The organism is Sinomonas atrocyanea, from assembly GCF_030811715.1.
GTDB lineage: Bacteria > Actinomycetota > Actinomycetes > Actinomycetales > Micrococcaceae > Sinomonas > Sinomonas atrocyanea_A.
The window spans coordinates 283400-398742 of record NZ_JAUSRH010000002.1; the positions used below are offsets into that span (position 1 = coordinate 283400).

Consider the following 115343-nt stretch of genomic DNA (forward strand, 5'->3'; position numbering starts at 1 on the left):
CAGCTGCGGAGCCTCGATTTGGTGATGGACTTTGTGCGGGCACTACTTGCAGGAGCTTGCTTTTGTTCATTCGTTGCGGTTCTTCAGTTTTTGCTTTTGGTGAACCCAATGCAATGGGTCCAGACCTTGATGCTCGGGTTCACCTATAACGGCGGAGACACTCCATTTCAGGCGCGCGGAGCATTCGTCCGGGTCTCCGGAAGCACCTTTCACTCAATTGAGCTCGCAGCCGTTTCTTCTATGCTGCTACCTCTGTCCGTCTGGCGGGCGATATATGACTCGAAGGGAAAGCCATGGCTCCACTGGTCAATGACCGGACTGCTCATATTTTCGATTGCCGCCACAGTTTCCCGCAGCGGGGTCCTAGGGCTCCTGATCGGGTTAGTAGTATTTACGCCGTTCATGCCAAAGCGTGTGAAAAGATGGGCTTTGTTCGCGGTGCCAACTGTGGTGCTCGTTGTCTTTGCAACAATGCCCGGTATGATTTCCACGTTGGTCAGCGCTCTTACCATAGGACAGTCGGATCCGTCGATCAGCACCAGAACTGACAACTATCCTAGAGTAGAATCAATCATCGAGGGCTATCCGTGGACAGGATTAGGACCGGGAAACTATAGTGCCGACACGGCGGTTCACGTCCTGGACAATCAGTATCTCAGTTCAGCAGTGAACCTCGGCATCTTCGGTATCGTGGCCGTCGCAACGTACTTCTTCACTCCGTGGATAGCCGCGGCGCACACTGGCGCGGTGGCGAGATCGGAAGAATTGCGCTGCCTTGCTGGTGCCGTCATGAGCGGAACGTTGGTGGCCTCGGTATGCTCGGCAACTTTCGATTCTCTGTCGTTTCCCATTTTCGCATTAACCTTCCCAGTGCTCACTGGGATAGGCGGCGCGGCATGGAGACTGGCTTCTCAGGAGAGGGCTCTTGGGGGACGGTTGCAGACGCGAATGGTCAGGCCCCCAGCGGTCGTCGCGCATAGTAATCAACGCAGAGAAAGATAGGTCTCGTCATGGAATCGTCCAATGTATTCAAGATCATCTGGAGAAACAAGTGGTTCGCCCTGCCGATCCTGCTTGCCACGCTGGCTGCCGTGTTCTACGTCGTCCAAGTAGCGCCGCGGAGATATGAATCGATCATGACCTATGCGGTGATCAACCCCCAGGTTCCGAGCCAGGAGCAGCTGAACAATGATCCCGCTCTACGCAAGCTCAATTCAAACAATCCCTATTTGCGTTCGTCTGACAATTCTCTGATTGTGCAGTCTCTAATCACCAAGTTGAACGACAAGTCCAGTCAGGATCTTCTGGCGCAGGAAGGGCACAGTGTCGAGTATCAGGTCATCAGGGGCGGTGGCGGAAATTACAACTTTCTTGTGGACATCAAAGGCGTTTCATCTAGCCCGGCAGATACAATTGCGACCACGGCTGCGGTAGGAAAGCTCCTTGAAAATGATCTTTATGCTATTCAGAAGGTAGAAGGCGCTGACAATACGTATCTCTTCACCTCGCTTGTGGTGTCTCCTCCGACTAGCGCTACGGAGCAGTTTTCCAGCAGACTGCGGTCTGCGATTGCGGTGGCCGTCGCCGGCCTAGTGCTCATGTTTGGACTTGTGGCGATTGTCCACAGCACGCGTCGACGCCGCCAGCAATTGTTGAACTTTCCGACTGTTGCGCCTGCATCGAGACGAAGCGCTCGCGCACATCGGAATTCGAGCCCTGTGCATTCCGTCGCAGCAGTTCATTTGAGTGTAAAGTCGCGGACCCGGCCGGCGTCAAACGACAAGCATACTGTCGTCAGACCAAACCAGGCATAGGTTAGACTACAGTGGCGAGGCGAATTGGGTATCTTGTTCCGGAGTTTCCTGGCCAAACCCACTCTTTCTTCTGGGGCGAACTACGTCACGTTGAAGAAATGGGCTGGGATGTTGACATAGTTTCGACGCGACCTCCACGTTCCGTCCAAGGGAGGCATCGTTGGGCATTGAGTGCGCGCGAGCGGACTCTTTATCTAGGAGGATCGGCTCGCCGCGATCTTCGCCTGTTGGCAAGCGGATGCGCGCAAATCGCAAAAGCCCCGATACGAGCGGGGGCAATGATAGCTGGGACTTCTACCCGCCGGTTTTCGGTCGCGGAAATATTGCGAGGGATGGCTGCCTTTTGCGCTGGCGCCGAACTGGTGCGATTGGGGCGCCGTCGAGAGTGGAGGCACGTCCATGTGCATTCATGCGGCGATGCTGCCTTGGTTGCCCTCATGGCGCATTCGATCGCAGGGCTTCCCTATAGTTTGACTCTTCATGGTCAATTATCTGACTACGGCGGCCACCAAAAGGACAAGTGGTCCAACGCTTCATTCGCTACGATCATTACGAATGAGCTCGCAATGCGCGTGGCTGAGGAGATCCCGGGTAACGCGGCCCAGACCGCCCAGGTCTCTCCGATGGGAGTGGATCTGTCTGAGTTTCGTCGTTGTTCTTCGTACATTCCATGGACCGGTGACGGGCCGCTGCGTGTCGTTTCTTGTGCGAGGTTAAACGTGAGCAAGGGGCATGATGTCCTCCTCAAGTCCCTGAGTCTTCTTAGACGCGAAGGTTTGGATGTGCGGCTGGTTATCATCGGTGAGGACGAGGACGGCGGGACGGGCTACAGGAGGCGGCTTGAAGCGCTCATTGGTGACCTTGGTCTTGGCGACTATGCGGTCTTGGCCGGCAGCGTCGGTCATGAAGATGTGAGGGCCGAGCTCGAAGCTGCCCATATCTTTGCGCTAGCGAGTCATGCGGAGCCACTGGGTGTTGCGATCATGGAAGCTATGGCACTCGAGATGCCGGTCGTGGTTACCCGCTCGATGGGGGTATCCGAACTGGTAGTCGAGGGCGCTGGAATCATGGTCCCGCCAGGTGTTCCGAATGAGTTGGCGCGCGCGTTGTCAACGGTGGCGAACGATCCTCATCTCGCGCTTAACCTCGGAAGATCTGCACGTGCCCGGGTCGAAGCTGGTTTCGGAAGCATCAGAAGTGCGAAGATGCTGGTCGAGAGATTGAATAGCGATTATCCCGATTCCTGAGGAAGAGCGTCGGCTGTCATCGTCCGCATCCACCGATCAGTAGCTGGTTTTCATTCCGATATGCAGTAAAAATAGGAGCCCTGCAGATCACCTTCCAGTGCTCCCATGCGCACGATGAACCCCCCGGTAGAGCTACGGGAATCTCTTTCGGGTGCAATGGCAAGATTCTTGGTCGTCACGCTTATTCGTCGGAATTCGTTCTCAGAAGGGATCGCCAGCTTGGAAGTACCGCCCGTGTCGGACGCAAAGATGAGGACTGACCTCTTTCCTGTGCTGGGTTCAATAAAAGCGGCCGCCGAGTCAATGCCTGTTCCGTCTGCCTCAAGGCTGACACTCCGAGCACCTGGGCGGATGCATGCAACAAGTATTGAAAGCACGGTGAACGCTCGTCGCGGGTCGTAGGTTCCCGTCAAATCATCGTACGCAAGCGCTCCCCAATAACCCACATGCCCGTGGTGCTCGTAAAAGCCGTCCCACGCATCGTAAAACTCTAACCCGTTTGCTCCCTGCTTCAGGAGGCTCACGGCTTCCTGGGCAGTTTCCACGGCCGCCGACGGGTCGTCGGGATGTGGTGCTCCATCGTCACAGCTGGGGCAGGGTCCTGAGTATTCGGTCACGATGACCGGGGTTGCGACCCCTCCGGCGGCGAGCTTTGCCGGTGCCCCACCCAGATCGCCGCTGTAGGTATGCACTCCCCAGGCAGCCACGTGGGCGACAACCAGGGTGTCGGAGGCAATGGCTGGGAGGTATGCGCCGAGTCCTCTTTCAGGATCAGCAGTGTCCGGGACTACGAGTCGGATATCGTGAAGTCCCATCTCATCAAGACGGCTGAGCAGCTTATGCATGAGTCGGACGTATTGATCCGGCGGTACCTGAGGTCCTTCAACTCCATTCCAGTCGACCTCGTTCATCGGGCCCACAATCGAGAAGTCAAGCTTCTCGACGTTGCGCCCGAACGCGATCATCGTTGCCATACTTCGAACCTAGTAGTCCTCTTTGTCGTCACGGATTTTGCTCCCACCCATCCATCCGGGTACACCACCCATGACGTTGATCATCACCTTCTGACCGGGGGAGGCCTCAATGTACCGCACGGTACTCCAAAGGTCGCTCATCTTGCCCGTGCTGTAAATCGTGCTATAGGCGTTCCAATCGACTGTGTCAGCAGTCCCAGGAAGCTGAGTAGATTCCCAGTCGCCTCGGTCGATGATCACTCGCCAGAGGAGAGGACCGAGTGCGGTGTAACGGTCGATCGCAGGCTTGAGTTGTCCTCCATTCCAGCTATGAACGTTCGCATTCACATCGAGCCCCACAACCTCGTTTGTGCTCTTGATTCCGGACCCGGGCGTGACGGAGCCGATGATCTCGCTGCCCTCCTTAGACGTCCCTGGTGCAGCCGCGGGTCCACTCACAGATTCTGTGAGGAGCAAGCAGCAGGTGAGTACGCTCCCGAGCTGCCGCCCCAGTGTCCGACGAATTGACGGAGACATGGCCTACGGCACCTTCATGACTAGATCGACCCAGTAGTTGGTGGCGTTGTAGCTGTTCGTCGGGAAGCCTGACGCACCGTACACGTAGACACCGTTCAGATGACCAGCTGTGCTGGCGAGCCCATGCAGCGGCGGAGAGTCCGCCGAGTTGGTGAAGTAGCTGCCGTTGGCCGAGTAATAGCCATTCGGAGCGTAATAAGAGACCACATACGTTGTGTTCGCCGAGACCGCTATGGGGCTCGACAAAGTGGCGGTCTGCCACCCACTAGCGGTCTCGCCTGAGAACGTCACTGAAGCCAGCAGCGTCCCGCTGCCCGTCCAAAGGTGGCCTACGTGAGTTCCCGTGTTCTGGGAACCCTTGTAGAAGCGGATGGCTGTCAAGGAGCCGGATACATCCGAAGTGAACTGCATCCCGAGTTCCACAGCGTGAGCGTCATTGACGTTCGGAACCGCCGGCGTTGATGAGGTGCTGAAAACGCTGCACGGGCAGTTGTAGCCCGAGGCCCCGGTCGTGAAACTCCAGGTGTAAGCCGATGCCATCGACTGACCCGTTGCGCTCTTCGCGCCGGCGACACTCGCCGTGTATGTGGTGCTTCCGGCTAGAGCAGAGGCCGGCGTGAAGGTGATGGTGCCTGAGGCGGAAAGATTGCCGGTCGTTCCCGAGACGGCTGCGCCTCCGCTCGGGGTCAACGTGAAGGTCGCCGCTGACGTATCGACCGCTTGGTCGAAAGTCGCGGAAACCGTGGATGTCACGGGCACGCCGGTAGCGCCCTGGGACGGCGAGGTGCTCAGAACCATCGGCGCGGCGGGAGCTCCTGGATTGAAGACCGCATCGACCCAGTAGTTCGTCGAGTTGTAGGTCCCGGCAGGGAAGCTCGACGTAGGGCCGTACGCGAAGACCCCGTTTCCGCCTGAAGCCCCACTCGCAAGGCCGACAAGGGGCGCTGTACCCTGTTGGCCCGAGAACCCGTTGCTGGTGTAGGAGTAGTTACCGGCTGGCGCATAGTAGGAGATGACGTAACTGGTGTTTGCCGTCACCGAGACAGGCGTCGAGAAGTACGCCTGCTGCCAGCCGGAAGCGGATTCGTTGACGAAGGTCACGCTTGCGAGGTTCGTGCCGCTTGCCGACCACAGGTTGCCGACGTGGGTGCCCGTGTTTTGAGAGCCCTTGTAGAAGCGGACCCCCGTGATCTGGCCGTTCGTGGTCGTCTGGAACTTCATCCCGAGTTCGACACTGTTCGCGTCGCCGGAGTTCGCATTCGCCGGCGTTGAAGTCGACGGGAACACCGTGCAGGGGCACGAATAGGCGGGCACGGTCGTGAAGCTCCAGCTGTAGGGGGACATCATCTGGCCCGTCGCGTTGGTCGCGCCGCTCACGGTCGCCGTGTACTGCACACCGTTGGCGAGCGAAGAGGACGGAGTGAAGGTTGCCGTTGTAGTCGCGCTGGAGTATGAGACGGAACCGGCAACGGCGACCCCCGACACGTCCTGCACCGTGAACTGGACGGACGAGGGCGTGACGTCCTGACTGAAGGTTGCGCTGACGGGAGAGGTCACTGCGACTCCAGTTGCGCCCGGGGGCGGATTCGCAGAGGAGACATTGGGGGCGGGCGGTGCGCTGGCTGTGGCGAAGTTCCACGAGTAGGGGCTGGCCATAGTCTGGCCCGTAGAGTTCGTGGCTCCGCTCACCGTCGCTGTGTATGTCATGCCGTAGCTCAGAGCGGCCGACGGCGTGAACGTCGCTACCGTGCGGTTGCCGCCCAGTGCCGTCGTCCCGGGCACCAAAGCCCCGGTCGAGTCCTTGAGGGTGAAGGTCACTGATGACGCACTCACGGCCTGATTGAACGTCGCGCTCGGTGCCGCATTGGTGGCGACTCCGGTTGCGCCTGGGGCGGGCGCTGTCGAAGCCACGGCAGGGGCGGGCGGAGCCGCTGCGGTGGTGAAGGTCCAGGAGTAGGGGTTGGCCATGGTCTGGCCGGTAGAGTTCGTGGCTCCGCTCACCGTGGCGGTGTACGCGGTGCTGTAGGCAAGGGCAGCCGATGGCGTGAACGTCGCCACGGTTCCGGTGTTATTGAGGCTCGTTGTTCCTGTGACCGCTGCGCCCGTGGAATCCTTGAGCGTGAAGGTCACCGACGTGGAGCTGACTGCCTGGTTGAACGTTGCGGTCGGCGCAGTCGTTGTAGCGACCCCAGTAGCTCCCGAGGACGGGCTCGTGGTGGTCACCGCAGGAGGTTGGTTCGCGGCCGGTGAGAACACTGGATCTACCCAGTAGTACTCAGCATCGTAGATCTGGTTGGGGAACGTCGACGTGCTGCTGTACACGTAGAAGCCGTTGGGTGAGCCGGGGAGGCTCCGGGTGAAGTGCAGCGGAGGCGAGTCAACCGAGCCGGATCCGGCCGGGGGTGGCGAGGGGTTGTTGTAGAAGTAGCCCGTCGTCTGGGTGTAGTGGCCCTTCGGGGCGAAGTAGGAGATGACGTACTTGGTGCCGGCGGCGATCGACACCGGCTGTGAGAACGCTGCGGTCTGCCACCCCGAGCCGCTCTCGCCGCTGAAAGTGACACTGGCGAGCTTGGTCCCGGAGGCCGTCCAGAGGTTCCCGACATGGGTGCCGGTGTTGGTGGAGGCCTTGTAGAAGCGCACTCCGGTCACAGTGCCCGCGACATCCGAGTAAAACTGGGCCCCCACTTCCACAGAGTTGGCGTCGCCCGCGTCCGCCACGGCGGGCTTGGTGCTCGTTCCGAAGAGCGAACAGGGGCAGGCCACGGACACGGACGCGCCAGAACCGGGAGACTCGATGTTGCCGCTGTCATCGACAGCACGGGTCTTGAGTATCGTCGACGGGTTGCCGTGGACGTTCCACGAATAGCTCCAGCTCGTGGTGCCGGTGGCGGGATGCCAGGTAGTGCCGCCGTCGGTCGATACCTCGACGCCCGCGACCACACCTCCGACGTCGGACGCTGTCCCCTTGATGGTGACAGCGGTCCCGTCCGCGAACGAGGTTCCGCTCGCTGGAGCGGTAACGGCCGACGTCGGCGCGGTGCTGTCCGTCGACGCTGAGGCTGGTGTTATGCCGGACATCAGGGTGGCCGGCTGGACCCCCATATCCGCGAAGAGGTTGACGGTAGCTTGCTGCATCGTCGGGTCTGGGCTCTTGCCGGTCGTGAACCCGTCGAGGCCCCACGACCATTGGACGGTTCCCGCGCCGAAGACGAGTGCACCGCTCTTCGCACGGTACTCGGTCAGGTTGTGTGTTGCGGTCTGGCCGCCCAAAGTATTGGAGCCGTAGTCAGTGAAGATCTCAGAACTCCCGTAGGTCGTCGAGGAGAGGTCGAAGAGGCCGGCGGGCCTGAACCCGTTGTCGGCATCGAGGTCCCACTCGTAGCCGAGCGTTCCGAGTCCGGCCCCGAGAGTGGCCGATTGGGTGCCCGTGAGGTTGGCAATGGGCGTATTGCGCCACATTCGCAGCTTGGCGTACTGGGCCGGGACCGTGATGTCGGTCGTTCCCGAATTCACGTTGAAGAACTGCCCGCTGAGCGAGTTCTGGGGATTTCCTCCGCCTCCCGCTGTCCCATAGCGCGGGTCGGCGTAGGTTCCAGTCCACGTCACCGGATCGGTCGGGGCATTGAAGTGCGTGTCCTTGTACGCCACCAGCGTGCGGCCCGACGCCGTGGCACCGGCCTGACTGGGTTCCCAGCGCGTCCGCCAGAAGATCTCGTTGCCAGTGAACATCGCGACGTTGACGCCCTTGTCGCGCGCGGCCTCCACGTTGGCGCGCTGGTCATAGGACCAGTACTCGTCGTGCCCTGCGGTGACGAAGGCCTTGTGATTGGTCAGAAGTGATCCACGGGTCGCGACGTCGATACCCGCCATGTAGCTCATGTCGTAGCCGTTGGCTTCCATGAACCGGATCATCGGCATCTCGGCGTAGGTGAGCCAGCTGCGGCCCTGATCGTCCAGCGCGGAATGGAAGGGCCGGTTGTACGAGACCTTGAAAGCCGCCTTGTAGGCCTGCGGGTTTCCGGGGGGGCATGCCACGGTGCACTGGTAGAGGCTGTTGCCCCCGTACGTGTTGTAGGCCTGCCAGGTCTCGTCAGAGGTCTGCATGACGATCGCCGTGGTGGCAGAGTCGTTCCGAACCACGAAGGGTATCCAGCTGCTCCCTCCCGTGTCGTTGCGCACGAGATGGGCGATGTAGACGCCGGAGACTGCGCTCGTCGGCACCGTCCATGACCCTGAGGCTGCCCAGTTCCCGCAGTCGACGAGGCCAGTGTCGGAGAATGTCTGGCACGCTGGCTGCGACTGGGGCAGCGCGGCGCTGGGCAGCAGGTTGGCGGCCACCTTCCGCGCGCCGTTCCCCTGGTAGTAGCCGAGCCGCAGGATGTCGAAGTGATATGCCTTTGCAGCCGTATTGATCTTGAACGTGACAGTCTCGCCGACGTTCACGCTCATCTGCGTGGCGTAGCCCTGGATCGTCGAGTCACCCGCTCCCGAGATCATCCAGTCGCTCTGCGGGGTACCCGCCTGGGTGTTTTCGCACGCGACGGCGCTCGCCACAGGGGCCGTGCAGGGGTTGGTGGCCGCCTCGGCCGGCGGGGCCCCCGATACGAGCGGGATGGCTGCCAGCGTGCCCGCAACGAGGAGTCCGGGGACCAACGTTGCTGTGCTCCGGCGGAGGGTGACGCGGTGGAGACGGTGGAGCAATCTGAAGCCTGCTGACGGTGTCACGGGGACTCCTCGCTGGGACATGGTGCGCTGCTGCTAGAGGGACGAGCGTTCTGAGACCGACCCGCCGCGGGCGGCAGGCTGGGGCCGGTGGACTCGGATCCACCGCGAGGCAGTGAAGAGCAGGTAGCCCACCAACGCCCCCGTCGTGTTGGTGAAGACATCCCGCGGCGTTCCGAGACGCGTTGAGATGAACAGAGCCTGCACAACCTCGATGGATGTTGAGGTCAGGCAGCAGAAGGGGACGGCGAGCCACCGGCGCCCGCGGGGCAGAAGCTGCGCCACCAAGAAGCCGAGCGGGACGAACACCAGCACGTTCGCCGCCGCCTCGACCTCGCCCGCCCTCACCCCGGCGGGCAGCGGCACTCCACGCAGGCTCGGCCCCACGGGGCTGAATACCAGCACGGCAAGCAGGGCGCAGTAGACCCCGAGCACCCAGAGGACCGCTCGTCGCCTCATCGCCGGCTGCTCTCGTCGCGCTCCCAAGGCGGGGCGCCCGCGACTGGGCCGACCCGGCGCCCCACGAGCGCGAACGTCGCGTAGACGGCGGCGTCGGCGGCGGAGAGCGGCCCGCGCACGGAGGCGAGGAGTCCGCGGACGGTGCGTTCCGGAGTGCCCCCGCCGGCGAGGGCGGGGGCGCGGTAGACGCGGTGCAGGGTGGAGATGAGCGAGCCCGCCGTCTGTGGGGGGCGTACAGTGACGGGCTCGCAGTCGAGGATGACCTTCTGGTCAGCGGAGAACAGGGCATCGACGTAGTAGTCGTCCGCCATGCCCTCGGGGAAGCGGCCGAGCCGGCGGTGGCCGGCCTCGGTCAGGGCGTAGCAGCCGGCGCCCCACAGCGCCGCGCGGTTCGACGGGACGCGTACGCGGGCCCGGTAGTAGGCCGCGACGAACGGGTCGCAGTCCGTGCGGTCGTAGCGGAAGGCCGGGCGCGCGGCCAGGTACCGGCCGCGGTCCAGCTCAGCGAGCACGGTGGCCAGCGCACTGGGCGGGAGCTCGATGTCGGCGTCCAGGTACACGCGGGGCCATCGGGTGGCCACCGCATCCGCGGCATTGAGCGCCCGCCCCTTGCCGGGCTCCGGCAGCTCGATCACGCGTACGCCCTCGAAGGCCCGCGCGACCTCGGCGGTCGCGTCGGTGCAGGCATTGCACGCCACAATCACCTCGACGCGGCCGCTCGCGAGCGCCGGCCGGAGCCCCTCGAGGGTCCGGCCGATCACCGACTCCTCGTTGTGGGCGGGAATGACGACGCTCCCGACCGGATGCTCGCCGGCCTTCCCGGCTGCACAGGACACGAAGGACTGGCCGGGCACGACGTCGGGCCCGGCCAGCGGCACCAGCGCGTCCCAGCCCCCGGGGCGGAGGAGCGCTGCCAGCGTGCGGCGGTGGCCGCCGTCGTACGAGCGCAGCGCCTCGCGGGCGACCACGGCGGCGGAGGCGAGCGCCGCGGGCACGCCGGGATGGTGCTTGCGCATGTAGCGGATGCGGTTCACCGCCATGAGGGCCGCGAGCGGCCCGGAGGTCCCAGAGCCCGCTCCCGAGTGCCGCACCCTGGCCGCCGGCTCGAACCAGACCTCGAACCCGCGCTCGCGTAGGGCATGGCAGTAGTCCGTCTCCTCCGAGTACATGAAGTAGCGCTCGTCCCACGGCCCGGTCTCCGCCGCAGCCGCGGCCGAGACGAGCATCGCGGCGCCGGTCGCCCAGTCCACCGTGTGCGCGTGGGCGTAGCTCTCGGGGTCGTAGTCCGTCTCGGCGCACCAGTGCGGCCGGCCGGCGAAGTGCGCGCCGAAGAGGGCATCGCCCCAGATCCGCGCCGCGCTGGGCTCCCGCCGCAGCGAGGTGTGCGGCACGCCGTCGTCGTCCACGAGGAGGGGCACGACGGCGCCCGCCCCGCTCGCGCGCAGCCTCGCCAGGAGCGCGGCGATCGCTCCGGGGGAGACCTCGGTGTCCGGGTTGAGGACGAAGTACGCCTCGGCGTCGCCCGCGGCGGCCACGGCGGCGTTGACGCCGCCCGCGTAGCCGAGGTTCCCGCCGGTGGGGAAGGCGAGGACGTCGGGGTGCCGGGCGAGCGCGTCGAGGGTGGCCCGGCCGGGGGAGTTGTCCGCCACCACGACGCGGAGCCGCACGTCGCGGGCCTCGCGCCGCAGCGACGCGACGAGCGCATCGACCGTGTCGGCATTGTTGTACGTCACGACGACGACGGCGACCTCTGCGGCCTCTCCATTGCGCACGAACGCGCCCTCGGCGCCCGGACCGGGGCTGCCGTCCCGGGGAAGGCCCCGGCCGGCCGGGTGGGCGGCCCTGGCCGAGGCACGCGCCGCCTCCCGCCGCGCCGCGGCGGACAGCGCGATGCCGCCCGCGGCGCTGTGGCGGCGCAGGCGCAGGTAGGCCTCGGGCCCCTGCACCAGGTACCGCTCGGAGAGGCGGGCCGGCTCCAGGACGAGCCTCCACGCCCATTCGAAGCCGTGCTCGGCCACCCAGGAGGGGGCCCGCTGGACGCGCTCTGCCAGGAAGTCCACCGCGGCACCGAACGCGAGCAGCACCCTCGCGCCGGTGTGCACGCCGTGCTCGGCGATCCACAGCTCCTGCCGGGGCTTGCCCAGGCCCACCACGAGGACGTCGGTGCGCGCGGCCGCGACGGCGAGGGCCGCGGCCCGCGCGGAGTCCGGGTCGCCGAGCTCGGCCCGGGTGGGGCTCCAGAATCCGGCCACCTCGAGGCCCGGACGCCGCTCGGCCAGCCGGGCCGCGAGCAGCCCCTGCACCTCCGGGCTACCGCCGAGGAACCCGACGCGCAGGCGGTCGGCCTCGGCACGGTCCAGGAGCGGGCCGATGAGGTCACTGCCGGCGAGCCGCGGCCACGCCCGGCCGGTGATCCTCTCGGCCTCGGCCGCGAGCGGGGCGCCGTCGAGCAGCGTGAGCCACTCGACGCCGTCGGCGGCCTCGAGCGCGTGCTGCCAGCGGCCGCCGGCGCCGAAGTGGAAGATGTGGTCCAGATTCGCGGAGACGACGCCGAGCGGCGCGGTCCGCCCGCGGCACCCGCCGAGGACCGCGTCGACGGCCTCGGCGGAGTCCAGAAGGGTCACGGCGGTGCCGCCGAGCAGCACGCGGCCTCCCGCGCTCACGCCTCGGCCCTCCGAAGCCGCCCGGCGTCCTCGGTGTACCTGGCCCCGGTCACGGGGCACACCCACGTGGTCCCGTCCTCGGCCGGGTCTTCCTTGAGGCGGTGCCCCGCCTCGCCGACCCAGCCGATCTGGCGGGCGGGCACGCCGGCCACGAGCGCGTAGTCCGGCACGTCCCGGACCACCACGGCGCCGGCCGCCACGGTGGCCCAGGCCCCGATCCGCACCGGGGCGACGCACACTGCCCGCGCGCCGATCGCCGCGCCCCGGCCGACGGATACGCCCACGGCGTCCCAGTCGGCGGCCGACTTGGCGGTGCCGTCCGGGTTGACCGCCCGCGGGTTCAGGTCGTTGGTGAGCACCGCGGCGGGCCCCACGAAGGCGCCGTCCTCGAGCACCGCAGGCTCGTAGACGAGCGCGTAGTTCTGCAGCTTGCAGCGGTCGCCGACCACCGCGCCCGGGCCCACGTAGACGCCGCGGCCCACGGTGCACTCGCTGCCGATACTCGCCCCGGCACGGACGTGCGCGTACTGCCAGAGGGTGGTCGCGGCGCCGATGTGCGCGCCGTCCTCGACCACCGCCGTGGCGTCGATCCGATCCATGCAGGCCTCCGTCCCCACGCGTGACGCGTTCCGTGTGTGCAGCTGGCACCACGGTCGTCAGGCGGGGATCAGGCGGACAAGCAAGGGAAACCGAATCGGGGATCGGGCGGCCCGGAATCAGGTGGTGCAGGACGGCGGCCGTCCGGCCCGCGCGTATGCCGCGGCCCACGGGGCAAGTAGTACCGAGTACAGGGCGCGGGCTGTCTGCGTACAGGGGCGGCCCTCGGGCTCAGTGCCGATGCAGCGCCTGAAAAGAGTCTGCTGGTGCATCACAGAGTGTTCGACGCCCTAGCTCGATCCATCGACACGCATATCGGCTCATAACCGCGCACGTAGTGCCGGCGTCCTCTCCGTGCTGAGAGGACGCGCCGTGTGGCGCGGGGCGGATCTGAACCGGTGGTCAATGGAAGGAAGCCTTCGCGTTTCAGTGTGCCGCGCAGTGGCCCGCATGCCTGCTGATGGTGTTCGTCGGGCTCGACGTCGGAGTGTCTGACAACTGCGCTTTCGCTCTGGACTCGGATGGGAACGCCTGCTGCACTCGGGCCCTGCCAATGACAAGGCCCCTCGCCATCGAGCTGGTTCGAAGATGCGATTGACAGGTGTGCGAGATCCTGGCCGAACCGGCGAGCAGGACGAGGACGGTGATCTGTTCCTTTCGCCCTCGTCGGTGTGAATCGAGCCCGGGCGTGCGGGACTGTCTGAGCGGCCTCGGCGACGATCAGCGCGTCGCTGGCGTCAGTCTTAGCGGAGCCTGAGTGTCAGGTCCGCAGTCCGCCGCATGGCCAGCTGAGGCCACGGAGAGCTTCGGGCTGGTCCAAAGCCATCAGCACCGGAGCGCCCATCGGTGAACCCTTCGAGCCCTGGCCACGCAGGATCTACCCACGAGCGGGTCCTCGAACGCCGCATCTCCCACGCTCTGCAGTGGCGGGCCTGCTCATCTGCTTATCAGACACCTATCTGCACGAAGACAGCAGGCCCGGGCCACGGGCGGGCGAGCCTGAACGAGCACGCCCCAGTCACAGTTGGTAGCGGCCGGAGACCCTCGCGGTCGAGGCACTCAAGGAGGCGCGCCCTCCCCATACGCTCTTGACCTCACTCGCTCGAGTTGGGGCCCAGGACGGGCTCGGGATCCTCGCAGATTTGGTCGGTGAGGACTTCAAACTCGCCGTACACCTAGGCCTCCCACTCGGGTACCGCCTCGGTAACACGGAGCTCCGCGACCTCTATCATCGTCGAGTACGGGCCGAGAGGGGGAACAAGTGCCTCGAACGCATTCACTCCTTCCGGCAGGCGATCTCTCGCCGAGCCGGAGTTCAATCCAATTTGGGGTGAGCGCCGTTCAGATCCCTAAGCTAGAAGACCGCTTCCGGACGAACTCGAGGGACAGTCGAAGGTGTGAACAGCCGGAATGACCCACTTCAGCACCGAGCTTCAAGGGAAAGCGTCGCGATATCAAATTTGGCATGCCATGAATTGCTCACGCAGAAACCCTCGAGCCTGACATTCTCTTCCCCAGCACGACTAAGCACCCAAACTCTCGCGTAGGGCCTGAGTTTGTTAGCAAAATCAACGCGATCCACTAGTTGGGGTTCGAAATGCCCTGTGGATTGGCCGCTACTGCGCACTAAAGGCTCAGTCAAATGTGAGCTAGACAAGTGATAGAGAACAGGTAGTCGCACGGCCCAGCCGGGAGCAAACAATGCGTCGGTGTTGACATTCGCTTCGCTCGTGATGATGGCGGCTAGCTGCTGGGGTGCCCAGTTGTGGCCGTCCTCACTACGGACCTGAACCTGGGTCGGGATGGTGAGGAGTCCCAGAATGATGAGACACGCCGGCACTGCGATTCGTAGGCTCGGAAGAGCGAACAGTCTGGAGATTGCGAAGGATGCAGAAATCACCATTGGTGGAAGAGTCCAAATAACATACCGACCGGTAAAGATTGGTGTCGCCAACATCGACGCAGTCCAAAAAATAAGGGGGGGAGCCAGCCACCAAAGCCCCAACCAGAGAGCCTTCGGGGGCATGGTCCGCGTCCTTTTTGCGCCGAGGAAGTCAAGAGTCAAGCCAGTGACAGCAAGCGCGCCCACCAGGCAATACCAAGCGCCACCAAAGGTGGAAAGCATGTCTCGCGCGGCGTCGACCGGCCCGAGCTTCGTCAACCAACTGACTTGACCAACTTGCATAAAGGTCGCCGCGGCGACTGCAGCAGTCGGAGCCAGAGCGGATAGCGCCAGGATTAGGTGTCCCCTCCTGCGACGTAAGAACGCCATCAAAACATGGACGCCCAGTACCAATCCTGCGAAAAGGTGCGTTAGCGGAAGGGCTGTGGCCAGCCCAAGGTAAAGGAATATTTGAGGCCTGCTGAGCCTGCGGTCTAACCTCGAATGGAAGTACCACGTAGCGAGGGTTGCCGCTGCTAGAGAAGCAGCATATGGTCTGGCATCCTGCGCATATTTCACCCACCCACTTGACAGCACTAGCAGGAAAGCGCTAATCCATCCCGCAGACGGGTGGTATAGGGATCGAGCGAATCCAGATAGGGCGGTGACCGCGGCGGCGGCGCACACTGCAGAGGGAAGCCGCAGCCACCAGACGTCCGACGAGACCGTGGACCAGAAGTGCATGAAGATGTAGAAGGGGGCGAAGTTCAGGTCCTGATTCGACACCAGCTGCCAGAAATCGTGCCAACTCAGCCCCGCCGCCCACCAGCTCGCGGCCTCGTCCGCATCGAGGCCGGGGTTGCCAATGCCCAAGAGGGCAAAAGCGAGTGCTGCCGCGAAAACGATAATTAACTGGAGGCTCTTTTTATTCACGTACAACTCGCTCTCTCTGAGGTCAGAGTCGTATCCGATAGACGTGGTGTGCCGATTCAGATGCGAAGGTGTCGGAGAACTGACCCGCCTCGACCTTTGTTGTACGGGCTTCGCCGATGACTTCCACGGTCCTCCCTGAAATGCCTGGCGGCAACGTCAATGAGTACTGGCCCGCGGGCGTGCCAAGTGCGGGGGCTGCGAATACATACGCAAAGCCGTCCTTGACCTTCAGCATCGTGTCGAGTTTAGGATGGAAACTCCACGCGTATGACTGCGTGTTAATGGCTGGCGCTAATTGCTCAATCGCTTTGATTGCAAGCGACACTTTCTTCAAACGGTCCGATGGCGCATCGACAAGAGAATACGTTCCCGCCCCGCTGCCGTTGTTGTGCTGGAAGAAAGAAATGCCCCTCGCCTCGTGGATGATCGCCGACCACATTGCTCCTTCTATTTGGTCTGTGGTGATCATACTGCTTCCATTTTCAACAAGATAAGGCCGTCCGGTTTCCACAAAGATCCAATTCGGATGCGCACCTGGAGAGGATTGATATGAACGCATTCGATCGACAAGCCAGCCATAGGATGCTGATTTCCCTGGGTCGAGTCCCTTAGGCCATGCGGGTGATTGGCTGATCTGATCCCTTATATGGGGGCTAGTGTAAGCATACTGATCAACCGATGCCGCGTCGACGATGCTCATGAAGGACGGCATGTTGCCGATAGCCCAGTAAGTCCCCAGTATCCCGCCCCCATAATTTGCGAAAACAAAGCGTCCGTCTATTCGGTTCCGCAATTCTTGCACCATTTGCTTCTGCTGTCTAAGATTCTCATCGGTGTTGCTTCCTGGGCACCCGATTCCCATGTCACATTCATCGGACGCGAGCCACCCCACGACGGAACTGTCGTTGCCGACGTCCTCTTTTGTCCACTCAGATTGAGCAACGACGTACAACCCTTTCTGGGTTATCGATGTGATCGGAGATCCATCTTTTTCTGCGCCAAGATATGTATTGACGCCGAGGCTCTTCAGTGCTTCGGCCTGTGATGGCTTTCCCATGAAGACGGCGATGGGAAAGAATGTAGAGCTGGTCCAACCGGCGGCCGCGGGCTTGGTGAATCGTTTCCAATAGTCGGGGCCGTCTTCCCAAGGTATGCGCGGGAGTGTGAGATTGTGCTCGGATGATCGGCGCGGGACGCTCTCGGTGGTGTGAGCCGAGGCGCTGGTCATCGACAACACTACGATCGAGGCGACGAGGGCGATCAGTGTAAGCCTGGGCCGCTCTTGGCGCGGCGATGGGCTCGCAGCAAGACGCTCGCACTGCCGATTGGATGACCGAATCATCTCTCAGACCTCCGGTAGCCGACTCTGAGTGGTGTGTGAACTTGCGTCAGCGAGCGAACTGCAATCCATATGATGGTGAAGGCACGCGCGTGGTCCGAGGCCGAGGTCACTCGTCCGGCCGGGAAGTGCAAGGCGACCGCGGGGCCTCCGGCCAACGGCGCGGCCCTTGTTCTACCGTGCTGCACGTGAGGCGATGGGACAAGTAAGAGGCAAGACAATAGGTCCTCGGAGGCGCAGAAACGGGTGGTATCCAGCCCCCAGCCCGCCACCAACAAGTGTGACCTCGACGTGCCCCAAGTAATGCCGCGGTGCAAACAGTCCAGCACCTGCGTACCGGGCGGGTCAGCCGGCGGTGCCCCGCTCGAAGGCGTCCGGCACCCCGTCGCCGTCGGCGTCGATCGCCTCCTCGCGCGCGATGCGCCGGTAGTGCCGGTTGCGGGCGCGGAGCACGACGGCGGCGAGCAGCGCCGCGGTGACGGAACCGGCGAGGATGGCGGCCTTGGCGCGCTCGCCGTGGGCGGAGGCGGGCCCGAAGGAGAGCTCGGCGATGAGCAGGGAGACGGTGAAGCCCACCCCGGTGAGCAGCGCCAGGCCAGCGAGGTCGATCCATGCGAGGTCCGAGTCGAGGTCGGCGTGGCGGCTCTTGGCCACGAGCCAGGTGGCGGCGAACACGCCGATGGCCTTCCCGGCCACGAGCGCAGCGGAGATGCCGAGGGCCACCGGGTCCCGCAGCGCGGAGACGAGGCCGTCCCACCCGCCGATCGCGACGCCCGCGGAGAAGAACGCGAAGACGGGCACCGCGATCCCGGCCGAGAGCGGCCGGAGCCGGTTCTCGAAGATCTCCGCGAGGCCCGGGCCGGCCTCGGGTCCGCCGTTCTTCTGGCTGCGCAGCACGGGCACGGTGAAGGCGAGCAGCACCCCGGCGACGGTCGCGTGGATGCCCGAGGCATGCACGAGCGCCCACGTCGCGAGCGCGAGCGGCACGAGCAGGTACCAGGCCCGGACACGGAGCTGGACGAGGACCCCGAACGCGGCGAGCGGCACGAGGGCGAGCAGCAGGTACGCGGGCGCCAGATCGGAGGAGTAGAAGAAGGCGATGATGGCGATCGCGAGGAGGTCGTCCACGACCGCCAGGGTCAGCAGGAACGTGCGCAGGGCCGCCGGCAGGTGCGTGCTGATCACGGCAAGGACGGCGAGGGCGAACGCGATGTCGGTCGCCGTGGGGATGGCCCACCCCTTCAGCCCGTCGGAGCCGGCCGCGAGGTTGACGCCCACGTAGACGAGCGCCGGGACCGCGACCCCGCCGAACGCGGCGACCACGGGCACGAGCGCCGCGGCGGGCCGGCGCAGGTCCCCGGCCACGAACTCGCGCTTGAGCTCGAGCCCCGCGACGAAGAAGAACAGGGCGAGCAGGCCGTCGGCCGCCCACGAGCCGAGGCTGAGCTCGAGGTGCCACGGCGCGTACCCGAGCCGGGCGTCACGCAGTGCCGCGTAGGTTGGGCCGGCGGGGGAGTTGGCCCAGACGAGCGCCGCCACGGTCGCGACCAGCAGCAGCGCGCCGCCCACGGTCTCCTTGCGGAGGATCTCGGCGATGCGGCGGTACTCGGGGTAGCTCCCGCGGCCCAGGGTGGGGGCGAGCGGACGACGGCGCGGGGCGGGCTGCGGCATGGATTCATCCCATCGGTCGGGGGTCTCCTCGCGGGGAGGACGAACGTCACGCCGACCAGACTTCCCGGCACACCTTGATTCATTCTAGGGGGAGGGGCGCGCCGGAAGCAGAACAGCGCCCCGGCCACCCGCGAGCAGCGGGTGACCGGGGCGCCGTCGTGCGCTCCATGCCGTCACGTCCCGGGCGTCCCCCGCCCCGGAACGGTCGGGAGGGCCTCAGGAGAACAGCGTCCGGATCCCGATCACCGCAACGGCCACGCCGAGCGTGACCGAGATGGACACGAGCAGCAGGTGGACGGTCATGAACCGGGTGGCCCGGCCCTGCTCGTCCTTGGCCCGCGGATCCTTCATGATCCGGCGGAGGAACTGCGGCCACACCACGAGGTTCCACACGCCGGCCACGATGAGCACCCAGGAGAGGGCGACGGGCAGCTGCATCAGTTGATCTCGCCGGCCAGCCAGGCCTCGGCCTGCGTGGCCTGGAGGTTGAGGGCCTTGCCGACCATCGGCTCGGCCGCGGAGGCGATCTTGCCGCCGAGGAGCGGCACTGAGGAGCTCACGGTGCCGTTGAGCTCGATGCGCGTCGCGCCGCCGTCGGCTGCGAGGCGCTGCACCGCGGCGACGTCCACGGGGGCACCGGCGACCTTGACCTTGATGTCGGCCTGGCGGGAGCCGTCGGCCTCGGGCGCGCCCCAGGTCTCGGTCTGGGTGACGTTGACGTACTCGCCGACCACCTTGCGGGCGATCTCGGGCAGGCGCTGCGTGGGCAGCTGGCGCACAACGGTGGCGGTGAAGGCGCCGGCCACGTCGCCGTCGACCGTGAACGACTCGAGGCGGCCGCCGACGAGCTCGCTCACATGGCGCTGGAACGCCTCGTCCGCGAACACCGCCGCGACGCGGTCGACGGGGAAGTTGAGGGTCTGGCTGGCTGACAGTGCCACAGGGGTCCTTCCGTAGGAGGCTGGGGTCTGGCGGAACGAATGCGGTCCCGGCACAGGCGCGCGGGGGCGCGCGCCGAAGACCATCCTAGGGCGCCATGGGGCCGCGGCCCGACGCGGGCTGCGGCACGGGGGCGGGCTGCCGGCGCTGCACGAGCACCGCGACCACGGCCCCCACGAGCGTGCCCAGGCCGTTGGCGAGGATGTCCATCAGGGACGCCGTCCGCTCCGGCAGGAACAGCGCCTGTGCGGTCTCGGCAGCGCCCGACGCCGCGACCCCCGCGAGCAGCGCGGCCCACGGCCGGGCGCCGAGGAGCACGGCGAAGAGGCCGAATGGAACGAAGAACACCACGTTGGAGGTCCACTCGAGCTGGGCGTACCCGAGCCACCGGGGGAGCCCGTGCGCGTGCAGCCACACGAACACGGCCCGGATGGTGCCCGCCTCGGGCCGGTCCACGGGCGAGGGCCACAGGACCACGAGGGCCACCCCGACCAGGTACAGGACCGCCACCGCCGCCAGGGCGCGCCGCACCCGGGGGCGGAGCGAGGGGGTTCGGGGCATGCGCGGGACCATCCCTCCCATGCTAGGGGCGAACGCGGGCCGCCCGCGCGCGCCGCATTGGCTAAGCTGGGACAGCCCCCGGCCTCGCAGAGTGTCGGGGCTGTTGTGCTGTCGTGGCGCGCGGCCCTCCGGAGCGCGCGAGTGAGGAGCCAGAAGTGTCTGTTGACGTGCTGCGCCCGGCGAGCCGCGAGGGCGCCCCGATCCTCGAGGGGCTGCGCCGCGCCGTCGGCGAGGACGCGAGCGTCGCCCGGCTCCGCGAGTACGCGACCAAGCCCGCGGCCCGCCGCAGCCAGGACCTCCAGGTCGTCGCGCCCACCGGGCTCCGGCCCGTGGTCGTCGCCGAGGTGGTCGAGGCACTGCCGGAACCCGGCGCCGTCGTGCTCGCCGTGACCGCCACCGAGCGCGAGGCGGAGGACCTCGTCTCGGCGCTGGGCGCCTACGTCCCGGCCGAGTCCGTCGCGCTGTTCCCGAGCTGGGAGACCCTCCCGCACGAGCGGCTCTCGCCGCGCTCCGACACCGTGGGGCGCCGGCTCGCGGTGCTGCGCCGGCTCGCGCACCCCGCGGCGTCCCCGGCGGCCGGCGGCCCGGCCGGCGCGGAGCTCAAGGTCGTCGTCGCGCCGGTGCGCGCGGTGCTGCAGCCGCTCGTCGCCGGCCTCGGGGACCTCGAGCCGGTCTCGCTCGCGGTCGGGCAGGACGCGCCGTTCGACGAGGTCGTCCGGGCGCTCGCCGACGCCGCCTACGCGCGCGTCGACATGGTCAGCCACCGCGGCGAGTTCGCGGTCCGCGGCGGCATCATCGACGTCTTCCCGCCCACCGAGGACCACCCCGTGCGCGTCGAGTTCTTCGGCGACGAGGTCGAGCAGATGCGCTGGTTCGCCGTCGCCGACCAGCGCTCCCTGAGCGGCCCGAACGTCCACCACCCCACGGCCCTGTTCGCCCCGCCGTGCCGCGAGCTGCTCATCACCCCGGCGGTCATGAGCCGTGCAGCGAAGCTGAAGGGGCGCCTGCCCGCGGCCGCGGACATGCTCGAGAAGATCGCCGGCGGGATCGCGGTCGAGGGCATGGAGTCCCTCGCGCCGCTGCTCGTGGACCGGATGGTCCCGTTCATCGGCGAGCTGCCGGCCGGGTCGGCCGCGCTCGTCATGGAGCCGGAGAAGGTCCGCGCCCGCGCCCACGACCTCGCCGCGACCAACGAGGAGTTCCTCGCCGCCGCGTGGGCCACGGCGTCCGACGGCGGCGCCGCACCGCTCGACGTCGCCCTCGCCGAGGCGGGGGAGGACTCGGGCGAGCACGCCGGCCGGCTCGAGGACGCGAGCTTCGCCACGCTCGGCGAGGTCCGCTCGGAGGCGCAGGAGCGCGGGGTCACGTGGTGGTCGCTCACCTCGCTCGGCGTGGACCAGGAGACCGTCCTGGACATCGACGTGGTGACGGTGGCCGCCCGGGAGCCCCGCGGGTACCAGGGCGATGTGGCCGAGATGATGGAGTTCATCGGGGGACGGGTGCGGGACCAGTGGCGGATCGTCGTCGCCACGGACGGCCCCGGGCCCGCCCAGCGCCTGGCGGAGCTGTTCCACGACGCGAACATCCCGTGCAGCCGCATCGACGGGCTCGACCGGGCCCCGGAGCCCGGCATCATCGAGATCACCAAGGCCCCGGCCGGCAAGGGCTTCGTGCTCGACGGGCTCAAGCTCGGGCTCCTCACCGAGGCGGACCTCCTCGGGCGCGCGAGCGCGGCGGGGACCCGCGACATGCGCAAGATGCCCTCCCGGCGGCGCAACGCCGTCGACCCCCTCTCGCTCACGGCGGGCGACTTCGTGGTCCACGAGCAGCACGGGATCGGGAAGTTCGTCGAGCTCGTGCAGCGCAAGATCGCCGGTGGCGGCCCGGGGGCGGGCGGCGCGGGCGGCGCGGCGCCGACGCGCGAGTACCTGGTCCTCGAGTACGCGCCGGCCAAGCGCGGGGCGCCGGGGGACCGGCTCTTCGTGCCCACCGACCAGCTCGACCAGGTGACCCGGTACGTCGGCGGGGACACGCCGTCCCTGTCGAAGATGGGCGGCGCGGACTGGGCCTCGACCAAGTCCAAGGCCAAGAAGGCCGTCAAGGAGATCGCGGGGGAGCTCATCCGGCTCTACTCGGCGCGCATGGCGTCCAAGGGCCACGCCTTCGGGCCGGACACCCCGTGGCAGCGCGAGCTCGAGGAGGCGTTCCCCTACGTCGAGACGCCGGACCAGCTCACCACGATCAACGAGGTCAAGGCGGACATGGAGCGCGAGGTCCCGATGGACCGGCTCGTCTCCGGGGACGTGGGCTACGGCAAGACGGAGATCGCCGTGCGGGCCGCGTTCAAGGCGGTCCAGGACGGCAAGCAGGTGGCGGTGCTCGTGCCGACCACGCTGCTCGCGCAGCAGCACTACGAGACGTTCTCGGAGCGGTTCTCCGGCTTCCCCGTCCGGGTGCGCGCGCTCTCGCGCTTCCAGACCGGCGCGGAGTCGAAGGAGACGCTCGAGGGGCTCAAGAGCGGCGCGGTCGACGTGGTGATCGGCACGCACCGGCTCCTGTCCAAGGAGGTCGCGTTCAAGGACCTCGGGCTCGTGATCATCGACGAGGAGCAGCGGTTCGGCGTCGAGCACAAGGAGGAGCTCAAGAAGATGCGCACCAACGTGGACGTCCTCGCGATGTCCGCGACGCCGATCCCGCGCACGCTCGAGATGTCCCTCACCGGCATCCGCGAGACCTCCACGCTCGCCACCCCGCCCGAGGAGCGCCACCCCGTCCTGACCTACGTCGGGCCGTACACGGACAAGCAGGTCTCGGCCGCGATCCGCCGCGAGCTCATGCGCGAGGGCCAGGTGTTCTTCGTGCACAACCGCGTCTCCTCGATCGACAAGACCGCCGCCGCGATCCGCGAGCTCGTCCCCGAGGCGCGCGTGGAGGTGGCCCACGGGCAGATGTCCGAGTCCCGGCTCGAGAAGATCATCGTGGACTTCTGGGAGAAGCGCTTCGACGTGCTCGTGTGCACCACGATCATCGAGACCGGCCTGGACATCTCCAACGCGAACACGCTCATCATCGACCGCGCGGACTCCTACGGGCTCTCCCAGCTGCACCAGCTGCGCGGCCGCGTGGGCCGCGGGCGCGAGCGGGCCTACGCGTACTTCCTGTACCCGGCCGAGAAGCCGCTCGGCGAGGTCGCGCTCGAGCGGCTCAAGGCGGTCGCGGCGCACAACGAGCTGGGCGCCGGCATGCAGCTGGCCATGAAGGACCTCGAGATCCGCGGCGCGGGCAACCTCCTCGGCGGGGAGCAGTCCGGGCACATCCAGGGCGTCGGGTTCGACCTCTACATCCGGCTCGTGGGCGAGGCCGTCGCGGACTTCCGCGGCGAGGGCGAGGAGAAGGTCACGGAGATGAAGATCGAGCTCCCGGTCAACGCGCACCTGCCGCACGACTACGTGCCGGGGGAGCGCCTGCGCCTCGAGGCCTACCGCAAGCTCGCCGCCGCGACCGACGACGCGGGGATCAACGAGGTCATGGAGGAGCTCGCCGACCGCTACGGCGAGCCTCCCGCCCCGGTGCAGAACCTCGCGGCCGTGGCGCGCTTCCGGGTCCGGGCGCGCGCGGCGGGCCTGACCGACGTCGCGCTCCAGGGCAACATGGTGCGCTTCGCGCCCGCCGACCTGCCCGAGTCCAAGCAGATGCGCCTGGCCCGCATGTACAAGGGGGCGCAGTACAAGCCGGCGCTCAACGCGGTGCTCGTCCCCAAGCCCAAGACCGCCCCCATCGGCGGCGCGGACCTGGCCGACGGGGAGATCCTCGCCTGGGCGGACCAGGTGGTGGAGGCCATCTTCGCCCCAGCCCCGGCCGCCGCCACCTGACGCGAGCCTGGCCCCGACTCCGGCTCCTCCATGCCCCCACAGACCCCAGACCCCCCGTTTCGGGTACGCATCTCGTCGCCGTTTCGCCCTTCCGGGTACGCATCTCGTCGGGGAATCAGGCCTCCGGGTACGAGGGGTCTGGCCGCGTCAGCGCCAACCCTGAGCCGTCAGGGCGGCGACGACGCGGCTGACGATGTGCGCCTCTCCTCTGACGAGGTCCTCCCGGGTGAGGATCACCTGGGCCCAGCCGGCCGACACCGTCCTGCGGTTGCGGCTCCGGTCCCACAGCTGCTGCTCGGGATCGAGGTGGTGCTCGCCGTCGTACTCGATGGCCACCCGGTAGCGCGCGTTGCCCAGATCGACCCAGAGGACCTTGCCCCACGGGTCGACCACCACGCAGTTGGCCTTGAAGCGCGGCAGCCCAGCCCGCTCGAGCATGAGCCGGATCCGCGTCTCCTGGGGTGAATCGGCGCCGACGGCCATGAGCTCGAGGGCGATCCGGGCCCTCCCGAGGCCCGGGACGCGGCGCTTGCCGCCGACATAGGCGCGCAGCTGGGCGAGCGTCACGATCGCAGTGCGGGGGTGGATGCTGCGCTGGTGTTCGGAGACGAGGTGCTCTCCGGCGACGATGACGTCGTCCATGGTGAGCTGGCGGATCCCGCAGAGGTCCAGCCACGTGCGCTCGGGGGTGGTGATCCTCGTGCCGCCGAGCATCATGACGTCCTCGGCGCCGAGGCGGAGGCGGTGCCCGCGCACTTCGAAGCGGCGGGGCTGGCCGAGGCGTTCCTCCGACCCGCCCGAACGGGCGAGGTCGATCTGGGACGTGTCCTGCGCCCACGCTGGCAGAGGCATGCCGTGGAGCAGGGAAGCCGTCAGATGGCTGACCGAGGTGGACTCGTGCAGCCGCGTGTAGGGGGCCGCCCGGCTCAGCAGGTCCTCGCGGGCGTCGAGCGGCCTGCGGATGCCGCGGCTCGGGATGATGATGCGCTCGCTGCGCACCTCGCGCGGCCCGAGCCCTGCCTCGAGCCCGTCGAGCAGGGTGAAGGAGGCCGTGGGGAGCCGGTCAGCGGAGCCTGTGCTGTTCGTCACCGTCCCATTGAGCCACGGACGACGGCGATGCCTCCTGAGTTTTCCACAGGGCCTTCGTTTCGGGTACAGACAGCGGCCCGCCTGAGCACTCCTCGGAGCGGCAGGCGGGCCGTGTGCGTACCCGGATCGGCGTCAGGGCGACGAGATGCGTACCCGGAACGCCGAAAGGGCGACGAGATGCGTACCCGAAACGGGGCAGGCGGGGGACGGGGGGTCAGCGGCGGTGCTGGTCGCCCGTGTTGTTCTTGGCCATGAACGTCATCGGGATCCCGAACGCCGCGGCGAAGAGGAAGATGAGGGCCGCCATCGGCCACACGTTCGTGAAGTCGAGGAACTGCACGAGGTACAGGCCCAGGAGGAAGAGGACCATGAAGATCACGAAGAGGATGATGCTGCCGCCGAGCGGGTTCGGCTCGAGCGGGCGGTTGTACTGGTCGTCGTCAGACATGTCTCTCCTGTGCGGTGCGTCTAGTAGCCGCCGGCGCCGCTGGTGCCGCCGGTGACGATGGCCACCCCGGAGCTGGCTCCGATCCGGGTGGCGCCTGCTGCAATCATAGCCCGGGCGTCGTCCGCGGTTCGCACCCCGCCGGAGGCCTTGACACCGAGGTCGGGGCCCACAGTGGCGCGCATGAGCGCGATGTCCTCGACCGTCGCGCCGCCGCCGTTGAAGCCCGTGGAGGTCTTCACGAAGTCGGCGCCCGCCTCAACGGCCGCCTCGCACGCGAGGACCTTCTGCGCGTCGGTCAGGAGCGAGGTCTCGATGATGACCTTGAGGATGGAAGAGCTGCCGTGCACGGCCTCGGCGACGGCCTGGATGTCGTCGACGAGCGCGCCGCGGTCGTTGGCCCGCGCGGCGGCAATGTTGATGACCATGTCGACCTCGTCTGCGCCATCGAGCGTGGCGCCGCGGGCCTCGAAGACCTTCACATCGGTGGGCGTCGCCCCAAGCGGGAAGCCTGCCACGGCACACGTGAGCACGCCTGAGCCCCGCAGCGCCCGGGTTGCCGTCTTGACCCAGAGCGGGTTCACGCACACCGATTTGAACCCGTACTTCACGGCCTCGCTGCACAGGGCGAGGATGTCGGCCTCGCTGGCCTCGGGCTTGAGCAGCGTGTGGTCGATGTAGCCGGCAAGGTCCGCGGGAGTCAGTGCGGGCTCGGAAGACACGTCGGCGTCCTTTCGCTTGGGTCATCCCATACTGGCACATCGGCTACTGGCACACCGGCTACTGGCACATCGGCTACTGGCACACCGGCGCGGGCTCTCCGGCCGCGCGCGAAGAAGGAGGAGGCGCCTGGCGCTGGGAGCGGCCGCGCGGACACCGAGAAGAACGAGTACCGCCATGTGCATCGGCGCCGGTCCGGCGTTGCTCTGCTAGCGTCTAGTTGGAGGGTTGACAGGCTTTCCCTTGGTGGTACGTCTTCGGCGAGGAGGGGCTGTTGGCACAGGAATCAGGACGTGCAGCGGCCGTCCCACGACGGCGGAAGCCCAGCATCAATGATGTGGCGAAGATCGCCGGCGTCTCGTACCAGACCGTCTCCCGGGTCATCAACAACGCCCCGGACGTGAGCCCTGCGACCCGGGACCGGGTGCTCGGGGTGATCAAGGAGATCGGCTACCGCCGCAATCGGACGGCCACTGCGCTCGTCACCAGTAGGTCGACGGTGATTGGGATCCTTACGGACGGCTCTCCGCGTTTCGGACCGGTCGGGACGCTCATGGCGCTCGAGAGCCTGGCGCGGCAGAACGGCTATGCATCGACGGTTGTGACCGTTGACGAGCCTTACGCGGAGACCGTGCCGAAGGCACTCGACACCTTGGACGACGTGGGCGTCGACGGCATCATCGTCATCGCGCCACGCCTTGCGATGGCTGCCGCTGTATGGAATGCCGACGTCCGGGTTCCTGTTGAGATGATCGCCGCGGGGGCCTCTTCCACGCCGAACGTCTTCACCTACTCCGAGAACCAGGAACTGGGTGCCCGCATGGCGACCCAGCACCTCATCGACCTAGGCCACACTGACATCGCCCATATTGCAGGGTCGATGGAGTGGTTCGACGGCCGTGTCCGCAAGCGCGGCTGGGAAGCGGCGATGCGGGACGCGGGCCTGGAACCGGGGCTGTGCGTCGAGGGGGACTGGAGCCCGAAGTTTGCCTATGAGACTGGCTTGCGCCTCGTCGCCGAGGGAAGGGTTCCGCAGGCGATCTTCGCGGTGAGCGACCACACGGCCCTCGGCCTGATCCGTGCCTTCGCCGAGAACGGCGTCCGCGTGCCTGAGGACGTGAGCATCGTCGGCTTCGACGACGTCGAAGGCTCCGACTATTTCCTCCCGCCGCTGACAACTGTCCGCCAGGATTTTCCGGCGCTCGCCCAAGCCAGCATCGACGTGCTCCTGGGGGCAGTCGAGGGGCGTGAGGTCGACAGGACTCCCAGTGTCCCGACACTCGTGGTGAGGGCGAGCGCCATCCGAGCGCGTCTCCGCCAAACGAGCCCGTAAGCCCGGATGCGCTGAAACCAGCGCGAGCGCTCGCTCCCCTCCAGGGCGAGCGCTCGTGCCTCTCCTGGGCCAGCCGGCACCTGCGCCCACGCCGGATGCTCCCAGGGCCCCGCCGGCGACCACCCTCAAAAAGTGACCCTTGACACAACGGTCCGTGAACGTTCACGATAGTTAGACCGTGAACGTTCACGGAACATCTCAAGGAAGAGGAGGAGCCATGGTGGAAGCCGACAACTCGGCCAAGTCCCTCGGGCTCCCAGCCGAGGTCGGCGTCGGTGAAGTCGATGCCGGGCAATGGGCCCACGCGGCCCAGCTGCTGCGCGCGGCGCCCGGTTCGGGCAGCGATCTCGTCAGGGGTGTGGACGCCTTCGTACCCCGGAACTCCTCGGCGGTCGTGGGCGTCGTCCACGACGGGGCGCTGTGGGCGAGCCTGGTCGTCACGGCGGATGATTCAGGCGCTCTCGCGGCGGTGAGCACCGTCGACCCGGACGGCCTGCATCCTTCCGCTGACCTGGCCGGTGTCTCCTCCGAGGCGGTCTCCTGGGTACAGGCGCACCGCGGCCCCTGCAGCGTCGGACTCTTCTTCGACAGGCATCAAGCGGCGGCGTTCCTGAACGCCGCGGACAAGGCCGCCGCCATCCGCGCAGCCTCGACTGCCGGCGGCCTCATCCTCTCGCCGGTCCCGCCCGCTCTCGCTCTCGCCCTCGCCTGAGCCCCCCGCCCCGGACACTCGTACAACCCGATCCAGACCGCTCAGGGCACGGCCCCGGAGAGCGTCGATCCAGCAGCACCCTTCCCCTCCCCAACAGGACTGGAGCACCTCATGATTCGCAGAACAGCCTTCCTCGCAGCGGCCGCCGCCATCACCTTGGGCGCCGCTGGATGCAGCTCATCGACGAGCGCCGCCGGAGGAACGGATTCGGCCGTCTCCCAGAAGGCCGAGACCGCACTCAGGCAGGTGACCGGCCAGGTGCTCAGCAAGGGTCCCAACGGCGAGACCCCATCGCCGGCCTCAGCCACGACCCTGACCCCGGAGGAGATCGCCAAGGTCAAGGCCATGGGCGCCACGGCCGCAATCGTCATGCACTACGGCGGCAATGACTGGGCCACAGCGCAGATTGCCGGCCTCAAGAGCGAGTTCGAGAAGCTCGGCATCAAGGTCATCGCCACAACGGATGCCGACTTCAAGCCGGACAAGCAGGTCTCCGACCTGGAGACCGTCATGACCCAGAAGCCGAACATCATCGTCTCGATCCCCACCGACCCCGTCGCGACCGCCACCGCCTACCGGAAGGCCGCCCAGGCCGGGGCCAAGCTGGTCTTCATGGACAACGTCCCGCAGGGCTTCGTCGCGGGCAAGGACTACGTCTCCGACGTCTCAGCGGACAACTACGGCAACGGCGTGGTCTCCGCGCACGAGATGGCCAAGGCACTCGGCGGCAAGGGCAAGATCGGAGTCATCTTCCACCAGGCCGACTTCTTCGTGACCCAGCAGCGCTACCAGGGCTTCAAGAGCACCATCGCGAAGGACTACCCGGACATCCAGATCGTCGAGGAGAAGGGCATCGCCGGCCCTGACTTCGCCGGAGACGCGCAGGCCGCGGCGAACGCGATGCTGAGCAAGCACGCCGATCTCTCGGGCATCTGGGCCGTGTGGGACGTCCCGGCCGAGGGTGTCATGGCGGCGGCACGTGCTGCAGGCCGCCAGGACCTCAAGATCGCGACCGAGGACCTCGGCAAGAACGTCGCCATCGCGCTCGCGAAGAACGACCTCGTGGTAGGCCTCGGGGCTCAGGTCCCGTTTGACCAGGGTGTGACCGAGGCCCAGATCGCGGCCGGATCGCTGCTGGGCAAGAAGGAGCCGGCCTACGTGGCGCTGAGCGCCCTGCCCGTGGACCACTCGAACGTCCTGGACGCCTGGAAGCAGGTCTACCACGCCGACGCCCCCGCGGACCTCCAGAGCTCCTACAAGAAGTAGCGGGCAAGAAGCAGCAGAAGCAGTCGGGCGGTGGCTCACGCCCCCGCCCGGGAGGGACAACCCATGACTACGCCAGACAATGCCGTCGAGATGCGGTCCATCTCCAAGGCCTTCAACGGGGTGCCGGTCCTGAAGGAGGTCGACTTCGAAGTCCACAAGGGCGAAGTCCACGCGCTCGCGGGTGGCAACGGCGCCGGCAAGTCCACCCTGATGAAGATCCTGCAGGGCGTGTACCAGGCCGATGCCGGCGAGATCCTCATCGACAGGGAGCCTGCCGCGATCAATTCGATCCAAGATGCGAAGTCCGCCGGAATCGGAATGGTCTTCCAGGAATTCAGCCTCGTGCCGAGCCTCACCGTCGCGCAGAACATCTTCCTGGCCTCGGAACCTCTGGCCGGGGGCTTCATCGACGACCGCGAGGCCGTGCGCCGGGCCAAGAAGATCTTCGACGAGATGGAGGTCAGGGTGGACCCCAAGGCCGAGGTCTCCCGCCTCGGCACGGCGTACTGGCAGCTCACGGAGATCGCCAAGGCACTGTCCCAGAACGCGAGGGTGCTCATCATGGACGAGCCGACCGCGAGCCTGGCCAAACACGAGACCGAGGCACTCTTCGAGCTCATCGACCGTCTCAAGGCGCGCGGCATCTCGATCATCTACATCTCCCACCGCATGGACGAGGTGTACCGGATCGCAGACCGCATCACGATCCTGCGCGACGGTCGGCGCCTGCTCACCGAGCCGCTCTCGGCCGTGACGCCCGAGCAGATCGTCGAGGGCATCGTCGGCAAGAAGATCGAGGGGCAGCTCGCCTACCGCGAACGGGAGCACGCGCCGCACGACGGCGTTCCGCTCCTGGAGGTGCGCGGGCTCACCTCCGGGCCCAAGGTCCGCGATGTCTCCTTCGCCCTGCGGCCCGGGGAGATCCTCGGACTCGCAGGCCTCATGGGCTCCGGGCGCACCGAACTGGCCCGCACCCTGTTCGGCATCGACAGGGCCACGAGCGGCGAGATCCTCATCAAGGGCAAGAAGGTCACGATCGGCTCACCCAAGCAGGCGATCGCGGCGGGGCTGGCCTTGATTCCCGAGGACCGGCGCGCCCAGGGCCTGGTCCTGGAGCACTCGGTGCGCGACAACCTTCTGCTGCCCCTCCTCGGCAGCATCAGCCGTGGCCCGCTGCTGGACATCGGCGAGGGCAAGAGGCTCTCGTCCTCGCTCATCGACAAGCTTGCGGTGAAGGTGGCCCACCCGAACCGGCCCGTCAGGCTCCTCTCCGGCGGCAACCAGCAGAAGGTGGTCATCGCCAAGTGGCTGGGCACCGAGCCTGAGGTGCTCATCCTCGACGAGCCGACGGCCGGCGTCGACATCGGAACGAAGAGCGAAATCCTCGACATGATCCGGGACCTCGCGAGCACCGGCAAAGCGGTGATCGTCATCTCCTCCGAATACCCAGAACTCCTTGCGGTGAGCGACCGAGTCCTCGTCCTCAAGGAAGGCTCCATCATCCAAGATCTGCCTCGCGGCGACATCGCCGACGAGGAGTCCCTCCAACTCGCAGTCCAGGGAGTCTGACATGAGCAAGACAGCCCCCGCGGCCACTATCGAGTCGCCGGCGTCGCCGAGCTTCGGCGAGACGCTGAGGAAGCTCGACTGGCGCCGCTACGTCATCTACATCGGCTTCGTCGTGGTCTTCGCGTTCTTCGCGATCCTCCTCCACGACCAGGGCTTCCTGTCCGCCGTCAACCTGCTGAACATCTTCCGGCAGACCGCGACCATCACGGTCATCGCGGTCGGGATGACCTACGTCATCTCGTGCGCCGAGATCGACCTCAGCGTCGGATCGACCGCCGGCCTCTCGAGCGTCGCCACCGCCATGGGCATCTCCCAGTGGGGCCTCGTGCCGGGCATCCTGGCAGGCCTCGCCATGGGGGTGATCGTCGGCGCGATCAACGGCGGCCTCGTGAGCCTGCTGGGCATCCCCTCGTTCCTCGTGACCCTGGGCATGATGGGGATCGCGGTCGGGGCTGCCCAGTGGGTCACCGCATCGGCTCCGCAGCCGATCCTCGACGACACGTTCAACACGCTCTTCGGCTCCGGGAACATTGGCCCGGTCCCAGGCCTCGTCCTGTGGTCCGCCCTCTTCGTGGCGGCCGGCGCGGTCGTGCTGTCCCGCACGAAGTTCGGCCGGCAGGTCCTCGCAACCGGAGGCAATCGCACCGCAGCCGACTTCACCGGCATCAACACCAAGCGCATCAAGTTCCAGGTCCTGCTGATCTCGGGCATCGTCGCGAGCATCGCGGGCATGCTCTACGCGGGGCGCCTCCAGTCCGGCCGCTTCCAGTGGGGCACAGGTGATGAGCTCTCGGCCATCGCCGCCGTGATCCTCGGCGGCACCAGTCTGTTCGGAGGCTCCGGGACGGTGATCGGGACGCTGTTCGGCTCGCTCCTGATCGGCCTCATCAACAACGGCCTGATCCTCGCCGGACTCGACAGCAGCCAGCAGCAGGTCGTCCGCGGCGCGATCATCATCCTGGCCGTCGCTCTGGCCCGGAAGAAGTAGCTGTGGGCGCGCCACTCCGCTCCGGGATCATCGGCACGGGATTCATGGGCGAGGTCCACGCGCACGCCGTGCGGGCCGCGGGCGGCACCCTCAGTGCCGTCGCGGGCCGGACGACGGCGGGTGCGGAACGCGCGGCAGCCGTCCTCGGCGCCGCCCACTCAGCAGCTTCGCCGGAGGCCCTGATCGATCGGGACGACGTCGATGTCGTGCACATCTGCAGCCCCAACGCGACGCACGCACAGTATGCGGAGCGGGCCCTCGCAGCTGGCAAGGCGGTCGTGTGCGAGAAGCCCCTCGCGACCTCGGTTGAGGATGCCGTGCAGCTCGCAGCCCTGGCCCAGCGCCACGAAAGCATTGCATCCGTGCCCTTCGTGTACCGGTTCTACCCTGCCGTCCGAGAGGCGCGAAGCCTCGTCTGCCGTGGAGACGCTGGCCGCCTGTGGCTCCTGCACGGCTCCTACCTGCAGGACTGGCTCGCCAGCCCCCAGACCACGAACTGGCGCGTCGACCCCACGAGGGGAGGGGCGTCCCGGGCCTTCGGCGACATCGGCGTGCACTGGTGCGACCTCATGGAATTCGTCACCGGGCAGCGGATCACCCGGCTCGTCGCCTCCACCTCGCAGGCGTTTGCTGAACGGCTCGGCGATGGGGGCTCCGCCCCGGTCACCACCGAGGACGGAGCGAGTGTGCTGTTCGAGACCGACCAGGGTGCGACGGGGTCTGTCGTGGTCAGCCAGGTCACCCCGGGCCGGAAGAACCGGCTCTGGTTCTCCTTCGACGGGACCGATGCGTCCCTGAGCTTCGACCAGGAGCAGCCGGACACACTCTGGGTGGGACGGACAGCGGCCTCCACCCGGGTGGCCGCTGGCCGCGACACCCTCGCCACCGAGGCCGGGAGGCGGTATGCCCGGCTCCCCGCCGGCCACCCGCAGGGCTATCAGGACAGCTTCAACGCGTTCGTCGCCGATGTCTACGAGGCTGTGCGCGGCAACGCACCTGACGGGCTCCCCACCTTCGCCGACGGGCTCCGCGCGGCCCAGCTCACCCAGGCGATCATCGCCTCAGCCCAGAGGGGCGGATGGGTCGCTACTCCCATGCAGGACGAGCCGGCCCGCCGCGCTCACACCACCATCTGAAAGGGCCACAGCCAATGAAACTCGGATACTGCACCATCACGTGGGGCGGCGTCGTCGGGCATCCCGTCGGGGTCACGAGCGTCAAGGACCTCTTCTACATGACGCACGGTTCGATGGAGACGGCCGTGAAGGACATTGCCTCAGTCGGCTACGAGGGCGTGGAGATGTTCGACGGCAATCTCGTCGAGTACGCGGACCGGCCCGGGGAGCTCCGCGACCTCCTCGAGGACGCGGGCGTCACGCTCGTGAGCGTCTACACCGGGGCGAACTTCATCTACCCTGACATCCTCCCCGACGAGCTGCACCGCATCCAGCGGTCCGCGGAACTGGCGGCGATGTTCGGGGCTGAGCGCCTCGTCGTCGGCGGTGGCGCGCGGCGCGCCGCGGGGACCAGGGACGAGGACTACCAGCGCCTCGGCGAAGCGCTCGACCGGGTCGTGGACATCGCCGAAGGAGCCGGCCTGGCCGCCAGCTACCACCCGCACCTCAGCACCATCGTCGAAGGCCCCGACGAGCTGGAGCGCCTGATGCTGCTGACCAGGATCGGCTTCTGCCCCGACACGGCGCATCTGGCCGCCGGCGGCGCCGACCCCGCGGCCATGATCCGCAAATACCCTGAGCGCCTCCGCCATGTGCACCTGAAGGACCTCCGCACGGACCCGTTCGGATTCCTGCCGCTGGGCGAGGGCGTCCTCGACCTTACGGACATCGTCCAGGCCATCAAGGAGAGCGGCTACGACAGCTGGCTCATGGTCGAGCTCGACGAGTACGACGGGGACCCCCGCGCTGCCGCCGAGATCAGCAAGAAGTACCTCGACGACCTCCTCCACTCCTGACCCCCCCATCGAAAAGGAACACGTCATGAAGAACCTCAACGTCGGCCTCATCGGAGGCGGCTTCATGGGCAAGGCCCATTCGCTCGCCTACTCGGCGATGCCCATGTTCTTCTGGCCGGCCCCGGCCATGCCCGTCCGCAAGACGATCGCCGAGGCGACCGAGGACCTCGCTGCCGAGGCTGCCCGCCGCTTCGGCTTCGAGCAGTCGACCTCGGACTGGCGCAAGGTCGTCGAAGACCCGGAGATCGACGTCGTGGACATCGCCACGCCGAACCACCTCCACGCCGAGATCGCGATCGCCGCAGCCCAGGCAGGCAAGCACATCATCTGCGAGAAGCCCCTGGCCCGCACCGGCGAGGAGTCCAAGGCCATGTACGACGCGGTCAAGGACGCAGGCATCGTCCACATGGTGGCCTTCAACTACCGCCGCACTCCCGCCGTCGCCCTTGCCAAGAAGTACATCGAAGAGGGCGCGATCGGCCGCATCCTGAACTTCCGCGGCACCTACCTGCAGGACTGGAGCGCCGACCCCAACTCCCCGCTGTCGTGGCGCTTCCAGAAGTCCGTCGCCGGCTCCGGCGCGCTCGGAGACATCGCCACTCATGTCATCGACATGGCCCGCTACCTCGTCGGCGAGTTCGCCTCCGTCAACTCGATCCTCTCGACATGGATTCCTGATCGGCCCCTGCAGTCCGGCGGGGCTGACGCGCTCGGGAACGTCCGGGGAGGCGACGGGCCGCGCGGTGACGTCGACGTCGATGACGAGGTCATGACCATGGTCCGCTTCGCCAACGGGGCCGTCGGTTCCATCGAGGCCACCCGCAATGGGTGGGGGAGGAACAACTTCATCACGTTCGAGATCCACGGCACCGAGGGCAGCATCGTCTTCAACTACGAGCGCCGGGACGAGCTCCAGGTCTGCTTCGCGAACGACGGCGGCGACCGCCGCGGCTTCCGGACCGTCTACACAGGGCCAGCCCACCCCTACGGAGACGGCCTCTGGCCGATCCCCGCTCTCGGCATCGGCTACGGCGAGACGAAGATCATCGAGGCGCACGACTTCTTCAAGGCCATCGCCGAGGGCACCAGTGTGAGCCCGAACTTCGCCGACGGATACCAGACTGCCCTCATCGACGACGCGATCGTCGCCTCGGCGGAGAAGGACGCGTGGGTCGACGTACCCCGCGTTGCGGAACTCGCGGACTAGCGCGGACAGCACCCAGAGGTGGGGACAGCAGGCCTGCCCCCACCTCTGCCCCCAGCAGGAGGAAAGATGAATCCCTCATCTCCAGCAGACCACAGTCCAGCAGACTGCAATCCAGCAGGACCGGCGGCGCAGGAAGCCTGGCTGATGCCGGTCTTCACCCCCAGACCAGACCGCGCCGCCGAGCTGCGCACCGCTCTCCACGAGCTCCAGCAGGCGAGCCGCAAGGACCCAGGCTGTATCGAATACAGCGTCTATGAGGCCGACGGACGATTCGTCCTGATCGAGGGCTGGGACAGCCACGCCGACCTCGACAGCCACAACGAGCAGGCACACGTCCGAGAATTCGTCGGCAGTTCGGTGGACCTGCTCGCACAGCCGTTCACCGTCACAAGCATCACCCCCGTGAGCTGAGAGCCCGCGAGCTGAGAGCCCCACCATCCGAGGAGACCCCATGCCCCGCCCGTTCACCCTGTTCACCGGCCAGTGGGCCGACCTGAAGCTCGAGGCGGTCGCCGAGCTCGCCGCCGGCTGGGGCTACGACGGCCTCGAGATCGCCGTCTCCGGCGAGCACCTCGACGCCTCCCGCTGGGACGATCAGGCCTACATCGACGAGCGCCTGGGCATCCTCGCCCGCCACGGCCTGGGCCTGTACGCGATCTCGAACCACCTCAAGGGCCAGGCCGTGTGCGATGACCCGATCGACTTCCGCCACCAGGGGATCGTCGGCTCGGCCGTGTGGGGCGACGGCGACCCCGAGGGCGTCCGCACCCGCGCCGCCGAGGACCTCAAGGACACCGCCCGCCTGGCCAAGGCGCTCGGGGTCAAGACCGTCGTCGGGTTCACCGGCTCGAGCATCTGGCAGTACGTGGCCATGTTCCCGCCCGTCCCCGCGGCCGTGATCGAGGCCGGCTACCAGGACTTCGCCGACCGGTGGAACCCCATCCTGGACGTCTTCGACGAGTGCGGGGTCCGGTTCGCCCACGAGGTCCACCCGAGCGAGATCGCCTACGACTACGTCTCCACCCAGAAGGCGCTCGAGGCCATCGGCCACCGGCCCGCGTTCGGGCTGAACTGGGACCCCTCCCACATGATGTGGCAGGGCCTGGACCCGGTCGCGTTCATCACCGACTTCCCCGACCGGATCTACCACGTGGACTGCAAGGACACCCGGATGCGCATGGGCAACGGCCGCGCCGGCATCCTCTCCTCCCACCTGCCCTGGGGCGACCCCCGCCGCGGCTGGGACTTCGTCTCCGCCGGCCGCGGCGACGTCCCCTGGGAGGACTGCTTCCGCGCCCTGACCGCGATCGGCTACGACGGGCCCATCAGCATCGAATGGGAGGACGCCGGCATGGACCGCCTCATCGGCGCCCCCGAAGCCCTCAACGCCCTCAAGCGCTTCGACTTCGCCCCCGCCACCGCCTCCTTCGACGCCGCCTTCAGCAACCAGACCTGACAGCGACCAGATGTCCCAGAGGGGTGAGGAACGATGCTGATACGTATCGACGACTGGTCGACCCTCACCGGCCGCCAGATTGAACTGCGCCTGGACGGTAGGCCTGTCTGTGCCGGAATCGTAGGGGAGGTCCTGGCAGGCGGGACCGTTCTGCTCATCCAGCCGTTCACAGGCGCCCGCACCGCATTCGACAAACACGACGCATACGAGGCGTGGGCAGCTCTTGCCTGTGTGGGGCCAGGCCTCAGCCGGCCGCGACGCGCAGCCGGTACCCGCGCTTCACCACGGTCTGCACCAGCTGCGGGTCCGGCAGCGCCCCGCGCAGCCGGTTGACCGCCATGTCCAGGGCGTGGTTCGAGGCTGACGGTGAGACGAGCCGGGCGAGGGTCTCGCGGGGCACCACGGCGCCCCCGGCATCCAGCAGCGTCCGGAAGAGCAGCATCGCCGCCGGCGGGAGGAACAGCTCCGACCCGGCCACCGTGACGGCCCGGCCCCGCAGCGCCACGGTCCCCGCCGGGGTCTCGACGCTGCGCACCGCCCGCCGCTCGAGGTTGTCCGTGACGAGCTTGACGAGAGCCCCCATGCGGAACCGCTCCGGGATCCACGGGCTGAGGCCGGCGGCCTCGAGGGGCGCGGCGGTGACGGGGCCGACGGCGGCGGTCGCCACCCGCCGGCGCAGTGCCCCGACGAGCTCGCGGTGGACTCCGAGCTCGTGGGCGGTGCTGAACAGGGCGTCCACGGCCGGGGCGCTCGTGAAGGTCACGACGTCGAGGGCGCCCTCGCACACGGCAGCGATGAGCGTCTCGACGCGGTCGTCGCCCTCCGGCCGCACCCACCGGTAGGGGGTGACGGTGACGAGTTCCGCCCCTGCCTCGCGGAGCCGGTCGAGCTGGCCCCGGTCGGTGTAGCCGTGCAGCTGGACGACGACGCGCCGGCCGTCGAGCCGGCCCCCGGCGTCGCGCAGCACGAGGTCCACGAGCGTGGAGGTGGTCTCGTCGTTGGCGATGCCGACGTCGGCGAGCCCGGCCGCGCGGACCGCGCCGCGGGCCTTGGGGCCGCGCACGTAGAGCGAGGCGCCGGCGAGGGACTCCTGCAGCGCGTCGCCGAGCCCCGCGGCGTCGGCCACCTCGAGCCAGCGCCGCATGCCGTAGGCCGTGGTGATGACGGCAAGGTCCGGCCGGGCGGCGATGGTGCGGCGGGTGTCCTCGAGGAGGCCCTGGTCCTGGTCCACCGGCGCGATCGTGAGCACCGGGGCGTGCAGGACCTCCGCGCCCCGCCGCTCGAGCGCCTCGATCAGGTCCTGGGAGCGCCGGTGCGAGGTGACGCCCACGCGGAAGCCGCGCAGGAGGCCGCCGAGCGCGCCCCCTGCCGCCGGTCCCGGGCACGCGTCGTCCGGCCGCACCGCGGCGGCGCTCATGCGGGGCTCCCGGCCGGCTGCTCCGCGAGGGCGCCGACGAGCCCCCGCAGCTCGGCGGTGTACGCCGCGCCCGCCCGGGCGCCGGGCCCTGCCGCCCGCACGACGTCCCCGATGACGATCACGGCAGGGTTGCCGCAGCGGCCCGTGTCCGCCTCGGCGCTGCCGAGGTCGGTGACGGTGGTGCGCTGGCCCGACTGGTGGCCGCGCTCGACCACGGCGAGCGGCGTCGTGAGGCCCAAGCCCGCCCGCCGCAGCCCGGCGGCGAGGTGGGGGAGCGTGGCGATGCCCATGAGGACGACGACGGTCCCTCCTTCCGCCGCGAGCCCGGCAAGGTGGAGGTGCTCGGCGTCGGTCAGCGGGGCGTGCCCGGAGATGACGGTGAACGAGTGGCTGACGTTGCGGTGGGTGACAGGGATCCCCGCGGCCGCGGGCACGGCGATCGAGCTCGAGATCCCGGACACGACGCGCACGGGGACGCCCGCGGCCGCGCAGGCGGCGGCCTCCTCGGCGCCGCGGCCGAACACGAAGGGGTCCCCACCCTTGAGGCGCACCACGTTCGCGGGGCGCCCGGTGAGGCCGTACGTGGCGTAGTCGACGAGCAGCCGGTTGATCTCCTCCTGCGGCACCTTGTGGTGCCCGGGGAGCTTGCCGACGTCGACGAGCCGGGCGGTGGTGAGCGAGGGGAGCTCGCGCCAGGGGGCGAGCCGGTCGAACAGGACGATGTCGGCATCGCGGAGCGCCTCGACGGCCTCGACCGTGAGCAGCCCGCGGGACCCGGGGCCGCCGCCCACGAGGGTCACGTGGCCGCGGCGGCCCGCCGGCGGCTCCGTGACGAGCGGGACCCCGAGCCTGCGGTAGTGGTCCAGCACGGGCTGCCACGCGGCGTCGTGCGCGTCCGGGCGCCCCACCACTGCCACGAGTGCGGGCCTGGCGGGCACGGCGGGGGCCGTCATGTAGGCCTCGGGCGAGGCGAAGAAGGTCAGACACGCTCCCGCCGTCCGGTAGCGCGCGAGGGCCTGCCGGGACTCGTCATGCTCGCCGAGGACGACGACGGGAAGGCCCTCGAGGGACAGGGTGATCTGCATGTCAGGCCTCCTGGGCGGTGCCGGCAGCCGCGGCAGCGGCGCCGGTGCGGACGGGGATGGTCGCGCCGAGGGAGACGCGTTCGGCGGCGGTGGCAGGCCGGATCTGATCGCGCTCGGGGACGTGCACGATCGAGTCGTCGGCGGCGTGCGGGGCGTTGACGAAGGAACGGAAGCGGCGCAGCCGCTCGGGGTCCTTCAGGGTAGCCGCCCACTCGTCCTCGTAGTGCTCCACGTGCGTGGCCATCGCGGCCTCGAGCTCCTCCGCGATCCCGAGCGAGTCCTCGACGACCACCTGGCGCACGTGCTCGAGGCCGCCGTCGAGCTCCTCCTGCCAGCGCGCGGTGCGCTGCAGGCGGTCGGCGGTGCGGATGTAGTACATGAAGTAGCGGTCGATGTACCGGATGAGCGTGTCGTCGTCCAGGTCCTTGGCCAGCAGCTGGGCATGCGCGGGGGTCGCGCCGCCGTTGCCGCCCACGTACAGGTTCCAGCCGTCCGCGGTCGCGATGACGCCCACGTCCTTGCCGCGGGCCTCGGCGCATTCGCGCGCGCAGCCGGAGACGCCGAGCTTGAGCTTGTGCGGGCTGCGCAGGCCGCGGTAGCGCAGCTCGAGCTGGATGGCCATGCCCACGGAATCCTGCTGGCCGTAGCGGCACCACGTCGACCCGACGCAGCTCTTCACGGTCCGCAGGCTCTTCCCATACGCCTGCCCGGACTCCATGCCCGCCGCGATGAGCTCGGCCCAGATGTCCGGGAGCTGCTCGAGCCGCGCGCCGAACATGTCGATCCGCTGGCCGCCCGTGATCTTCGTGTAGAGGTTGTACTTCTGCGCGACGGCGGCGATCACGCCGAGCTTCTCGGGGGTGATCTCGCCGCCGGGGATGCGCGGGACCACCGAGTAGGTGCCGTCCTTCTGCATGTTGGCCAGGGCGCGGTCGTTGGTGTCCTGGAGGGTGCCGCGGCCGGCATCGAGCACGTAGGCCGAGTGCTGGGAGGCGAGGATCGAGGCGATGGTCGGCTTGCAGATGTCGCAGCCCGCGCCCGTGCCGTACCGGGACATGATGTCCTCGAACGAGGTCAGCTGTGCGACGCGGATGTGGTCGAAGAGCTCCTGGCGCGAGAGCGGGATGTGCTCGCACAGGGCCTTGCTCACGCTCACGCCGGACTTGGTCAGCTCGGCCTCGAGGAGCTTCTTGATCATGGGCACGCACGAGCCGCACTGCGTCCCGGCGCGGGTGCAGGCCTTGAGCCCGGCCACGTCCTGCACCGGGTCCGCTCCCTCGCAGACCCCACAGGCGTTGACGGCGTCCCTGAGGGTTCCCGCCGCAACGTTGTTGCACGAGCACAGGATCGCGTCGTCGGGGAGCTCGACCTCGGGCGCTCCGCCGCCGTCTGCGCCAGCAGAAGACGCCGTGAGGAAGGCGCCGGGCTCGGCGGGGAGCTCGCGGCCCAGGAGCGGGCGCAGGCTCAAGTAGGGGGAGGCGTCGCCGACGAAGATGCCGCCGAGGAGCGTGCGCGCGTCGTCGGTCGTGACGATCTTCTGGTAGACGCCGCGGGCCGGGTCGGCGTAGACGATCTCGAGCGCGCCCGGCTCGGACGCGAACGCGTCGCCGAAGCTCGCCACGTCCACGCCGGAGAGCTTGAGCTTGGTGGCCGTGTCGAACCCGGGGAACGTGGCCTCGCCGCCGTGCAGGCGGTCCGCGACGATCTCGGCCATCGTGTTGGCCGGCGCCACGAGCCCCAGGCACATGCCGCCGAAGCTCGCGACCTCGCCGATCGCCCACACGTTGGGCGCGCCGGTCGCGCACGTCTCGTCGATCACGACGCCGCCCCGCGGCCCGACCTCGAACGTCGCCGCAGCGCCGGACCCGCCGGACTCTGCGGCTGCCGCCTCCACGGCCGCGCGGATGAGCTCGTCGCGGGGCCGGACGCCGATCGCGACGACCACGAGGTCCGCCGGCACGAGGCGCCCGTCCGCCATGAGCACCCCGGTGACCGCGCCGGCGTCGTCCGTGTGCACCTCGGAAGGGAAGACCCCGCCGTGCAGCGTGAAGCCCTTCGCGGCGATGAGCCGGGTGAGCGCCTGGCCGGCGCCCTCGTCGAGCTGCCGGTTCATGGGCCACGGCGAGCCGTCGATGATGAGGGGCTCCGCGCCGAGCGACTGCGCCCCCGCGGCGGCCTCGATGCCGAGAAGCCCGCCCCCGATCACCGCGACGCGCGGCGGGCGGCCGAGGGCCTGGCCGAGGCGGCCGATCTCCGCGCGGAGGAACCAGACGTCCTCGAGTGTGCGGTAGACGTGCGTGTGCTCGGCGCCCGGGATGGGGAGGCGCGCGGCATTCGATCCCGTGGCCAGGACGAGCTCGTCGTAGGGCAGCTCCTCCGCGGCGCCGCGGCCCTCCACGAGCACGGTGCGGGACGCGGTGTCGAGGCCCACGGCCCTCGTGCCGGTGCGGAGGGCGACCCCCGCCGTGTCCCAGAGCGACGGCGACCCCAGGGTGAGGTCGACGTTGCCCGGATCGTCGGTGAGCGCCTTGGAGAGCGCTACCCGGTCGTAGGGGAGGTGGTCCTCCTCGGTGACCACGGTGACCTGGAAGCCGCCGGACGCGTCGAGGCCGCGGGCGGCCATGGCCTCGGCGAAGCGGTGGGCGGCGGGACCGCCGCCGATCACGACGACGCGGCGCGGGCCGGCGCCGGGAGTGGGAGTCTCGAGCGGGCTGGTGCTCACGGTCGGTGCCTTCCGTAGGGGGATGCCGGCGTGCCGGCGCGGTTTCCTCCACCCTAGGAAGGCGCGATTTCGTGTCAGTTGCCCGGATGTAACGGACCGTTGACTTCGCTGTCACGGGCATGTTTCGCAGGAGGTGAGGCCGGTTTTACGCAGCCGTCATGCGGGCTCAACCCGGGCGAAACGGCCCGCTCCGTAGCGTGGAGCCATGACGATCACAGCTGAAGCACCCCGCACGGACGCCCTCCGGGACCACGCCGGTTCCGCCCCTTCGGGCGGCGTCTGGCACAGCGTCTGCACGCTTGCCGACCTTGAGCCGAACTGGGGCGAGGCGGCGCTCGTGGCCGGCCGTCAGGTCGCAGTGTTCCGCCTCCCCACTGACGAGGTCTACGCCGTCGAGCAGCGCGATCCTGCGAGCGAGGCGTATGTGATGGCCCGCGGCATCGTCGGCTCCCGCGGCGACCGCCCCACGATCGCGTCCCCGCTGCACAAGCAGGTCTACGACCTCGCGACGGGCGAGCGGCTCGACGCCCCGGGCGCGCCCCTCGCCGCGTTCCGGGCGCGCGTGGTCGACGGCATGGTCCAGATCGCGGCCTGATCCCGGCCGACGCCGTCCGGGCGGCTCGCCGCCTACAGCCCGAGGGCCTCGCGCACGTCGTCGAGGGCGGCGTCCATCGCCTGCCGCGCGGCCTGCCGGGCCTCGGCGAGCTCGGCGGAGCTGTCCACCGGGCGGACCACCTCGACGTAGCACTTGAGCTTCGGCTCGGTGCCGCTCGGCCGGACGATCACCCGGGTCGCGTCCCGCGTGGCCCACAGCAGCCCCTCGGTGGGCGGCAGCTGCTCGGATCCCTCCGAGAGGTCCACCGCCGTCTCGACCGGGGAGTCCGCGAAGGACGCCGGCGGGTCCTGCCGCAGGCGGGTCATCATCGCCTCGAGGAGGCCCAGGTCCGCCACGCGGACGCTGAGCTGGTCGGTGAGGTGGACCCCGTGGAGCACGTGCAGCGCGTCGAGCCGGTCGAAGAGTGTCTGGCCCTGCGCCTTCGCTTCCGCGGCCATCTCGGCCACCAGGAGCGCAGCGGAGATCCCGTCCTTGTCCTTCACGAGCCCGGGCGCGACGCAGTAGCCGAGCGCCTCCTCGTAGCCGTACACGAGCCCGGGGACCCGGGAGATCCACTTGAAGCCCGTGAGGGTCTCGCGGTGCGCGATCCCGGCGGAGGCGGCGATGCGGGACAGCAGCCGTGAGGACACGATCGAGTTCGCGAACACGGGGCCCGCAGGTTCGGCGGCGGCCGGGGGCGGGGCGGCGGGGGAGGCGGCAGGCGAGGCGTCGGCGGCGGCCGCGGGGGCGGCGTCGTCCGTGAGGCCCTGGCCGCGCCCCAGGCGGCGGACCATGTGCGAGCCGAGCAGTGCCCCTACCTCGTCTCCGCGGAGCATGCGCCACTCGCCCGAGGCTGGATCCGGGGCGGCGACGGCGCAGCGGTCGGCGTCCGGGTCGTTGGCGATCACGAGGTCCGCGCCCGCGGCCTGGGCCGCCTCGAGGGCGAGATCGAGCGCCCCGGCCTCCTCCGGATTGGGGAAGGCCACGGTGGGGAAGGCGGGGTCGGGTTCGGCCTGCTCGCGTACGAGCGAGACGTCCTCGAACCCGGCCGCGCGCAGCACGCCGGCGGCCGTCCCGCCGCCCACGCCGTGCAGCGGCGTCAGGACGATCCGCAGCTCCCGCGCCGGGAAGAGTTCGGGGTCGGCGAGGCGCACGACGGCGTCCCGGTAGTCCGCGGCGATGCCCGCAGGCAGCGTGGTCCAGCCGGAGTCGGCGAGCGCGATGGCGCCGACGGGCCCGGCGGCGTCGATGAGCGCGGAGATCTCCGCATCGACCGGGGCGACGATCTGCGCCCCGCGCCCGGCCTCGTCCACGGCGCGGCCGCCGAGGTAGACCTTGTAGCCGTTGTCCTGGGGCGGGTTGTGGCTCGCCGTCACCATGACGCCCGCATCGGCCCCGAGCGCCAGCAGCGCGTAGGCGAGCACCGGCGTCGGCAGTGCTGACGGCATGAGGTACGCCTCGATGCCCGCCGCGGTGAAGACCGCCGCCGTCTCCTCGGCGAACACGTCCGAGTTGGTGCGGGCGTCGTAGCCGACGACGGCGCGCGGCCGGCCGCCGTCCGCGGCGCCGGCCCCAGCGCCGGCGACCTTCCGGACGAGGAACGCGGCCACTCCCGCCGCGGCGCGGCGCACCGTGACGCGGTTCATGCGGTTCGGGCCCGGCCCCAGCGCCGCCCGGAGCCCGGCCGTGCCGAACTGCAGGGTCCCGGCGAAGGAGTCGGCGAGCTCCTGCCGCGCGGCGTCGCGCGCGGGGGAGCCCTCAGGCTCGGCGGCACGCGCGAGGACCTCGCGCAGCTGGGCCGCCGTTGCCGGGTCGGGATCGGCCGAGGCCCAGACCTCGGCGCGGGAGACGAGCTCGGCGAGCCCGGAGGTGCCGGCAGGTGTGGTGCTCATGGGAAGGTCCTTCAGATCGCGGCGAGGACGTCGGCGAGGAGGCGCGAGATGCGCGGGCCGGCGGCGCGCCCGGCCTCGAGGACCTCCTCGTGGCTGAGGGGCTCGGGGCTGATGCCCGCGGCGAGATTGGTCACGAGCGAGATGCCGAAGACTTCCAGGCCCGCATGCCGGGCGGCGATTGCCTCGAGCGCGGTGGACATGCCGATCAGGTCCGCGCCGATCCGCTTCGCGTACTGCACCTCGGCCGGCGTCTCGTAGTGCGGGCCGGGGAACTGGGCGTACACGCCCTCGGCGAGGCTCGGGTCGACGGACCGGGCCACGGCGCGCAGCCGCGGCGAGTAGAGGTCCGTCAGGTCCACGAACGTCGCGCCCTCGAGGGGAGACGTCGCGGTGAGGTTGATGTGGTCGCTGATGAGCACCGGGGTGCCCGGGGCCCACTCGGGGTTGAGGCCGCCGCAGCCGTTGGTGAGGGTCAGGACCCGGCAGCCCGCCGCCGCCGCGGTGCGGACGCCGTGCACCACGGCGCGCACGCCCTTGCCCTCGTAGTAGTGCGTCCGGGCGCCGAGCACGAGGGCGCGCTTGCCGTCGGCGGTGAGCACCGAGCGGATGGTGCCCACATGGCCCTCGACCGCTGGGGCGGAGAAGCCGGGGACCTCGGACGAGGGGAGGGTCGCCGTCGTCTCCCCGATGAGGTCCGCCGCGCCGCCCCAGCCGGAGCCGAGGACGAGCGCGAGGTCGTGCTGCCGCACGCCCGTGGCGCGGGCAATATGGTCTGCCGCGGCCCGGGCGAGCTCGAAGGGCCCGGTGGCGGTTGCCGTTGTGGTCACAGGTAGAACCTACCAACCGCGCCCGGGCGGGGGCATACGCGGCACGCAATGGCCCGCACTGCCTCCCGCAGGGCACAATGGATGTCCGTGACGATGAACCCTGACTTCGCGGCCCCCCACATTGCAATCCTCGGCGGCGGACCCGGCGGCTACGAGGCGGCCTCGGTCGCCGCGTCGCTCGGCGCCCGGGTCACGATCGTGGAGCGCGCCGGGCTCGGCGGCTCCGCAGTGCTCACCGACGTGGTGCCCTCCAAGACCCTCATCGCGACCTCCGACCTCATGACCCGCGTGGAGGAGGCCTCGGCGGCGCTCGGCCTGCGCCTGGCCTCCGGCGGCGGGGACTCGCTCAAGCGCTCAGACCTCAGGGCAGACCTCCGCATCGTCAACGACCGCCTCCTCGGCCTCGCCCGCCAGCAGTCGGAGGACATCCGCGCCGGGCTCGAGGCGCAGGGCGTCAGGGTCGTCCTGGGCTCCGGCCGCCTCGTGGACGGCAGCGTGATCGAGGCAGTGACGGTGGACGGCACCGAGCGGATCGAGGCCGACGCCGTCATCCTCGCCGTGGGCGCCCACCCGCGTGAGCTGCCCACCGCGCGCCCGGACGGCGAGCGGATCCTCAACTGGGCGCAGATCTACAGCCTCGAGGAGCTTCCGGAGGAGCTGATCGTGGTCGGCTCGGGCGTGACGGGCGCCGAGTTCGCCTCCGCCTACAACGGCCTCGGCTGCAAGGTCACCCTCATCTCTTCCCGCGACCGCGTCCTCCCCGGCTCCGACACGGACGCCGCCGAGCTGCTCGAGAAGGTCTTCACCCGGCGCGGGGTGCGGGTCCTCTCGCGGTCGCGGGCCGAGGCCGTAGAGCGCACGGAGGACGGCGTCGTCGTCACCCTCGGCGACGGCACGAAGGTGACCGGCTCGCACTGCCTCCTCTGCGTCGGCTCCATCCCCAACACGGACGGGATCGGGCTCGAGCAGGCCGGCGTCGCCGTCAGCGAGAGCGGGCACATCAAGGTCGACGGCGTCTCCCGCACCTCCGCGACCAGCGTCTACGCGGCCGGCGACTGCACGGGGGTCCTCGCCCTGGCCTCCGTCGCCGCGATGCAGGGCCGCATCGCGGTCGCCCACATCCTCGGCGACCAGGTGACGCCGCTGAACCTCAACCACGTGGCGTCGAACATCTTCACCTCGCCGGAGATCGCCTCGGTGGGCGCCTCGGAGGCGGACGTCACGAGCGGCAAGATCGCCGGCGACATCGTGACGCTGCGCCTGAAGAGCAACGCCCGCGCCAAGATGCGCAACACGACCGACGGGTTCGTCAAGATCATCTCCCGCAAGGGATCGGGGACCGTGATCGGCGCCGTCGTGATGGGCTCGAACGCCTCGGAGCTCATCTTCGGCCTCGCGATGGCCGTCGAGCAGAAGCTCCACGTGGACGACGTCGCGAACACCTATGCCGTCTACCCGTCGCTGTCCGGCTCGCTCTCGGAGGCCGCGCGCCGCCTGCACGTGCACATGTAGCCCGGCAGTCCCCCGGTGCGCAGCGTGCCGCCGCACCGGGGGAGGGCAGGTCCTGCCGCACGCACCCTCATGTGGGCTATGCTCGCAACCATGGCACCGCGGAGCTTCCTTGAATGGCCCGTCGTCCGGCAGATGCGCACCGGCGATCTGCTCGGCCGCGGGCCCTCGGTCACCTCGCCCCGGACCAAGGCGATAGCCCCCCGGACGGCCACGGCCGACCGTGTGGTGCAGAGCGTGTGCCCCTACTGCGCCGTCGGATGTGGGCAGCGCGTCTACGTCAAGGACGAGAGGGTTGTCCAGATCGAGGGTGATCCGGACTCGCCCATCTCGCGGGGCCGCCTGTGCCCCAAGGGCTCCGCCAGCGAGCAGCTCGTCAACTCCCCGGGCCGGCAGACCCGGGTGCTCTACCGCGCGCCGCGTTCGGCCGAGTGGCAGCACCTGGACCTGGACACCGCCGTCGACATGATCGCGGACCGGTTCATCGAGACGCGCCGCAGGACCTGGCAGCAGGAGGACGGCGAGGGCCGGCTCCTGCGCCGCACCATGGGCATCGCCTCGCTCGGCGGGGCGACCTTGGACAACGAAGAGAACTATCTGATCAAGAAGCTGTTCACGGCTGCCGGGGCGGTGCAGACCGAGAACCAGGCCCGCATTTGACACTCCGCCACGGTTCCCAGTTTGGGAGCCTCGTTTGGACGCGGTGGCGCGACGCAGTCACTGCAGGACATGGCCAACGCCGACTGCATCATCATCCAGGGGTCCAACATGGCCGAGTGCCACCCTGTGGGATACCAGTGGGTGGCGGAGGCCAAGGCGCGCGGAGCGAAGGTCATCCACATCGACCCGCGCTTCACCCGCACCTCTGCGGTAGCGGACAGGCACCTTCCGATCCGTGCCGGCTCCGACGTGGTCCTGCTGGGCGCGCTCATCAACTACGTCATCACGCATGACCTCTGGTTCAAGGAGTACGTGAGCGCGTACACCAACGCGGCCACGCTGGTCCACGAGGACTACCGCGACGCCGAGGACCTCGGCGGCCTGTTCTCCGGCTTCGATCCGGAGACCGGGGCCTACGACAAGTCGTCGTGGGGATATGCGGAGGACGAGGGGGGCTCGATCGCCGAGCCCGGAGCCAGCTCCGAGCACGGCGTGGAGGCCTCGGCGCGTGCCGCCGGCCACACGTTCGGCAGCGGCGGTCCCTCTCTGGAGCATGCTCACGTGCAGCGCGACGACACCCTGCAGGACCCCAGGACCGTCTTCCAGATCGTCAAGCGGCACTACGCCCGCTACACCCCGGAGATGGTCCAGGACATGTGCGGCCTCGACGTCGCGGACTTCGAGTACCTGGCCCGCACCATCACCGAGAACTCGGGGCGCGAGCGGACCACCTGCTTCGCCTACGCCGTGGGCTGGACCCAGCACTCCCTGGGAGCCCAGTTCATCCGCGCGGCCGCGATCCTGCAGCTGCTGCTCGGCAACGTCGGCCGCCCGGGCGGCGGCATCATGGCGCTGCGCGGCCACGCCAGCATCCAGGGCTCCACCGACATCCCGACGCTCTTCAACCTGCTGCCCGGGTACCTGCCGGTGCCCAGCGCCGGCCGCCACGACACGCTCAGCGAGTATCTCGACGCGATCGCGTCGAAGAAGCAGAAGGGCTACTGGGCCGACGCCGACGCCTATACGGTCAGCCTGCTGAAGGCCTGGTGGGGAGACTCCGCGACGGCGGAGAACGACTGGGCCTACGACTACCTCCCGAGATTGACCGGCGCGCACGGCACCTACGAGACGGTCATGGGCATGCTCGAGGACGAAGTGGAGGGCTACTTCATCCTCGGACAGAACCCGGCCGTGGGCTCGGCCCACGGGCGCATGCAGCGGCTGGGCATGTCGCACCTGAAGTGGCTCGTGGTGCGGGACCTGAACCTCATCGAGTCGGCCACCTGGTGGAAGGACGGCCCGGAGATCGAATCGGGCGAACTGCGCACCGAGGACATCGAGACCGAGGTGTTCTTCCTGCCGGCAGCGACCCATGTGGAGAAGGCGGGCTCGTTCACCCAGACCCAGCGGCTGCTCCAGTGGCGGCACCAGGCAGTCACGCCGCCCGGGGAGTGCCAGAGCGAGCTGCAGTTCTTCTACGAGTTGGGCCAGCGGATCCGAGAGAAGCTGGCCGGTTCCGAGGACGAACGTGACCGTCCGCTGCTCGACCTCACGTGGGACTACCCCACGGACGAGCACGGCGACCCCGACCCGGAGTCGGTGCTCGCGGAGATCAACGGCCGCCACCTCGGGGGACCGGAGGCGGGCAAGCCGCTCTCGGCGTACACCGAGCTGCGCGCCGACGGTTCCACCTCGGCGGGCTGCTGGATCTACACCGGCGTGTACGCCGACGGGACGAACCATGCCGCCAACCGCAAGCCGGGCCGCGAGCAGGGGCCCGCGGCCCCCGAGTGGGGCTGGGCGTGGCCGGCCAACCGCCGGATCCTCTACAACCGCGCCTCCGCGGACCCGGCCGGAAGGCCGTGGAGCGAGCGGAAGAAGTACATCTGGTGGGACCAGGAGCAGGGACGGTGGGTCGGCGACGACATCCCGGACTTCCCGGTGGACCGGGCGCCGGGCAGTCAGCCCGACCCAGCCCTCGGCGGTCCCGCCGCCCTCAGCGGTGACGATCCCTTCATCATGCAGTCCGACGGCAAGGGCTGGCTGTTCGCGCCCACCGGCCTCGTCGACGGGCCCCTGCCCACCCACTACGAGGCCCAGGAATCCCCGGTCGCCAACGCGCTGTACCCGCAGCAGCAGAGTCCTGCGCGGCTCAGGTTCCCCCGTCCGGACAACCTCAGCGCCCCGAGCGCCGGGACGAGCGGGGCGGACGTGTATCCCTACGTGTTCACCACGTACCGGCTCACCGAGCACCACACGGCCGGAGGGATGAGCCGCTGGCTGCCGTACCTCTCGGAGCTGCAGCCGGAGATGTTCTGCGAAGTCTCCCCGGAGCTGGCCGCTGAGGTAGGGCTCGAGCCCTACGGATGGGCCACGATCATCTCGCCGCGGTCTGCCATCGAGGCGAAGGTGATCGTCACGGAGCGGATGTCGCCGCTGACCGTGGGCGGCCACACGGTGCACCAGATCGGGCTGCCCTACCACTGGGGCGTCGGGACCAACGCCGTCGTCAGCGGCGACGCAGCCAACGACCTGCTGGGCGTGACGCTGGACCCCAACGTCCAGATCCAGGAGTCCAAGGTCGCCTCTTGCGACATCCGGCCGGGCCGCCGGCCCCGGGGCGCGGAACTGCTCGCCTTGGTCGCCGAGTACCAGGGGCGGGCCGGGACCACGGTCGAGACCGGGAACCAGGCGGTCACCGATCCGGCGGCCGAAGGCATCGACCCGACGAGGGAGGACTAGATGGGCCAGCTGGCCGGACCGACCGACCCCACCGCCGATGCCCACTGGGAGCACACCCATCCGCGCAAGGGGTTCTTCACCGACACCTCCATCTGCATCGGGTGCAAGGCCTGTGAGGTCGCCTGCAAGGAGTGGAACCACAACCCCCAGGACGGCAACCTGGAGCTGCTCGGGTCCTCCTACGACAACACGGGGGCGCTGGGAGCAAGCACCTGGCGGCACGTGGCCTTCATTGAGCAGGGCCAGGAGCGCATTGCCGAGGCCAGGGAATCCGGGCGCGCGCTCGTCAACCTGGGCATGCCCCGGATCGGCCCGCCCGCGGACGCCGCACCGGACCTGTCCGAGGCGGACAGGACGCCGCCGGACACGGCCGACTTCCGGTGGCTGATGTCCTCCGATGTCTGCAAGCACTGCACGCACGCCGGGTGCCTTGATGTCTGCCCGACCGGGGCGCTCTTCCGCACCGAGTTCGGCACGGTGGTGGTGCAGGACGACGTCTGCAACGGCTGCGGGACCTGTGTGGCAGGGTGCCCCTTCGGCGTGATCGAGCGCCGCAGCGACGGCACCGTCGCAGTCGCCGCCGAGCGGGAGGAGCAGCACGCCGGGCATCCCGCCGTCCCCAACGTCGGCGTCGCCCAGAAGTGCACGCTGTGCTACGACCGGCTGCTGGCGGACGAGACCCCTGCCTGCGCCAAGGCCTGTCCGACGACGTCCATCAAGTTCGGCGACCACGACGACATGGTGGAGACCGCGAAGGAGCGTGTCGCCACCCTGCATGCGCAGGGGATGACCGAAGCCAGGCTCTACGGCGCGAACGAGCTCGACGGCGTCGGCGGAACAGGATCGGTCTTCCTGCTGCTCGACGAGCCGGAGGTCTACGGGCTCCCGCCGGACCCGCGGGTGCCCACGGCGGATCTGCCGCAGATGTACCGGCGTGCCGGTATGGCCGTAGCAGGCATGGTGGCCGCAGCCGCGTTGGCCTTCTGGAGAGGACGGGCGTGACCCACTCGGATTTCGACAGCTTCCGCCCCACCGAGCCCGTCCGGCGCCGTCGTCCTGATGGCAGGCGTGGCGCGGGCCGCCGGAACGGCGGCGGTGACGGCTCCCGTGAGATGCCCATGGTCCCGGAGCCCGAGTTCACCTCGTACTACGGCCGTCCCGTGGTCAAGCCGGCGCCGTGGGGCGACGACGTGGCAGCCTACCTGTTCCTCGGCGGCGTCGCCGGCGGGTCCGCGCTGCTCGGGCTCGGCGGGCAGCTCACCGGTCGCCCCACGCTGCGCAGGAATGCCCGGCTGGGTGCCCTGGCGGCCGTCAGCGTCGGCGCCGTCGCCCTCGTGAAGGACCTGGGCCGGCCAGAGCGATTCCTGCACATGCTGCGGACCTTCAAGGTGACCTCGCCGATGAGCGTCGGCTCGTGGATCCTCAGCGCGTTCAGCGCCGGCACGGCCGTCGCGGCGGTGGCCGAGGTCGACCGCATGAGCGGGAAGCGGCTGCCGCTGGGCCCGCTGCGGCCCGTGCTGCAGGCCGTGGAGGGGCCGGCGGGCTTCGAGGCCGCGCTCTTCGGGGGGCCGCTCGCGGCGTACACGGCGGTGCTGCTCGCTGACACCGCCACCCCCACGTGGAATGCCGCGCACAACGACCTGCCGTTCGTCTTCGTGAGTTCGGCGACGCTCGCCTCCGCCGGGCTCGCCATGATCACGACCCCCATCGCGGAGGCCGGTCCCGCCCGGACGCTCGCGGCGTTGGGCGTGGTGGGCGACCTGGTGGCGACGCGCGTGATGGAGCACCGGATGGACCCGGTCGCGGCTGAGCCCCTGCACCAGGGCAAGGCAGGCGCCATGCTGAAGTGGAGCGAACGGCTGGCGGCGGCAGGCGGTCTGGGGACGCTGCTCGCCGGACGCAGCCGTGCGGTGGCCGCAGCCTCGGGACTGGCGCTGCTGGCCGCCTCCGCCCTCACCCGCTTCGGCGTGTTCGAGGCCGGCCTTTCCTCCGCCAAGGATCCGCGCTACACGATCGAGCCGCAGAAGAAGCGGCTCGCCGCCCGCCGCGCGGCTGGCATCACCGACGATTCGATCACCACGGCCGGCTGACACCGCCGGCTGACACCGCCGGCTGACGCGGGCCGACGTCGAGCGGATCGCGGTCTACCGGATCTCGAGGCCCTCCTCCACGGTGGTGTGGCCGATCACCGGGTACCCGGGCAGCTCGCCCACGACGAGCAGGCCGCCGGAGGTCTGCGCGTCCGCCAGGAGGAGCAGATCGTCTTCGGTGACCCCGGACGCGGTCCGCACCTGCGGCCGCACCCAGTCGAGGTTGCGCCGGGTCCCGCCGGAGACGAAGCCGTCCCGCAGCGCCTGCAGCGCGCCCTCGAGGAGCGGCACGGCCTTCAGGTCGATCGCTGCGCCCACCCCGGAGGCACGGCACATCTTGTACAGGTGCCCCAGCAGGCCGAATCCCGTCACATCCGTGGCCGCCTGCACGCCGGCCGCCACCGCGGCCTGCGCCGCGTCGCGGTTGAGGCTCGTCATCGTCGCCACCGCCTCGGCGAACACCTCACCGGTCTGCTTGTGCCGGTTGTTGAGGAGCCCGACGCCGATCGGCTTGGTCAGCGTGATCGGCAGACCCGGCGTCGCGGCGTCGTTGCGCAGCAGCCGGTCCGGGGGAGCGACGCCGGTGACCGCCATGCCGTACTTCGGCTCGGGATCATCGATGGAATGCCCGCCTATCACCGGGCAGCCCGCCTCGGCGGCGATGCTCAGACCGCCGCGGAGCACTTCGGCCATCAGCTCTGCCGGCAGTACACCGCGGGGCCAGCCCACGAGGTTGACCGCCATGATCGGGCGCCCGCCCATCGCATAGATGTCCGAGAGCGCGTTGGCTGCCGCGATCCGGCCCCAGTCGAAGGCATCGTCCACGACCGGAGTGAAGAAGTCGGCGGTGGAGAGCACCGCCAGGTCGTCACGCACCAGGACGGCCGCGGCGTCGTCGCCGCTGTCGAGGCCGACCAGCACGTCCGCACCGGGCTGGCCGACGAGGCCGCGGACCACGTCTTCGAGCTCCCCGGGCGGAATCTTGCAGGCGCAGCCGCCGCCATGGGCGTAGCCGGTGAGCCGGGGCGCGGCGGCGGCGCCGGCGTCGGACTTCGGCAGGGACGTGGGGGCCTCGTTCACCCGGCCAGCCTACCGCCGTGTGCCTGCTACATTGGGGTGCGGTGGCGTCCGGGTCCTGGTGGGCCCCCCGGTCTTCAAAACCGGTGAGGCCGAGCATCTCGGCCTGGCGGGTTCGATTCCCGTCCGCCACCGCCAACCAGCGGCGGGGACATGCCGTGCAACGAGGAGGCGCTGTGGACCAGATCGATCCGCGGCGGCTGATTCCCCGCACGAACGACCTGCTGGCCCTGCCAGCCGTCCGTGAAGCCCGGAGTCGGCTGAGCGAGTCGGTGGTCAGGGACCTCGTCCGCGACATCCAGGCGCAGGCGCGGCGCGGCGACATCGCCCCCGCGCAGGTGGAGCCCGCTCTGCTCGCCGCCGTGACTTCACGCAGGGCGACGACCCTTCGCCCGGTGCTGAATGCGACCGGCGTCATCGTCCACACCAACCTCGGCCGTGCACCCCTGTCCGCCGCCGCGGTCGACGCCCTCGTCGCAGCCAGCGGCTACGTCGACGTGGAGCTGAACCTGGCGGACGGGCGGCGCTCCCGGCGCGGTGCGGGCGCCCGGGCCGCGCTGCTTTCCGCGTGCCCCGCCGCCGAGGACGCCCTGGTGGTCAACAACGGAGCCGCGGCGCTGGTGCTTGCCACCACAGCGCTTGCCTCCGGCCGGGAGGTGGTGGTGAGCCGCGGCGAACTCGTCGAGATCGGTGCAGGCTTCCGGCTGCCGGACCTCATCGAGTCGACGGGCGCAGTGCTCCGCGAGGTGGGCACGACCAACCGGACGCACCTGCGCGACTACGCGGAGGCTGTCGGACCGGCCACGGGGTGCATCCTCAAGGTCCACCCGAGCAACTTCCGGGTCGACGGATTCACCTCCGCCGTCGGCCTCGGTGAGCTGAGCTCGCTGGCGGCCGCGAACGGGCTGCCGCTCGTGGCCGATCTGGGCAGCGGCCTGCTGGCCCCCGACCCGCACCTGCCGGACGAGCCCGACGTCGCCACCGCGCTGGCGAGCGGGGCCGACGTCGTCATCGCCAGCGGCGACAAGCTGCTGGGAGGCCCCCAGGCGGGGCTGCTTCTCGGCCGGAAGGAGATCATTGAGCGGCTGTCCCGCCACCCGCTCGCCCGGGCCGTCCGCGCCGACAAGCTCTCCCTCGCCGCGTTGGAGGCGACTGTCGCCGGCGAGGCGCCGCCCGTCGTCCAGGCGCTGCACGCCGACGTCGCAGAGCTGCGGCGCCGCACCGAGCGGCTCGCCAGAGAACTCGGGGCACCCGTCGTGGCGCACGAGGGCCGGGTCGGGGGCGGCGGTGCCCCCGGATTCGCGCTGCCGGGGTGGGCGCTCCGCCTTCCCGAGGGGCTCGCCGGCCTCCTGCGCGCCGGCGATCCCGCCGTGCTGCCGCGCGTCCACAATGGCTCCTGCCTGCTCGACCTGCGGTGCGTGCCCGAAGGGGATGACGACCGGATCCTGACGGCAGTGCGGCGGGCACTGGCAGCCCTCGAGGCCACTGGCGCAGGCGCGGCGGGCTGAGGCGTGCACGTCGTCGCCACGGCCGGACACGTCGATTCCGGGAAGAGCACCTTGGTGCGCGCCCTGACCGGCATGGAGCCGGACCGCTGGGAGGAAGAACGGCGCCGCGGGCTGACCATTGACCTGGGCTACGCCTGGACCACGCTGCCTTCGGGGCAGGACGTCGCCTTCGTGGACGTACCCGGCCATGAACGCTTCCTCGGCAACATGCTTGCCGGGATCGGACCGGCACCCGTGGTCTGCTTCGTCGTCGCCGCCGATGAGGGCTGGCAGGCCCAGTCGGACGACCACCGGGATGCCGTCGCAGCGCTGGGCATCGAGCACGGAGTCGTGGTCCTCAGCCGAGCGGACAGGGCGTCCGCACAGCGGATCCGCGACGTGCTCGCGCGCGCCCGCAGCGAGCTGGCCGGGACCGGCCTGCGGGAGGCGCCCGCCGTCGCCGTATCCGCCGTCGAGGGCACCGGCCTGGCGGAACTGCGGGCAGCGCTCGACGGCGTGCTGGCTGGCGTCCCTTCGCCCGTCACCACGGGCCGGATGCGACTGTGGGTGGACCGGTCGTTCACCATCACCGGGTCCGGAACCGTGGTGACCGGAACGCTCGGGGCCGGAACGCTGGCTCAGGGCGACCGGCTGCAGCTGCTCGGTCATGAGGGGTCGCGGGCCGTCACTGTCCGCGGCCTGCAGAGCCGCGACACGTCGTACACCTCGGTGGGGCCGGTGAGCCGGGTGGCGCTGAACCTTCGTGACGTCTCCGCAGCGGACGTCCGCCGCGGGGATGCGCTCGTGACCCCGGAGGCGTGGCCCACCACCGGCGTCCTGGGCATCCACCGGACCACGGGCATGGCCTACACCGACGTGCCCGAGCAGCTCATGGTGCATGTCGGCACCGCGTCCGTGCCGGCGCGGCTGCGTCCTTTCGGGGCCGACCACGCCCGGCTCGTCCTCGGAAGGCACCTGCCGCTCGTCCTCGGGGACCGCCTCGTACTGCGGGACCCGGGGAGCCGCTCGGTGCTCGGCGGCGCCCGCGTCCTCGACGCTGATCCGCCGGCTCTGCGGCGGCGCGGCGACGGCGCCCAGTGGGCCGCGCGGCTTGCCGGCATGGATCCCGCCGGAGACGTGCTCGGCGAAGTGGCGGCCCGCGGAGCGGCGGAGGTGCAGCATCTCCGCCGGCTCGGGCTGCTGCCCGAGCACGACGCCGAGGTCCCCTCCGGCGTGCGGGCCCTCGGCGAATGGTGGGTGCATGCTCCCGTCGTCGAAGCGTGGCAGCAGCGGCTGCGCGCCGCGGTGCAGGCGCTCCAGGAACGGGACCCTCTCGCCCCCGGCCTGTCCATGGGCGCGGCGCGGGACCTGTTGGCACTGCCCGAGGAGCGGCTCCTTGCCGCCGTCGTCCGCGGCGCCGGCCTGGAACAGGATGGCGGCCACATCCGGGTGCCGGGAAGCCGTGACAACCTCGGGGCGGCCGGATCGGCCATCGCCGAGTTGGAGCGCCGGCTCACGGCCCACGCCTTCAGCGCCCCGGAGGCCGACGAGCTGGCAGCGCTGGGCCTGGGCACCCGGGAGCTGGCTGCCGCCGAGCGGGCCGGGCGGGTGCTCCGCCTGCGCGACGGGGTGGTCCTCCTGCCCACGGCGCCGGCCATGGCGATGCGCACCCTGGCGGGCCTGGAGCAGCCCTTCACCACGAGCCAGGCACGTCAGGCGCTCGGCACGACCCGCCGGGTCGCGGTTCCGCTGCTGGAACACCTCGACTCGCGCGGGTGGACCCGGCGCCTGGATGCCGGCCACCGCTGCGTGGTGCGCTGACCCTCCCGAGTCCTTCGCCTCTTGAGCTGGCGTTGGCCGCGGCGCAGGATGACCGCATGGCACACCACGAGAACGCCCGCGCCCGCGGCGCCTTCACCGACGACAGCGAGGCCCTCGCGGCCATCGAGGCGCACCACGGCCACATGCTCCGGCGTGGCGACGCGCTGGCAGAGGCGCTCCTCGCGGCCGTCGCCGCCGGCGATGCGGGGACGGCCTACGACGAGAAGGCCAACCTGATCGGGTGGTGCGAGGACGAGCTCATCCCGCACGCCGTGGCCGAGGAGGGCCCGCTCTACGGGGCTGCCCGGGCGACGCCGGAGGGGCGCCTCCTCGTGGAGGGCATGCTCATGGACCACCAGGCGATCATCGCCCTCGTCGAGGAGCTCCGCGCTGCCGACGGGGCGCGGGCGGCCGCCGCGGGCACCGCCATCGCGCGGGCCTTCGCACTGCACCTGCGCAAGGAGAACGAGCTCCTCTTCCCGTACATCGCGGCAGCCCCGGACCTCTCCCTCGCCGAGGCGGTCGCGGGCCTCGAGGCGCTCGTCGGGGAGTAGCCGGGCACCGGCCTCTCAGTGGCCCCCCGGGTCCCCTCAGGCCGCCGCTCCCGCGAAGTGCGCCTCGATGATCTCGCGCACTCCGTCCCGGCAGCCGCCGCAGCCCGTCCCGGCCCGCGTCCGCCGCGCGACGTCCTCGACGGTCGAGTATCCGGCGCCGACCGCGTCCTGCACCTGGCCGCGGCTCACGCCGGCGCACCGGCACAGCGTCGCCTCCGGATCGGTGCCGCCCGGCGCCGACGGGCCCCCGGCGAGGGCCGCCTCCGGGCCGTCGAGGCGGAGGATCACGGAGCGGTCAGCGGGGAGCTCGGCGCCGGACTCGAACAGGAGCGTGAGCTCCGCGGCCGCGCGCGGCATGCCGAGGGCCACGAAGCCGACCAGGACTCCGGCGCGCGTGGCCATCTTCACGTGGGCACCGTGCTCCGGGTCGGACCACAGGGAGACCTGCAGCGGCGGGGGCCCGGACTCGCCCGCGATGTTCTCGAGCAAGAAGGCATCCCACGGGTCCGTGCCCACCTCGCCGGCGACCGCCAGGTTCACGCCGCGCGCCTTGAGGAGGATCACCGGTGCCCGCTCGGGGCCGAGGGGCGCGGGGGCGGGCTCGCCCAGGAGCTCGCTCCTGAACCGGGCGGCCAGCCAGTCGGCCTGGCGCCAGCCCGGGGCGATGAGCCCGCTCGGGGCCTGCTCGCCGGGCTGCGCGCAGTCTCCGATCGCGAAGACGTGCTCGGTGTGCAGGGCCCGCAGCCCCTCGTCCACGAGCACGCCGGTCCCGACCGCGAGGCCCGCGCCCTCCGCCAGCTCTGTCCTGGGCCGGGCCCCGCAGGCGAGGACCAGCAGGTCGCCGTCGATCGCGGAGCCGTCCTCGAGGAGCAGGGCCCGGAAGGCGCCGTCCGGACCGGTCTCGAGGCCGGTGGAGCGGGCGTTCCCGGCCACCCGGATGCCCTGGCGGCGCAGCGCGGCAGCGAGGGTGGCCCCGCCGGCCCGGTCGATCGCGCGCCCGAGCGGGCGGTCCCCGTGGTGGACCACGGTCACGGTGGCGCCCTCCTCGCTCGCGGCGAGCGCGGCCTCCAGTCCGAGCACACCGCCGCCGAGGACCACGATCCTGCGGCGTCCCCCGACGGCGGAGGCCAGCCGCGCGGCGTCGTGCGTGTCGCGGAGCGCGGTGACGCCCGGCGGCAGGACCGGGTGCAGCGGGTCCGGGTTCAGTCCCGTGAGGTTGGGCACGACGGCGCGGGCGCCGGTGGCCAGGACCAGCCGGTCGTAGGCGAGCCCGGTGCCGTCGGCGAGCCGGACGGTCCGCCGGGACCTGTCCACGCGGGCCGCGCGGGCCCCGGTCAGGATCCGAATGCCGTCCGCGGCGAGCTCGGCCGGGTCGGCGAGGGCCATGGACGCCAGAGTCGTCCGGCCCACGCCGAGGTCCGCGACGAGCACCCGGTTGTAGGCCGGGAGCTCCTCCTCGCCGATGACGGCGAGCTCGAGCGCGCCGGCCGCCGCGGCGGGGCGGAGCTCGTCGACGAAGCGTGCCGCGACGGGACCGAAGCCGACGACGACGATGCGCGGCCGGGCGGGCGCCGGGCCGGCCGGGCGCGGGGTCGGGGCAGTCATCGCGGAGCCTCCTGCGAGGGGACGGGGACGGGGACGAGGACGGGGACGGGCACGGGCTGCGTGCCCCGGGCAGAGGGCGCCAGCTCGGGCTGGCCCTGGGCCAGGGGTGCCACGAGCACGCCCGTGGTCTTGAACTCGGGCATTCCCGAGACCGGATCGGTGCGCTGCTCGGTCACCCGGTTCGCGGTTCCGGGGCCCGGGAAGTGGAACGGGAGGAAGACGGTGTCCGGCCGCACCTCGGCGGTCAGCCGTGCGCGGCACCTGACCTCGGGGCCGAGGGCAGGGGCGCCGGCGCGGCGGACGGTGACCCACGCGCCGTCGGCGATTCCCAGGCGGGCGGCGGCGGCCGGGTGGATGTCCAGCCGTGCCTCGGGCCCGGCAGCAGCAAGCGAGGCGACGCGCCGGGTCTGCGCCCCGGACTGGTAGTGCTCGAGCAGCCTTCCGGTGGCCAGCTGGAACAGCGACGGATCGCGGGGCGCGTTGGTGCGCGCTGCGGCGTCTGCGGCGCCGCCCCCGGGGGTGCGGGGCCCCACCGGCACGATCCTCGCCCGGCCGTCGGCATGGGCGAAGCGGTCGAGGAAGAGCCGCGGCGTCCCCGGGGCCCGGACACCCTCCGGTCCTGCTTCCTCGGGTCCTGCCGGGCACGGCCAGTGCAGCGCCTCCCCGGCGTCGAGTCGCTCGTAGGTGATCCCCGAGTAGTCCGCCAGGCCGCCGGCCGAGGCGGCGCGGAGCTCCTCGAACACCTCGCGCGGGTCCTCGGGGAAGGTGGACGGCGCGCCGAGCAGCGCGGCGAGCCGGTGCATGATCCACAGCTCGCTGCGGGCCCCCGCAGGCGGCTCGGCGGCGCGGCGCCGCCGGAGCACCCGGCCCTCGAGGTTGGTCATGGTGCCCTCCTCCTCGGCCCACTGCAGCACCGGCAGCACGACGTCCGCCTCGCGCGCCGTCTCCGAGAGGAAGAAGTCGCAGACCACGAGGAAGTCCAGGGCCCGCAGCCCGGCCAGCACGGCCGTCGCGTCCGGGGCGGAGACCACAAGGTTGGCCCCGTGGACGAACAGGCAGCGCACGCCGCCTGCCGTGTCCTCCGAAGCCGTGTCCTCCGAGCCTGTGTCCTCCGCGGCCGGGCCCCGGGTCGCCGGGCCCCGGGTCGCCGGGCCCTGGGTCGCCGGGGCCCCGAGGGAGGCGAGGAGTTCGACGGCGGGAAGACCCGGCCCGGGGATGCTCGCCTCGGGCACGCCCCAGACCCCGGCCATGTGCCGCCGGGCAGCGGGGTCGGTGATCTTGCGGTAGCCGGGGAGCTGGTCGGCCTTCTGGCCATGCTCGCGGCCGCCCTGGCCGTTTCCCTGGCCCGTGAGCGTGCCGTACCCGCCGCGCTCCGAGCCGGGCAGGCCCAGCAGGAGCGCGAGGTTGATCGCGGCCGTCGCCGTATCGGTGCCGTCGGCATGCTGCTCGACGCCGCGCCCCGTGAGGATGTAGCACGAGCCGGCCCGCGCTGACTGGGCGAGGCGCCGGGCCGTCTCCCGGACGAGGGGAGCCGGCACACCGGTGGCCGACTGCACGCGCTCCGGCCACCAGGGGGCGACGGAGCGGGCGAGCGCCTCCGGCCCTTCGCCGGGCAGCTCCCCGGCGACCCGGTCGGCCAGGTAGTCGCGCGCCGCGAGCCCCTCGGCGAGGACCACGTGGGCGAGGCCCAGGAGGAGGACCAGGTCGGTGTGCGGGGCGGGCTGGAGGTGGAGGCCCGCGCCGCCGTCGGCGAGCGCCGCGGTGGCGGAGCGGCGCGGATCGACGACGATGAGGCCGCCGGCAGCCCGGGCCCCGGCGAGGTGGGCCACGAACGGCGGCATGGTCTCGGCCACGTTCGAGCCGAGCAGGAGCACCGTGTCCGCCCCGGCGAGGTCGGCGACCGGGAACGGCAGCCCCCGGTCGAGCCCGAAGGCCCGGTTGCCGGCCGCCGCGGCCGAGGACATGCAGAACCGGCCGTTGTAGTCGATCCGCGAGGTCCCGAGCGCGATCCGGGCGAACTTCCCCAGCAGGTAGGCCTTCTCGTTGGTGAGGCCGCCCCCGCCGAAGACCCCCACGGCGTCCTTCCCGTGCCGCGCCTGCGCGCGTCGCACCTCCGCCGCCACCCGCTCGAGGGCGGCGTCCCAGCTGACGGGGCGGAGCACGCCGTCGTCCGCCCGCAGGAGCGGCGCGGTGAGACGCTCGGGGTGGGCGAGCAGCTCCGCGGACGTCCACCCCTTCCGGCACAGCCCTCCCCGGTTGGTGGGGAAGTCGCGGCCGGAGACCTCCGGGACGGCGGCCGGGGCGCCGGGGGCGGTGAGGCTCATCGCGCACTGGAGCGCGCAGTAGGGGCAGTGGGTCGGGACGGCCGGGGCCGCGGCGGCCTGGCTCATGCGCCCGCCTGGGCCACGAGGGATCCGCGGCGCAGGTAGCAGGCCCAGCACACCGCAAGCATGAGCGCGTAGGCCGCGACGAACCCGAGGAAGGCCGGGACATAGGAGCCGGTGGCCGCACTCGAGGCGCCCAGCAGCTGGGGGATCACGAATCCGCCGTACGCGCCGACCGCGGAGATCAGGCCGAGGGCCGCGGAGGCGAGGCGCGCGGTGTACGACGCCGGCGCGCCCCCTCGGGCGGCCCGGCTCGCCCGGGCGAAGATCACCGGGATCATGCGGTAGGTGGACCCGTTGCCGATGCCGCTCGCGGCGAACAGCACGAGGAACAGGGCGAGGAAGAGCCAGAAGCTGGCCAGCGGGAGCGTCGCGACGAGGGCGATGGTCGCTGCCGCCATGGTCGCGAACGAGGCGACGGTGATGCGCGCGCCGCCGAAGCGGTCCGCGAGCCGGCCGCCGTACGGGCGGGACAGGGAGCCCACGAGTGGGCCCAGGAACGCGAGGGAGAGCGCCGCCGGCACGCCCGCGGCGCTCACCGTGAAGACCGAGTAGGCGGGGAAGATGTCGTGGATGAGCTTGGGGAAGACGCCGCCGAAGCCGATGAAGGAGCCGAACGTGCCGATGTAGAGGAGGGCCACGACCCACAGGTGCGGCTCCCTCAGCGCGGCGAGCGAGCCGGCGAGGTCGCCCTTGGCGTCGGCGAGGTTGTCCATCCGGCGCAGCGCCCCGAACGCGGCGACGAGGATGAGCGGCACCCACAGGAGCCCGGCGACGGCGAGCGTCGAGCCGGCCTTGCCCGTGGCAGCGGCGCCGCTGGCCACGAACGCGGCCAGGCTCACCGCGAGCGGGACGGCGAGCTGGGCGACCGCCGCACCGAGGTTGCCGCCGGCCGCGTTCAGCCCGAGCGCCCAGCCCTTCTCCCTGGCGGGGAAGAAGAAGGTGATGTTCGCCATCGAGCTGGCGAAGTTGCCCCCGCCGAACCCGGCCAGGCCGGCCACGGTGAGCATGAGCCAGAACGGCGTCGAGGGATTCGAGACGCACGCCGCGAGGCCGAGCGTGGGGATGAGGAGCAGGAGCGCGGAGACGACCGTCCAGTTGCGCCCGCCGAAGCGGGACACGGTGAACGTGTACGGGATGCGGAGCGTGGCGCCGACCAGGCTCGGCATCGAGATCAGCCAGAACGTCTGGGAGGTGTCGAAGCGGAAACCGGCGGCGGGCAGCGAGACCACCACGATGGACCACAGCTGCCAGACGACGAAGCCGAGGAATTCGGCAAAGATGGACCACCTCAGGTTCCTGCGGGCCACCGCCCGCCCCTCGGCCTCCCACTGGGCGGTGTCCTCCGGGTTCCAGTGCTCGATCCAGCGCCCGCGGCGGACATCGAGCCGCAGGCTCTGGGTCCCTGGGCTCTGGGTTCCAGCCGCCTGCTGGGGGGTGGTGGTCGATTCGGTGCTCATGGGTCCTCCTGGAGCGGGGGAGTGGGCTTCTCTGGATTGACTCCCACGCTAGGAACGGGGCGTTTCGGCCAGCAGCCAGAGCCGTTAACACGCCGTGACATCTCCCTCTCACCGGTCACGGGACCCGCGTGAGCCCGGGCGAAGGCCCGCGGGGATCCGGGAACGCGAACTCGCTTTCGTCTCATGATGTGGACTGATTGTCCGTTGGCTGGACGGCGCGGACGTAGGATGGCTTGTACTCAATCCCCGGACCGGAAGTCAATCCTCGGTCCAGCATGTGAAAGCGATGCCATGTCCACCACATCTGCGGTGACGGAGCCCTCGGCCGCACAGTCGGCCAACACGAAGGGCCGAGTCATCTTCTCGAGCCTCATCGGCACGACCATCGAGTTCTTCGACTTCTACGCGTACGCGACCGCGTCCGTCCTCGTGTTCCCGAAGCTCTTCTTCCCGAACGCGACGGACATCAACGCCATCCTGTCCTCCTTCGCGATCTTCGGGGTCGCGTTCGTCGCGCGCCCGGTCGGCTCGATCGTCTTCGGCCACTTCGGCGACAGGCTCGGGCGCAAGGGCACCCTCGTCGCATCGCTGGTCACGATGGGCCTCGCGACCTTCCTCATCGGCCTGCTCCCGCCGGCGACGACGCCCGGCTGGGTCGTGCTCGCACCGCTGCTGCTCGTGGTGTTCCGCTTCCTCCAGGGCCTCGCCCTCGGCGGCGAGTGGTCCGGGGCGGCCCTCCTGGCCACCGAGAACGCCCCCGCGAACAAGCGCGCGGTGTGGGGCACGTTCCCGCAGCTCGGCGCGCCCATCGGCTTCATCATCGCCAACGTCATGTACGTGGTCATGAACAGCTTCCTCACCACGAAGCAGTTCGAGGACTTCGGCTGGCGCATCCCCTTCCTGTTCAGCATCATCATGGTCGCGATCGGCCTCTACGTGCGCCTCAAGCTGGTCGAGAGCACCTCGTTCAAGAAGGTCGTCGAGGAGGAGAAGGTTGCCAAGGTTCCGCTCGCTGCGACCTTCAGGCACCACTGGCGCGCGGTCATCGCCGGCACGTTCATCATGCTCGCGACCTACGTGCTCTTCTACCTGACCACGAGCTTCACGCTCACCTACGGCACGGCGACGAACAAGGTCGAGGTGGCCCGGGCGGCCGCGCAGAAGGCCGGCAAGCCGTTCGACGCGTCCACGTTCGTCCCCGGCCTGGGGATCGACCGCGGCCTGTTCCTGTGGATGCTGATCATCGGCGTCGTCTTCTTCGGCATCTTCACCGTGGTCTCCGGCCCGCTCGCGGAGAAGTACGGCCGCCGCCGCTTCCTGCTCTGGGTCACCGGCCTCATCTTCGTCTTCGGCCTCGCCTGGGGCCTCATGTTCGGGCCCGGCACCGGCGCCGCCATGGTCGGCCTGATCCTGGGCTTCACGCTCATGGGCGCGACGTTCGGGCCGATGGCCGCGATCCTCCCCGAGCTGTTCCCCGCGAACGTCCGCTACACGGGCTCGGCGATCGCGTACAACCTCTCCTCGGTGCTCGGCGCCGCCCCGGCCTCGTTCGTCGCGATCGCCCTGTGGCAGTTCGGCAAGGGCAGCACGGTGTGGGTCGGCGTCTACCTCGCGGTCGCGGCGGTGCTGACGTTCATCGCGCTGCTGCTGACCAAGGAGACCCGCGACGCCAAGTTCGAGGAGAACATCTCCGCCTGAGGGGAGGACTCCTCAAGAGCCCGGAGCTGACTCCTCAAGCGAACGGAGGTGGCTCCTCAACGGTGAATTCCGTTGAGGAGCCACCTCCGTGGCGTTGGGGAGTCACATCCGTTCTGCTACGGAGTCACCTCCGTCGCGCTCGGGGTCAGTCCTCGATGGTCGCGATGACCGCGCCCGCGCCGACGGTCTGCCCGGGCTCGGCCGTGAGCCCGCGGACGGTGCCGGCCTTGTGCGCGGTCAGCGGCTGCTCCATCTTCATGGCCTCGAGCACGACGACGAGATCGCCTTCCGCGACCACGTCGCCGTCCGCGACGGCCACCTTGACGATCGTGCCCTGCATCGGGGCGGTGAGCGCGTCGCCGCCGGCCGCCGTGGCCGCCGATCCGCGCGCGGTGCGGGCCTTCTTCTTGGGCTTGGCGGCCCGCCCGGTGCCGAGGGACAGCGACGCCGGGATCGTCACCTCGAGCCGCTTGCCGCCCACCTCGACGACGACGCTCTGCCGGGCGGCGTCGTCGTCCGCGTCGGCGGCGGCCGGGCCGCCGGCGTAGGGCGGGATCGTGTTCTCGAACTCCGTCTCGATCCAGCGGGTGTGGATGGAGAACGGGCCCTCCGCGGGCGCGAACGCGGGGTCGCGCACCACGGCGGCATGGAACGGCACGACGGTGGGCATGCCGGTGATGACCAGCTCGTCGAGGGCCCGGCGAGCCCGCTGGAGCGCCTGGGCCCGGCTCGAGCCGGAGACGATGAGCTTGGCGAGCATGGAGTCGAAGTTGCCGGAGATGACCTCGCCGGCCTCGATGCCCGAGTCGACGCGTACGCCGGGGCCCGTGGGGTAGCGCAGCGTCTCGACGGTGCCGGGGGCGGGCATGAAGCCGCGGCCCGGGTCCTCGCCGTTGATGCGGAACTCGAAGGAGTGGCCGCGGACCTCGGGGTCGTCGTAGCCGAGTTCCTCGCCGCGGGCGAGGCGGAACTGCTCGCGCACGAGGTCCAGGCCCGTGACCTCCTCGGACACGCAGTGCTCGACCTGGAGGCGCGTGTTCACCTCGAGGAAGCTGATGGTGCCGTCCTGGCCGACGAGGAACTCGCACGTGCCCGCCCCGAGGTAGCCGGCCTCCTTGAGGATGGCCTTCGAGGACTCGTAGAGGCGCTTGGTCTGCTCCTCGGTCAGGAACGGCGCGGGGGCCTCCTCGACGAGCTTCTGGTTGCGCCGCTGGAGCGAGCAGTCGCGGGTCGAGACGACGACGACGTGGCCCGCCGAGTCCGCGAGGCACTGGGTCTCGACGTGGCGCGGGGCGTCCAGGAAGCGCTCGATGAAGCACTCGCCCCGGCCGAACGCCGCGGTGGCCTCGCGCACGGCCGACTCGAACAGCTCGGGGATCTCCTCGAGCGTGCGGGCCACCTTGATGCCGCGGCCGCCGCCGCCGTAGGCGGCCTTGATGGCCACGGGCAGCCCGAACTCCCGGGCGAACGCGAGGACCTCGTCCGCGGACTCGACCGGGTCGGCCGTGCCGGGGACCAGCGGGGCGCCGACCTTCTCGGCGATGTGGCGCGCGCGCACCTTGTCGCCGAGGGCGGCGATGGCGTCGGGGGAGGGGCCGATCCAGGTCAGGCCCGCGTCGATGACGCGCTGGGCGAAGTGGGCGTTCTCGGACAGGAAGCCGTAGCCCGGGTGGACGGCGTCGGCGCCGGAGGCGGCGGCAGCGTCGAGGATCTTGTCCATGACGAGGTACGACTCCGCCGCGGTGGTGCCGCCCAGCGCGAAGGCCTCGTCCGCGAGGCGCGCATGCAGGGCGTCCCGGTCGGGGTCGGCGTAGACGGCGACCGAGGCGATGCCCTCGTCGCGGGCCGCGCGGATGACGCGGACGGCGATCTCGCCGCGGTTGGCGACGAGCACCTTCGTGATGGGCTTGGTGGCAGCGCTGAGGGACAAGGCAACTCCGTTCTGTACTGCGGGAAGCCTAGCGCCGACTTGGTGGAATCGCCCATATTGGTGGCGGATTCCGTGCGTAGCGGGCCGATCCTTTGTAGGGAACCTACAAACGTCAGCGGTCGACGGCGGCCGCCCACCAATCCGTGAGCCGCACCCCCGCGGTGGCCAGGAGGGCGCGCAGGGTCGAGACGGACAGGCCGACCACGGCGTGCGGGTCGCCGTCGACGCGGTTCAGGAAGGCCCCGCCGAGCCCGTCGATGGTGAACGAGCCGGCGCAGTGCAGCGGCTCGCCCGTGGCGACGTAGGCCCCGATCTCCGCCTCCTGCATCTCGCTGAACTCGACCCCCGCCGAGGCGAGCTGGCCCCGCCCCGGTGCGGCTCCGGCGTCGTGCGTCCCCGCCGCCGGGCCGGGCTCGTGGCCGCCCCGGACGTCGATGAGCCAGTGGCCCGTGTGCAGGACGCCCGCGCGGCCGCTCATGGCCGCGAGCCGCTCGCGGGCGACCTCGGCGGTGTACGGCTTGCCGAGGGCCTGTCCGTCGAGCTCGAAGACCGAGTCGCAGCCCAGGACGAGGGCGCCCGTGGCCGCGGGCAGGGCCGCGACCGCCTCGGCCTTGGCACGGGCCAGGAGCAGCGCGGTCTCGGCGGGCGTCGCGTCCGGATGGCCGGCCGCCACGGCCTCCTCGTCCACGTCGGAGACGAGGACCCGGTGCGGGATCCCCGCCTCCTCGAGGAGCTTGGTCCGGGCGGGCGACTTCGAGGCCAGGATGAGCGTGGGCGGGTGCGGCTGGAGGTGGTGGGCGCGCGGGGCGGCGTGGACGGTCACGCCGCCCAGCCTATCCCCGCCGGCTCAGCGGGCCGCCGGCTCAGCGGGCCACGGGTTCCGGCTCGCCCTCGTCGCTGCGGTCCGGCGCCGGCGTCGCGCGCTCGAGCTTGGCGCCCTCGATGTCCAGGTCCGGCAGGATCCGCTGCAGCCAGCGCGGCAGCCACCACGCCGCGTTGCCGAGGAGGCGCATGACGGCGGGCACGAGGGTCATGCGCACCACGAACGCGTCCAGCAGGACGCCGAGGGCGAGCCCGAAGCCCAGCGGCCGGACCATCGTCAGGTGGCTGAAGATGAAGCCCGCGAAGACGCTGACCATGATGATCGCGGCGGCGGTGATCACCCGCGCGGCGTGGTGGAACCCCGTCCGGACGGCCAGGTGCGCCTCGACGCCGTGGGCGTACGACTCGCGGATGCCCGAGGTGATGAAGACCTGGTAGTCCATCGCGAGGCCGAACAGGATGCCGATGAGCAGGATCGGCATGAAGCTCAGGATGGCGCCCGGGTGGGTGACATCGAAGACCGGACCGAGCCAGCCCCACTGGTACACCGCGACGACCGCGCCGAACGCGGCGCCGAGCGAGAGCAGGAACCCGCCCGTGGCCAGCAGCGGCACGAGGACCGAGCGGAACACGAGCAGCAGCAGGAGGAAGGAGAGCCCCACGACGATCGTCAGGTACGGCGGGAGCGCGTCGGCGAGCTTGGAGGAGACGTCCACGTTCGCGGCGGTCTGCCCAGTCAGGCCGATCGCCACGCCCGTGCTCGCCTGGATGTCGGCGCCCTTGGCCCGCAGGTCGTGGACCACCTGGACCGTGCTCGCGCTGGCCGGGCCCTCCTTCGGGATCACCTGGAACACCGCGATCCTGCGGTCGGGGCTGACGGTGCCGGGGACGGCCGCGACCACGCCTGGCACCGCGCGGAGCTGGTCCGCGACGTCGTACTCCTTGACCTGGGCGGCGGCCGCGTCGAGGCCGGCCGGGAGGTCGCCGACCACGATGATGGGGCCCGTCATGCCCTCGCCGAAGTACTTCCCGGTCGCGTCGTAGGCCTTGAACGCGGTCGAGTCGGCCGGCTCCGACCCGCCGTCCGGGAGGGCGAGGCGCAGCTGCGCCGCGGGGACCGCGAGGACGGCGAGCAGCACGACGGCGCCCAGCACCGAGGCCCAGGGGTGCCGGGTGACCCAGGCGCCCCACCCACGGTTGGCCTTGGCGAGGTCCGTGCGGGCCTCCTCCTCGGCATGGCCGGCCTTCGCGTTCTCTGCGAGGGCCTTGGCCCAGCGCCGCCGGGAGACGATCCGCCGCCCAGCGAACCCGAGGACCGCCGGCAGGAGGGTGACGGCGACCAGCACGGCCACGGCCACGGTCGCGGCGGCGGCGAGGCCCATGACCGCGAGGAAGGGCAGTCCGGGCACCACGAGCGCAGCGAGCGCGATCACCACGGTGAGGCCGGCGAACACCACGGCGTTGCCGGACGTGCCGATCGAGAGCGCCACGGACTCGCGCGGGTCCATGCCGGCGAGCAGCTGCGTGCGGTGCCGGTTGACGATGAACAGCGAGTAGTCGATGCCCACGGCCAGGCCGAGCATGAGGCCCAGCATGGGGGTCACCGAGCTCATTGAGACCACGCTCGTCAGGGCGAACGTGCCGCCCACGCCGACGGCCACGCCGACGAGGGCCATGATCAGGGGCAGGCCCGCGGCCACGAAGGTGCCGAGCATGACGAACAGCACGACCGCCGCGACGGCCACGCCGATGCCCTCGGACGTGCCGAAGATCTGCGAGATGTCCTGCGTGAGCTCCTTGCTCGGGTAGGCGTTGACGCCGGCCACGCTCGAGGCGATCGACTGGACGTCCTGCCGCAGCGCGGGGGAGAGCCCGTCGGTGGACTTGGTGAACTGGATCGAGGCGATGGCCGCCTTGCCGTCGCTCGAGACGAACCGCAGTCCCTCTGCGGCCGTGGCCTGCCGCTGCGCGAGCGCGAGCTGGGCCTTGGCGTCTGCGAGCTTGGCGGCGCCGTCGTCGGCCTGCTTCTTGCCCGCGTCGTACCGCGCTTGCCCGGCGGCGAGCTGCTGGCGCCCGCCGTCGAGCTGGGCCTGCGCCGACGCGGTGGCCTGGGCGATCGCCGGGGCCGGGAGGCCCTGGGCGGCCAGGGCCTTCTTCTGCGCGTCGAGCTGCGCCTGCCCGGCGTCGAGCCGGGCCTTGGTGGCGTCCAGGGTGGCCTTGGCGGACTCGAGCTGGGGTGTGCCGGCTGCGAGCTTCGCCTCGTTCGCCGCGATCTGCGACTTCCCGTCCGCGATCTTCGCGGCGGCGCCGTCGAGCTGGGCCTGGGTGGTGAACGGGTCCGTCACGTTCTGGACGCCGTCCAGGCCCTTGATCTTGGCGAGCGCGGCGCTGAGGTCCTTCTTCTGGGCGTCGGTGAACGCCGCATCCGGAGACGTGAAGACCACGGTCGCGCTCCCGCCCGCGGCGGAGGGCAGCTCCGCCTTGAGCTTGTCGAGCATGCGCTGGGTCTCGGTGCCGGGGATCTGGAAGTTGTTGGTCATGCTGCCGTGGAACGCCGCGGCCGAGCCGCCGACGGCCGCGACGATGACGAGCCACGCGGCGAGGACGAGCCAGCGGCGGTCGTAGGCGAATCTGCCGAGGCGGTAGAGGAGCGAAGCCATGGGCGTTACCTGTTCAGAGCGGAGCGGACGGGGCGGTGGAGCGGGGTGGGGCGGGCCTCAGGGCGCGGCGAAGCCGGTCTTGAGGTGGGTGATGGCGTCGGAGAGGAGGCTTCGGAGCCGGGTGAGGGACGACGGCGAGAGGTCGCCTCCCGATTCGGCCATCCACGTTTCGAGGGCTGCCTTGCCGCAGGAGATGACGCTCCCCGACAGGGCCGCCACGTAGAGGTCGTCGCCGAGGCCCGGGTGGCGCTCCCTGATGGCGGTGCCGATCTTGTCGGCGCAGTCGTCGAAGGCCTGCAGCTGGAAGCGCGTGAGGGGATCGTGGCCGGCGGCCACGAGGAACGACTGGGCCATCGGCTCGATGAGGTCGTTGTCCGCGAGGCCCGTGAGGACGTGGAGCGCGGACTCGAGGATGGGCTCGTCCGCCGGCCGTTCGCGGAGCTTGTCGAGGGCGCGGTCGAGGAACCCGAACGTCGGGGCGGCGATGGCCTCCTCGACGCTGCCGAAGTAGTTGAAGAACGTCCGCCGGGAGACTCCGGCGGCATCGGCCAGCTCCTCGGCGGTGAAGCCGCCGAGCCCGCGCGAGAGGGCGAGGGAGAGCCCGGCGGCGATGATCGATTCGCGGGTGGCGGCCTTGTTCAGCGCGCGGCGCGAGGGGGCATCAGCGGTCACGCCATGACACTACGTGCAAGTTTGCACCGTGTGCAAGTTCTGGGCAGAGACGGCAACGCCGCACCAGGACATGGCCGAATCCGGTGGGGATTGCGGCGTGTCCTGATGCGGCGTTTGGCGTGGCGGGGCGTGCTGCCCGCGCCGCGAGGTCAGCGCGCGGCGGCCAGCTCGCCGTCGTGCGTCTGCTCCGCGGCGGCGGACTCGTCGTTGAACGGGTCACCGTGGCGCGGGGCGTTGTAGAGCTCCACGTCCAGGATGCCCTGTCGCTTGGCGACGATGGTCGGCACGAGTGCCTGGCCCGCGACGTTTACGGCCGTGCGGCCCATGTCCAGGATCGGGTCGATCGCCAGGAGCAGGCCCACGCCGGCCAGCGGCAGGCCCAGCGTCGAGAGGGTCAGCGTCAGCATCACGACGGCTCCGGTGGTGCCGGCGGTCGCGGCCGAGCCGAGGACCGAGACGAGGACGATCAGCAGGTACTGGCTGAAGTCCAGGTTGATGCCGAAGAACTGGGCGACGAAGATCGCCGCGACGGCCGGGTAGATCGCGGCGCAGCCGTCCATCTTGGTCGTAGCGCCCAGCGGCACGGCGAAGGACGCGTAGCCCTGCGGGACCCCGAGGTTGCGCTCGGCGACGCGCTGGGTGAGCGGGAGCGTGCCGATCGAGGAGCGGGAGACGAACCCCAGCTGGACGGCCGGCCACACGCCGGAGAAGTACTGCTTGACGGAGAGGCCGTGCGACTTCACGAGGATCGGGTAGACCACGAACAGCACGAGCACGAGGCCGGCGTAGATCGCAAGGGCGAACTTGCCGAGGGCGCCGATGGTGTCCCAGCCGTAGACGGCGACGGCGTTGCCGATGAGACCGATCGTGCCGAGCGGCGCGAGGCGGATGATCCACCAGAGCACCTTCTGGATGATCTCGAGGGCCGAGCGGGTGAAGTTCAGGAACGGTTCGGCCTTCGCGCCGACCTTGAGCGCCGCGATGCCCACGGCGATCGCGATGACGAGGATCTGCAGGACGTTGAAGGACACGGTCGTGGTGACGGCGCCGCCGTCGCCAGCGGTCGAGGTCGCGCCCAGGCCGAGGAAGTTGTGCGGGAAGAGGCCGGCGAGGAACGCCCACCAGTCACCGCTCTTCCCGGTGTACTTCGCCTGCTGGGTGATGCCGGTGCCGGCGCCCGGCTGGAAGACGACGCCGAGGGTGATGCCGATCATGACCGCGATGAACGCCGTGATCGCGAACCACAGCAGCGTGTTCCATGCGAGCTTGGCCGCGTTGGAGACCTGGCGGAGGTTGGCGATCGAGCTCACCACGGCGGTGAAGATGAGGGGGACCACAGCGGTCTGGAGCAGGCTCACGTAGCTGCTGCCGATGGTCGCCAGGGTCGCGCCGAGGGCGTTCGGGCTGGCCTTCGTGCTGCCCGTGTACTTCGCGAGGAGGCCCAGGGCGAGGCCGACGATGAGTGCGGCGATGATCTGCGGGCCGAACGACGTGGCCCACGTCGGGAGGCGGCGCTGCGTGCGCGCGGTGCTGGTTGAGGTGCTCACCCCCCCTACGCTAGGGCGGAGATTTTTACCATACGAAGCTTGTGTTTCCTCGTATGACGCGGAGTGTGACGGCGCGGCCGCGGGTGAACCCGCCCTAGGCCGCGCCGTCACGCTGTTTTGTTACGCTATTCCTCCACCTGCTGTGGGATATGTCACGCGCGGCTCAGGACGTCAGCGCGCGCCGGAGGGTGTCCAGGCCGACCGATCCGAGGTTGAGGGCGCGGGTGTGGAACTCCTTCAGGTCGAACTCGCGGCCCTCCGCGGCGGCCTCCGCCTCGAGCTCGGCGCGCACCTGCTCCCAGAGCCGCTGTCCCACCTTGTAGGACGGGGCCTGCCCCGGCCACCCGAGGTAGCGGTTGAACTCGAAGTCCAGCTGGCCCTCGGACACGTCCAGGTTCTGCTTGAGGAACTCGTAGCCCTTCTGGGCCGTCCAGGTCCCGGTGCCCCAGCGCTCCGGGACCTCGAGGCCGAGGTGGACCCCGATGTCGAAGACCACGCGCGCGGCGCGCATGCGCTGGCCATCGAGCATGCCCATGCGGTCGCCCGGGTCGGAGAGGTAGCCGAGCTCGTCCATGAGCCGCTCGGCGTACAGCGCCCAGCCCTCGCCGTGGCCCGAGACCCAGCAGATGTTCCGGCGCCAGTCGTTGAGCAGCTCGCGGCGGTACACCGCCGTGGCGCACTGGAGGTGGTGGCCCGGGACGCCCTCGTGGTAGACGGTGCTCGTCTCCGCCCACGTGGTGAAGGTGTCCTCGCCCTCCGGGACGGACCACCACATGCGACCCGGCCGGGAGAAGTCGTCCGACGGCGGCGTGTAGTAGATCCCGCCGTCCTGCGTCGGCGCGATCATGCACTCGAGCCGGTGCATGGGGCCCACGATCTCGAAGTGGGTTCCCGCGAGGTTCGCCACGGCCCGGTCGGAGAGGTCCTGCATCCAGGCCCGCAGCGCGTCGGTGCCCTTGAGCTGCCGGGCGGGGTCCGCGTTGAGGGCGGCCTTGGCCTCGGCGATGCTGGCGCCGGGCTTGATCTGCTCCGCGACGGCCTCCTGCTCCGCGATGATGCGGTCCAGCTCGGCGACGCCCCACGCGTACGTCTCCTCGAGGTCGACCGTGGCGCCGAGGAACCGGCGGGACTCGAGCGCGTACCGCTCGCGGCCCACGGCGTCCTCCTCGGGCGCCTGGGGGAGGAGCTCGCCTTCGAGGAAGTCGGCGAGCCCACGGTAGGCCGCGGACGCGGCCGCGCAGCCGTCGGTGAGGGCGGAGGCGACGTCGGCCGGCAGCTGGGCGCCGCCGTCGAGCGTCGCGTCCGCGGCGAGTCTGGCGAAGAAGCCGGTGCCTTCCGCGCCGTACTTGCGGCACTGGCCGACGACGACGCGCACCTGCCGCGCCGCCGAGACCTTGCCGTCCGCCGCGGCGCCCCGGAGCGAGGCGATGTAGCCCTCGACGGCGGCGGGGACGTTGGCGGCGCGGCCGGCGATGTGGCTCCAGTGCTCGGCGGTGTCGGTGGGCATGAGGTCGAAGACCGCGCGGATCGACTGCGCCGGCGACTCGATGTTGTTCAGCGTCGCGGCGACCCACCCGCTCGCGTACCGCTCGGCGTCGAGGCCCAGCCGCTCGCGCATCGCGTCGAGGGTGACCTCGTCGATCTCGTCCTCGGGCGCCGCAGCGTCGAGGGCGCCGAGGGTGTCCCGCACGAGGGCGCTGCGCTCGTCGAGGCCCGCGGGCGAGTAGTCCGGGTACTCCGTCTCGTGGCCCGGGTAGCCGAGCTCGGTCGCGAGGGCCGGGTCGAGCTCGAGCAGCTTGCGGGTGAACTCGTCGGCGATGGCGTCGAGGGCGCTGGGCGCGCGGGTGCCTGCCGGGCTGTGCTGGTTCTGGTCAGTGTTCTGCGTCACGGTCACGAGCCTAGCGCGGGGCGCCGACACGTGAAAGAACCCGTGCACATCTTCCCGCCCCTCCCGTTGAGGGGCCACCTACGCCCGGTTGCGGAGTCAGGTGCGCACCGCTGAGGAGTCACGTGCCGGTGGATTGACTCCTCGAGGGCGCGTAGGTGACTTCTTGAGAGGACGGAGGTGACTCCTCAACCGGGGTGGGGTCGGCCCAGCCCCGGGCGGCCTTCGCGCTCAGGCGCGGCCGCGGCGCTGGGCGATCATGTGCCGCGGGCGAAGCGTCGCCCGCCGGATCCGCTCGCGGCGCGTCGGGGCCGCGGGCGCGGTCTCGGGGGCGGCGCTGCCGAGGGAGGCGAGCACTGCCGTGAGCGCCGCGATCTCCTCGGGGCCCGGGTTCCCGCGCGTGACCGAGAAGAGCACCGGCGCGGCGGCGACGGCGGGCGAGTCCCCGCCGTCGTGCGTCTGGGACTTCTGCGGGAGCGCGCTCACAGCGGGATGTTCCCGTGCTTCTTGGCGGGCATCGACGCGTGCTTGTCGCGCAGCGCGCGCAGGCCGCGCAGCAGCTGCACGCGGGTCTCCGACGGGGCGATCACCGCGTCGATGTACCCGAGCTCGGCCGCCTGGTACGGGTTGAGGAGCTCCTCCTCGTAGTGCTGGATGAGCTCGGCGCGCTTGGCCTCGACGTCGCCGCCCTCGGCGGAGACCGCCGCCAGCTCGCGGCGGTACAGGATGTTCACCGCGCCCTGTGCGCCCATGACGCCGATCTGCGCGGTGGGCCAGGCGAGGTTCAGGTCGGCGCCGAGCTTCTTGGAGCCCATGACGATGTACGCGCCGCCGTAGGCCTTGCGGCAGATCACGGTGAGCTTCGGCACCGTCGCCTCGGCGTACGCGTAGAGCAGCTTCGCGCCGCGGCGGATGATGCCCTGGAACTCCTGGTCCTTGCCGGGCAGGAAGCCGGGGACGTCGACGAGCGTGATGATCGGGATGTTGAAGGCATCGCAGTGGCGCACGAACCGGGCGGCCTTCTCCGAGGCCGCGATGTCCAGCGTGCCGGCGAACTGGATGGGCTGGTTCGCGACGATCCCGACCGTGTGGCCCTCCATGCGGCCGTAGCCGATAATCACGTTCGGCGCGTAGAGCGCCTGCATCTCGAGGAAGTTGCCGTCGTCGAGGATCCCCTCGATCACGGTGCGCATGTCGTAGCCCTGGGTGGGGGAGTCGGGGACGAGCGTGTCGAGGACGAGGTCCTCGTCGCTCTGCTCGAGCTCCTGGTCCGAGTCGAGGACGGGGGCCTCGACGAGGTTGTTCGAGGGCAGGACGTCCAGGAGCTCGCGGACGAACTCGATCGCGTCGGCCTCGTCGGAGGCGAGGTACGTCGCGGTGCCGGTCGTGGCGTTGTGCTGGCGCGCGCCGCCGAGCGTCTCCATGTCGACTTCCTCGCCCGTGACGGTCTTGATGACGTCGGGGCCGGTGATGAACATGTGGCTCGTCTTGTCCACCATGACCACGTAGTCCGTCAGCGCCGGGGAGTAGGCCGCCCCGCCCGCGCAGGGGCCCATGATGAGCGAGATCTGCGGGACCACGCCCGAGGCGGCCACGTTGTTCCGGAAGATGTCCGCGAACATGGCCAGGGAGGCGACGCCCTCCTGGATGCGCGCGCCGCCGCCGTCGTTGATGCCCACCACCGGGCAGCCGTTGCGGAGGGCGAACTCCTGGACCTTGACGATCTTCTCGCCGTTGACCTGGCTCAGCGAGCCGCCGTAGACCGAGAAGTCCTGGCTGTACACGGCGACGAGGCGGCCGTCCACCGTGCCGTACCCGGAGACGACGCCGTCGCCGAGCGGCTTCTTCTTCTCCATCCCGAAGGCGGTGGAGCGGTGGACCCGGAGGGTGTCGAACTCGACGAAGCTGTCCGGATCGAGCAGCATGTCGATGCGTTCGCGCGCCGTGTTCTTCCCGCGCGCGTGCTGCTTCTCGATCGCCTCCTGGCCCGAGGGCGCGAGCGAGGCCGCCCGCCGGTCGCGGAAGTCCGCGATCTTGCCTGCGGTGGTGGTCAGGTCGTGGGTCACACTCACTCCAGCTCTCGGTCCGTAGCTCACGCGCGGTGGCTCTGTAGGGTCCGCACAAAGGGCGGAGACGTCCCCTCAGTCTAGTGAGGCCCTGTGGCGGCGCCTGTGTAGGAACCCTACAAATTCGGGCGGCCGGCCAGCGCGGGTCCCCATGGGCGCGGCGCCCTTGTTACTCATCAGTAACATCGTCCCGTACACTAGAGGCATGACGAGCATCACACCGGGCGCCCGCGCCTCGCTGGCGGGCCGCACCATCCTCATGAGCGGCGGCAGCCGGGGCATCGGCCTGGCGATCGCGAAGCGGGCCGCGGCGGACGGGGCCAACGTGGCCCTCCTGGCCAAGACCGCCGAGCCGCACGCCAAGCTGGCCGGCACCGTGTACACGGCCGCGGAGGAGATCGAAGCGGCGGGCGGATCCGCCCTCGCGATCGTCGGTGACGTCCGCAGCGACGAGGACGTGGCACGGGCCGTCGATGCGACCCGCGAGCGGTTCGGCGGCATCGACGCCGTGGTCAACAACGCCTCGGCGATCGACCTGTCCACGACCGACGCCGTGGACATGAAGCGCTACGACCTCATGGCGGACATCAACGTCCGCGGCACCTTCCTGCTCTCCAAGCTCGCCCTCCCCGCCCTCCGCGCCTCGGCGGCCAGCGGCTCGGGCGCCCACATCCTCACCCTGTCGCCGCCGATCAACCTCGACCCGGCATGGGCCGGCCGGCACCTCGCCTACACGATGGCCAAGTACGGCATGAGCCTGACGACCCTCGGCCTGGCAGAGGAGCTGCGGCCCGAGGGGATCGGCGTCAACTCCCTGTGGCCGGCAACCCTCATCGACACGGCGGCGATCAGGAACATGCCCGGCGGGGAGGCCCTCGCCACCGCGGGGCGCCGGCCGGAGATCGTGGCCGACGCCGCGCACGTGCTGCTCACGAGCGACCCGCGCACCACCACGGGCGGGTTCTACACCGACGAGGAGGTCCTGGCCGCCGCCGGGGTGACCGACTTCGCCCGCTACAGCCTCGGCGCCGCCGAGGACCGCCTCGTGAAGGACATCTTCCTCTGAGAGCACGGGCGCCCAGCGCCCTCTCGATAGGATTCAGGCATGGACGACCACGCGCAGCCAGAGTCCCGCGGACCCCTCGACAGGACACTCCTGGGGCCCGGGCTCGCGCGCGAGGCCGGGCTGTCCCGCCTCGAGGTCCTGGACGAGATCGACTCCACCAATGCGGAGCTGCTCCGCCGCGCGGAGGCAGACCCGGACGGGTGGGGGGACCTGTCGGTGCTCGTCGCGGACCACCAGACCGCGGGGCGTGGGCGCCTCCACCGGCACTGGGAGTCCCCGGTCGGGGTCGCCGTCGCCGTGTCGGTGGTGCTGCGCCCCCACAACGCGACGGGGCGGCCGCTGCCGACGCAGAGCTACTCGTGGTTCTCGCCGCTCGCCGCGCTCGCCCTGCGCGAGGCCCTCGCCGAGACGGCAGGGGTGGAGGCGAGCGTGAAGTGGCCCAACGACGTCGTGGTCGACGGGCTCAAGATCTCCGGGATCCTCGCCCAGCTCGCGCCGGGAGCGCACGGCGCCCCGCCCGCCGTCGTGCTCGGAACGGGCATCAACGTCGGGCAGGCGCAGGGCGAGCTCCCCGTCCCCACGGCGACGAGCCTGGCGATCGCCACCGGCCGCGAACACCGCCGCGAGGACGTGCTCGCCGCCTACCTCGTCGCCTTCGCCCGCCGCTACCGGCAGTTCTGCGCGGTCGACGGCGACCCCGACGCGACGCTCGCCGGCGGCCGCGGGCTCTGGGGCCAGGTCGAGGACGCCACCATCACCCTCGGCAAGCGCGTGCGCGTCGAGCTGCCCGGGGGGCAGTCCCTCGTGGGGCGCGCGACGGGCCTGGACGCCCACGGCGCCCTGCGCGTCGTCGAAGAGGACGGCACCCGCCACTCGGTCGCGGCGGGCGACGTGGTCCACCTCCGCCCCGCCGACGGCGGCTATGCGTAGACTCCTCGACCCGGGGGAGCAGCTCATCGTCAGGACGCGGCGCCAGGGCCGCATGCTCGTGCTGCCCGCCGTCGTCCTCATCCTCGTCAGCGGGGCGGCCTCCTTCGCCGCCGGCTGGCTCTCGCGCGGCCGCCTCGAGGCGATGGTCCCGTGGCTCCCCGCCGGGACATCGACGTGGTCGCCGCTCGTCCCCGCGGTGGCCGCCGCGTGGATCCTCGTGGGGTACTGCCTGCGCGAGCTGCTCGCGTGGCGCTCCGTGACCTACGTGCTCACGAGCCGCCGCGTGCTCCGGCGCGAGCGCGGCCTCACGCGCAGCGACCGCGGAATGCCGCTCTCGCTCGTGCGCGATGTCAACGTCCGTCAGGGATTCATGCAGGGGATGCTCAGGTCCGGGACGATAACCTTGACCTCGGGCCAGTCGGCGCAGCTCACGCTGACCGACGTGCCGGAAGTGCGCCGTTTCAGCCAGTTCATCCTCGACGCCATCGAGGAGCTGCCGCTCCAGGAGCGGGAGCCGGATCCTGGCGACGAGATCACTGACTTCAGCGATGCGTCGCTTCCGTGGGAACTGAGGGAGGACTGATGGACGAGCCGAACGGCGGGGCGCCCCGGGAGGACGCGGAGGAGCGGAGCGCCGCCCTCGATGCCGCCTTCCTCGGCGCTGACGCGCCGGAACTCGCCGCCGACGCAGACCCTGTGGACGCGGACCAGGCCGACGCCGACGCCGCAGTAGCCGACACCGCAGCAGCCGACACCGACGAGGGCGACGCCGGGGACGCCGTCGCCGCGGAGGACCAGGGCGGGGCCGCGCACGCGGGGGAGTCCCCCAGGCCGGCCCGGCGGATCACGTCCAAGGACATCGAGGTGCTCCTGCTCGGTGGCGAGCGCACACTCAAGCGCCGCGAAGTGGCGGCAGCGGCCGGAGTCTCCCTGTACTCGGCCCGCAAGCTCTGGCGGGCGCTGGGCATGCCGAACTTCACGGATGACGACCTCGCCTTCACCCAGGCCGAACTCGAGCCGCTGAAGGTGATGCCCCGCTTGGTCCGCGAGGGCAAGCTCACCGAGGAGGCGGCGATCTCGGTGGCCCGGGCGATCGGGCAGATGACCGACCGCATGGTCGTGTGGCAGGTCGAGGCCCTCGTGGAGGACATGATCTCGAGCCAGGGCATGACCGACTCCGAGGCGCGCGTCGCGCTGCTCGAACGGCTGCCGGACCTGATCGGCCCGCTCGAGGAGATGCTCGTCTACTCGTGGCACCGCCAGCTCGCCGCGGGCGTCCAGCGCCTCGTGGTCCGCGCCCAGGCCGGGCTCGACTCGAGCGAGGAGGGGCGCGACGGGACGGAGGACGACGCTCCGCTGCCGTTGGCCCGCGCCGTCGGCTTCGCCGACCTCGTCTCCTACACGTCCCTCTCGCGCCGGATGAACGAGAGGACCCTCGCCCAGCTCGTCCAGCGGTTCGAGAACCGCTGCTCCGAGATCATCGCCGTGGGCGGCGGCCGACTGGTCAAGACCATCGGGGACGAGGTGCTCTACATCGCCGAGACCCCGGCGGCGGGCGCCCAGATCGCGCTGGCGCTGTCCAAGGAGTTCGCGGAGGACGAGATCCTCCCGCAGTGCCGGGTCGCCATGGTCTGGGGCCGCGTGCTGAGCCGGCTCGGCGACATCTACGGGCCCACCGTGAACCTCGCCGCCCGGCTCACCGCGATCGCCGAGCCCGGGCAGGTGCTCGTGGACGACGTCACCGCCAAGGCCCTCGCGGGCGACGAGCGGTTCGTCCTGGAGCACCGCGAGCCCGAGATGGTCCGCGGCTTCGGCGAGATCCATCCGGTGGCCCTGAGCCATGGCACCGGGCCGGGCATCGTCCTCGACTGACGGCGCGCCCCCCGCGGCGCCCGGGGCCCGGGGAGACCTCCCCATCGCGGGCCCGGACGGGGAGGCACTAGGCTGTGCCGGGGACATCGCCGGGGCTCGGGGCCCGGGCCGGTGGAGAGAGCACACAATTCCAGGGGGAGCGCATGACGCTGACAACAGAACAGGCCACTTGGTTCGCCGAGACCTTCGAGCGGCTCGCGGCGAACGTGGGCCAGGCCGTACTCGGCAAGGACCACGTGGTCCGGCTCGCGCTCACCGCAATGCTCGCCGAGGGCCACATCCTCCTCGAGGACGCTCCCGGCACGGGCAAGACCTCGCTCGCGCGGGCGCTCGCCGCCACGGTGCAGGGCACCAACTCGCGCATCCAGTTCACCCCGGACCTTCTGCCCTCGGACGTCACCGGCGTGACCATCTACGACCAGAAGACGCAGAAGTTCGAGTTCCACAAGGGCCCGATCTTCGCCAACATCGTCCTCGCGGACGAGATCAACCGGGCCTCGCCCAAGACCCAGTCGGCGCTGCTCGAGGTCATGGAGGAGTCCCGGGTGACCGTGGACGGCGTGACCTACGAGGCCGGCAGGCCCTTCATGGTGATGGCCACCCAGAACCCGATCGAGCAGGCCGGCACCTACCGGCTCCCCGAGGCCCAGCTCGACAGGTTCCTCATCAAGACCTCGATCGGCTACCCCGACCACGCCTCCACCGTGCGGCTCCTCGGCGGCGCGTCCGTGAAGGACCGCTCGCGCGACCTCGCCCCGATCATCACCACGAACGCGGTGGCCGAGATGGCCGAGCTGGCAGCCCAGAACCACGTGGACACGGCAGTGCTCGAGTACATCTCGCGCCTGTGCGAGGCCACCCGCAACGCCCCGGAGACGCGTCTCGGCGTGAGCGTGCGCGGTGCGATCGCGATGGTCCGCGCCGCCAAGGTCTGGGCCGCGGCCCAGGGGCGCAACTTCGTCCTCCCGGATGACATCAAGGAGCTCGCGGCGGTCGTGTGGACCCACCGCTTCGTCATGGACCCCGAGGCCGAGTTCGCGGGGGTCACCGCGGACCGGGTCCTCGAGCGCGTCCTGGGCGAGGTCGCCGCACCGCAGTCCCGCGCCGGGGTGTGAGCCCGGCGATGCCCACCCGCAACCCCTTCGCGGCGGCGCGGGACGCCGTCGTCCGCCGCCTGCCCGGAAGCCGCGGAACCCGTCCGTCGCCCCCCGCCGGGCCGGAGCCGGAACCGTCCGGCCGGACCCGCCTGCACCCCGCCTCGCTCTGGCGGGAGGCAGCGGCCCTGGGCCGTTCCTACGCCGCGCCGACGCTTGCGCGCGCCGGCGCGGCGTACCGGGCCAAACTGCACCCCACGCTCTCGGTGGTGAGCCCGCTCGGCTGGGCGGTCGCGCTCGGCGCCGTGCTGCTGGCCGTCGCCGGGGCAGCCTGGGGATGGCAGGAGGCGACCGCCGCGGCGCTGCTCGCGGCGAGCCTCTTCGTCCTCTCGATCGTGTTCGTCCTGGGCCGCTCCTCCTACGCCGTGGACCTCGACCTCGCCCGCACCCGGGTCGCGGTGGGGGAGAGCGCCGTAGGCGGCATCGAGGTGGTCAACACCGCCTCGCGCCCCGTGGCGCCGTCGCTCCTCGAACTGCCCGTCGGCGCGGCCACCGCCGTGTTCCACCTCCCGCGCATGCGGCCCGGCGTCCCCCACGAGGACCTGTTCACGATCCCCACCGAGCGGCGCGCCGTGATCGTGGTGGGTCCCGTGCGGTCCGTCCGGGCCGACCCGATCGGTCTCCTGCGCCGCCAGGTCGTGTGGACCGAGCCGCAGGACCTGTACGTGCACCCGCGCACCGCCGTGCTCGGGAGCTCGGCCGCCGGCTTCATCCGGGACCTGGAGGGGATGCCCACCAACGAGCTCGCCACCTCGGACGTGTCCTTCCATGCGCTGCGCGAGTACATCCCCGGCGACGACCGCCGGCACATCCACTGGAAGACCACGGCCCGCACGGGCACGCTCATGGTGCGCCAGTTCGAGGAGACGCGCCGGGCCCACCTCGCGGTGTGCCTGTCCGCGAACCTCGCGGAGTACGGCACCGAGGACGACTTCGAGCTCGCCGTCTCGGTCGCCGGCTCGATCGGCCGGCAGGCCCTCGCGGAGCAGCGCGAGCTGAGTGCGCTCACCCAGCGCGGCCCGCTGCGGACCGAGAGCCCGCGCCACTACCTCGACGACCTGACGCGCCTGCAGGGCGCCGCCATGCGCCCCACCGCCGTCGACGCCGCCCGCGCCACCGCGGACACCGTGCCGAACGCCTCGGTCGTGTTCCTCGTGGTGGGCACGCCCGTCACGCCCACCCAGCTGCGCGCCGCCGCCGCCGCGATCCCGCCCGGCATCCGCACCTTCGCCGTGCGCTGCGAGGCCGGGGCCGCGCCCGGGCGGGCCAGCATCGCGGACCTCACCGTCCTGACGGTGGGCGCCCTCGACGACCTCGGCCCCGTGCTGCGGAAGGCGGCGGCATGAGCGAGACCACCCGACTGCGGCCGCGGCGCCCCACCGGCGGCGTCTCCGAGCCTGCCGGACGGTCCGCCGGGACCGGCGGCGCACGGGCCGGCGGCCGCGCCGGAGGTGCACCGCGGCCGGGCTTCTGGGCCGGCCGGAACCCCTGGTTCCACGCGCTCGACGCCGCGGCCATCCTTGCGCTCGCGGCGCTCGGCATCGTCGGCTTCCACCTCGCCTACGGCGGCGACCCGCACTACCTCGCTGCGGGCCTGACCGGGGCCGCCCTGGGCCTCGCCATCGCGTTCGGCTCGTCCGCGCTGCGCCCCGGCTGGCTGGTGAGCACGGCGGGGGCCTTCCTCGCCTACCTCCTGATGGGGGGCCTCGTCGCCACCCCCGACGAGTCCGCCGCCGGCTTCATCCCCACCCTCGCCTCGCTGCGGACGCTCCTGCTCGGCGTCGTCGTCTCCTGGAAGGACAACCTGACCGTCGCGGCCCCGCTCGGCACGGGCTCCGGGATGCTCGTGGTGCCCTACCTCAGCGCGTTCGTGTGCTGCCTTGCCGCCGGCCTGCTCGCGTCGCGGCTGCGCCGGCCGTACTGGCCCCTCGTGCCAGTCACGGTCCTGTTCGTGGTCGGGATCGCCTTCGGCACGCACGAGGCGTTCCTGGCGCTGCCCCGCGGGGTCGCCTTCGCCGTGGTCGGGGTCCTGTGGTCCTCGTTCCGCCGCTCGGCGGCCCGCGTCGGCACGGCACGGGTCGTCTCGGGCGAGACCACGGTGGCAGACCCGGGCTCGGCGCGCGCGGCCAGGCTGCGCCGCGTGGGGCTGGGCGCCGCCGTCGTCGCGGTGGCCGCGGCTGCCACGCTGGCCCTCGCGCCGGCCGTCACGGCGGGCGCGCAGCGCGACGTGCTCAGGGACCGCGTCGTGCCGCCCTTCGATCCGCACAACTACGTGAGCCCGCTCTCGGGCTTCCGCAGCTTCGTCAAGGACCAGCGGGACTCGGTCCTGTTCTCCGTCTCCGGGCTGCCGCAGGGCGGCCGCGTCCGGCTCGCGGCCCTCGACGCCTACGACGGCACCGTGGCCAACGTGGACCAGTCCGGCTCAGGCTCCTTCGCCAAGGTCGGCGACGCAAGCTCGATCGCTGCCGCCGATCCGCCGTCCGGGGCGAGCACCCCGTACACGCTCGACGTCACCGTGCGCGACTACCGCGGCTACTTCCTTCCCGGCGGCAGGACGACGACGGGCATCGCCTTCGGCGACAAGAACAGCCCGGCGGCGGAAGGGCTCTACTTCAATCCGCTCACGGACACGGCCATCTCCACGGCCGGCGTGGCCCCGGGCGACGAGTACGCGGTCCGCGTGGTCGAACCCAAGCGGCCCGACGACGCGCAGCTGGCCCAGGCCCAGTTCGCGCCGGTGAGCCTGCCCGCCGTCGACGGCGTCCCGCAGGTCCTCCAGGCGAAGGCCGGGGACATCCTGGGGGACAGCCAGGCGCCGCTCGAGCGGGTCCGCACCCTCGAGTCCTACTTCCAGAAGTTCGGCGCGTTCAGCAACGGCCTCATCGCCGAGGGCCAGGTGCCCAGCCTCTCCGGCCACGGCGCGGGCCGGCTGCGCGCCATGCTCACCGCCAAGCAGATGGTCGGCGACGACGAGCAGTACTCGGTCACGATGGCGCTCATGGCCCGCCAGCTCGGCATCCCGGCCCGCGTGGTCATGGGCTTCTACCCCGAGAAGCCCCAGCCGGCCGGGACGAAGATCGACATCAGGGGCAAGGACGTCCACGCGTGGGTCGAGGTCGCGTTCGAGGGCTACGGCTGGGTGGCGTTCGATCCGACGCCGCCGAAGAACAACGTCCCGATCCCGCCGGACCCGCAGGCCCAGTCGAAGCCGCGCCCGCAGGTGCTCCAGCCCCCGCCGCCGCCCCAGGCGCCCGTCGAGCTGCCGCCGGACTCGCGGCCCGATGTTCTGGACCAGGAGCAGAAGAAGGACAACTTCTGGCTGATCCTCGGCCCCATCCTCGCCGCCGTGGGCATCGGGCTCATCCCCGTCGCGATCCTCGCGCTGCCGCTGGTGCTGGTCGCGTGGCTGAAGCTGCGCCGTCGTCGGCGGCGGCTGGCCGCGGAGCACCCGGCGGAGCGGGTGAGCGGCGGCTGGCGCGAGTACACGAACTTCGCGACCGACCTCGGCGCGAGCCTCGACGCCCGTTCGACCCGGCGCGAGACCGCCGCGGTGCTCGGGGAGGCATTCCCGGATGCCGCGGGCACGACGACGATGCTCGCCCGCCGCGCGGACGCCGCCGTCTTCGGCGCAGGCCGGCCGAGCGACACCGAGGTCGAGGCGTACTGGGCCGACGTGGACAGCTCCATCGAGGCGATGCGCGGCTCGCTCGGTTTCTGGCGCCGCCAGCGGGCCAGGTTCTCCCCGCGCTCGCTCCTGCTCGAGGCCCGCGCGGCGCTGGCCGGCCGCGGCACGGGGGAGCGCGCCGACCGCCTCCCGGCGCTCCGGCGCCTGCGGAAGGCGCGCGGGGCGGCAGCGAAGGGCAGGACCAGGGGAGGGACTCCGTGACGGCGTCGGTGCCGCCCCGCGCGCTGCCGGAAGCGGTGTGTCCCGCGTGTGGCAGTATGGTCCGGCAAGGAGCGCTGTTCTGCCCCGTCTGCGGGGCGCCAGCGGGCCACGCCGGAGGCCAGGGGCCTTCGGGCCATGCGCCTGCGGGCCACATCGGGGGATACGAGGGGAACACGGGGACCATGGTGAATCTCGAGCTGGTCAATGCCTCCACGGGCAAGCGCGCCGGCGCCAAGCTCATCGACCTCGGGCTCGCGTGGATCCTCCAGCTCCTGCCCTACACCCTCGCCCTGGTCTCGCTTGCGAGCCTCTCGGGGAGCGCCTATCCGACGAGTTCGGACGAGCAGGCCCTCCTGGCGGCCGCCGTCTGGTGGGTGGTCGGCACCGTGCTCGGGATCGCGCTGTGGATCTTCTGCTGGGCCTGGGAGGCCCGCACCGGCAAGACGCCGGGCCAGGCCATGCTCGGCCTGCGCACGGGCAACGTGGAGGGCCTCGCCCCCGGGTGGGGAGCGGTGTTCGTGCGGAACTTCGTCTTCGGGCTCATCTGCCTGATCCCGGTGGCCGGGGTGGTGCTCGCCCTCATCTCGAACATCTTCGATCCGAACAGCAAGCGGCAGGGCTGGCACGACAAGGCCGCCAGGACCTTCGTCTTCGACGTGCACGCGGGCCGGGACCCCCTCACGACCGGCGGCATCAACGGGCCGGCCTCGTTTGCGCCCCGCGCGGACCTCCCCGCAGTCCAGCAGGTCGCGTCCCCGATGGCCTCGCCCGCAGCCAAGGCCCCGGCTCCCGCACGCCCGGCCGCCGTTCCGGCTGCCGCACCCCCCGCTGCGGTCGCGCCCAAGGCCGCCGCTGCCCCCACGCCTCCACGCGCCGCCGATCCGGACGCCGACCTCGGCGTCACCCGGTTCTCCCCGGCCCGGCAGGCCGGTGCGGCCGCCGCGGGCGGTGCCCCGCCGGCGTCGGACGTCGTGCTCACCTTCAACGACGGCCAGCGGGTCGCGCTGCGCGGGCCGGTCCTCATCGGCCGCAACCCCGCGGGCTACGACGACGAGACCGTGCAGGAGTTCCTGACGGTCGACGACCCGGGCAAGAGCGTCTCCAAGACGCACCTGGCAGTGTGGAGCGACCAGAGCGGCGTGTGGGTCCAGGACCGCAAGTCCACCAACGGCACCCGCGTGGTCCGGGCGGACGGCGCCACCGCCGAGGCCCCCGCCGGCCAGCCTGTCCTCGTCGATGCGGGCGACGTGGTCCGCTTCGGCGACTGCTTCTTCTCGATCGGAAGGGGACACGCGTGACCGACACGCATGCGCCCGAGCTGGAGCCGCGCCTGCGGCTCACCGTCGGCTTCGGCACGGACCGCGGGCTGCGCCGCGAACTCAACGAGGACTCGTTCCTCGCCCAGGACCCGGTGTTCATGGTCGCTGACGGCATGGGCGGCCACGAGGCCGGCGAGGTCGCCAGCCAGCTGTGCGTGCAGACCCTGCGCGAGGCCGCGATGCTGGCCCCCGGGACCCACGCGGCCACCGCGCAGGACATCCAGCACGTGATCGAGGACGCCGACTGGCGGATCCGCGATGCCACCGGCGCCCGCGCGGGGACCACCCTCTCGGGCGCGGTGCTCATCGAGATCTCCTCGGTGCCCTACTGGCTCGTGGCCAACGTGGGCGATTCGCGCACGTATCGCCTGTCCCAGGGCGGCCGGCTCACCCAGATCAGTGTGGACCACTCCGAGGTGCGCGAGCTCGTGGACGCCGGGCAGATCACCGCCGAGGAGGCCCTCACGCATCCGCGCCGCCACGTCGTCACCCGCGCCCTCGGCACTGGCGAGGACGCCGAGGCGGACTTCTGGCTCCTGCCCGTCGAGGACGGGGACCGGCTCCTCGTCTGCTCCGACGGGCTGACCTCTGAGCTGCGTGACGCGGAGATCCACCGCCTGCTCGCGAGCCGCGCCCACCCCCAGGACGCGGTGGAGGCCCTCATCGACGCGGCCATCCACGCCGGCGGCCGCGACAACATCACCGTCATCGTCGTCGACGCCCAGGATGCCGCGGACGAGCTCGGCCTCCGCGAGACCGCGCCTCGGCTCGCGCCCGAGGAGGACACCCTCGACCGCGACGGCTCCGCGGGCCAGCGCCGGGCCGGCGCGCAGGGCACGGAGGAGCAGGGCGCGGAGGAGCAGGGCACGGAGGAGCAGGGCGCCGAGCAGCCCGCCGGGGACCGGGCCGCCGGCGACCGGGCCCCCGACGCGGGACCCTCCGACAGCGCCCCTGCCGGCGACGGTCCCGCGGACGCCCCGACCCCGGACGCCGAGCCGGGGGATGCCCGTGGCGATGCGTGAGTACCGGCCGGGGGACGGCTGGAGGCTGCTGACCCGCGGCGAGCTGACGGTCCTCGTCCCCGCCGCCCAGCCGGAGGAGTTCCTCGGGGGCCTCTGGGAGGCGCTCGGGGCCGACGGGGCAGACCTGTACGCCGTCCTCGACGTCTTCGCGTCGGCCTTCGGGCTGGCCCGGATGCCGGCCTTCGCCGTCGCGGAGCATGGCGTGCGCCTGCGCCTCCTCGTGCGCGGCGCCGTGCGCGCCACCGTGACGACGGCCTCCGGGGACGAGGTGCTCAGCGGCAGCGATGTCGGCACCTGGCTCGAGCGCGCGTTCGAGGTGTGGGACGCGCTCGAGGTCTCCGGCGCCCCCTCGGACGCCGTGGCCGCCGGGGCGCCCCAGGGTGCGCTGCCGCTGCTCGGCGGGATCGTCGCCGCGGACACGGTGCTCGTCACCGCGGAGCGGGCCGCCGGTGATCAGGAGGCGGGGGCCCGAGGGGCGGACGACGCCGCGTCGCCGCCTGACGCCGTCGGCTCGCCGGCCGCCGTGGTTGCGCCCGTCGCTCCGGCCCCGCCGGCCACCGTGGTCCGGCCAGCCGCGACCGCCGACTCGCCGGCCCCGGTCACCGAGGCGCCGGCCGAAGCGCCGGCGGAAGCGCCGGCCGATGCTCCGGCCGCGAGCGAAGAGACCCTGCTTCCGGAATCGACTGTGGGAGGGCTCGCGGGATCCGCGCCAGCCTCTTCGGCGCCTGACCCCGCAGCGCCAGCTGATCCCACCCCGGCTGATTCCACTCTTGCCGATCCCACCCAGGCTGATTCCAGGCCTGCCGCACCGGCGTCCTCGCACGGGCAGCCTGACGCCGAGGAGACGGCCGGGCAGCCGGACGGGACGCCCGCCGGGGCAGCCCCCGTGGTGACGGGGGAGGCCCCCGAGGCCACCTCCTCCACGAGCGACTACGACCACCTCTGGGGCACCACGGTGCTCCGTTCTGTCGAGGACGCGGCCGTGAGGACCGACGGCGACGACGAGGAGCCCGGCCCCGGTGCGGAGCCAAGCCCCGGCGCCCAGGCCGGCGCCGGTGCCGAGCCCTCCGAGGGGTCAGCGGCCTCCTCCGGCGCATCGGCCCCCTCCGAGGCAGAGCGCCCCGAGGCGAGCACTCCGTCGGGCACGCTCGCGCAGTCCCCGTCTGGCCGCGCCGACTCTCACGACGAGCCGGCCGCAGAGCCCGACCACGCGCCGTCGCACGCCGAGAACGGCCGCGGGCCGTCCGCATGGAGCCCGCCGAGCCTCCTCATCGACGCGGTGCCCTGGGGCAAGCCCGCGCAGCCCGAGCCCGCCCAGGGAGGAGTGCCCCCGCACCGCCCCCGGCCCCGGGCCCAGAGCGAGATGCACTACCCCGAGCCGCCGCCGGCTGACGGGCCGCAGGGCCGCTCGATCACGTCCGAGCTCTACAGCGACCACGACGGCGAGACGGTCATGCGCAGCGAGCTGGACCCGGCCTCGCTGGGCGCGGAGGGCGGCCAGGACCGCGCCGGCCCGGCTCCGGCTGCCGCCGCCCAGGCCCGCGCGGCGGCGGGTCCGCTGGTGCTCGGCCGCCGGTGTGCGCAGGGGCACTCGAGCCCGCCCTCGTACCCCCAGTGCGCGGTCTGCGGCGAGCACCTCGAGGGTGATCCGGTGCAGGTCCCGCGTCCGGCCCTGGGCCGCGTGGTCTTCTCCACCGGGGAGGTCATTGACCTCGTCCAGCCGCTCGTGGTGGGCCGCCAGCCCTCGGTCTCGCGCGTGGCCAGCGGCGGGATGCCGCGCCTCGTCTCGGTCACGAGCCCCTCGGGGGACATCTCGCGCAACCACCTCGAGGTCCGCCTCGAGGGCTGGCACGTCATGGTCCGCGACCTCAAGGCGACCAACGGCACGGTGCTCGAGCGGCCCGGCCAGGCGCCGCGCCGGCTCGCCCAGGGCGAGATGACGATTGTGCTCGACGGCGACGTCGCGGACCTGGGCGACGGCGTGAGCCTGCGCTTCGAGGCGGTGCCGTGAGCTCGAAGCGGCCCCCGGCCCCGCCCCCCGACCTCAAGGGCTTCAGGTACCTGAGCCTGCTCGGCTCGGGCGGCTTCTCCGACGTCTACCTGTACGAGCAGGACAGGCCCCGCCGCAAGGTCGCCGTCAAGGTGCTCCTGTCCGACCTGCGCACCGAGAGCGCGCGCCGGCAGTTCGAGACCGAGGCCAACCTGATGGCCCAGCTCTCCTCGCACCCGTACATCGTGACGATCTACCAGGCGGAGATCACTGACGGCGGCCACTCCTACCTCGCAATGGAGTACTGCTCGCGCCCGAGCCTGGACATCCGCTACCGCCGGGAGCGGCTCAGCGTCGACGAGGTCCTCGCGGTCGGCATCCAGGTCGCCTCCGCGGTCGAGACCGCCCATCGTGCCGGGATCGCGCACCGCGACATCAAGCCGGCCAACATCCTCGTCACCGACTACAACCGGCCCGCCCTGACGGACTTCGGGATCTCGGGCACCGTGGAAGGCGGCGGGGACGCGGACATGGGCATGTCCATCCCGTGGTCGCCCCCCGAGTCATTCCGCGGCAGCGTGGCCGACGGCGTGGCCCTGGACGTCTGGGCCCTCGGCGCGACCCTGTACACGCTCCTCGCGGGCCGCTCGCCGTTCGTCATCCCGGGCGGGGACAACTCGCAACGGGCGCTCGTGCAGCGCATCCACACCTCGCCGGTCCCGCCGCTGGGCCGCGCCGACGTGCCGGAGTCGCTCGAGCTCGTGCTCGCGACCGCGATGTCCAAGGCGCCCGAGAGCCGCTACTCCTCGGCCCACACGTTCGCCCTCGCGCTGCAGCGGATCCAGAACGAGCTCAGCCTCTCGGTGACGCCGTTCGAGGTGCTCGAGGAGCCCTCGGACGACGACGACCCCGACTCCTCCTACGAGGAGACCCGCGTGCGGGGCGTCGTCGCGATCAACCCCCACGGCCCCCGCGCGGGCACCGGGACGGGGGCGGCACCGGGCCGGACTGTGCCCGGCCGGACGGTGCCGGGCGGTTCAGGGCGCACCGTCCCCGGACGCACGACGCCGTTCCCCGACTCGGGCGCGGGCCTCGCCGGGGCACCGGGCGACGGCACGGCGCCGGGGGACACCACAGCGGGACGGGACGACACCGTCGCGCGCGGCCGGACCGGCACCGTGCCGGGCACGCAGGTGGCCCTCCACGGGCCCGGGGCGGGCGCCGAGCCGGAGGCCGACCCGACCGTGCTGCGCGGCGATGCGACGGGCGCCGACGCGACGGTCCTGCGGGGCCGCCTCGCGGGGACCGGGCAGCCCGGAGCAGGGCAGGGGCCAGAAGACGGCAGCCGCGAGGACGCCGACGGCGAGGAGCGCGCCGCCGCCGTGCGCCGCCGTCGTACGCTGCTGGCCTCCTCCGCCGCCGGCGTGGTCCTCGTCGCCGCGGTCGGGGCCGGGATCGTGCTCGCGCCCGGCCTCGCCAACCGTCCTGCGCCGAACCAGACCACGTACAGCGCCCCGCCGGTCGACGCGGTGGACTCCGGCGCGGTGCCCAACGTCACCGGTCTGAAGGGGACCGCGGACGCCTCGGGCGTCACGTTCACCTGGAAGAACCCGCAGCCCAAGCCCGGCGACGCCTACCTCGTCACGGTGCTGCGCCTGACGGGGCAGCAGCCGCCCACCACGGTCACCGCAACGAAGGCCACCGTGCCCAAGGAAGCCTCGGGGCAGACCTGCGTGCGCGTCGTGGTGCGGCGCAGCGACGGCGCGGCCGGGCCGATGGACGACTCCGCGCCGAGCGCGTGCGTGAGCACCAAGTGAGACTGCCCGGCGGCGCGACGCGCCACGGGGACCATGTGAATGTCCGAACTGGGGAGACGGAGCACACACGAATGGACCAAGGAACGCCAGGGGCCGGCGACCTCGTCGTGGACTTCTGCGGCGAGCTGTACCGGCCCGACCCGGGCGGAGTCTTCGGAATCGGCAGGGAGGGCGACCTCGAGGTCGACGACAACCCCTACCTGCACCGCCGCTTCCTCGAGATCTCCCACGTGGACGGCATCTGGTGGCTCTCCAACGTCGGGTCGCTGCTCTCGGCCACGGTCGCGGACGTGAGCGGCGGGCTGCAGGCCTGGGTGGTGCCCGGCGCGCGGATCCCGCTCGTCTTCGGCCACACCAACGTCATCTTCACCGCCGGGTCCACGACGTACGAGTTCGCCGTGCACGTGCGCACCCCCGCGTTCCGGCAGCACGCGAGCCTCGACGAGGACGACGGCGCCGCGGGGGAGACCACCATCGGCCCCATCACATTCACCGAGTCGCAGAAGGCCGTGATCGTGGCGCTCGCCGAGCCCATGCTGCGCCGCGACGGGACGGGCCTGAGCTCCATCCCCACCTCCGCGGCGGCCGCCCGGCGGCTCGGCTGGGCGCTCACCAAGTTCAACCGGAAGCTGGACAACGTGTGCGACAAGCTCGACCGCGTCGGCGTGGTCGGCCTCCGGGCCGGCGGCGGGAAGCTGGCCACCAACCGGCGCGCCCGCCTCGTCGAGCACGCCGTCAGCTCCCACCTCGTCACCGCCGAGGACCTCGTGCTCCTCAAGACGCAGGCCGAGACGCCCCGCGGCCCTGCGCCCGCCGGGCAGAACGGGCCGGAGGGGGACTAGGTGCGCATCAGACTCACGCTGCGGCGCGACCCCGAGCCCGCGGTGGACCTGGCCGTGACCGTGGACGGCCTCGCCTCGGTGGGCGACGTGGCCCGGGAACTGTGGCTCGCCGATCCGGCCCGGGCGGCCGGGCACACCGGGACGGGCGGCCGGGCTGACACCGGCGCCCTGGCCGGCCTGACCCTCCGGGTCGAGGAGTCGGTCCTCGCCGGCGGCATGACCGGCCGCGTCCTGGACCCCGACGGGACCTTCCTCGAATCGGGCCTCCGGCAGGGCTCGACCGTCTCGCTCTCGCGGGTGGCCGTGCGCAGGAAATCGGGCGGGGCGGGCCACGGCGCGCCCGGCGCGGACAGCGGCGGGAAGGCACCCGCCGTCGACCGCGGACCGGCAGCGGCGACCCTGCGGGTGGTCTCCGGCCCGGACGCCGGCAAGGAATTCTCCCTCCCGGTCGGCGCGAGCCTGATCGGCCGCGGCGCCGGCGCCGACGTGGTCCTCGCCGACCCGCTCGTCTCCAAGCGGCACGCGCGGATCACGGTGGGCGAGACCATCGAGATCGCGGACCTGAACTCGTCCAACGGGCTCGTCATGGACGGGCTCACCGTCTCCAAGGCCGTGCTGGCCTCCTCGGACGCCGTGACCCTCGGTGACTCGACCGTGTCCGTGGTGGGCCTCGGGCACAGCGCCGGGCGCACCCAGACCTCGCCGCTCGTGCCGTTCAACCGCTCCCCGCGGGTGGTGCCGAGGTTCCCACCGCAGGCCCGCGAACTGCCGGAGGGGCCGCAGCGGCCCACCACCCAGCCGTTCCCGATCGTCATGCTCTTCGTGCCGATCCTCATGGGGGCCGTGATGTTCGCGGTCCTGCAGAGCGTCGTGTCCATCGTGTTCATGGCGATGATGCCGCTGTTCGCGGTGGGCATGTGGTTCGAGTACCGCCGCCACGCCAGGCGCGAGCTCCGGGAGGAGACCAGGCTCTTCGAGGAACGGCTCGCGGAATTCACGCGCCAGATCACCGAGCTGCAGACGGTCGAGCGGGCCGTCCGGCTCCAGGAGGCACCCTCGGTGGCGGAGACCGTGGAGTCGATCTACCGGCTCGGCCCACTGCTGTGGACCCACGCCCCGGAGCACCGCGAGTTCCTCACGGTCCGGCTCGGCCTCGGCACCGTGCCGAGCCGCGTCAGCATCACGGTCCCGCCCGAGGGCAGGACGCTGCCCGAGTTCACCCGCCGCCTCCACGAGGCCCAGGGCCGCTTCGCGGTGCTCGACGCCGTGCCGGTCACGGCGAGCCTGCGCCAGGGCGGCGGCCTCGGCGTCGCCGGCCCCCGGGGCCTCGTCGAGAACGTCGCGCGCGGCATCCTGCTGCAGCTCGCAGGACTCCACTCGCCCGCGGAGGTGGTGATCGCGGGGCTGGCCTCGCACGATTCCAAGGAGCGCTGGGAATGGCTCCAGTGGCTCCCGCATGTGGGCTCCTCCCACTCGCCCCTCACCGGCGACCACCTCGCCGCCGGATCCGCGGCCGGGATGCTCCTGCTCACCCGGCTCGAGGACCTGCTCGCCGTCCGCGCCAGCGGCCCGGACGGGCAGGCCAGCCCCTCGGGCGGTGCCGCGGGACGGCGCGGAGCAGTGCGGGAGGAGCATGACGGGACGTCCGAGCCGATCGTGCCGACCGTCGTCGTCCTCGTCGAGGACGACGCCCCGGTGGACCGCGGACGGCTCACGCGCATCGCCGAACTCGGTCCCGACGTGGGCATCCACGTCGTGTGGGTGGCGGCAGGCGCCGAGCAGCTGCCGCAGTGCTGCCGCGACTTCATCGTGGTCGACGGCGAGCACGGGGCCACGAGCGGCCAGGTCCGCCTCGGGCGGCACACCTACCCGGTCAGCTGCGAGAGCGTCGACGAGGCGCTCGCCGTCCAGCTGGGCCGGATGCTCACCCCGATCGTCGACGTGGGCAAGCCGGTCGACGACGACTCCGACCTCCCGCGCAGCGTCTCCTACGTGACGCTCGCCGGCAAGGAGATCGCGGACGACGCCGGCACGGTCGCCGAGCGCTGGCAGCAGTCCAACTCCTTGCGTGCCTCGGCCGTGGCCAATCCGAAGGCCAAGGGCAGCCTGCGTGCGCTCGTGGGCTCGAAGGGCGTGGAACAGTTCTTCCTGGACCTGAAGAACGAGGGCCCGCACGCGCTCGTGGGCGGCACGACGGGCGCTGGCAAGTCCGAATTCCTGCAGTCGTGGGTGCTCGGCATGGCCAGCGCGTACAGCCCGGACCGGGTCACCTTCCTGTTCGTGGACTACAAGGGCGGCGCAGCGTTCGCCGACTGCGTCAGCCTGCCGCACACGGTGGGGCTCGTGACCGACCTGTCGCCCCACCTCGTGCGGCGCGCCCTCACGTCCCTGCGGGCCGAGCTGCACTACCGCGAGCACCTGTTCAACCGGAAGAAGGCCAAGGACCTCCTCGCGATGGAGCGCGCCGCGGACCCGGACACCCCGCCCTACCTCGTCATCGTGGTGGACGAGTTCGCCGCGCTCGCCACCGAGGTCCCCGAGTTCGTCGAGGGGGTGGTGGACGTCGCCGCCCGCGGCCGGTCCCTCGGCCTGCACCTCATCCTCGCCACCCAGCGGCCCGCGGGCGTCATCAAGGACAGCCTGCGCGCCAACACGAACCTGCGCATCGCGCTGCGGATGGCGGACGAGGCCGACTCCGAGGACATCCTGGGGGAGAAGACCGCGGCGTACTTCGACCCGGGCATCCCCGGCCGCGGTGCCGCCAAAACCGGTCCCGGGCGCATCCAGGGCTTCCAGACCGGGTACGCGTCGGGCTGGACCACCGAGCGGCCCGCGGTGCCCCGCATCGACATCGCCGAGATGGACTTCGGCACCGGCGCGGCCTGGGAGCGGCCGGCAGACCTCGTGGACGCCGAGCCCGAGGCCGAAGGACCCAACGACATCGCCCGCATGGTCCGCACCATCTCGACGGCGGCCGACCGGATCGGGCTCGACATGCCGCGCAAGCCGTGGCTCGCCGAGCTGCCGCAGACCTACGATGTGGCGCGCCTGCCCAATCCGCGCACGGACGAGCGGCTGCTGCTCGGCGTCGTGGACGACCCGGCGCACCAGGGCCAGCCGACGTTCTTCTACGAGCCCGACCGGGACGGGAACATGGCCGTCTACGGCACCGGCGGTTCCGGGAAGTCCGCGGCGCTGCGCACGGTCGCGGTCGCTGCGGCCATCACGATGCGCGGCGGCCCCGTCCAGGTCTACGGCATCGACGCCGGCTCGCGCGGCCTGCACATGCTCGAGACGCTCCCGCACGTGGGTGCCGTGATCGACGCGGACGACGCCGAGCGCATCGGCCGGCTGATGCGCCACCTGTCCGCGCTCGTCGACGAGCGCTCCGAGCGGTATGCCGCCGCCCGGGCCGGCAGCATCGGCGAGTACCGGCGTCTCGCGGACCGTCCTGACGAGCCCCGCATCGTGGTCCTCATCGATGGCATGGGGGCGTTCCGCGAGCAGTACGAGTACAGCTCCGAGAGCGCGGTGTTCGATCTGCTCACGCAGCTCGCCTCCGATGGGCGCGCGGTCGGCGTGCACCTCGTCATGACCGGTGACCGGACCAACTCGATCCCGGCTTCGATCGCCTCGAGCGTGCAGAAGCGGATCATCCTGCGCATGACCGGCGAGGACGACTACATGATGTTCGGCCAGCCCAAGGACGTGGTCACACCGCAGTCGCCCCCTGGGCGCGGCGTGGTGGACGGCCTCGAGGTCCAGCTGGGCGTGCTCGGCGGGAACGCGAACGTGGCGCTGCAGGCGCGCGAGATCACTCGGCTCGCCGAGGCGATGCGCCGCCAGGGCGTCCCCGAGGCGCCACCCGTGCGGACGCTGCCGGACCTCGTGGCGGGCCCGGCGCTGCCGACTGACTCGGGGCGGGTGGCGCTCGGTCTGGAGGACTCCACGCTCGAGCCGCTCTACGTCGACCCCTCGGGGGCCTTCATGCTCACCGGCCCGCCCGGATCCGGGCGCACGACGGCGCTCGCGGCCCTCGCGGCCGGGCTGCGGAGGGCGCGCCCCGAGGTCCGCAGGGTGTACCTGGGAGCCCGGAAGTCTGCCCTGGCGAACCTGCCGCTGTGGGACGCGAGCTTCACCGGAGAGGACGCCGTGTCCGGTGCCGTCGACGAGCTCCAGCTCGACGTGGGGGTGCGGGAGTTCGCGCTCTTCGTCGAGGGCCTGCCCGAGTTCGACTCCACGCTGGCCGAGAGTGGGCTTTCGGGGCTCATCACCGCCATGGACCGCGAGGGCCTGTGGGTGGTCGGTGAGTCGGAGACCGCGGGCTGGGGTTCGGCGTGGAGCCTGTCGCAGCCGTTCAAGAACGGGCGCCGCGGCCTGCTGCTCAACCCCGCTGAGATGGACGGCGACTCGCTCCTGAACACGTCCCTGGGGCGCATCCGGAATCCCCGGTATGTCCCAGGACGGGGCTTCTACGTGGCCCGGGGACGGGCGTTCAAGGTGCAGGCCGCGTTCGAGGACCTCGCCGCAGGCTGAGTCCTTCCGAACCTCGTCCCTATTCGTGGGAGGGCGCGCGCTCGGGTGGGGAGGAGTCCCCATCGCGGGTCCGGCAGTGAACCGATAGGTTGGTCTTCGAACGCGAGGCCCCCTCTGGGAACGAAACGGGGGTGGCTGCGCGGGGGATTCCTGGACACGCCGGGGACGTATCGAAAGGAAACACCATGGCTATTCAGCAGGGCGCCAACGTTGCCGAGCTCCGCGGTGTCGCGAAGCAGTTCGACGCGAAGGCCAACGAGGTGGACCAGATCAAGAACAACCTCAACGCGCTGATCAACAACAACATCCCGGCGAACTGGGCCGGCCGCGACGCCGAGCAGTTCAAGGGCGAGTGGCAGTCCACGGGCATGAAGTCCCTGGCCAAGCTCGTCGAGCAGCTGCGCGACGCCTCGCGCACCATGAACACCAACGCCACCGCCCAGGAGCAGACCTCCAGCAGCCTGCACTAGCAGCCAGCGGCAGCCAGCGGAGCCTGAACCCCGCGACGACGCCGCTGACAGAGACAGAGACAGCGAGAGGCCCCACGGCACATGCCGTGGGGCCTCTCGCTCTGCGCGGAGGAACCTCCCCCGCCCGGTGATGCTCTCGGGTACGGATCTCGTCGCCCTTCTCGCGTTCCGGGTACGTCCGCCCGTACCCGGAAGGCGGAATAGCCGTCGAGATGCGTACCCGAAACGGAGAGGGGTGTCGGGGCCATGGGGCAAGATAGACAGCGTGAGCCCAGAAGCAGCGAGCACCCAGGCAGCGAGCACCGAGGAAGCAGTCGGCGAAGCGGTCGTCCCGTCCGAGACGCTGCGCGATGAGTACGACGCGCTCGCGGACGAGGTCCGGCACCACCGCACCCTGTACTACAACCAGGATGCGCCCGAGATCTCCGACGCCGAGTACGACGCCCTCTACCGTCGGCTCGAGGAGTTCGAGGCCCTCCACCCCGAGCTGATCGCGAACGATTCGCCCACCCAGGAGGTTGGCGGGGAGGTCACGGCGGCCTTCGCCCCGGTCGAGCACCTTGCCCGCATGTACAGCCTCGAGGATGTCTTCTCCATCGATGAGCTCGAGGCCTGGGTCCGGCGCGCCGAAGCGAGCGTCGCGGCCACGGGGTTCCCGGCGGCGAAATGGCTCACCGAGCTCAAGATCGATGGCCTGGCAGTCAATCTCCTGTACCGCAACGGCGAGCTGGTCCGGGCCGCGACCCGCGGCGACGGCCGCACGGGCGAGGACGTCACGCACAACGTCCTGACCATCAAGGACATCCCCACCCGGCTCAAGGGGGAGGGGCATCCTGAGGAAGTCGAGATCCGCGGGGAGGTCTACATCCCCACGAAGGCCTTCAACGAGTTCAACGACGCCCTCATCGCCGAGGGCAGGGCCCCGCTCGCGAACCCGCGCAATGCGGCGGCGGGATCGCTGCGCCAGAAGGACCCTGCCGAGACCGCCAAGCGGCCCCTGAGCATGTTCGTCCACGGGATCGGCGCCCGCGCGGGGCTGACCACGACGAGCCAGTCCGAGACCTACGACCTGCTCAAGGCGTGGGGTCTGCCGACGAGCCCGTACTACGAGGTCCTGCACACCTACGAGGAGGTGCTGGCGTTCATCGAGCGCTTCGGCGAGAAGCGGCACAGCCTCATCCACGAGATCGACGGGATCGTCGTCAAGGTGGACGACTTCGCGACCCAGCGGGCCCTCGGCCACACCTCCCGCGTCCCGCGCTGGGCCGTGGCGTTCAAGTATCCGCCCGAGGAGGTCCACACCAAGCTCCTCGACATCCTCGTCAACGTGGGCCGCACGGGCCGCGTGACCCCGTACGGGGTGATGGAGCCTGTCAAGGTCGCCGGATCCACGGTCTCGATGGCCACTCTGCACAACCAGGATGTGGTCCGGGCCAAGGGCGTCAAGATCGGCGACACCGTGGTGCTGCGCAAGGCGGGGGACGTGATTCCCGAGATCGTCGGCCCGGTGCTGGCGCTGCGGGACGACGCGGCCGTCCGCGACTTCGTCATGCCCACCGAGTGCCCCTCGTGCGGCACCCCGCTCGCGCCGGGCAAGGAGGGCGACGTCGACATCCGCTGCCCGAACGCCCGCTCGTGCCCCTCCCAGCTCCGCGAGCGCGTCTTCCACCTCGCGGGCCGCGGGGCCTTCGACATCGAGGCCCTCGGCTGGGAGGCGGCCATCGCGCTGACCCAGCCTGCCGAGCCCGAGGTGCCGCCGCTCGAGAACGAGGCGGGAATCTTCGACCTCACGCCCGAAGACCTCCGCGACGTGAGGATCCGACGGGAGAAGCGGTCCAAGGGCGTGGGGACGGGGGAGTGGGAGCTCGTCCCGTACTTCTACACGAAGCCGACGGCGAAGACCCCCTCGAAGCCCACCGCCACCACCGAGAAGCTGTTCCGCGAACTCGCGAAGGCCAAGTCCCAGCCGCTGTGGCGCGTGCTGGTGGCGCTCTCCATCCGGCACGTCGGCCCTACGGCCTCCCGCGCGCTCGCCACCCGGTACGGCTCCATGTCGGCACTCCGCGCCGTCCTCGCGCAGGACGACGCGCGCGAGCAGCTCGCGGACGTGGACGGCGTGGGCCCCATCATCGCCGACGCGCTCATCGAGTGGTTCGCCGAGGACTGGCACCGCGAGATCGTGGACCGCTGGGCAGCCGCCGGCGTGAAGATGGAGGACGAGCAGGATGCCTCCGTGGGCCGGACCCTCGAGGGGCTGACCGTGGTCGTCACCGGCAGCCTCGAGGGGTTCAGCCGCGACGAGGCCAAGGAGGCCATCATCATCCGCGGCGGGAAGGCCGCCGGCAGCGTCTCCAAGAAGACGGACTACGTCGTGGCCGGCGAGAGCGCCGGGACGAAGCTCGACAAGGCCGAGCAGCTCGGCGTGCCGGTCCTCGACGAGGACGGCTTCCGCGCACTCCTCGCCGAGGGCCCAGCCGGCCTGGGTGCCCCCACGGCAGGAGCCGAGGCCGGCCCCGAGGAGGACGACGGCGGAGCGGGCGAGGGCACGCCGGAACAGATCATGCGGGCCGAGGAGGACGACGAGTGACGCGCGCCCACGAGCCCGAGTTCCTCGAGCACCTCCTGAGTGTGGCCCGCCGGGCAGCCGCGGCGGGCGCCTCCGTCCTCGCCGGACGTGCCGGCGGCGTGCTCACCTCCGCTGACGGCGGCGCCGAGACCAAGAGCTCGGGCAGCGACTGGGTCACCGAATTCGACCTCGCCGCGGAGAAGGCCGTGCGCTCGGTCCTCGCCGCCGAGCGGCCCAACGACATCGTCACCGGCGAGGAGCAGGGCACCAGCCGGGTTGCGGAGCCGAGCGGCTTCCGCTGGTCGATCGACCCGCTCGACGGCACCACGAACTTCATCCGGGACATCGTCTACTACGCCACGAGCGTGGCAGTGGCCGACGAGGACGGGCAGTGGCTCGCCGGGGTCGTCAACGCCCCCGCGCTCGGGCGCGAGTACTGGGCCCTGCGCGGCGGCGGCGCGTGGCGGCTCGATGCCGCGCGCGGGCGCACCGGCGACGAGGGGGACCGCGAAGTGTGGCCCCGCCGCCTCGAGGGCCCCGTGCCGGGCCGCGCCGAGGACGGCTCGGCGATCCTCGCCACCGGCTTCTCCTACGAGCCCGCGGTCCGGGCGGATCAGGCCGCGGCGCTGGCCGAGCTCATGGACGGGTTCGGGGACATGCGCCGGCTCGGCTCGGCCGCGCTGGACCTCTGCCTCGTGGCGGACGGGACCCACGACGCCTACGGGGAGCTCGGCCTCAACGAGCACGACTTCGCCGCGGGTGCGCTCATCGCCGAGGAAGCCGGCTGCTGGGTGCGCCGTCCCGTCCTGACGAGCCCGCTGCTCGGCGGCCCGGACGACGACGAGCGGCTCGCCGCCTGGACCTGCGCCGGGGCCATCGAGTTCTCCGGCCGCTTCCCCATCGGATGACGGGCCTCAGCGTCCGCGAGGCAACCCCGGCGGACTACCCGGAGATCGCCCGGATCGCCGAGGCCGCCTACCTCGGCCCCGGCTACTTCGAGAGCGCCGACCACCCGTACATGCAGCACATCGCGGACGTGGCCTACCGGGCCTCGCGGGGCACACTCCTCGTCGCGGAGCGGGACGGGCGGATCGTCGGATCCGTGACCGTCATGGCGCACGGCGACGGCTTCGACCAGATCGCCCGTCCCGGGGAGTTCGAGTTCCGCCTCCTCGTGGTGGACCCTGCCGCGCAGCGCTCGGGGGCAGGCACGGCCCTGGTGCGCGAGGTCGAGGCGAGGGCCAAGCGGGCGGAGGCGACCGCCGTCGTGCTCACCACGGGGGAGGGCTGGGAGGCGCCGAACGCGCTCTACCCCCGGCTCGGCTACGAGCGCGCGCCCGAGCGGGACTGGCCGGTCACAGGGACGGACATCATGCTCCCGGTGTACATCAAGCGCCTCTGACCCGCGGGCCGGCCCTCTGACGACCGCGACTAGACTGGATCGCGAACCTTCTAACCACCTTCACAGGGAGATCCATGGCTGAGATCACTCGCGACGACGTTGCGCACCTCGCGCAGCTCGCGCGGATCGAGATGAGCGAGGCGGAGCTGGACAAGATGGCGGGCGAACTGGCCCACATCGTGGACGCCGTCAAGAGCGTGAGCGAGGCCGCGGGCCCCGACGTCCCGGCCACGAGCCACCCGATCCCGCTGCAGAACGTCTTCCGCGAGGACGTCGTGGGCCACGTCCTCACCCCGGCCGAGGCGCTCTCCGGCGCCCCCGACTCAGACCAGGACCGCTTCAAGGTCCCGGCCATCCTGGACGAGGAGTAAGCCCATGGGCACCAATGACAAGCAGCTCAGCGAACTGATCACGTCCAGCGCCTCGGCCCTCGCCGCGAAGCTCGCCGCCACCGAGGTCTCCTCCGAGGAGGTCACGCAGGCGCACCTCGACCGCATCGCCGAGGTCGACGGCGGGGAGCGGGGAGTGCACGCCTTCCTGCACGTGAACACCGAGGAGGCGCTCGGTGTCGCCCGCGAGGTCGACGCGATCCGCGCCGCCGGCGGGGACGACGCCGCCGCCCTCCACCCGCTCGCAGGCGTCCCGATCGCGATCAAGGACCTGATCGTCACGAAGGGCCAGCCGACGACGGCGGGCTCCCGCATCCTCGAGGGCTGGATGAGCCCCTACGACGCGACCGTGATCAAGAAGATCCGGGCCGCGAAGCTCCCGATCCTCGGCAAGACCAACCTCGACGAGTTCGCCATGGGCTCCTCCACCGAGCACTCGGCGTTCGGCCCCACCCGCAACCCGTGGGACCTGGACCGCATCCCCGGCGGCTCCGGCGGCGGCTCCGCGGCGGCCGTCGCGGCGTTCGAGGCCCCGCTGGCCCTCGGCACCGACACGGGCGGTTCCATCCGCCAGCCCGGCGCCGTGACCGGCACGGTCGGCGTCAAGCCCACCTACGGCGCGGTGTCCCGCTACGGCGCGATCGCCATGGCCTCGAGCCTGGACCAGATCGGCCCCGTCTCCCGCACCGTTTTGGACGCCGCACTGCTCCAGGAGCTCGTCGGCGGCCACGACCCGTACGACTCGACCTCCCTGACCGACTCCTTCGACACGCTTGCCGCCGCCGCGCGTGCGGGCGCGGCCGGGAGCCTCGAGGGTCTGCGCATCGGCGTGGTCAAGGAGCTCGGCGGCGAGGGCTACCAGGCCGGCGTCGAGGCCCGCTTCCGCGACGCGCTCGAGCTCCTCAAGGGTGCCGGAGCGCAGGTCGTCGAGGTCTCCTGCCCCAACTTCAAGTACGCGCTCGGGGCCTACTACCTGATCATGCCGAGCGAGGTCTCCAGCAACCTCGCGAAGTTCGACGGCGTCCGGTACGGCCTGCGCGTCCTGCCCCAGGACGGCCCGATGACGATCGAGCGCGTCATGGCCGCCACCCGCGCCGCGGGCTTCGGCGACGAGGCGAAGCGCCGCATCATCCTGGGCACCTACGCGCTCTCGGCCGGGTACTACGACGCGTACTACGGCTCGGCCCAGAAGGTCCGTACCCTCATCCAGCGGGACTTCGACGCCGCGTTCGCCCAGACGGACGTGCTCATCTCCCCGACGGCGCCGACCACGGCCTTCCCGCTCGGGGAGAAGCTCGACGACCCGCTGGCCATGTACCTCAACGACGTGGCGACCATCCCGGCCAACCTGGCCGGCGTCCCGGGCCTGTCCCTCCCGAGCGGCCTCGCCGACGAGGACGGCCTTCCCGCTGGCCTCCAGATCCTCGCCCCCGCCCGCGAGGATGCCCGCCTGTACCGCGTGGGTGCGGCCCTCGAGGCGCTGCTCGAGGCGCAGTGGGGCGGCCCGCTGCTCGCGAAGGCGCCGGCGCTCGGCGCCCGTGCGAACGTCGGGCAGTCCGCCGAGACCAACGCAGGAGTGAAGTAGAGATGGCAGCCACGCAGACCGTCCTGTCCTTCGAGACGGCCATGGAGAAGTTCGACCCCGTCCTCGGCTTCGAGGTCCACGTCGAGCTCAACACCAAGACCAAGATGTTCTCCTCGGCACCGAACGTGTTCGGCGACGAGCCGAACACGGACGTCAACGAGGTGGACCTCGGCATGCCGGGCGTCCTGCCGGTGGTGAACCGCGCCGCCGTGGAGTCGAGCATCAAGATCGGCCTCGCGCTCAACTGCGAGATCGCCGAGTCCTGCCGATTCGCCCGGAAGAACTACTTCTACCCGGACACGCCCAAGAACTTCCAGACCTCCCAGTACGACGAGCCGATCGCGCACGACGGCTGGATCGACATCGAGCTCGAGGACGGCACCGTGTTCCGCGTCGAGATCGAGCGCGCCCACATGGAGGAGGACGCCGGCAAGCTCACCCACCTGGGCGGCGCGACCGGCCGCATCCACGGCGCCGAGTACTCCCTCGTGGACTACAACCGCGCCGGTGTGCCGCTGGTCGAGATCGTCACGAAGCCGATCGTGGGTGCCGGGAGCCGCGCCCCCGAGCTGGCCCGTGCCTACGTGGCCGCGATCCGCGAGATCGTGAAGAACCTCGGCGTCTCGGATGCGCGCATGGAGCGCGGCAACGTCCGCTGCGACGCGAACGTCTCGCTCATGCCCAAGGGCGCCACCCAGTTCGGCACCCGTTCGGAGACCAAGAACGTCAACTCGCTCCGCTCGGTCGAGCACGCGGTCCGGTTCGAGATCCAGCGCCACGCCGCGGTGCTCTCGGCCGGGGAGAAGGTCACCCAGGAGACCCGCCACTGGCACGAGGACACGCGTACGACGACGCCGGGTCGCCCCAAGAGCGACGCCGACGACTACCGCTACTTCCCCGAGCCCGACCTCGTGCCCGTGGTCCCGAGCCGCGAGTGGGTCGAGGAGCTGCGCGCCACCCTGCCCGAGCCCCCGGCCGAGCGCCGCAAGCGCCTCAAGGAGGCCTGGGGCTACGCCGACGCCGAGTTCCGCGACGTGGTCAATGCCGGCGTCATGGACTCCATCGAGGAGACCATCGCCGCGGGCGCGACCCCGCAGGCCGCCCGCAAGTGGTGGATGGGCGAGATCGTGGGCCGTGCGAAGGCCGCCGACGTGGACCCCGCGGACCTGGGCGTCACCCCGGCCGCGATCATCGAGCTCAACGGCCTCGTCGAGGGCGGCAAGCTCAACAACAAGATGGCAGGCCAGGTGCTCGACGGCGTCATCGCCGGCGAGGGTACCCCGACCGAGGTCATGGAGGCCCGCGGCCTCGTGCTCGTCTCCGACGACGGTCCCCTGCTCGAGGCGATCGACGCCGCCCTCGCCGCGCAGCCCGGCGTCGCGGACAAGATCCGCGGCGGCAAGGTCCAGGCGGCCGGCGCGATCGTCGGCGCGGTCATGAAGGCCACGCGCGGCCAGGCCGACGCCGGCCGGGTCAAGGAGCTCATCCTCGAGCGGCTCGGCGTCGAAGGCTAGCACCACGGGCCGCCGGCCGCGCCGCCGGCCGAGGGCGGGTCCTCCTGAGTGAAAATGGGAGGGCCCGCCCTTTGCCGCGCGGGCGCACGGGCGCACCATGGGAGGCGGTCCCGGAGGAACCGGCCCTACACCCGTGGAGGATGCGATGACGGCGAACGTGAACTACTTCGAGATCGGCAGCGAGGACCCCGAGGGCGCCCAGGCCTTCTACGGCGGCCTCTTCGGCTGGGGCTTCGGGACACCGTCGCCGGTCGGGTACCGGATGGTCGAGACGGATGCCGGGGGACTCTGGGACACGGGCACGATGGGCGGCGGCCGCTGGGCGGTGTTCTACGTCCAGGTCGACGACGTCGCGGCCTCGCTCGCCGAGGCGCAGCGGCTCGGCGCGAGCATCGCCATCCCCCTCACGAACAACGGCGCGATCGAGTTCGCGCACGTCCTCGACCCGCAGGGAAACCGCTTCGGGATCTGGCGGCCCCTTGCTGCCGGTGCCTAGGGTGGGCGCATGGCGCCTCTGATCCAGTACCACGCGACGGTCCTCGGAAGCCCGGACCCCCAGTCCGCGGCCCGCTTCTACGCCAACCTCCTCGGTTGGGAGCTCGGCGACGACGAGCGCGAATGGGCCACGATCCTCGACCCGGCCGGCGGATCCCAGCTGTCGTTCCAGCTGGAGGAGGACTTCGAGCGACCGGTGTGGCCCGAGAAGCCCGGCCAGCAGCAGATGATGATGCATCTGGACCTGCTGGTGACGGATCTGGCCAAGGCCGCGGAGCACGCCGCCGAGTGCGGGGCCGAGCGCGCCGCACACCAGCCCCAGGACGATGTCATCGTGTTCTTCGATCCGGACGGCCATCCCTTCTGCCTGTTCGAGAACTAGCGCACCACGCTCCCTCGGGTGGCCGTCGCAGCGCCTTCCTGTGAGCCACCTTTCGGTTGGCCCCCAGTTCGCCCGCGTCCCGCACACGAGCCCGTGGCGGGCGGGATGATGGATCCATGAGTTCCACCGCTTCACACCGCACACGCCGTGCACTCGTCATCGGCGCCCTCGGCGTCGCCCTCGTGGGCGGCGGCGGCGCCGCAGTCTGGGCCGCCTCGACGCCGTCGCCCTCACCGTCGGCTCCCTCCCCGGGAGCGCAGTCCGCGCCGCACAGGAGTGGCCACGGACAGGGGCTGATGGCACGCGGAGGCCTCCACGGCGAGGTCACGGTCAAGCGCGCCGACGGCACGTACGTGACCCTCGTGGGCCAGCGCGGCACGGTGACCGAGGCGACGGACACCAAGCTCACCGTCAAGAGCGAGGACGGCTACACCCACTCCTACGTGCTGGACGGCAGCACGAAGTTCCGTTCCGCCTCCGACCCGAAGGGGCCTGCCCTGAAGGCCAGCGACCTCAAGGTCGGCGACGAGGTGGCCGTCCGGGCCCAGCGCAACGGCAGCGACGACACCGCCACGGCCGTGGTGAAGGGGCCCTTCCCGGTCCGCACCGGCCAAGGCCAGGGGAACCAGGGCCACGCCGGCAGGATGCACCGCCAGTCGGGCACGCCGGGCGGCCAGCAGCCCACCCCCAGCCCCTCCGCGACCCCGTCGATGAGCGGGTCGGTGAGCGGGTCGGTCTCCCAGTCCTGACGGGCCGGGCTCCTCCCGGGCTCGCGGATTCGGGCTTTCTTAGAGCGACCTTAGAAGCGCCCTCCTACGCTGGTTCTGCCCGACCAGCCAGGAGGAGACACCGTGTCCGTGCCCCCGCGCCCCAGCACCCCCACCTTCCGCAGCCCCGCGCTCGAGCGCGTTGCCCGCGCCCTGGACCTCGACTTCCCCCGGGGCAGCAGGCAGCCGTCTCTGGTTCGCTTCATCGTGGCCAGCGTCGTCGCCGTCGTCGGGTCGGTGCTCGCGTGCGCCGCGCTCGCGGCCGCGGCGATCGCCGCGATGCCCGAGCTCGCCGGCTACGAGCACTTCCAGTTCATGGAGTACACGAAGCTGACCGTCATCGGCGTGGTCCTCGCGTGCCTCGCGTGGCCGGCGACGACGTGGCTCTCGTCGAGGGCCTGGAAGCCGTTCCTCTGGCTGGCCCTGGCCGTCACCGTGGTGGGGCTGGCCCCCGACGCGTGGATCCTGCTCAAGGGCCAGCCGCCGGCGGGCGTCGGCGTGCTCGTCCTCATGCACGTCGCCCTCGCCCTCGTCACCTACCCGGCGCTCGTCCTCATCGCGCCGCAGCCTCGTCGACGAGATCGAGCATTAGGGCGCGCAGCGCGTCGGTGACCCGCTGGACGGCGCGCCGCCGCGCGTTCTCGGGCCGGATCAGGAGGTCGATGCTGCGCTGCGTGCCGATGCCCGCGAGCGGGCGGAGGACCACCCCGGCCGGCAGTCCGATCGTGGCCGTGTACCGCGGCAGCAGCCCGAGCCCGCCGCCGCCGGCGACGACGGCCGCGACCGTCGAGTAGTCGTTGATGCGGTGCGCGACCTCGGGAGAGACGCTCGCTACCGCGCCGATCGCCGCGAGCACGTCCGCGGGGGAGTACCCGATCCGGCTCGAGACCCAGCGCTCGCCGGCCACGTCCTCGGGCGAGAGCTCGCCGAGGGCCGCGAGCGGGTGCCCGGCAGGCAGGGCCACGTCGAACGGCTCCCGCACGAGTGGGACCGCCACGAGCCGGTCCGCGGGCCATGACTCCGTATGCGCGAGGCGGTGGGCGAGCACGATGTCATACCTCGCGGTCAGCGCGGGGAAGCCGTGCTGGGGCACGTCCTCGTCCGCGAGCCGCAGCCGCGGCACCGGTGCCGCGGCGGCGCCCGGCCTCGCGGCCCCACTCGGCGGTGCCGTGCCCGCGTCCGCCGGGGACGCGCCGTCGTCCGCCCCGGCGCTGGACGCGAGCCGCGCGGTGAGCCGCCCGAACAGGGCCTGCGCCGCAGAGTGGAACGCGCACACGCTCACGGTCCCCGCCGGGTCCTCGTGGTACGCGCCGATGGCGGCGCGAGCGTCCGCCATGGCCCGCACGACGGCGCCTCCCGCCTCCGCGAGGACCCTCCCCGCGTCGGTGAGGACGAGGGTGCGGCCCTCCTTGCGGGTCAGCTGGGTGCCGGCGCTCCGCGTGAGCAGGGCGAGCTGCTGGGAGACGGCCGACGGCGTGACCATGAGCTCCTCGGCCACGGCCTTGACGCTCCCGAGCTCCCCGAGTTCGCGCAGGATCTGCAGCTGGCGGACATCCATAAGCAGATCCTAAACCGTCCGTTGAGAAACCGGCGGTTGTTCTAAGCTGTCTGCTGCCCTTGAATGGGCTCATGAAGGCCCTCTACAAGCCCGGCCCGCAGGCCGGCCTCGAGCTCACCGAGCGCCCCGAGCCGCAGGCCGGCCCCGCCGACGTCAAGATCCGCGTCCACGCCACCGGGATCTGCGGCACGGACCTGCACATCGAATCCTGGGACGCGAGCGCGCAGTCCATGATCACCGCCCCCCTCGTTCCGGGCCACGAGTTCTACGGCGAGGTCGTCGAGGTCGGCGAGGACGTCCAGGTCGTCAAGGTCGGCGACCGCGTCTCCGGCGAGGGCCACATCGTCTGCGGCATGTGCCGCAACTGCCGGGCCGGGCGGCGGCAGATGTGCATCAACGTGGTGAGCGTCGGCGTCCAGCGCGACGGCGCGTTCGCGGAGTACGTGGTCATCCCGGAGGCCAACGTCTGGGTCCACCACGACCCGTCCATCACCCCCGAGCTCGGAGCGATCTTCGACCCCTTCGGCAACGCCGTCCACACCGCCCTGAGCTTCCCCGTGGTCGGCGAGGACGTCCTGATCACCGGCGCAGGGCCGATCGGCCTCATGGCCATCGCCGTGGCCCGGCACGCGGGCGCCCGGAAGATCGCCATCACGGACGTCTCGCCCCGCCGCCTCGAGCTCGCGCGCCAGATGGGCGCCGACCTCGCCGTCGACGTCTCGACCATGAGCGTGCGCGAGGCCCAGCACGAGCTGGGCATGCTCGAGGGATTCGACGTCGGCTTCGAGATGTCCGGGCGCCCTGCCGCCTTGGCCGGGATGATCGAGAACATGAACCACGGCGGCCGCATCGCCCTCCTCGGCCTGCCCTCCGAGGCCGCGGAGCTCGACTGGACCAAGGTGGTCACCCACATGCTCACGCTCAAGGGCATCTACGGCCGCGAGATGTTCGAGACCTGGTACGCGATGAGCGCCATGCTCTCCTCCAACCCCGTGCTCCGGAAGAACGTCGCCGCCGTGGTGACCGACGTCCTGCCGGCCGAGCGCTGGGAGGAGGGGTTCGCCCTCGCCCGCTCTGGCAGCGGCGGAAAAGTGGTGCTGGACTGGCAGGGCGTCTGAGGGCCGGGGGCCGATGAAGCAGGACGAGGAGAGGAAGACGATGTTCACAGGTGTCAGGGACCAGCTCGCCGCCGAGCTGGAGGAGATCCGCGCGGCCGGCACGTTCAAGGAGGAGCGGCACATCGACTCCCCGCAGTCGGCGCACATTCTGGCCGGCCCCCTCGGCCGGCCCGCCGGGGAGGTGCTCAACTTCTGCGCCAACAACTACCTCGGCCTGGCCGACCACCCCGACCTCATCGCGGCGGCGAAGCGGGCCCTCGACGAGCGCGGCTTCGGCATGGCCTCGGTGCGCTTCATCTGCGGCACCCAGGACGCGCACCTCGCGCTCGAGCGGCGCGTCTCCGAGTTCCTCGGCACCGAGGACACGATCCTCTTCTCGAGCTGCTTCGACGCCAACGGGGGCGTGTTCGAGGCGATCCTCGGCCCCGAGGACGCCGTGATCTCCGACGCCCTCAACCACGCCTCGATCATCGACGGCATCCGTCTGTGCAAGGCCGCCCGCCTGCGCTACGCCAACCGCGACATGGGCGAGCTCGAGGCGCGCCTGGCGGAGGCGAAGGCGATGAACGACGGCGCCGGGGCCCGGCGGGTGCTCATCGTCACCGACGGCGTCTTCTCGATGGACGGCTACCTCGCGCCGCTGCGCGACATCTGCGACCTCGCCGAGCGGTACGGCGCGATGGTCATGGTCGACGACTCGCACGCGGTGGGCTTCATGGGCGCCACGGGCGCCGGCACCCCCGAGCACGCGGGCGTCTCCGACCGCGTGGACATCTACACCGGCACCTTCGGCAAGGCCCTGGGCGGGGCCTCCGGCGGCTACGTCTCCGGCCGGGGCGAGATCGTCGCGACCCTGCGGCAGAAGGCCCGCCCCTACCTGTTCTCCAACTCCGTCGCGCCGATGATCGTGGCCGCCACGCTCACCGCGCTCGACCTCGTGGCAGGCTCCGGGGAGCTGCGCGAGCAGCTCTTCGCCAACGCCGCCCTGTTCCGCCGCCGCATGGGCGAGGAGGGCTTCGAGCTGCTGCCGGGCGAGCACGCGATCGTGCCGGTCATGTTCGGCGACGCGGCCCTCGCCGGCCGGATCGCGGCGGAGATGCTCGCCCACGGAGTCTACGTCACGGCCTTCTCCTACCCCGTGGTGCCGAAGGGGCTCGCCCGCATCCGCGTGCAGCTCTCCGCGGCGCACACGGCGGACGACGTCGAGACCGCCGTCCGCGCGTTCGTCGCCGCCCGCGACGCGGTCACCAGGGGAGCATAATGTGATGTAGATCACAATAGCGGAGGGTCCCTCGGCCCTGTCCAGGCGCTGCGCCGCGCTCCTACCGTGGAAGCTGCGCGGCACGGCGAGCGACGTCCCTGCCGCCCTCCGCGCCGCGTGGCGGCCAGGTCCATGGCCGCCGGGCAATCAGGAGGCATGTCATGAGCGATGTGACGCCTATCAGGAGCAGCGTGCGGACGGGAGGCTCCGGCCTCAAGAACGTGGGCGGGCTCTGGGGCGAGCTCCTCGCAGAATTCCTCGGGACGTTCGTGCTCATCGCGTTCGGCGACGGAGTCGTCGCGATGGCCGTGGCGGCGCTTCCGGGATCGGGCCGTGCGCAGACCCCCACGACGATCTTCCTCGCGAGCGGCGACTGGCTGCTCATCACGTGGGGGTGGGCGCTCGCGGTGACGATGGCCGTGTACGTGGCCGGAGGCGTCAGCGGCGCGCACATCAACCCCGCCGTGACGCTCGCGTTCGCCGTGCGCCGGAAGTTCCCGTGGTCCAAGGTGGGGCCGTACATGGTGGCGCAGGTGGCCGGTGCGTTCGTCGGGGCCGCCCTCGTGCTGCTGAACTACTTCCCGGCCATCGATGCCTACAACAAGGCCGTGGGGGTGGGACGCGGAGACCCGAAGAGCAACGCGACGTTCTCGATCTTCGCGACCTTTCCCGCGCCGTTCTTCAACGGCAACCCGCTCGGGCCGCTCGTGGACCAGATCATCGGCACGATGTTCCTCGTCATGCTCATCGCGGCCATCATCGACCTGCGCAACACCGCCGTGCAGGCCAACCTCGGCCCCGTCGTGGTGGGCTTCGCGGTCGCGGCGATCGGCATGTCCTTCGGGGCGAACGCCGGCTACGCCATCAACCCTGCCCGTGACCTCGGCCCGCGGCTGCTCGCGTGGCTCGGCGGGTGGGGGCAGGTCGCCATGCCCGGCACGGTGGACGGCTCCTTCAGCTGGTACTTCTGGGTGCCGATCGTGGGGCCGCTGGTGGGCGGCGTGATCGGGGTGCTGGTCTACGACTGGTTCATCGGCGACGTCCTGCACGCGCGTGATCGGCTCGCCAAGCCCGCCCCGGAGCCCGGCCGCACGCGCGAGCCGGGGCAGCCCGAACCCGGGCGCGCCGGAAGCGAGGCCGCCGGCTGATTCACCGGCCACCGTCGGAGGGCCCCGGAGGTCCTCCCGGACCCTCCGGCGGCCGGCGTCCGGGCCCTTCGGCCCCCTGTGGGCTGCCGCGGGCCCGGGCTACAGTGAGGCCATGACGGCCACCACCAACAGCGCCCAGGATGTCGACGTCCTCATCGTGGGGGGCGGGATCGCCGGCCTCTCGCTCGCCTCGGAACTCGCCGGCAGGTGCCGGGTGGCCCTGGTCGAGGCCGAGCCCTCGCTCGCCTACCACACGTCCTCCCGGTCGGCGCAGCAGCTGATCCCGAGCTACGGGCCCCCACCGGTGCAGGCGCTGACGCGCCGCACGCTCGAGGTGCTCGCCGACGCTGCCGACGGCGCGGGCCGCCGGCTCGTGTGGCCCAGCCGCTTCATGCTCGTGGGATCCCGGGCCGACGTCGAGTCGGAGGCGCACGAGGGCATGCGCGCGCTCACGCGCGAGGAGGCCGCGCGGCTCGTCCCCGCGCTGCGCCCTGCGGCGTTCGAGGCCGCTGCCCTCGACACCGACTCCGTCCGCGTGGATGCCGCCGCCCTCCTCGCCTTCCACGAGGAGCGCGCCCGGAGCCGCGGCGTCGGGCTCCACGTGGGCTCCGCCGTGCACAGCGCGCAGCGTGTGGGCGAGGGATGGCTCGTGGGCGCGGGCGCTGAGGGCTTCCACGCCGCCAACGTGGTCAACGCCGCGGGCGCCTGGGCCGACGACGTGGCGATCCTGTTCGGCGTCGAGCGGCTCGGCCTCCAGCCCTACCGCCGCAGCGCCGCCCTCGTGTCGCTCGCCGCCCCGCTCGATCCGGACACCCCGATGGTTGCCGCCGCTGACGGCACCTGGTACTTCAGGCCGGACCCGGCCGGGGCCCTCGTCTCGCCGTCGGAGTCCGAGCCCTCCCGTGCCGAGGACGCCGTCCCGCGACCGGGCGACATCGAGGCCGCGCTCGCCCTCATCCGCAGCGTCGCCGATCTCGACGTCACCGGGATCGTTCGGGCCTGGACTGGCCTGAGGACCTCGCCGCAGGACGGACTGCCCGTCCTGGGCTTCGACCCCGAGGGCCCCGGCTTCTTCTGGCTCGCAGGGCAGGGCGGGTACGGCTTCCAGACATCCTCCGCGATGGCGGAGGCCGCCGCCGCCCAGCTCCTCGCCGGGCCCGAGGCCTTGCGCACCGGCACGAGTCCGGTATCCGAGACACAGCGGGCCCTGGATCCGCACCGGCTGTCGGTGCGCAGCTGAAGATGGAGGCATGAGCCTCCTCATCGACGCCATCGGCGAGCTGTCCACCCAGCACCTCACCGGCGAGGCGAGCCCCGCCTCCGGGGAGGGGGCCGGGGTGCTGCGGGACGCCGCCGTCGTCCTCGAGGGCGAGCGGATCGCGTGGGTGGGCCCTTCGGCCGGCGCCCCCGCCGCGGACGAGCGCTACGACGCGCAGGGCCGCGCGGTCCTGCCCGGGTGGGTGGACTCCCATTCGCACCTCGTGTTCGCCGGCGACCGCACCGCCGAGTTCGAGGCGCGCATGGCCGGGCAGGCGTACGCCGCCGGCGGGATCGGGGTGACCACCGCCGCCACCCGCGCCGCGTCCGACGGCGAGCTCCGCCGGCTCCTCGCGGCACGCGTCGCCGAGGCGGTGGCCGGCGGGACCACGTATCTCGAGACGAAGACCGGCTACGGCCTCGAGGTCGGGCACGAGGCGCGCAGCGCCGCCCTGGCCGCCGAGGCCGTCGACGAGGTCACCTACCTCGGCGCCCACCTCGTCCCCGCCGGCGCCGACCCCGAGGCGTACACCGACCTCGTCTGCGGGGAGATGCTCGACGCCGTGCGCCCGCACGTGCGCTGGGCCGACGTCTTCTGCGAGACGGGCGCGTTCACCGAGGAGCAGTCCCGCCGCGTCCTCACGGCCTGCCGCGATGCGGGGCTCGGCCTGCGCGTCCACGGGAACCAGCTCGGGCCGGGGGCCGGGGTGCGGCTCGCCGTCGAGTTCGGCGCGGCGAGCGTGGACCACGTGAACTTCCTCGACGACGAGGACGTCGCCGCGCTCGCGGGCAGCTGGGCCGACTGGGCCGGCGGCGCGGCCGGCGTTCCGGGGACGGTCGCCACCGTCCTGCCCGCGTGCGACCTCTCGACCCGCGCCCCCCTGGCGCCCGCCCGCCGCCTGCTCGACGCCGGGGTGCAGGTCGCGATCGCCTCCAACTGCAATCCGGGCACGAGCTACACGAGTTCGGTCTCCTTCTGCGTCACGACCGCCGTGCTGCAGATGGGGCTGACCGTCCAGGAGGCCGTGCGCGCGGCGACGTTCGGCGGGGCGCTCGCGCTGCGCCGGCACGTCGGGGCCGACGCCGACGGGCAGCGGGCGGTGGGGTCGATCGCCGTCGGCCATCGCGCAGACCTCCACCTCCTCGACGCGCCCAGCGCCACCCACCTCGCCTACCGGCCGGGGATGCCGCTCACCCACGCCGTGTGGCGGGCTGGGCAGCAGGTGCGCTGACCGGGCCCGCGAGCGGGCAAGATAGGTCCATGCCGCAAGCACGCGCCGTCGTCCGTCCTGCCTCCCGCGTCCGCTGGCGCGCCCAGCTGGCGATCGTCCTGGGGCTCTCCCTCGGGCAGTCGGCGGTCTACTCCGTCGTCCAGCTGCTCGACAAGGCCACCCGGGCGCCGCTGTCCCAGGGCACGAGCACCCTCAACCGCTCGCTCAGCACGCGCGAGTACTTCGATCTCGTGTACCAGCTGCTGGACATCGGCTTCTCGCTCGTGCCGGTGGCGCTCGTGCTGTACTTCGTGTGGGACGCCGCGTCCCGGCGCAGCCCCGTGGCACTCCCGTGGAGCGCGCCGTTCCGCCGCCTCGGGTTCGACCTCTCCCGGCCGGGGCGGGACTGGCTGTGGGGTGTGGGCCTGTTCCTCGCGATCGGGATCCCCTCGCTCGGGCTCTACTGGGCCGGCCGCGCGCTCGGGATCACGACGGCGATCATCCCGAGCGGCCTCGACGCCCACTGGTGGACGGTGCCCGTGCTCATCCTCTCCGCGATGCGGCACGCGGTCCTCGAGGAGGTCATCGTGGTCGGGTTCATGCTCGGCTGGCTGCGCCGGCTCGGGTGGCGCGCTCCGGCAGCGATCGCCGCGAGCTCACTGCTGCGGGGCAGCTACCACCTGTACCAGGGGATCGGCCCGTTCATCGGCAACGCGGTGATGGGGGTCGTGTTCACCCTCGTCTACCGCAGGTACGGGCGCGTCATGCCCCTCGTGATCGCCCACGCCCTGCTCGACATCACGGCCTTCGTGGGCTTCAGCCTCGTGGGGAAGGCAATGGGTCTGGGGTGAGGGGCGCCGGCACGTAGCGGGCCCCTGAACCTGACGCAGGTGACTCCTGAACGGGACGCAGGTGACTCCTGAACGCGACGCAGGTGACTCCTGAACGGGACGCAGGTGACTCCTGAACCTGACGCAGGTGACTCCTGAACGCGACGCAGGTGACTCCTGAACCTGACGCAGCTGACTCCCCAACGGAACCAGCCCGTTGAGGAGTCAGCTACGCGTGGTTGAGGGGTCAGATCGTGACGGCGCCGTCGGCCGTCTCGAACGTCACGGACATGATGCCGGGGGTGCCCTTCGGCGAGACCCACTCGACCGCGACGTCCTCGAGCGGCCGCTCGACGGGCTCGCCGAGCCACTCGGTCACACGCTCGGCCGAGCCGGCGATCGTGAGCCGGCTCATACGCACGGTGCCGGGGTAGGCGTTCGACGGGTGGAGCGACGGATCGCCCTCCCACTTGAGCATGTACGGCACCTGGGGGTCGGCGATGAGCCCCAGGATGCCGATCTGCTTCCAGACGAGCTCGCGGCCGTCGGGGAACTTGCGGTTGCCGGGGACGGCCTGGCGGCCGAGGCGCTGCTCGAAGGGAGCGAGGTCGTCGACCTCCACACACCAGCCCATCCAGCCGCCGCCCGCGGCGCTGCGGGCGCGGACCGCCTGGCCGAAGGGCGCCTTGCCCGAGGCCGGGTGGTCCAGGACCTCGACGACCTCGAGGTAGTGGTGGTCCGTGAGCGGGATGATCATGTTGCGGGTTCCGAAGCGCGGGTGGACCCCGCCCTTGACTGCCTCG

The 115343-nt window shown here is 71.1% G+C and carries 87 protein-coding genes, 1 tRNA gene and 1 pseudogene (2 of these 89 running past the window's edge); 55 read left to right on the plus strand and 34 right to left on the minus strand.

Annotated features, from left to right (window positions below):
• The 3 genes in view from J2W21_RS04175 to epsE are tightly spaced (at most 11 nt apart) and all read left to right on the plus strand, a layout consistent with a single transcriptional unit that may run on beyond the window.
• Positions 1–1002, plus strand: the 3' portion of a protein-coding gene (locus J2W21_RS04175; RefSeq protein ID WP_307113250.1) for an O-antigen ligase family protein. It extends 363 nt beyond the left edge of the window; only the last 1002 of its 1365 coding nucleotides appear in the window; its start codon lies beyond the left edge, outside the window; the stop codon is at positions 1000–1002.
• 8 nt (positions 1003–1010) lie between these two features.
• A complete protein-coding gene (locus tag J2W21_RS04180; protein WP_307113251.1) occupies positions 1011–1814 on the plus strand; it encodes a chain-length determining protein in 804 nt (267 codons plus the stop codon).
• 11 nt (positions 1815–1825) lie between these two features.
• On the plus strand, positions 1826–3061 hold the full coding sequence (gene epsE / locus J2W21_RS04185; RefSeq protein WP_307113252.1) for an exopolysaccharide biosynthesis GT4 family glycosyltransferase EpsE: 1236 nt from the start codon (positions 1826–1828) through the stop codon (positions 3059–3061).
• A 50-nt stretch (positions 3062–3111) separates the two neighbouring features.
• On the opposite strand, the gene J2W21_RS04190 is transcribed toward epsE, so the two are convergent.
• From J2W21_RS04190 to J2W21_RS04245, 12 genes are all read right to left on the minus strand, one after another.
• The gene (locus J2W21_RS04190; RefSeq protein ID WP_307113253.1) at positions 3112–4035 is read right to left on the minus strand and encodes a hypothetical protein; all 924 of its coding nucleotides are present in this window, start codon (positions 4033–4035) and stop codon (positions 3112–3114) included.
• Between the two features lie 9 nt (positions 4036–4044).
• Positions 4045–4491, minus strand: coding sequence for a hypothetical protein (locus tag J2W21_RS04195; protein ID WP_307113254.1), 447 nt, complete (start codon positions 4489–4491; stop codon positions 4045–4047).
• Positions 4492–4554: 63 nt separating this feature from the next.
• Positions 4555–9276: a DUF4082 domain-containing protein gene (locus tag J2W21_RS04200; protein WP_307113255.1), complete on the minus strand. Its 4722-nt coding sequence runs from the start codon at positions 9274–9276 to the stop codon at positions 4555–4557.
• A gap of 33 nt (positions 9277–9309) precedes the next feature.
• Entirely contained in the window at positions 9310–9732 is a 423-nt protein-coding gene (locus tag J2W21_RS04205) for a VanZ family protein (protein WP_307113256.1), read from the minus strand.
• Complete coding sequence (locus J2W21_RS04210; protein WP_307113257.1) at positions 9729–12395, minus strand: WecB/TagA/CpsF family glycosyltransferase; 2667 nt, start codon at positions 12393–12395, stop codon at positions 9729–9731. The genes J2W21_RS04205 and J2W21_RS04210 overlap by 4 nt, the downstream gene beginning before the upstream one ends.
• A complete protein-coding gene (locus J2W21_RS04215) occupies positions 12392–12994 on the minus strand; it encodes an acyltransferase (RefSeq protein ID WP_307113258.1) in 603 nt (200 codons plus the stop codon). Before J2W21_RS04215 ends, J2W21_RS04210 begins: the two co-directional genes overlap by 4 nt.
• A gap of 1418 nt (positions 12995–14412) precedes the next feature.
• Positions 14413–15807 (minus strand): glycosyltransferase family 39 protein, encoded by a 1395-nt coding sequence (locus tag J2W21_RS04220; protein WP_307113259.1) that lies wholly within the window; start codon positions 15805–15807, stop codon positions 14413–14415.
• 22 nt (positions 15808–15829) lie between these two features.
• The gene (locus J2W21_RS04225; RefSeq protein ID WP_307113260.1) at positions 15830–17035 is read right to left on the minus strand and encodes a hypothetical protein; all 1206 of its coding nucleotides are present in this window, start codon (positions 17033–17035) and stop codon (positions 15830–15832) included.
• A 456-nt stretch (positions 17036–17491) separates the two neighbouring features.
• Positions 17492–18817, minus strand: a complete 1326-nt coding sequence (nhaA, locus tag J2W21_RS04230; RefSeq protein ID WP_307113261.1) for a Na+/H+ antiporter NhaA — start codon at positions 18815–18817, stop codon at positions 17492–17494.
• Positions 18818–19033: 216 nt separating this feature from the next.
• Entirely contained in the window at positions 19034–19255 is a 222-nt protein-coding gene (locus J2W21_RS04235; RefSeq protein WP_066497007.1) for an SCO4848 family membrane protein, read from the minus strand.
• Entirely contained in the window at positions 19255–19758 is a 504-nt protein-coding gene (locus tag J2W21_RS04240; RefSeq protein WP_307113262.1) for a DUF2505 domain-containing protein, read from the minus strand. Before J2W21_RS04240 ends, J2W21_RS04235 begins: the two co-directional genes overlap by 1 nt.
• Before the next feature lie 85 nt (positions 19759–19843).
• Positions 19844–20317, minus strand: a complete 474-nt coding sequence (locus J2W21_RS04245) for a VanZ family protein (RefSeq protein WP_307113263.1) — start codon at positions 20315–20317, stop codon at positions 19844–19846.
• Between the two features lie 155 nt (positions 20318–20472).
• Here J2W21_RS04245 and mfd point away from each other — a divergent pair, with 155 nt between their 5' ends.
• On the plus strand, positions 20473–24189 hold the full coding sequence (gene mfd / locus J2W21_RS04250) for a transcription-repair coupling factor (protein WP_307113264.1): 3717 nt from the start codon (positions 20473–20475) through the stop codon (positions 24187–24189).
• Between the two features lie 147 nt (positions 24190–24336).
• Here mfd and J2W21_RS04255 read toward each other — a convergent pair whose 3' ends face one another.
• The 3 genes from J2W21_RS04255 to deoC form a co-directional block, all read right to left on the minus strand.
• Positions 24337–25278 (minus strand): endonuclease domain-containing protein, encoded by a 942-nt coding sequence (locus J2W21_RS04255; RefSeq protein ID WP_307113265.1) that lies wholly within the window; start codon positions 25276–25278, stop codon positions 24337–24339.
• A 214-nt stretch (positions 25279–25492) separates the two neighbouring features.
• On the minus strand, positions 25493–25726 hold the full coding sequence (locus J2W21_RS04260; protein ID WP_307006110.1) for a hypothetical protein: 234 nt from the start codon (positions 25724–25726) through the stop codon (positions 25493–25495).
• Positions 25727–25746: 20 nt separating this feature from the next.
• Positions 25747–26445 carry a deoxyribose-phosphate aldolase gene (gene deoC, locus J2W21_RS04265; protein ID WP_307113266.1) on the minus strand — a complete coding sequence of 233 codons (699 nt, stop codon included), beginning with the start codon at positions 26443–26445 and terminating at the stop codon, positions 25747–25749.
• Between the two features lie 335 nt (positions 26446–26780).
• On the opposite strand from deoC, the gene J2W21_RS04270 reads away from it, so the two are divergent.
• The 10 genes from J2W21_RS04270 to J2W21_RS04315 all read left to right on the plus strand — a co-directional run bounded on the left by J2W21_RS04270 (position 26781) and on the right by J2W21_RS04315 (position 36946).
• Positions 26781–27776 carry a LacI family DNA-binding transcriptional regulator gene (locus J2W21_RS04270; protein ID WP_307113267.1) on the plus strand — a complete coding sequence of 332 codons (996 nt, stop codon included), beginning with the start codon at positions 26781–26783 and terminating at the stop codon, positions 27774–27776.
• Positions 27777–27993: 217 nt separating this feature from the next.
• Positions 27994–28488: a hypothetical protein gene (locus J2W21_RS04275; RefSeq protein ID WP_307113268.1), complete on the plus strand. Its 495-nt coding sequence runs from the start codon at positions 27994–27996 to the stop codon at positions 28486–28488.
• Between the two features lie 111 nt (positions 28489–28599).
• Entirely contained in the window at positions 28600–29754 is a 1155-nt protein-coding gene (locus tag J2W21_RS04280; protein WP_307113269.1) for a substrate-binding domain-containing protein, read from the plus strand.
• Between the two features lie 63 nt (positions 29755–29817).
• Complete coding sequence (locus J2W21_RS04285; protein ID WP_307113270.1) at positions 29818–31323, plus strand: sugar ABC transporter ATP-binding protein; 1506 nt, start codon at positions 29818–29820, stop codon at positions 31321–31323.
• A 1-nt stretch (position 31324) separates the two neighbouring features.
• Positions 31325–32311: an ABC transporter permease gene (locus J2W21_RS04290; protein WP_307113271.1), complete on the plus strand. Its 987-nt coding sequence runs from the start codon at positions 31325–31327 to the stop codon at positions 32309–32311.
• Positions 32312–32313: 2 nt separating this feature from the next.
• The gene (locus J2W21_RS04295) at positions 32314–33447 is read left to right on the plus strand and encodes a Gfo/Idh/MocA family protein (RefSeq protein WP_307113272.1); all 1134 of its coding nucleotides are present in this window, start codon (positions 32314–32316) and stop codon (positions 33445–33447) included.
• A gap of 14 nt (positions 33448–33461) precedes the next feature.
• The gene (locus J2W21_RS04300; protein WP_307113273.1) at positions 33462–34283 is read left to right on the plus strand and encodes a sugar phosphate isomerase/epimerase family protein; all 822 of its coding nucleotides are present in this window, start codon (positions 33462–33464) and stop codon (positions 34281–34283) included.
• 25 nt (positions 34284–34308) lie between these two features.
• Positions 34309–35490: a Gfo/Idh/MocA family protein gene (locus tag J2W21_RS04305; RefSeq protein ID WP_307113274.1), complete on the plus strand. Its 1182-nt coding sequence runs from the start codon at positions 34309–34311 to the stop codon at positions 35488–35490.
• Between the two features lie 144 nt (positions 35491–35634).
• Positions 35635–35901, plus strand: a complete 267-nt coding sequence (locus J2W21_RS04310; protein WP_307113275.1) for a putative quinol monooxygenase — start codon at positions 35635–35637, stop codon at positions 35899–35901.
• Positions 35902–35941: 40 nt separating this feature from the next.
• Entirely contained in the window at positions 35942–36946 is a 1005-nt protein-coding gene (locus J2W21_RS04315) for a sugar phosphate isomerase/epimerase family protein (RefSeq protein WP_307113276.1), read from the plus strand.
• Between the two features lie 244 nt (positions 36947–37190).
• On the opposite strand, the gene J2W21_RS04320 is transcribed toward J2W21_RS04315, so the two are convergent.
• Genes J2W21_RS04320 through nirB form a run of 3 tightly spaced genes read right to left on the minus strand, consistent with a single transcriptional unit; the run spans position 37191 to position 42071 of the window.
• Positions 37191–38363 carry a uroporphyrinogen-III synthase gene (locus tag J2W21_RS04320; RefSeq protein WP_307113277.1) on the minus strand — a complete coding sequence of 391 codons (1173 nt, stop codon included), beginning with the start codon at positions 38361–38363 and terminating at the stop codon, positions 37191–37193.
• Positions 38360–39448, minus strand: a complete 1089-nt coding sequence (gene cobA / locus J2W21_RS04325; protein ID WP_307113278.1) for a uroporphyrinogen-III C-methyltransferase — start codon at positions 39446–39448, stop codon at positions 38360–38362. The genes J2W21_RS04320 and cobA overlap by 4 nt, the downstream gene beginning before the upstream one ends.
• 1 nt (position 39449) lies before the next feature.
• A complete protein-coding gene (gene nirB / locus J2W21_RS04330; protein ID WP_373423071.1) occupies positions 39450–42071 on the minus strand; it encodes a nitrite reductase large subunit NirB in 2622 nt (873 codons plus the stop codon).
• Positions 42072–42375: 304 nt separating this feature from the next.
• On the opposite strand from nirB, the gene nirD reads away from it, so the two are divergent.
• Entirely contained in the window at positions 42376–42765 is a 390-nt protein-coding gene (gene nirD / locus J2W21_RS04335; RefSeq protein ID WP_307113280.1) for a nitrite reductase small subunit NirD, read from the plus strand.
• A gap of 32 nt (positions 42766–42797) precedes the next feature.
• Here the strand turns inward: nirD and J2W21_RS04340 are convergent, their stop codons facing one another.
• Complete coding sequence (locus J2W21_RS04340) at positions 42798–44657, minus strand: phospho-sugar mutase (RefSeq protein WP_307113281.1); 1860 nt, start codon at positions 44655–44657, stop codon at positions 42798–42800.
• 11 nt (positions 44658–44668) lie between these two features.
• Positions 44669–45484 (minus strand): purine-nucleoside phosphorylase, encoded by an 816-nt coding sequence (locus J2W21_RS04345; protein WP_307113282.1) that lies wholly within the window; start codon positions 45482–45484, stop codon positions 44669–44671.
• 87 nt (positions 45485–45571) lie between these two features.
• Here J2W21_RS04345 and J2W21_RS04350 point away from each other — a divergent pair, with 87 nt between their 5' ends.
• The 4 genes from J2W21_RS04350 to nrfD all read left to right on the plus strand — a co-directional run bounded on the left by J2W21_RS04350 (position 45572) and on the right by nrfD (position 52485).
• Positions 45572–46996 (plus strand): NAD(P)H-quinone dehydrogenase, encoded by a 1425-nt coding sequence (locus tag J2W21_RS04350; RefSeq protein ID WP_307113283.1) that lies wholly within the window; start codon positions 45572–45574, stop codon positions 46994–46996.
• A 90-nt stretch (positions 46997–47086) separates the two neighbouring features.
• A complete protein-coding gene (gene fdh, locus J2W21_RS04355) occupies positions 47087–50395 on the plus strand; it encodes a formate dehydrogenase (RefSeq protein WP_307113284.1) in 3309 nt (1102 codons plus the stop codon).
• The gene (locus J2W21_RS04360) at positions 50396–51397 is read left to right on the plus strand and encodes a 4Fe-4S dicluster domain-containing protein (RefSeq protein WP_307113285.1); all 1002 of its coding nucleotides are present in this window, start codon (positions 50396–50398) and stop codon (positions 51395–51397) included.
• Positions 51394–52485, plus strand: coding sequence for an NrfD/PsrC family molybdoenzyme membrane anchor subunit (gene nrfD / locus J2W21_RS04365; RefSeq protein ID WP_307113286.1), 1092 nt, complete (start codon positions 51394–51396; stop codon positions 52483–52485). The genes J2W21_RS04360 and nrfD overlap by 4 nt, the downstream gene beginning before the upstream one ends.
• Before the next feature lie 54 nt (positions 52486–52539).
• Here nrfD and selD read toward each other — a convergent pair whose 3' ends face one another.
• Positions 52540–53565, minus strand: coding sequence for a selenide, water dikinase SelD (gene selD / locus J2W21_RS04370; protein WP_307113287.1), 1026 nt, complete (start codon positions 53563–53565; stop codon positions 52540–52542).
• 40 nt (positions 53566–53605) lie between these two features.
• Between selD and J2W21_RS04375 the strand changes: the two genes are divergently transcribed.
• The 4 genes from J2W21_RS04375 (at position 53606) to J2W21_RS04390 (ending at position 57424) form a co-directional block, all read left to right on the plus strand.
• Positions 53606–53700, plus strand: a tRNA-Sec gene (locus tag J2W21_RS04375).
• Between the two features lie 38 nt (positions 53701–53738).
• Positions 53739–55070 carry an L-seryl-tRNA(Sec) selenium transferase gene (gene selA / locus J2W21_RS04380; protein ID WP_307113288.1) on the plus strand — a complete coding sequence of 444 codons (1332 nt, stop codon included), beginning with the start codon at positions 53739–53741 and terminating at the stop codon, positions 55068–55070.
• A gap of 3 nt (positions 55071–55073) precedes the next feature.
• Positions 55074–56870 carry a selenocysteine-specific translation elongation factor gene (gene selB, locus J2W21_RS04385; protein WP_307113289.1) on the plus strand — a complete coding sequence of 599 codons (1797 nt, stop codon included), beginning with the start codon at positions 55074–55076 and terminating at the stop codon, positions 56868–56870.
• A 56-nt stretch (positions 56871–56926) separates the two neighbouring features.
• Positions 56927–57424: a hemerythrin domain-containing protein gene (locus tag J2W21_RS04390; RefSeq protein ID WP_307113290.1), complete on the plus strand. Its 498-nt coding sequence runs from the start codon at positions 56927–56929 to the stop codon at positions 57422–57424.
• 36 nt (positions 57425–57460) lie between these two features.
• Here the strand turns inward: J2W21_RS04390 and J2W21_RS04395 are convergent, their stop codons facing one another.
• From J2W21_RS04395 to J2W21_RS04405, 3 genes are read right to left on the minus strand one after another with little or no spacing between them, the layout of a single operon-like run.
• The gene (locus tag J2W21_RS04395; protein WP_307113291.1) at positions 57461–59029 is read right to left on the minus strand and encodes an FAD-dependent oxidoreductase; all 1569 of its coding nucleotides are present in this window, start codon (positions 59027–59029) and stop codon (positions 57461–57463) included.
• The gene (locus tag J2W21_RS04400) at positions 59026–61419 is read right to left on the minus strand and encodes a molybdopterin oxidoreductase family protein (protein WP_307113292.1); all 2394 of its coding nucleotides are present in this window, start codon (positions 61417–61419) and stop codon (positions 59026–59028) included. The genes J2W21_RS04395 and J2W21_RS04400 overlap by 4 nt, the downstream gene beginning before the upstream one ends.
• Positions 61416–62873 carry an MFS transporter gene (locus J2W21_RS04405; RefSeq protein ID WP_307113293.1) on the minus strand — a complete coding sequence of 486 codons (1458 nt, stop codon included), beginning with the start codon at positions 62871–62873 and terminating at the stop codon, positions 61416–61418. Before J2W21_RS04405 ends, J2W21_RS04400 begins: the two co-directional genes overlap by 4 nt.
• Positions 62874–63164: 291 nt before the next feature.
• On the opposite strand from J2W21_RS04405, the gene J2W21_RS04410 reads away from it, so the two are divergent.
• Complete coding sequence (locus J2W21_RS04410) at positions 63165–64571, plus strand: MFS transporter (protein ID WP_307113294.1); 1407 nt, start codon at positions 63165–63167, stop codon at positions 64569–64571.
• A 145-nt stretch (positions 64572–64716) separates the two neighbouring features.
• Here J2W21_RS04410 and J2W21_RS04415 read toward each other — a convergent pair whose 3' ends face one another.
• The 8 genes from J2W21_RS04415 to J2W21_RS04450 all read right to left on the minus strand — a co-directional run bounded on the left by J2W21_RS04415 (position 64717) and on the right by J2W21_RS04450 (position 76153).
• Positions 64717–66501 carry an acetyl/propionyl/methylcrotonyl-CoA carboxylase subunit alpha gene (locus J2W21_RS04415; protein ID WP_307113295.1) on the minus strand — a complete coding sequence of 595 codons (1785 nt, stop codon included), beginning with the start codon at positions 66499–66501 and terminating at the stop codon, positions 64717–64719.
• Positions 66502–66613: 112 nt separating this feature from the next.
• A complete protein-coding gene (locus tag J2W21_RS04420; RefSeq protein ID WP_307113296.1) occupies positions 66614–67324 on the minus strand; it encodes a Maf family protein in 711 nt (236 codons plus the stop codon).
• Positions 67325–67364: 40 nt separating this feature from the next.
• Complete coding sequence (locus J2W21_RS04425; protein ID WP_307113297.1) at positions 67365–69983, minus strand: MMPL family transporter; 2619 nt, start codon at positions 69981–69983, stop codon at positions 67365–67367.
• 57 nt (positions 69984–70040) lie between these two features.
• On the minus strand, positions 70041–70655 hold the full coding sequence (locus J2W21_RS04430) for a TetR/AcrR family transcriptional regulator (RefSeq protein ID WP_307113298.1): 615 nt from the start codon (positions 70653–70655) through the stop codon (positions 70041–70043).
• Between the two features lie 149 nt (positions 70656–70804).
• Positions 70805–72202 (minus strand): dicarboxylate/amino acid:cation symporter, encoded by a 1398-nt coding sequence (locus J2W21_RS04435; RefSeq protein ID WP_307113299.1) that lies wholly within the window; start codon positions 72200–72202, stop codon positions 70805–70807.
• 163 nt (positions 72203–72365) lie between these two features.
• Positions 72366–74090: a DUF885 domain-containing protein gene (locus J2W21_RS04440; protein WP_307113300.1), complete on the minus strand. Its 1725-nt coding sequence runs from the start codon at positions 74088–74090 to the stop codon at positions 72366–72368.
• A 228-nt stretch (positions 74091–74318) separates the two neighbouring features.
• The gene (locus J2W21_RS04445; protein ID WP_307113301.1) at positions 74319–74573 is read right to left on the minus strand and encodes an acyl-CoA carboxylase subunit epsilon; all 255 of its coding nucleotides are present in this window, start codon (positions 74571–74573) and stop codon (positions 74319–74321) included.
• The gene (locus J2W21_RS04450) at positions 74570–76153 is read right to left on the minus strand and encodes an acyl-CoA carboxylase subunit beta (RefSeq protein ID WP_307113302.1); all 1584 of its coding nucleotides are present in this window, start codon (positions 76151–76153) and stop codon (positions 74570–74572) included. Before J2W21_RS04450 ends, J2W21_RS04445 begins: the two co-directional genes overlap by 4 nt.
• A 205-nt stretch (positions 76154–76358) precedes the next feature.
• On the opposite strand from J2W21_RS04450, the gene J2W21_RS04455 reads away from it, so the two are divergent.
• From J2W21_RS04455 to J2W21_RS04570, 25 genes and pseudogenes are all read left to right on the plus strand, one after another.
• Positions 76359–77219 carry an SDR family oxidoreductase gene (locus J2W21_RS04455; RefSeq protein WP_307113303.1) on the plus strand — a complete coding sequence of 287 codons (861 nt, stop codon included), beginning with the start codon at positions 76359–76361 and terminating at the stop codon, positions 77217–77219.
• Positions 77220–77258: 39 nt separating this feature from the next.
• Positions 77259–78149 (plus strand): biotin--[acetyl-CoA-carboxylase] ligase, encoded by an 891-nt coding sequence (locus tag J2W21_RS04460; protein ID WP_307113304.1) that lies wholly within the window; start codon positions 77259–77261, stop codon positions 78147–78149.
• Positions 78142–78732, plus strand: a complete 591-nt coding sequence (locus tag J2W21_RS04465; protein WP_307113305.1) for a PH domain-containing protein — start codon at positions 78142–78144, stop codon at positions 78730–78732. Before J2W21_RS04460 ends, J2W21_RS04465 begins: the two co-directional genes overlap by 8 nt.
• Positions 78732–80021: an adenylate/guanylate cyclase domain-containing protein gene (locus tag J2W21_RS04470; protein ID WP_307113306.1), complete on the plus strand. Its 1290-nt coding sequence runs from the start codon at positions 78732–78734 to the stop codon at positions 80019–80021. The genes J2W21_RS04465 and J2W21_RS04470 overlap by 1 nt, the downstream gene beginning before the upstream one ends.
• Before the next feature lie 143 nt (positions 80022–80164).
• Entirely contained in the window at positions 80165–81136 is a 972-nt protein-coding gene (locus J2W21_RS04475) for an AAA family ATPase (protein ID WP_307113307.1), read from the plus strand.
• An 8-nt stretch (positions 81137–81144) separates the two neighbouring features.
• Complete coding sequence (locus J2W21_RS04480; protein ID WP_307113308.1) at positions 81145–82521, plus strand: DUF58 domain-containing protein; 1377 nt, start codon at positions 81145–81147, stop codon at positions 82519–82521.
• On the plus strand, positions 82518–85061 hold the full coding sequence (locus J2W21_RS04485; RefSeq protein ID WP_307113309.1) for a transglutaminase family protein: 2544 nt from the start codon (positions 82518–82520) through the stop codon (positions 85059–85061). Before J2W21_RS04480 ends, J2W21_RS04485 begins: the two co-directional genes overlap by 4 nt.
• 35 nt (positions 85062–85096) lie before the next feature.
• Positions 85097–85159 (plus strand): annotated as a pseudogene (locus tag J2W21_RS19785) (zinc-ribbon domain-containing protein); the annotation flags it as partial.
• Between the two features lie 84 nt (positions 85160–85243).
• The gene (locus J2W21_RS04490) at positions 85244–86359 is read left to right on the plus strand and encodes an RDD family protein (RefSeq protein ID WP_307113310.1); all 1116 of its coding nucleotides are present in this window, start codon (positions 85244–85246) and stop codon (positions 86357–86359) included.
• Positions 86356–87402 (plus strand): PP2C family protein-serine/threonine phosphatase, encoded by a 1047-nt coding sequence (locus tag J2W21_RS04495; protein ID WP_307113311.1) that lies wholly within the window; start codon positions 86356–86358, stop codon positions 87400–87402. Before J2W21_RS04490 ends, J2W21_RS04495 begins: the two co-directional genes overlap by 4 nt.
• Positions 87395–89413 (plus strand): FHA domain-containing protein, encoded by a 2019-nt coding sequence (locus J2W21_RS04500; RefSeq protein WP_307113493.1) that lies wholly within the window; start codon positions 87395–87397, stop codon positions 89411–89413. Before J2W21_RS04495 ends, J2W21_RS04500 begins: the two co-directional genes overlap by 8 nt.
• Positions 89410–91209, plus strand: a complete 1800-nt coding sequence (locus tag J2W21_RS04505) for a serine/threonine-protein kinase (protein WP_307113312.1) — start codon at positions 89410–89412, stop codon at positions 91207–91209. The genes J2W21_RS04500 and J2W21_RS04505 overlap by 4 nt, the downstream gene beginning before the upstream one ends.
• Positions 91210–91280: 71 nt before the next feature.
• Entirely contained in the window at positions 91281–92051 is a 771-nt protein-coding gene (locus tag J2W21_RS04510) for a hypothetical protein (protein ID WP_307113313.1), read from the plus strand.
• The gene (locus J2W21_RS04515; protein WP_307113314.1) at positions 92052–96587 is read left to right on the plus strand and encodes an FtsK/SpoIIIE domain-containing protein; all 4536 of its coding nucleotides are present in this window, start codon (positions 92052–92054) and stop codon (positions 96585–96587) included.
• Positions 96588–96772: 185 nt separating this feature from the next.
• Complete coding sequence (locus J2W21_RS04520; RefSeq protein WP_307006054.1) at positions 96773–97057, plus strand: WXG100 family type VII secretion target; 285 nt, start codon at positions 96773–96775, stop codon at positions 97055–97057.
• A 265-nt stretch (positions 97058–97322) separates the two neighbouring features.
• Positions 97323–99644: an NAD-dependent DNA ligase LigA gene (ligA, locus tag J2W21_RS04525; RefSeq protein WP_307113315.1), complete on the plus strand. Its 2322-nt coding sequence runs from the start codon at positions 97323–97325 to the stop codon at positions 99642–99644.
• Positions 99641–100531 (plus strand): inositol monophosphatase family protein, encoded by an 891-nt coding sequence (locus J2W21_RS04530; RefSeq protein ID WP_307113316.1) that lies wholly within the window; start codon positions 99641–99643, stop codon positions 100529–100531. The genes ligA and J2W21_RS04530 overlap by 4 nt, the downstream gene beginning before the upstream one ends.
• Entirely contained in the window at positions 100528–101025 is a 498-nt protein-coding gene (locus tag J2W21_RS04535; RefSeq protein ID WP_307113317.1) for a GNAT family N-acetyltransferase, read from the plus strand. The genes J2W21_RS04530 and J2W21_RS04535 overlap by 4 nt, the downstream gene beginning before the upstream one ends.
• A gap of 74 nt (positions 101026–101099) precedes the next feature.
• Positions 101100–101396, plus strand: coding sequence for an Asp-tRNA(Asn)/Glu-tRNA(Gln) amidotransferase subunit GatC (gene gatC, locus J2W21_RS04540; RefSeq protein ID WP_307113318.1), 297 nt, complete (start codon positions 101100–101102; stop codon positions 101394–101396).
• A 4-nt stretch (positions 101397–101400) separates the two neighbouring features.
• Complete coding sequence (gene gatA, locus J2W21_RS04545; protein WP_307113319.1) at positions 101401–102999, plus strand: Asp-tRNA(Asn)/Glu-tRNA(Gln) amidotransferase subunit GatA; 1599 nt, start codon at positions 101401–101403, stop codon at positions 102997–102999.
• Between the two features lie 2 nt (positions 103000–103001).
• Positions 103002–104513: an Asp-tRNA(Asn)/Glu-tRNA(Gln) amidotransferase subunit GatB gene (gene gatB / locus J2W21_RS04550; RefSeq protein ID WP_307113320.1), complete on the plus strand. Its 1512-nt coding sequence runs from the start codon at positions 103002–103004 to the stop codon at positions 104511–104513.
• Between the two features lie 145 nt (positions 104514–104658).
• Positions 104659–105009 carry a VOC family protein gene (locus tag J2W21_RS04555; protein WP_307113321.1) on the plus strand — a complete coding sequence of 117 codons (351 nt, stop codon included), beginning with the start codon at positions 104659–104661 and terminating at the stop codon, positions 105007–105009.
• 9 nt (positions 105010–105018) lie between these two features.
• Positions 105019–105390, plus strand: a complete 372-nt coding sequence (locus J2W21_RS04560) for a VOC family protein (protein WP_307113322.1) — start codon at positions 105019–105021, stop codon at positions 105388–105390.
• 116 nt (positions 105391–105506) lie between these two features.
• On the plus strand, positions 105507–106139 hold the full coding sequence (locus J2W21_RS04565; RefSeq protein WP_307113323.1) for a DUF5666 domain-containing protein: 633 nt from the start codon (positions 105507–105509) through the stop codon (positions 106137–106139).
• 102 nt (positions 106140–106241) lie between these two features.
• Positions 106242–106769: a hypothetical protein gene (locus J2W21_RS04570; protein ID WP_307113324.1), complete on the plus strand. Its 528-nt coding sequence runs from the start codon at positions 106242–106244 to the stop codon at positions 106767–106769.
• On the opposite strand, the gene J2W21_RS04575 is transcribed toward J2W21_RS04570, so the two are convergent.
• Complete coding sequence (locus J2W21_RS04575; protein WP_307113325.1) at positions 106711–107715, minus strand: LysR family transcriptional regulator; 1005 nt, start codon at positions 107713–107715, stop codon at positions 106711–106713. The genes J2W21_RS04570 and J2W21_RS04575 overlap by 59 nt on opposite strands.
• 71 nt (positions 107716–107786) lie before the next feature.
• Here J2W21_RS04575 and tdh point away from each other — a divergent pair, with 71 nt between their 5' ends.
• The 6 genes from tdh (at position 107787) to J2W21_RS04605 (ending at position 114561) form a co-directional block, all read left to right on the plus strand.
• Positions 107787–108833 (plus strand): L-threonine 3-dehydrogenase, encoded by a 1047-nt coding sequence (gene tdh, locus J2W21_RS04580; protein WP_307113326.1) that lies wholly within the window; start codon positions 107787–107789, stop codon positions 108831–108833.
• 40 nt (positions 108834–108873) lie between these two features.
• A complete protein-coding gene (locus J2W21_RS04585) occupies positions 108874–110094 on the plus strand; it encodes a glycine C-acetyltransferase (RefSeq protein WP_307113327.1) in 1221 nt (406 codons plus the stop codon).
• A gap of 161 nt (positions 110095–110255) precedes the next feature.
• On the plus strand, positions 110256–111242 hold the full coding sequence (locus tag J2W21_RS04590) for an MIP/aquaporin family protein (RefSeq protein ID WP_307113328.1): 987 nt from the start codon (positions 110256–110258) through the stop codon (positions 111240–111242).
• Positions 111243–111354: 112 nt separating this feature from the next.
• A complete protein-coding gene (locus tag J2W21_RS04595) occupies positions 111355–112482 on the plus strand; it encodes an NAD(P)/FAD-dependent oxidoreductase (RefSeq protein ID WP_307113329.1) in 1128 nt (375 codons plus the stop codon).
• Positions 112483–112492: 10 nt separating this feature from the next.
• Complete coding sequence (gene hutI / locus J2W21_RS04600; protein WP_307113330.1) at positions 112493–113731, plus strand: imidazolonepropionase; 1239 nt, start codon at positions 112493–112495, stop codon at positions 113729–113731.
• A gap of 29 nt (positions 113732–113760) precedes the next feature.
• Positions 113761–114561, plus strand: coding sequence for a CPBP family intramembrane glutamic endopeptidase (locus tag J2W21_RS04605; RefSeq protein WP_307113331.1), 801 nt, complete (start codon positions 113761–113763; stop codon positions 114559–114561).
• 226 nt (positions 114562–114787) lie between these two features.
• Here J2W21_RS04605 and J2W21_RS04610 read toward each other — a convergent pair whose 3' ends face one another.
• On the minus strand, positions 114788–115343 hold the 3' portion of the coding sequence (locus tag J2W21_RS04610; RefSeq protein WP_307006133.1) for a VOC family protein. 83 nt of this gene lie beyond the right edge of the window; the window shows 556 of its 639 coding nt (coding positions 84–639); its start codon lies beyond the right edge, outside the window; its stop codon occupies positions 114788–114790.

Coding starts and splice junctions, on each gene's coding strand:
- J2W21_RS04190 (WP_307113253.1), bottom strand. CDS start 4,035: ATGGCAACGATGATCGCGTTCGGGCGCAACGTCGAGAAGCTTGACTTC.
- J2W21_RS04575 (WP_307113325.1), bottom strand. CDS start 107,715: ATGGATGTCCGCCAGCTGCAGATCCTGCGCGAACTCGGGGAGCTCGGG.
- J2W21_RS04305 (WP_307113274.1), top strand. CDS start 34,309: ATGAAGAACCTCAACGTCGGCCTCATCGGAGGCGGCTTCATGGGCAAG.
- J2W21_RS04390 (WP_307113290.1), top strand. CDS start 56,927: ATGGCACACCACGAGAACGCCCGCGCCCGCGGCGCCTTCACCGACGAC.
- nirB (WP_373423071.1), bottom strand. CDS start 42,071: ATGGCCGCCCGCGGCCTCGACGCGTCCGGCGGCTTCCAGGTCACCGTG.
- J2W21_RS04555 (WP_307113321.1), top strand. CDS start 104,659: ATGACGGCGAACGTGAACTACTTCGAGATCGGCAGCGAGGACCCCGAG.
- J2W21_RS04595 (WP_307113329.1), top strand. CDS start 111,355: ATGACGGCCACCACCAACAGCGCCCAGGATGTCGACGTCCTCATCGTG.
- J2W21_RS04480 (WP_307113308.1), top strand. CDS start 81,145: ATGCCCACCCGCAACCCCTTCGCGGCGGCGCGGGACGCCGTCGTCCGC.
- J2W21_RS04410 (WP_307113294.1), top strand. CDS start 63,165: ATGTCCACCACATCTGCGGTGACGGAGCCCTCGGCCGCACAGTCGGCC.
- J2W21_RS04400 (WP_307113292.1), bottom strand. CDS start 61,419: ATGAGCCAGGCCGCCGCGGCCCCGGCCGTCCCGACCCACTGCCCCTAC.
- J2W21_RS04460 (WP_307113304.1), top strand. CDS start 77,259: ATGGACGACCACGCGCAGCCAGAGTCCCGCGGACCCCTCGACAGGACA.
- J2W21_RS04215 (WP_307113258.1), bottom strand. CDS start 12,994: ATGGATCGGATCGACGCCACGGCGGTGGTCGAGGACGGCGCGCACATC.
- J2W21_RS04405 (WP_307113293.1), bottom strand. CDS start 62,873: ATGAGCACCGAATCGACCACCACCCCCCAGCAGGCGGCTGGAACCCAG.
- cobA (WP_307113278.1), bottom strand. CDS start 39,448: ATGCAGATCACCCTGTCCCTCGAGGGCCTTCCCGTCGTCGTCCTCGGC.
- J2W21_RS04470 (WP_307113306.1), top strand. CDS start 78,732: ATGGACGAGCCGAACGGCGGGGCGCCCCGGGAGGACGCGGAGGAGCGG.
- J2W21_RS04310 (WP_307113275.1), top strand. CDS start 35,635: ATGCCGGTCTTCACCCCCAGACCAGACCGCGCCGCCGAGCTGCGCACC.
- J2W21_RS04260 (WP_307006110.1), bottom strand. CDS start 25,726: ATGTCTGACGACGACCAGTACAACCGCCCGCTCGAGCCGAACCCGCTC.
- J2W21_RS04565 (WP_307113323.1), top strand. CDS start 105,507: ATGAGTTCCACCGCTTCACACCGCACACGCCGTGCACTCGTCATCGGC.
- J2W21_RS04490 (WP_307113310.1), top strand. CDS start 85,244: ATGGTGAATCTCGAGCTGGTCAATGCCTCCACGGGCAAGCGCGCCGGC.
- J2W21_RS04500 (WP_307113493.1), top strand. CDS start 87,395: ATGCGTGAGTACCGGCCGGGGGACGGCTGGAGGCTGCTGACCCGCGGC.
- gatC (WP_307113318.1), top strand. CDS start 101,100: ATGGCTGAGATCACTCGCGACGACGTTGCGCACCTCGCGCAGCTCGCG.
- J2W21_RS04280 (WP_307113269.1), top strand. CDS start 28,600: ATGATTCGCAGAACAGCCTTCCTCGCAGCGGCCGCCGCCATCACCTTG.
- J2W21_RS04485 (WP_307113309.1), top strand. CDS start 82,518: ATGAGCGAGACCACCCGACTGCGGCCGCGGCGCCCCACCGGCGGCGTC.
- J2W21_RS04320 (WP_307113277.1), bottom strand. CDS start 38,363: ATGAGCGCCGCCGCGGTGCGGCCGGACGACGCGTGCCCGGGACCGGCG.
- J2W21_RS04205 (WP_307113256.1), bottom strand. CDS start 9,732: ATGAGGCGACGAGCGGTCCTCTGGGTGCTCGGGGTCTACTGCGCCCTG.
- J2W21_RS04360 (WP_307113285.1), top strand. CDS start 50,396: ATGGGCCAGCTGGCCGGACCGACCGACCCCACCGCCGATGCCCACTGG.
- J2W21_RS04180 (WP_307113251.1), top strand. CDS start 1,011: ATGGAATCGTCCAATGTATTCAAGATCATCTGGAGAAACAAGTGGTTC.
- J2W21_RS04275 (WP_307113268.1), top strand. CDS start 27,994: ATGGTGGAAGCCGACAACTCGGCCAAGTCCCTCGGGCTCCCAGCCGAG.
- J2W21_RS04465 (WP_307113305.1), top strand. CDS start 78,142: ATGCGTAGACTCCTCGACCCGGGGGAGCAGCTCATCGTCAGGACGCGG.
- J2W21_RS04425 (WP_307113297.1), bottom strand. CDS start 69,983: ATGGCTTCGCTCCTCTACCGCCTCGGCAGATTCGCCTACGACCGCCGC.
- hutI (WP_307113330.1), top strand. CDS start 112,493: ATGAGCCTCCTCATCGACGCCATCGGCGAGCTGTCCACCCAGCACCTC.
- nhaA (WP_307113261.1), bottom strand. CDS start 18,817: ATGCCGCAGCCCGCCCCGCGCCGTCGTCCGCTCGCCCCCACCCTGGGC.
- J2W21_RS04235 (WP_066497007.1), bottom strand. CDS start 19,255: ATGCAGCTGCCCGTCGCCCTCTCCTGGGTGCTCATCGTGGCCGGCGTG.
- J2W21_RS04245 (WP_307113263.1), bottom strand. CDS start 20,317: ATGCCCCGAACCCCCTCGCTCCGCCCCCGGGTGCGGCGCGCCCTGGCG.
- J2W21_RS04590 (WP_307113328.1), top strand. CDS start 110,256: ATGAGCGATGTGACGCCTATCAGGAGCAGCGTGCGGACGGGAGGCTCC.
- J2W21_RS04290 (WP_307113271.1), top strand. CDS start 31,325: ATGAGCAAGACAGCCCCCGCGGCCACTATCGAGTCGCCGGCGTCGCCG.
- J2W21_RS04520 (WP_307006054.1), top strand. CDS start 96,773: ATGGCTATTCAGCAGGGCGCCAACGTTGCCGAGCTCCGCGGTGTCGCG.
- J2W21_RS04560 (WP_307113322.1), top strand. CDS start 105,019: ATGGCGCCTCTGATCCAGTACCACGCGACGGTCCTCGGAAGCCCGGAC.
- J2W21_RS04455 (WP_307113303.1), top strand. CDS start 76,359: ATGACGAGCATCACACCGGGCGCCCGCGCCTCGCTGGCGGGCCGCACC.
- J2W21_RS04285 (WP_307113270.1), top strand. CDS start 29,818: ATGACTACGCCAGACAATGCCGTCGAGATGCGGTCCATCTCCAAGGCC.
- J2W21_RS04225 (WP_307113260.1), bottom strand. CDS start 17,035: ATGACCAGCGCCTCGGCTCACACCACCGAGAGCGTCCCGCGCCGATCA.
- J2W21_RS04585 (WP_307113327.1), top strand. CDS start 108,874: ATGTTCACAGGTGTCAGGGACCAGCTCGCCGCCGAGCTGGAGGAGATC.
- J2W21_RS04315 (WP_307113276.1), top strand. CDS start 35,942: ATGCCCCGCCCGTTCACCCTGTTCACCGGCCAGTGGGCCGACCTGAAG.
- J2W21_RS04340 (WP_307113281.1), bottom strand. CDS start 44,657: ATGAGCACCACACCTGCCGGCACCTCCGGGCTCGCCGAGCTCGTCTCC.
- gatB (WP_307113320.1), top strand. CDS start 103,002: ATGGCAGCCACGCAGACCGTCCTGTCCTTCGAGACGGCCATGGAGAAG.
- J2W21_RS04605 (WP_307113331.1), top strand. CDS start 113,761: ATGCCGCAAGCACGCGCCGTCGTCCGTCCTGCCTCCCGCGTCCGCTGG.
- tdh (WP_307113326.1), top strand. CDS start 107,787: ATGAAGGCCCTCTACAAGCCCGGCCCGCAGGCCGGCCTCGAGCTCACC.
- J2W21_RS04475 (WP_307113307.1), top strand. CDS start 80,165: ATGACGCTGACAACAGAACAGGCCACTTGGTTCGCCGAGACCTTCGAG.
- gatA (WP_307113319.1), top strand. CDS start 101,401: ATGGGCACCAATGACAAGCAGCTCAGCGAACTGATCACGTCCAGCGCC.
- J2W21_RS04510 (WP_307113313.1), top strand. CDS start 91,281: ATGGACCAAGGAACGCCAGGGGCCGGCGACCTCGTCGTGGACTTCTGC.
- J2W21_RS04300 (WP_307113273.1), top strand. CDS start 33,462: ATGAAACTCGGATACTGCACCATCACGTGGGGCGGCGTCGTCGGGCAT.
- J2W21_RS04535 (WP_307113317.1), top strand. CDS start 100,528: ATGACGGGCCTCAGCGTCCGCGAGGCAACCCCGGCGGACTACCCGGAG.
- nirD (WP_307113280.1), top strand. CDS start 42,376: ATGACGATCACAGCTGAAGCACCCCGCACGGACGCCCTCCGGGACCAC.
- J2W21_RS04395 (WP_307113291.1), bottom strand. CDS start 59,029: ATGACTGCCCCGACCCCGCGCCCGGCCGGCCCGGCGCCCGCCCGGCCG.